The 115,343-nt window shown below is 69.2% G+C and carries 85 protein-coding genes, 3 pseudogenes and 2 riboswitches (1 of these 90 only partly in view); of the genes and pseudogenes, 36 read left to right on the top strand and 52 right to left on the bottom strand.

What is annotated here, in order from left to right:
- Positions 1–14: 14 nt before the first annotated feature.
- Positions 15–1,256, bottom strand: a pseudogene (locus BLV94_RS36290) (IS110 family RNA-guided transposase).
- 362 nt (positions 1,257–1,618) lie between these two features.
- Between BLV94_RS36290 and BLV94_RS36285 the strand changes: the two are divergent.
- The 5 genes from BLV94_RS36285 to atzF all read left to right on the top strand — a co-directional run bounded on the left by BLV94_RS36285 (position 1,619) and on the right by atzF (position 9,981).
- A complete protein-coding gene (locus BLV94_RS36285) occupies positions 1,619–2,503 on the top strand; it encodes an SDR family NAD(P)-dependent oxidoreductase (RefSeq protein WP_072948412.1) in 885 nt (294 codons plus the stop codon).
- Entirely contained in the window at positions 2,500–3,033 is a 534-nt protein-coding gene (locus BLV94_RS36280; RefSeq protein WP_072948413.1) for a carboxymuconolactone decarboxylase family protein, read from the top strand. The genes BLV94_RS36285 and BLV94_RS36280 overlap by 4 nt, the downstream gene beginning before the upstream one ends.
- 42 nt (positions 3,034–3,075) lie before the next feature.
- Positions 3,076–4,515 carry a short-chain fatty acid transporter gene (locus BLV94_RS36275; protein ID WP_072948415.1) on the top strand — a complete coding sequence of 480 codons (1,440 nt, stop codon included), beginning with the start codon at positions 3,076–3,078 and terminating at the stop codon, positions 4,513–4,515.
- 70 nt (positions 4,516–4,585) lie between these two features.
- Positions 4,586–8,236 (top strand): urea carboxylase, encoded by a 3,651-nt coding sequence (gene uca / locus BLV94_RS36270; protein WP_072948417.1) that lies wholly within the window; start codon positions 4,586–4,588, stop codon positions 8,234–8,236.
- On the top strand, positions 8,236–9,981 hold the full coding sequence (atzF, locus tag BLV94_RS36265; protein ID WP_072948419.1) for an allophanate hydrolase: 1,746 nt from the start codon (positions 8,236–8,238) through the stop codon (positions 9,979–9,981). The genes uca and atzF overlap by 1 nt, the downstream gene beginning before the upstream one ends.
- Here the strand turns inward: atzF and BLV94_RS36260 are convergent.
- On the bottom strand, positions 9,978–10,835 hold the full coding sequence (locus BLV94_RS36260; RefSeq protein ID WP_072948421.1) for an SDR family oxidoreductase: 858 nt from the start codon (positions 10,833–10,835) through the stop codon (positions 9,978–9,980). The genes atzF and BLV94_RS36260 overlap by 4 nt on opposite strands.
- A 123-nt stretch (positions 10,836–10,958) precedes the next feature.
- Here BLV94_RS36260 and BLV94_RS36255 point away from each other — a divergent pair, with 123 nt between their 5' ends.
- Positions 10,959–11,369: a winged helix-turn-helix transcriptional regulator gene (locus BLV94_RS36255; RefSeq protein WP_072948422.1), complete on the top strand. Its 411-nt coding sequence runs from the start codon at positions 10,959–10,961 to the stop codon at positions 11,367–11,369.
- On the opposite strand, the gene BLV94_RS36250 is transcribed toward BLV94_RS36255, so the two are convergent.
- Complete coding sequence (locus BLV94_RS36250) at positions 11,362–11,811, bottom strand: DUF5709 domain-containing protein (protein ID WP_072948528.1); 450 nt, start codon at positions 11,809–11,811, stop codon at positions 11,362–11,364. The genes BLV94_RS36255 and BLV94_RS36250 overlap by 8 nt on opposite strands.
- Before the next feature lie 113 nt (positions 11,812–11,924).
- Entirely contained in the window at positions 11,925–13,328 is a 1,404-nt protein-coding gene (gene lpdA, locus BLV94_RS36245; protein WP_072948424.1) for a dihydrolipoyl dehydrogenase, read from the bottom strand.
- Positions 13,329–13,395: 67 nt separating this feature from the next.
- Here lpdA and BLV94_RS36240 point away from each other — a divergent pair, with 67 nt between their 5' ends.
- Positions 13,396–15,471, top strand: coding sequence for a prolyl oligopeptidase family serine peptidase (locus BLV94_RS36240; RefSeq protein ID WP_255315034.1), 2,076 nt, complete (start codon positions 13,396–13,398; stop codon positions 15,469–15,471).
- 52 nt (positions 15,472–15,523) lie between these two features.
- Here the strand turns inward: BLV94_RS36240 and BLV94_RS36235 are convergent, their stop codons facing one another.
- Positions 15,524–16,357, bottom strand: a complete 834-nt coding sequence (locus BLV94_RS36235) for an alpha/beta hydrolase family protein (RefSeq protein ID WP_241031315.1) — start codon at positions 16,355–16,357, stop codon at positions 15,524–15,526.
- Between the two features lie 73 nt (positions 16,358–16,430).
- Positions 16,431–17,474, bottom strand: a complete 1,044-nt coding sequence (locus BLV94_RS36230; protein ID WP_072948431.1) for an alpha/beta hydrolase — start codon at positions 17,472–17,474, stop codon at positions 16,431–16,433.
- 733 nt (positions 17,475–18,207) lie between these two features.
- Here BLV94_RS36230 and BLV94_RS36220 point away from each other — a divergent pair.
- Complete coding sequence (locus BLV94_RS36220; RefSeq protein ID WP_072948529.1) at positions 18,208–18,414, top strand: PspC domain-containing protein; 207 nt, start codon at positions 18,208–18,210, stop codon at positions 18,412–18,414.
- Between the two features lie 179 nt (positions 18,415–18,593).
- Here the strand turns inward: BLV94_RS36220 and groL are convergent, their stop codons facing one another.
- The 5 genes from groL to BLV94_RS36195 all read right to left on the bottom strand — a co-directional run bounded on the left by groL (position 18,594) and on the right by BLV94_RS36195 (position 23,791).
- Positions 18,594–20,219 carry a chaperonin GroEL gene (gene groL, locus BLV94_RS36215; RefSeq protein ID WP_072948434.1) on the bottom strand — a complete coding sequence of 542 codons (1,626 nt, stop codon included), beginning with the start codon at positions 20,217–20,219 and terminating at the stop codon, positions 18,594–18,596.
- A 229-nt stretch (positions 20,220–20,448) separates the two neighbouring features.
- A complete protein-coding gene (locus BLV94_RS36210) occupies positions 20,449–21,003 on the bottom strand; it encodes a DUF6764 family protein (RefSeq protein ID WP_072948436.1) in 555 nt (184 codons plus the stop codon).
- An 80-nt stretch (positions 21,004–21,083) separates the two neighbouring features.
- Positions 21,084–21,863, bottom strand: coding sequence for an HAD-IIA family hydrolase (locus BLV94_RS36205; protein ID WP_072948438.1), 780 nt, complete (start codon positions 21,861–21,863; stop codon positions 21,084–21,086).
- A gap of 20 nt (positions 21,864–21,883) precedes the next feature.
- Entirely contained in the window at positions 21,884–22,777 is an 894-nt protein-coding gene (locus BLV94_RS36200) for a universal stress protein (protein WP_072948440.1), read from the bottom strand.
- Positions 22,778–22,789: 12 nt separating this feature from the next.
- The gene (locus tag BLV94_RS36195) at positions 22,790–23,791 is read right to left on the bottom strand and encodes a zinc-binding alcohol dehydrogenase family protein (protein WP_072948531.1); all 1,002 of its coding nucleotides are present in this window, start codon (positions 23,789–23,791) and stop codon (positions 22,790–22,792) included.
- A gap of 147 nt (positions 23,792–23,938) precedes the next feature.
- On the opposite strand from BLV94_RS36195, the gene BLV94_RS36190 reads away from it, so the two are divergent.
- Complete coding sequence (locus tag BLV94_RS36190; RefSeq protein WP_072948441.1) at positions 23,939–25,102, top strand: helix-turn-helix domain-containing protein; 1,164 nt, start codon at positions 23,939–23,941, stop codon at positions 25,100–25,102.
- 103 nt (positions 25,103–25,205) lie between these two features.
- Positions 25,206–26,462 carry an NAD(P)/FAD-dependent oxidoreductase gene (locus BLV94_RS36185; RefSeq protein WP_072948443.1) on the top strand — a complete coding sequence of 419 codons (1,257 nt, stop codon included), beginning with the start codon at positions 25,206–25,208 and terminating at the stop codon, positions 26,460–26,462.
- Between the two features lie 7 nt (positions 26,463–26,469).
- Here the strand turns inward: BLV94_RS36185 and BLV94_RS36180 are convergent, their stop codons facing one another.
- The 3 genes from BLV94_RS36180 to hutH form a co-directional block, all read right to left on the bottom strand.
- Positions 26,470–27,333: an alpha/beta fold hydrolase gene (locus BLV94_RS36180; protein WP_072948533.1), complete on the bottom strand. Its 864-nt coding sequence runs from the start codon at positions 27,331–27,333 to the stop codon at positions 26,470–26,472.
- Between the two features lie 134 nt (positions 27,334–27,467).
- A complete protein-coding gene (locus tag BLV94_RS36175; protein WP_072948444.1) occupies positions 27,468–28,610 on the bottom strand; it encodes an RNA-guided endonuclease InsQ/TnpB family protein in 1,143 nt (380 codons plus the stop codon).
- 97 nt (positions 28,611–28,707) lie between these two features.
- Positions 28,708–30,255: a histidine ammonia-lyase gene (gene hutH, locus BLV94_RS36170; RefSeq protein ID WP_072948446.1), complete on the bottom strand. Its 1,548-nt coding sequence runs from the start codon at positions 30,253–30,255 to the stop codon at positions 28,708–28,710.
- Between the two features lie 476 nt (positions 30,256–30,731).
- Here hutH and BLV94_RS36165 point away from each other — a divergent pair, with 476 nt between their 5' ends.
- The 6 genes and pseudogenes from BLV94_RS36165 (at position 30,732) to BLV94_RS36140 (ending at position 36,601) form a co-directional block, all read left to right on the top strand.
- On the top strand, positions 30,732–31,187 hold the full coding sequence (locus BLV94_RS36165; RefSeq protein ID WP_072948448.1) for an SRPBCC family protein: 456 nt from the start codon (positions 30,732–30,734) through the stop codon (positions 31,185–31,187).
- Positions 31,188–31,221: 34 nt separating this feature from the next.
- On the top strand, positions 31,222–31,743 hold the full coding sequence (locus tag BLV94_RS36160; protein ID WP_072948450.1) for a hypothetical protein: 522 nt from the start codon (positions 31,222–31,224) through the stop codon (positions 31,741–31,743).
- Positions 31,718–32,753, top strand: a pseudogene (locus BLV94_RS36155) (DNA polymerase III subunit beta family protein). Before BLV94_RS36160 ends, BLV94_RS36155 begins: the two are co-directional and overlap by 26 nt.
- A gap of 63 nt (positions 32,754–32,816) precedes the next feature.
- The gene (locus BLV94_RS36150; RefSeq protein ID WP_072948452.1) at positions 32,817–33,530 is read left to right on the top strand and encodes a phosphatidylserine decarboxylase; all 714 of its coding nucleotides are present in this window, start codon (positions 32,817–32,819) and stop codon (positions 33,528–33,530) included.
- Complete coding sequence (gene pssA / locus BLV94_RS36145) at positions 33,527–34,390, top strand: CDP-diacylglycerol--serine O-phosphatidyltransferase (protein ID WP_072948454.1); 864 nt, start codon at positions 33,527–33,529, stop codon at positions 34,388–34,390. Before BLV94_RS36150 ends, pssA begins: the two co-directional genes overlap by 4 nt.
- Before the next feature lie 27 nt (positions 34,391–34,417).
- A complete protein-coding gene (locus BLV94_RS36140) occupies positions 34,418–36,601 on the top strand; it encodes an AAA family ATPase (protein WP_072948456.1) in 2,184 nt (727 codons plus the stop codon).
- A gap of 39 nt (positions 36,602–36,640) precedes the next feature.
- Here BLV94_RS36140 and BLV94_RS36135 read toward each other — a convergent pair whose 3' ends face one another.
- The gene (locus tag BLV94_RS36135; RefSeq protein ID WP_072948457.1) at positions 36,641–37,393 is read right to left on the bottom strand and encodes an isocitrate lyase/PEP mutase family protein; all 753 of its coding nucleotides are present in this window, start codon (positions 37,391–37,393) and stop codon (positions 36,641–36,643) included.
- Between the two features lie 111 nt (positions 37,394–37,504).
- On the opposite strand from BLV94_RS36135, the gene BLV94_RS36130 reads away from it, so the two are divergent.
- Positions 37,505–38,857 (top strand): hypothetical protein, encoded by a 1,353-nt coding sequence (locus tag BLV94_RS36130; protein ID WP_072948459.1) that lies wholly within the window; start codon positions 37,505–37,507, stop codon positions 38,855–38,857.
- Here BLV94_RS36130 and BLV94_RS36125 read toward each other — a convergent pair.
- Positions 38,854–39,264, bottom strand: coding sequence for an NUDIX hydrolase (locus BLV94_RS36125; RefSeq protein WP_244163738.1), 411 nt, complete (start codon positions 39,262–39,264; stop codon positions 38,854–38,856). The genes BLV94_RS36130 and BLV94_RS36125 overlap by 4 nt on opposite strands.
- Before the next feature lie 201 nt (positions 39,265–39,465).
- On the opposite strand from BLV94_RS36125, the gene BLV94_RS36120 reads away from it, so the two are divergent.
- Genes BLV94_RS36120 through mnhG form a run of 6 tightly spaced genes read left to right on the top strand, consistent with a single transcriptional unit; the run spans position 39,466 to position 45,646 of the window.
- Positions 39,466–42,297 carry a Na+/H+ antiporter subunit A gene (locus BLV94_RS36120; protein ID WP_072948464.1) on the top strand — a complete coding sequence of 944 codons (2,832 nt, stop codon included), beginning with the start codon at positions 39,466–39,468 and terminating at the stop codon, positions 42,295–42,297.
- Positions 42,297–42,866, top strand: a complete 570-nt coding sequence (locus BLV94_RS36115; RefSeq protein WP_072948466.1) for a Na(+)/H(+) antiporter subunit C — start codon at positions 42,297–42,299, stop codon at positions 42,864–42,866. The genes BLV94_RS36120 and BLV94_RS36115 overlap by 1 nt, the downstream gene beginning before the upstream one ends.
- Positions 42,863–44,485, top strand: a complete 1,623-nt coding sequence (locus tag BLV94_RS36110) for a Na+/H+ antiporter subunit D (RefSeq protein WP_072948469.1) — start codon at positions 42,863–42,865, stop codon at positions 44,483–44,485. Before BLV94_RS36115 ends, BLV94_RS36110 begins: the two co-directional genes overlap by 4 nt.
- Positions 44,482–45,054, top strand: a complete 573-nt coding sequence (locus tag BLV94_RS36105; RefSeq protein WP_072948471.1) for a Na+/H+ antiporter subunit E — start codon at positions 44,482–44,484, stop codon at positions 45,052–45,054. Before BLV94_RS36110 ends, BLV94_RS36105 begins: the two co-directional genes overlap by 4 nt.
- Positions 45,051–45,311 carry a monovalent cation/H+ antiporter complex subunit F gene (locus tag BLV94_RS36100; RefSeq protein ID WP_005251754.1) on the top strand — a complete coding sequence of 87 codons (261 nt, stop codon included), beginning with the start codon at positions 45,051–45,053 and terminating at the stop codon, positions 45,309–45,311. The genes BLV94_RS36105 and BLV94_RS36100 overlap by 4 nt, the downstream gene beginning before the upstream one ends.
- On the top strand, positions 45,308–45,646 hold the full coding sequence (gene mnhG / locus BLV94_RS36095) for a monovalent cation/H(+) antiporter subunit G (protein ID WP_005264391.1): 339 nt from the start codon (positions 45,308–45,310) through the stop codon (positions 45,644–45,646). The genes BLV94_RS36100 and mnhG overlap by 4 nt, the downstream gene beginning before the upstream one ends.
- On the opposite strand, the gene BLV94_RS36090 is transcribed toward mnhG, so the two are convergent.
- From BLV94_RS36090 to BLV94_RS36070, 5 genes are all read right to left on the bottom strand, one after another.
- Entirely contained in the window at positions 45,615–46,898 is a 1,284-nt protein-coding gene (locus tag BLV94_RS36090; protein WP_072948472.1) for a phosphatase PAP2 family protein, read from the bottom strand. The two genes, mnhG and BLV94_RS36090, sit on opposite strands and share 32 nt — an antisense overlap.
- Before the next feature lie 118 nt (positions 46,899–47,016).
- Positions 47,017–48,141: a glutamate--cysteine ligase gene (locus BLV94_RS36085; protein ID WP_072948474.1), complete on the bottom strand. Its 1,125-nt coding sequence runs from the start codon at positions 48,139–48,141 to the stop codon at positions 47,017–47,019.
- Between the two features lie 75 nt (positions 48,142–48,216).
- Entirely contained in the window at positions 48,217–48,918 is a 702-nt protein-coding gene (gene sodC / locus BLV94_RS36080; RefSeq protein ID WP_072948476.1) for a superoxide dismutase[Cu-Zn], read from the bottom strand.
- 73 nt (positions 48,919–48,991) lie between these two features.
- Entirely contained in the window at positions 48,992–49,540 is a 549-nt protein-coding gene (locus BLV94_RS36075) for a LytR C-terminal domain-containing protein (protein ID WP_072948478.1), read from the bottom strand.
- A 24-nt stretch (positions 49,541–49,564) separates the two neighbouring features.
- On the bottom strand, positions 49,565–49,903 hold the full coding sequence (locus tag BLV94_RS36070; protein WP_072948479.1) for a nucleoid-associated protein NapA: 339 nt from the start codon (positions 49,901–49,903) through the stop codon (positions 49,565–49,567).
- A 178-nt stretch (positions 49,904–50,081) separates the two neighbouring features.
- Between BLV94_RS36070 and BLV94_RS36065 the strand changes: the two genes are divergently transcribed.
- From BLV94_RS36065 to BLV94_RS36055, 3 genes are read left to right on the top strand one after another with little or no spacing between them, the layout of a single operon-like run.
- Entirely contained in the window at positions 50,082–50,672 is a 591-nt protein-coding gene (locus BLV94_RS36065; RefSeq protein ID WP_072948481.1) for a peptide deformylase, read from the top strand.
- A complete protein-coding gene (locus BLV94_RS36060; RefSeq protein ID WP_072948483.1) occupies positions 50,662–51,627 on the top strand; it encodes an N-acetylglutamate synthase, CG3035 family in 966 nt (321 codons plus the stop codon). The genes BLV94_RS36065 and BLV94_RS36060 overlap by 11 nt, the downstream gene beginning before the upstream one ends.
- A 34-nt stretch (positions 51,628–51,661) precedes the next feature.
- Positions 51,662–52,465, top strand: coding sequence for an exodeoxyribonuclease III (locus BLV94_RS36055; RefSeq protein ID WP_072948485.1), 804 nt, complete (start codon positions 51,662–51,664; stop codon positions 52,463–52,465).
- Here the strand turns inward: BLV94_RS36055 and BLV94_RS36050 are convergent.
- From BLV94_RS36050 to BLV94_RS36040, 3 genes are all read right to left on the bottom strand, one after another.
- Entirely contained in the window at positions 52,432–53,109 is a 678-nt protein-coding gene (locus BLV94_RS36050) for a hypothetical protein (protein ID WP_072948487.1), read from the bottom strand. The genes BLV94_RS36055 and BLV94_RS36050 overlap by 34 nt on opposite strands.
- A 92-nt stretch (positions 53,110–53,201) precedes the next feature.
- On the bottom strand, positions 53,202–53,564 hold the full coding sequence (locus BLV94_RS36045; RefSeq protein WP_072948489.1) for a GNAT family N-acetyltransferase: 363 nt from the start codon (positions 53,562–53,564) through the stop codon (positions 53,202–53,204).
- Positions 53,565–53,664: 100 nt separating this feature from the next.
- Entirely contained in the window at positions 53,665–54,042 is a 378-nt protein-coding gene (locus BLV94_RS36040) for a GNAT family N-acetyltransferase (protein ID WP_072948491.1), read from the bottom strand.
- Positions 54,043–54,175: 133 nt separating this feature from the next.
- A riboswitch (TPP riboswitch) is annotated at positions 54,176–54,284 on the top strand.
- On the opposite strand from BLV94_RS36040, the gene thiC reads away from it, so the two are divergent.
- Both thiC and thiD read left to right on the top strand, forming a co-directional pair.
- The gene (thiC, locus tag BLV94_RS36035; RefSeq protein WP_072948492.1) at positions 54,277–55,923 is read left to right on the top strand and encodes a phosphomethylpyrimidine synthase ThiC; all 1,647 of its coding nucleotides are present in this window, start codon (positions 54,277–54,279) and stop codon (positions 55,921–55,923) included. Its footprint overlaps the riboswitch before it by 8 nt.
- Positions 55,924–55,933: 10 nt before the next feature.
- Positions 55,934–56,779 carry a bifunctional hydroxymethylpyrimidine kinase/phosphomethylpyrimidine kinase gene (gene thiD, locus BLV94_RS36030; protein WP_072948494.1) on the top strand — a complete coding sequence of 282 codons (846 nt, stop codon included), beginning with the start codon at positions 55,934–55,936 and terminating at the stop codon, positions 56,777–56,779.
- Between the two features lie 32 nt (positions 56,780–56,811).
- Here thiD and BLV94_RS36025 read toward each other — a convergent pair whose 3' ends face one another.
- The 7 genes from BLV94_RS36025 to thiO form a co-directional block, all read right to left on the bottom strand.
- Positions 56,812–57,666 (bottom strand): adenylate/guanylate cyclase domain-containing protein, encoded by an 855-nt coding sequence (locus BLV94_RS36025; RefSeq protein WP_072948495.1) that lies wholly within the window; start codon positions 57,664–57,666, stop codon positions 56,812–56,814.
- 52 nt (positions 57,667–57,718) lie between these two features.
- Positions 57,719–59,173, bottom strand: coding sequence for a M20/M25/M40 family metallo-hydrolase (locus BLV94_RS36020; RefSeq protein WP_174705564.1), 1,455 nt, complete (start codon positions 59,171–59,173; stop codon positions 57,719–57,721).
- Positions 59,174–59,318: 145 nt separating this feature from the next.
- A complete protein-coding gene (locus BLV94_RS36015) occupies positions 59,319–60,113 on the bottom strand; it encodes an ABC transporter permease (RefSeq protein ID WP_072948499.1) in 795 nt (264 codons plus the stop codon).
- Positions 60,113–61,054: an ABC transporter ATP-binding protein gene (locus BLV94_RS36010; RefSeq protein ID WP_011594987.1), complete on the bottom strand. Its 942-nt coding sequence runs from the start codon at positions 61,052–61,054 to the stop codon at positions 60,113–60,115. Before BLV94_RS36010 ends, BLV94_RS36015 begins: the two co-directional genes overlap by 1 nt.
- Positions 61,055–61,166: 112 nt before the next feature.
- Positions 61,167–61,934 (bottom strand): thiazole synthase, encoded by a 768-nt coding sequence (gene thiG / locus BLV94_RS36005; RefSeq protein ID WP_072948501.1) that lies wholly within the window; start codon positions 61,932–61,934, stop codon positions 61,167–61,169.
- Positions 61,927–62,151 (bottom strand): sulfur carrier protein ThiS, encoded by a 225-nt coding sequence (gene thiS, locus BLV94_RS36000; protein WP_005251712.1) that lies wholly within the window; start codon positions 62,149–62,151, stop codon positions 61,927–61,929. Before thiS ends, thiG begins: the two co-directional genes overlap by 8 nt.
- 2 nt (positions 62,152–62,153) lie before the next feature.
- Positions 62,154–63,221 (bottom strand): glycine oxidase ThiO, encoded by a 1,068-nt coding sequence (gene thiO, locus BLV94_RS35995; protein ID WP_072948503.1) that lies wholly within the window; start codon positions 63,219–63,221, stop codon positions 62,154–62,156.
- A riboswitch (TPP riboswitch) is annotated at positions 63,220–63,332 on the bottom strand. Its footprint overlaps the gene before it by 2 nt.
- 24 nt (positions 63,333–63,356) lie before the next feature.
- On the opposite strand from thiO, the gene thiE reads away from it, so the two are divergent.
- Positions 63,357–64,055 carry a thiamine phosphate synthase gene (gene thiE / locus BLV94_RS35990; RefSeq protein WP_072948505.1) on the top strand — a complete coding sequence of 233 codons (699 nt, stop codon included), beginning with the start codon at positions 63,357–63,359 and terminating at the stop codon, positions 64,053–64,055.
- Here thiE and BLV94_RS35985 read toward each other — a convergent pair whose 3' ends face one another.
- Positions 64,056–64,814 (bottom strand): NUDIX hydrolase, encoded by a 759-nt coding sequence (locus BLV94_RS35985; RefSeq protein WP_072948507.1) that lies wholly within the window; start codon positions 64,812–64,814, stop codon positions 64,056–64,058. It lies immediately after the preceding gene.
- Between the two features lie 123 nt (positions 64,815–64,937).
- On the opposite strand from BLV94_RS35985, the gene BLV94_RS35980 reads away from it, so the two are divergent.
- Genes BLV94_RS35980 through BLV94_RS35970 form a run of 3 tightly spaced genes read left to right on the top strand, consistent with a single transcriptional unit; the run spans position 64,938 to position 69,657 of the window.
- On the top strand, positions 64,938–66,320 hold the full coding sequence (locus BLV94_RS35980; RefSeq protein WP_072948508.1) for a hypothetical protein: 1,383 nt from the start codon (positions 64,938–64,940) through the stop codon (positions 66,318–66,320).
- Positions 66,317–67,291 (top strand): glutamate ABC transporter substrate-binding protein, encoded by a 975-nt coding sequence (locus BLV94_RS35975; protein WP_083395788.1) that lies wholly within the window; start codon positions 66,317–66,319, stop codon positions 67,289–67,291. The genes BLV94_RS35980 and BLV94_RS35975 overlap by 4 nt, the downstream gene beginning before the upstream one ends.
- An 8-nt stretch (positions 67,292–67,299) precedes the next feature.
- Entirely contained in the window at positions 67,300–69,657 is a 2,358-nt protein-coding gene (locus tag BLV94_RS35970) for a serine/threonine-protein kinase (RefSeq protein ID WP_072948510.1), read from the top strand.
- 3 nt (positions 69,658–69,660) lie between these two features.
- Here BLV94_RS35970 and BLV94_RS35965 read toward each other — a convergent pair whose 3' ends face one another.
- The gene (locus tag BLV94_RS35965; RefSeq protein WP_072948512.1) at positions 69,661–70,863 is read right to left on the bottom strand and encodes an acetate kinase; all 1,203 of its coding nucleotides are present in this window, start codon (positions 70,861–70,863) and stop codon (positions 69,661–69,663) included.
- Positions 70,860–72,980 carry a phosphate acetyltransferase gene (gene pta / locus BLV94_RS35960; RefSeq protein ID WP_072948514.1) on the bottom strand — a complete coding sequence of 707 codons (2,121 nt, stop codon included), beginning with the start codon at positions 72,978–72,980 and terminating at the stop codon, positions 70,860–70,862. Before pta ends, BLV94_RS35965 begins: the two co-directional genes overlap by 4 nt.
- Positions 72,981–73,042: 62 nt before the next feature.
- Here pta and BLV94_RS35955 point away from each other — a divergent pair, with 62 nt between their 5' ends.
- Positions 73,043–73,552: a nitroreductase/quinone reductase family protein gene (locus tag BLV94_RS35955; RefSeq protein WP_072948516.1), complete on the top strand. Its 510-nt coding sequence runs from the start codon at positions 73,043–73,045 to the stop codon at positions 73,550–73,552.
- A 32-nt stretch (positions 73,553–73,584) separates the two neighbouring features.
- Here the strand turns inward: BLV94_RS35955 and BLV94_RS35950 are convergent.
- Positions 73,585–74,908: pseudogene (locus BLV94_RS35950) on the bottom strand (HNH endonuclease).
- A gap of 187 nt (positions 74,909–75,095) precedes the next feature.
- Here BLV94_RS35950 and BLV94_RS35945 point away from each other — a divergent pair.
- A complete protein-coding gene (locus BLV94_RS35945; RefSeq protein WP_072948517.1) occupies positions 75,096–75,719 on the top strand; it encodes a CatB-related O-acetyltransferase in 624 nt (207 codons plus the stop codon).
- A 1-nt stretch (position 75,720) separates the two neighbouring features.
- Here BLV94_RS35945 and BLV94_RS35940 read toward each other — a convergent pair whose 3' ends face one another.
- Positions 75,721–75,987: a hypothetical protein gene (locus BLV94_RS35940; RefSeq protein WP_072948519.1), complete on the bottom strand. Its 267-nt coding sequence runs from the start codon at positions 75,985–75,987 to the stop codon at positions 75,721–75,723.
- A gap of 254 nt (positions 75,988–76,241) precedes the next feature.
- Between BLV94_RS35940 and BLV94_RS35935 the strand changes: the two genes are divergently transcribed.
- Positions 76,242–77,156: an AurF N-oxygenase family protein gene (locus tag BLV94_RS35935; RefSeq protein ID WP_072948521.1), complete on the top strand. Its 915-nt coding sequence runs from the start codon at positions 76,242–76,244 to the stop codon at positions 77,154–77,156.
- Between the two features lie 69 nt (positions 77,157–77,225).
- Here BLV94_RS35935 and fgd read toward each other — a convergent pair whose 3' ends face one another.
- Entirely contained in the window at positions 77,226–78,233 is a 1,008-nt protein-coding gene (gene fgd / locus BLV94_RS35930) for a glucose-6-phosphate dehydrogenase (coenzyme-F420) (RefSeq protein WP_072948537.1), read from the bottom strand.
- Between the two features lie 55 nt (positions 78,234–78,288).
- Positions 78,289–78,630: a YidH family protein gene (locus tag BLV94_RS35925; protein WP_072948522.1), complete on the bottom strand. Its 342-nt coding sequence runs from the start codon at positions 78,628–78,630 to the stop codon at positions 78,289–78,291.
- Positions 78,631–78,722: 92 nt separating this feature from the next.
- Between BLV94_RS35925 and BLV94_RS35920 the strand changes: the two genes are divergently transcribed.
- Complete coding sequence (locus BLV94_RS35920) at positions 78,723–79,682, top strand: alpha/beta hydrolase (RefSeq protein WP_072948524.1); 960 nt, start codon at positions 78,723–78,725, stop codon at positions 79,680–79,682.
- On the opposite strand, the gene BLV94_RS35915 is transcribed toward BLV94_RS35920, so the two are convergent.
- The 14 genes in view from BLV94_RS35915 to BLV94_RS35850 are tightly spaced (at most 44 nt apart) and all read right to left on the bottom strand, a layout consistent with a single transcriptional unit that may run on beyond the window.
- The gene (locus tag BLV94_RS35915; protein WP_074933902.1) at positions 79,638–91,121 is read right to left on the bottom strand and encodes a non-ribosomal peptide synthetase; all 11,484 of its coding nucleotides are present in this window, start codon (positions 91,119–91,121) and stop codon (positions 79,638–79,640) included. The two genes, BLV94_RS35920 and BLV94_RS35915, sit on opposite strands and share 45 nt — an antisense overlap.
- Positions 91,108–91,965: a 3-hydroxyacyl-CoA dehydrogenase family protein gene (locus BLV94_RS35910; RefSeq protein ID WP_072947114.1), complete on the bottom strand. Its 858-nt coding sequence runs from the start codon at positions 91,963–91,965 to the stop codon at positions 91,108–91,110. The genes BLV94_RS35915 and BLV94_RS35910 overlap by 14 nt, the downstream gene beginning before the upstream one ends.
- Entirely contained in the window at positions 91,962–96,413 is a 4,452-nt protein-coding gene (locus BLV94_RS35905) for a condensation domain-containing protein (RefSeq protein WP_072947159.1), read from the bottom strand. Before BLV94_RS35905 ends, BLV94_RS35910 begins: the two co-directional genes overlap by 4 nt.
- Before the next feature lie 44 nt (positions 96,414–96,457).
- On the bottom strand, positions 96,458–105,586 hold the full coding sequence (locus tag BLV94_RS35900) for an amino acid adenylation domain-containing protein (protein ID WP_371851590.1): 9,129 nt from the start codon (positions 105,584–105,586) through the stop codon (positions 96,458–96,460).
- Positions 105,579–107,153, bottom strand: a complete 1,575-nt coding sequence (locus BLV94_RS35895) for an amino acid adenylation domain-containing protein (RefSeq protein ID WP_072947115.1) — start codon at positions 107,151–107,153, stop codon at positions 105,579–105,581. The genes BLV94_RS35900 and BLV94_RS35895 overlap by 8 nt, the downstream gene beginning before the upstream one ends.
- Entirely contained in the window at positions 107,150–108,202 is a 1,053-nt protein-coding gene (locus BLV94_RS35890) for an HAD-IIIC family phosphatase (protein ID WP_072947161.1), read from the bottom strand. Before BLV94_RS35890 ends, BLV94_RS35895 begins: the two co-directional genes overlap by 4 nt.
- Entirely contained in the window at positions 108,199–109,209 is a 1,011-nt protein-coding gene (locus tag BLV94_RS35885; protein ID WP_072947116.1) for a 3-oxoacyl-ACP synthase, read from the bottom strand. The genes BLV94_RS35890 and BLV94_RS35885 overlap by 4 nt, the downstream gene beginning before the upstream one ends.
- The gene (locus BLV94_RS35880; protein WP_072947117.1) at positions 109,206–110,303 is read right to left on the bottom strand and encodes an acyl-CoA dehydrogenase family protein; all 1,098 of its coding nucleotides are present in this window, start codon (positions 110,301–110,303) and stop codon (positions 109,206–109,208) included. Before BLV94_RS35880 ends, BLV94_RS35885 begins: the two co-directional genes overlap by 4 nt.
- A complete protein-coding gene (locus BLV94_RS35875; protein WP_072947118.1) occupies positions 110,300–110,599 on the bottom strand; it encodes an acyl carrier protein in 300 nt (99 codons plus the stop codon). Before BLV94_RS35875 ends, BLV94_RS35880 begins: the two co-directional genes overlap by 4 nt.
- A 44-nt stretch (positions 110,600–110,643) precedes the next feature.
- Entirely contained in the window at positions 110,644–111,786 is a 1,143-nt protein-coding gene (locus BLV94_RS35870) for an LLM class flavin-dependent oxidoreductase (protein WP_072947119.1), read from the bottom strand.
- A complete protein-coding gene (locus BLV94_RS35865; RefSeq protein ID WP_072947120.1) occupies positions 111,783–112,697 on the bottom strand; it encodes an LLM class flavin-dependent oxidoreductase in 915 nt (304 codons plus the stop codon). The genes BLV94_RS35870 and BLV94_RS35865 overlap by 4 nt, the downstream gene beginning before the upstream one ends.
- Positions 112,698–112,699: 2 nt before the next feature.
- Complete coding sequence (locus BLV94_RS35860) at positions 112,700–113,497, bottom strand: DUF1684 domain-containing protein (protein ID WP_072947121.1); 798 nt, start codon at positions 113,495–113,497, stop codon at positions 112,700–112,702.
- Complete coding sequence (locus BLV94_RS35855; protein ID WP_072947122.1) at positions 113,494–114,858, bottom strand: NtaA/DmoA family FMN-dependent monooxygenase; 1,365 nt, start codon at positions 114,856–114,858, stop codon at positions 113,494–113,496. The genes BLV94_RS35860 and BLV94_RS35855 overlap by 4 nt, the downstream gene beginning before the upstream one ends.
- Positions 114,859–114,862: 4 nt before the next feature.
- A protein-coding gene (locus BLV94_RS35850; RefSeq protein ID WP_072947123.1) for an LLM class flavin-dependent oxidoreductase crosses the window boundary here: on the bottom strand, positions 114,863–115,343 show its final stretch. The gene runs 656 nt beyond the window's last position; 481 of the gene's 1,137 nt are visible here — the last part of the coding sequence; its start codon lies beyond the right edge, outside the window; its stop codon occupies positions 114,863–114,865.

The following is a 115,343-nucleotide window of genomic DNA, read 5'->3' as shown; positions in this document are numbered from 1 at the left end:
CCGGCGGTGGTGGGTTATGCGGTGTCGGCGAGTGGTTCGAGGATGACGCGGTAGCCGAGTGCCTCGAGCTGGCCGACCGCGCGGGCCCTGGTCTTGGTGGGGGTGCGTCGGGTGAAGTAGTCGGCCCCGGGATCGCGGTAGAAGTCGCCGTGGGTGAGCATGTTCCAGGCGGCGACGAGCATCGCGTGCTCCACCGCCACGACTGCCTTCATCGGCCCCCGATGCGCGGCGATGCGCCGGAACTTCGCCGAGAAATAGGTTCCCTTGGAGCGGGAGACGGCGAGGGCGGCGGCGGGCGAGGGCGCCCTTGAGATACCGGTTTCCGGGCCAGGTCTTCGTGGATTTCACCCGACCGGCCGACTCGTTGGACCCCGGTGCGGCGCCCGCCCACGAGGCCAGATGCCCGGCGGTGGGGAACACCCGCATGTCACCGCCGGTCTCGGCGATGAATATCTCGGCGACGGTCGTCGAGAAGCCCGGATGCTGATCAGCAGGTCCCGGGCCGGCCGAAAAGGTGCCATGGCCTCGTCGATGCGGGCCGAGAGCTTGTCGATGTCGGCGGTGTGGGCGTCGATCCGGCCTGGGAACAGCCGGGTCATGAACGCGTGGTGGGCGCTGAAATGCCCGGTCAGGGCCTCGGTCAACACCGGAATCTTCGACCGCAGTCGTCCCTTGGCCAACTGGGAAAGTTGGACCGGATCGTTACGGCCGTCGATGAGCGCCTCGAGCATCAACCGCCCGGAGACCCCGGTGACATCGGTGGCGACGGAAGACAGTTTGATCCCCGTGTCCTCGAGCAGCTTTTCGAGTCGTTGGATCTCCCGGGTCCGCTCGTGGGTGATCATGGTGCGGGCGCGGGTGAGATCGCGCAGCACACGAATCGGTTCCGGTGGCCCGAACGAGGCCCTGACCAACCCGTGCGCCCCGAGATCGGCCAGCCAGGCGGCATCGGAGACATCGCTCTTGCGGCCGGGCACGGTCCTGACGTCATGGGCGTTGACCAGCATCACCTCGAGGAGTTCCTCGAGCAGGTAGTAGAACGGGCGCCAGTAGTTGCTGGTGGCTTCCATCACCACGCAGGTGACCTTCCGCTCGAGTAGGTGCTCGCGCAGGGCGAGGATCTGGTTGGTCATCGCGCCCCACGTCGTCACCGTGGAGGAGGTGCGTCTGTTGCCGCGGCCCTGGATCCGCACGCACACCTTCGCGTCCTTCTTGGAGATGTCGATTCCCGCGCATCGCGGGTGCACCACGTCCATCACCGCCACCGATCCCGGGCTGGGCCCGATACGTATCTGGTTGTATGGGTGCGTGTTCCGGGGAGGGCGGGGATAGAAACAGGACTCTGACACTCGTGCTCGAAGGCAACAGTCCACGGTTCCCGCGGACGACGAACTGTGCCCTCCGCCACCAAACTAATCCACAGGCTCACCGGCACCATAGAGCATCCGGGGTCGACCGAAACACCCCTCAAGTATCCCCCAACCAGCACCGACCCCACCGGACTGCGGCCGTGACGATCACCGGCAAACCACGCACTCACGGTGACCGACCGCCACATTTCCCCTCACCACGGCGGAGCAGCGCCCCTGGAGAACTAATCCGGCCCTGAAGGACCGGGATTGCGCGCTACGCTCCGCGGTCACGCACTCTCGAAGAGAATCTGGTCGGACGTCGCGTCCTGATCACCGGCTCGGCCCGGGGAATCGGCGCCGGACTCGCCAGACGACTTCACGAGCGGGGCGCCCACGTCGGGCTGCTCGGCCTCGAACCCGAACTCCTCGAACAGACTGCCACCACCTGCGGCCGGGCGCCGTGGCGCCGGTGCGACATCCGCGACCGGCGTGCCGTCGAGGACTCGTTCGACTACCTCACCGACCGGCTCGGCGGCCTCGACGTCGTCGTCGCGAACGCGGGCGTGACACCCCCGGCGCACATTGTCGCGGGTGATCCGGAAGTGATGCGCTACGCCATCGAGGTCAACGTGCTGGGGACGTACCACACGCTGCGGGCCGCGGGGCCGTACATCGGGCATCGCAACGGATACGCGCTGGTCGTGGCATCGTCGACGGCATTCGACCCGCTGCGTGGCGTCCACAGCGCGACGAGAGGCGGCGCCGAGGAACTCGGCGAGGCGCTGCGGGAGGAGTTGAAGCCGTTCGGGACCCGGGTCGGCATCGCCCGGCTCGGCGAGATCGACACCGATCGCACCCTGATCGGTTTCGACGGCGTCGCGGTCCCCGCACCCCGCGGCAGCGCACTCGCCCGGACGTCCTCGATCACGGTGGCGGTCGACGCGCTCGAACGGGGAATCGCGGGACGGAAGAACCGGATTTCCGCGCCGTCCCGGGTACCCGGGACGGATTCTGTGCGTATGCTCGCACTCCGGGCCCTCCCACATCGGGGCCTCGCATCTCGGGCGACCGAGATGACCCGGTCGATCGAACTACGCACGCACGCAACCGTTCCTGCCAGGGGGCGAGTAGAAGGAGAGGGGGCGGCGTGACCGCACGCATTCCACCGGGACGTCTGAAGGAACTCGGCCCCGTCAACTGGGTGCTGTGGCGCGTCATCTCCCGCGTCGCCGGCGTCCCGGACGCGCATCTGTTCAGCACGGTGGGCCACACGGGGGGTCTCTTCCGCGCGTGGCTGCACTACTCCGGCAAGCTGATGCCGGGCGGAAAGATCTCCCGCCACGAGACCGAACTGATCATCCTCCGGGTGGCGCACCTGCGGAAGTGCGGCTACGAGATGGACCACCACGTGCGCCTCGGACGCCGGGCCGGCGTCACCCCGGCGCTGCTCGAACAGGTGCTGGAAGGTCCCGACGCGGAAGGCTGGGACGCGCGCCGCCGCGCCATCCTCACCGCTGTCGACCAACTCGTCACCACCGACAATCTGGACGATGCCACGTGGTCGGCGCTCGGCGTGTACTTCGACGATCGCCGGCTGATCGAGTTCTGTTTTCTGGTGACCCAGTACGACGCCCTGGCCACCACCATCGGGACGCTGAGGATCGAACGCGACTACTCCTAGGTTCCGCACAGCGCAGAGAACGCAGAGAAGAGGAACGGCTGCATGACCTCCGCCACCGAAGACGTCCGTTCCGAGAAGGGTCTGGCGCGGGTTGCGCAGTCGCTGGCCGGGTGGACGGAGAAGTGGTTTCCGGACGCCTACGTCTTCGCCCTCGTCGGTGTCTTCGTCGTCGCGGTGGCCGCACTGGCCAACGGTTCGTCTCCGCAGGAAGTGGTGGACGCGTTCGGCGACGGGTTCTGGGATCTGACCGCGTTCACCCTGCAGATGGCGATGGTGGTGCTGACCGGGTACGTCGTCGCGACGTCCCCACCGGTGGCCCGGCTGATCGACCGTCTGGCGACGGTGCCCGGGACTGCACGCAGCGCAGTCAGTTTCGTGGCCTTCCTGTCCATGTCGGTCTCGTTCCTGAACTGGGGGCTCAGCCTGGTGTTCGGCGGGCTGCTGGCCCGGGCGATCGCGCGCCGAACCGATCTGCGGGTGGACTACCGCGCTCTGGGCGCGGCGGCCTTCATGGGCCTCGGCGCGGTGTGGGCGCTCGGCATGTCGTCCTCCGCCGCCCAACTCCAGGCCACCGCCGCGTCCCTGCCGCCGGCGCTGCTGACGATCACCGGCGTCCTCGACTTCGGGACCACGATCTTCACGTGGCAGTCGCTGCTGATGTGCGTGATCATCATCGCCCTGACCGTGGTGATCGCCCACTTCTCGGCGCCGAGGGGCGCCGCCGTCACCACCGCCCACGACCTGGAGGTGGACCTCGACGACCGGCCGAAGGACGTCCCGCCTCGATCGCGACCGGGAGAGTGGCTCGAGTACAGCCGGATCCTGCCGATACTGGCCGGTCTGATGACGTTGGGATGGCTCGTCTCTCAGCTGGCGACCAAACCCCTGCTCACCGTCGTCAGCAGCCTGAACGGCTATCTGCTGGTCTTCCTCATGCTGGGGCTGGTGCTGCACGGGACGCCGCGTAAATTCCTGCAGGCCGTCGCCCTGGCCGTCCCGGCCACGGCAGGCATCCTGGTCCAGTTTCCGCTGTATGCCGCGATGGCCGCGATCCTCACCAAGGCCGAGGGCAGAAACGGCCTCACCATCTCGGAGCACCTGGCCGAGTTCTTCACGAACATCGGCAGCGGCGGAGCGTTCACCGTCGTCATCGCCCTCTACACCGTCGTGCTGGGCCTGTTCGTGCCGTCCGGCGGCGGAAAGTGGCTGGTCGAGGCACCGTACGTCATGCAGTCGGCCACCGACGTCGGGATGAACCTGGGCTGGACGGTCCAGGTGTACAACGTCGCCGAGGCGCTGCCGAACCTGATCAACCCGTTCTTCATGCTGCCGCTGCTCGCGGTGCTGGGGCTCAGGGCACGCGATCTGGTGGGATTCACGTTCCTGCAGTTCATGTTCCACCTGCCGGTGGTCCTGCTGCTGGTGTGGCTGCTCGGCACGACGTTCGACTTCGTCCCCCCGGTGCAGCCCTCGACACCGTGAGAGGTGTTACTAACCCACGCTTTACTTCGAGAAATCTCGGTGAAACACCCCGTCCTTAGCGTATACAACCATGTCCACAGGGATGAATACGCCGCCGATCGAGTACTCCTTCGACACCCTGCTCGTCGCGAACCGGGGCGAAATCGCCTGCCGCATCATGCGAACCGCGCATCTTCTCGGACTGAAGACGGTTGCGGTGTATTCCGACGCCGATTCCGCGGCCGCGCACGTCGAGATGGCCGACGTCGCCGTCCGGCTGGGCCCGGCTCCCGCCCACGAGTCGTATCTGCGGGCCGACGCCGTCGTGGAGGCCGCACTCGCCACGGGCGCAGGCGCGATTCATCCCGGGTACGGGTTCCTGTCGGAGAACGACGCGTTCGCCGCGGCGGCGGAATCCGCGGGCATCGCGTTCGTCGGTCCCACTCCCGAACAGTTGCGCACGTTCGGGAACAAGCACACGGCACGCGAGGCCGCACGCGCCGTCGGCGTCCCGCTCGTCGCGGGCAGCGGGCTCCTCGACTCCGCGGACGCCGCCCTGTCCGCGGCTTCCGAGATCGGTTATCCGGTGATGATCAAGGCGGTCGGCGGCGGTGGCGGCATCGGGATGCAGGCGTGCTTCGACGCCACGGAGCTCCGCGAAGCCTACGACCGCGTCCAGCGCCTCGCCCAGGCAAACTTCTCCTCGTCGGGGGTGTTCCTGGAACGCTTCGTGGCCCGCGCCCGGCACATCGAGGTGCAGGTGTTCGGTGACGGCCACGGCCGCACGCTCAGCCTCGGCACCCGCGACTGCTCGCTGCAGCGCCGCAATCAGAAGGTGGTCGAGGAGGCGCCGGCGCCCGGACTCTCCGACGAGGTGGTGGAGCGACTGCTGGCCGCGTCCCGCGGTCTCGCGTCCTCGGTGAACTACCGGTCGGCCGGAACCGTGGAGTTCGTCTACGACGTGGACCGCGGTGAGGCGTCGTTCCTCGAGATGAACACCCGACTGCAGGTGGAGCACCCGGTGACCGAGGAGGTCACCGGGGTGGATCTCGTCGAGTGGATGCTGAGGCTCGCCCGCGGCGACGGTTCCATGCTGGACGGGCTGCCCGACTCCGGACCCGAGATCAGGGGAACCGCCGTCGAGGCCCGCATCTACGCCGAGGACCCCGGCCACGACTACCGTCCCAGCGCCGGACGCCTCACGGGTGTGGAGTTCCCGGCTCACACGCGGGTGGAGACGTGGGTCGACACGGGCACCGAGGTGAGCGCCTTCTACGACCCGATGCTGGCGAAGGTGATCACCCGCGGGCACCGGCGCACGGCGGCGTTCGCCGCCCTCGCGGAGGCGCTCGCCGACACCCACATCTACGGAATCCAGACCAACCTTCCCCAGCTCCGGCGGATCTGCGTCGCCGACACCGTTCTGGACGCCGCGCACACCACGCAGTCGCTGGCCGATCTGCGGGCCACCGGGCGTCGCGTCGACGTCCTCCGTGCGGGAACCATGACGACGGTGCAGGACCATCCGGGCCGGATCGGCCTGTGGGAGGTCGGAATTCCCCCGTCCGGGCCGATGGACGACCTGTCGTTCCAGCTGGTCAACACGGCGGTCGGCAATCCGGCCGGCGCACCGGGGCTCGAATGCACCCTGCAGGGGCCGCGCCTGGTGTTCTCGGATGCCACCGTGATCTGCGTGGGCGGCGCCGATGCCCCCGTCACCCTCGACGGCGAGCCGATCCCTCTGTGGCACCCGGTGGAAGCGCCGGCCGGATCCGTACTCGACGTCGGCACTCCGGCGGACACGGGTCTGCGCACGTACGTCGCGTTCCGGGGCGGGATCGACGCCCCGCTGTATCACGGCAGCGCAGCCACGTTCACGCTCGGCGGGTTCGGCGGCATCACGGGTAAGGCCGTCGCCACGGGCGATGTGCTAGGCCTGTTCGACGACTCGCTGTTCGAGAACACGACGGGTCTCGGCGCGCCGCATCCCGTCCCGGAGGACTCGATCCCGGAGTTCACGCACGTGTGGCATCTCGCCGTCACCGAGGGACCGCAGCCGGCGCCCGCCTACTTCACCGATTCCGACATGGCGCAGTTCTACGACACCAGCTGGAAGGTCCAGACCCACGCGAACCGGACCGGACTCCGGCTCGACGGCCCCAAGCCGGTGTGGTCGAGAACCGACGGCGGCGACGCCGGACTGCACCCGTCGAACCTGCACGACAACGCGTACAGCGTCGGAGCCCTCAACGTCTCGGGCGACACTCCGATTCTGCTCGGACCCGACGGGCCGAGCCTCGGCGGCTTCGCGTGCCCGCTCACCGTCGCCAAGGCCCACCGGTGGAAGCTCGGGCAGATCCGGCCCGGCGACAGCGTGCGGTTCGTCGCGGTCTCCGACGACGGTGCGGACTCACTGCGTTCTTCGGATTCGTCTCGCAGACTGGATGTTCCGCCCGCGGTGACCCGGTCGTCGAACAGCGACGGCGGGGTGCTGCACCGCATCGCGCCGATTCTGGACCGACCGGAGGTCGCGTACCTGCGCGCCGGCGACGACAACGTCCTCGTCGAATACGGGGACCGGGAACTGGATCTCGGACTCCGCATGCGCGTCCACGCGTTGTCGGAGGCGCTGGTCCGGCGCCGCGTCCCGGGCGTCATCGACATCACGCCGGGTGTCCGGTCGCTTCACCTGCACTTCGACGCCGACCGCCTCCCGGCCGGGAGGCTGCTGGACGTCCTCCAGGACATCGAGGAACTGCTGCCGGCGACGCACGATCTGGTGGTGCCGAGTCGCACGGTCCGGTTGCCGTTGTCGTTCGACGACCCGTCCATCGCGGAGGCCATCGACCGCTACCGCAGCGGGGTCCGCGACGAGGCGCCATGGCTGCCGTCGAACACCGAATTCATCCGGCGGATCAACGGATTGGGCAGCGTCGACGAAGTCCGGGACGCCGTGTTCGACGCCGAATACCTGGTACTGGGGCTCGGCGACGTCTACCTCGGTGCACCGCTGGCCGTGCCCCTCGACCCGCGGCACCGCCTGGTCACCACCAAGTACAACCCGGCCCGCACCTGGACGCCATCCGACGCCGTCGGGATCGGCGGCAAGTACCTGTGTGTCTACGGCATGGAGTCGCCGGGCGGCTACCAGCTGATCGGGCGCACCGTCCCGATCTGGTCGGGCTACCGGCAGCACCGCCCGTTCGACGAGGGCAAACCCTGGATGTTCCGGTTCTTCGACCGCATCGTGTGGGAACCCGTCACCCCGGAGCAGTTGCGCGAGTACCGCGCGCAGGCGGTGGCCGGGCGGTTCGACGCGGAGATCTCCGACGGCACGTTCGCGTTCGCCGACCATCTGAAGTTCCTGCAGGACAACGCCGAATCCATCGCCGAGTTCGACGCCCGGCAGTCCGCGGCGTTCGAGACCGAGAAGTCGGCGTGGCGCGCGTCGGGCGAATTCGACCGTGTCGAACAGGTCACCGCACCCGAGCCGGCCGCGCGCGGCGACTTCCCGCCGGGCGCCGTCGTCGTCGAGGCGCCGATGGTCGGCAGCGTGTGGCGCGTCGAGGTCGAGGCCGGGCAGCGCGTCGAAGCGGGCCAGAACGCCGTGGTGCTCGAGGCGATGAAACTCGAGATGCCGGTCGCGTTCACCTCGCCGGGCGCCGTCCTCGAAGTCCTCGTGTCACCGGGCGCGATCGTCGAACCGGGCACCCTTCTCGTCGTGATTGGAGCAGAAAACTGATGACTGTCGATGCCGTGAACCGCGGACAGGCCGCCCTGTCCCCCACCGCCCGGGTCGAGGACGCCTTCCGGCGGATCGCCGAGGTGGACCGCCCGGAGGTGTGGATCACCCTCCGGCCCGCCGAGGACGTCCACGCCGATGCCGTTGCCGTGCAGGCCCGTCTCGACGCCGGCGAGCACCTGCCCCTGGCCGGGAAGGTCGTGGCGGTCAAGGACAACATCGACGTCGCCGGACTCCCGACGTCGGCCGCGTGCCCCGAGTTCGCCTATCTCCCGGACGTCACCGCGAGTGCCGTGCGCCGCCTGGTCGACCAGGGCGCTGTCGTACTCGGGAAGACGAACCTCGACCAGTTCGCGACCGGACTGGTCGGGACACGCAGTCCGTACGGCGCCGTCCGGTGCTCGTGGGACCCCGAACGTGTGTCGGGCGGATCCAGCTCGGGTTCGGCGGTGGCCGTCGCCCTCGGCATCGCCGACATCGGAATCGGCACCGACACAGCGGGATCCGGCCGGGTCCCGGCGGCGTTCAACGGCCTCGTCGGAATCAAGGCGACACTCGGCGTCATCCCCGCCGACGGGGTCGTTCCGGCGTGCGTCGACTACGACTGCGTCACCGTCTTCGCCACTGAACTCGACACGGCGGTGACTGCCGCCCGCATCATGTCTGGCCCCGCGACCGCGGACCCGCGCAGCCGTGCGTGGCCGTCCGACGTCCGGCTCGCCGCGCCCGCGCATGCACGCGTCGCGATTCCCACGGAAGCAAATCTCGCCCTGCTGACGCCGGAGTACCGCGCGGCGTTCGCCGACACGGTCGCGTCGTTGACGGACCGCGGGTTCGCCGTCGAGGCGGTCGACATCTCCCCGCTGCTCGATGCCGCCCGGTTGCTGTACGACGGCGCCGTCGTCGCCGAGCGGTACACCGCCGTCGGGCAATTCCTCGACACGGCACCTGCGGGTGCCGATCCTGTGGTCACCGCCATCGTCGAGTCGGCGCGCAAGCCCGCGGGCCACGAGTTCGCCGCCGACCTCGACACGCTCACCCGCGTCAAGGCGCAGACGCGGGATCTGCTGGCCGGTTTCGACGGACTCCTGCTGCCCACCACCACCGAACACCCGACCATCGCTGCCGTGCAAGCGGATCCGATCGGCATCAACCGGCGGATGGGCACCTACACGAACTTCTGCAACCTGCTCGACATGGCGGCGGTCGCCGTCCCGGGTGTCCCGACCGCCGCCGGCGAACCGTTCGGGGTCATGTTCGTGGTGCCGGCGTTCGCCGATCAGGTGGCCGTCGACCTCGCCGCCCGGCTGCTCGGCGCGCCCGCGCCCACCCTCGTCGAGGAGGGGGTGGAACTGGCCGTGTTCGGCGCGCACCTGCGCGGGCAGCCCCTGCACTTCCAACTCGAGGACATCGGGGCACGCTACGTCGACACCGTCACCACCACCGACGCGTACCGGCTCACCGCGCTCGACACCACCCCGCCCAAGCCCGGCCTTGTGCGCCGCGGTCCCGGCGCGGGCTCCCCGATTTCCGGGGAACTGTTCCGCGTGTCCGCTGCGGGGCTGGGTAGCTTCCTCGCGGCGCTGCCCGCCCCGATGGCCCTGACGAGCGTCGAATTGTCCGACGGCCGCGCCGTGGTGGGCTTCAGCTGCACCCACGACGCGGTCGACGGGGCCACGGACATCACCGAGTTCGGCAGCTGGGTTGCTTACGCCCGTGAGTACTTCTTAACCGCCCGACGTTAAGAAGTACTCACGGCGAGGGCGGTGGCGGCAGGGGTCGAGTTGCGGCCGATCAACCTCTGCAGGTCGCCGCTCTCGGTGTCGAGAGCGCCGATGGCCACGCCCGCATCCGAATCGGCGAGCATACTCGCGATCGGTGCGGGCAGTCCGGCACCCTCGAGCGCCGCGGCGTACTCGGCCTGCGGAAGGTCCTTGTACGACACCGGCTTTCCGATGACGGAGGAAATGACGTCCGCCAGTTCGCTGTACGTCAGGCGCTCGTCGCCGCCGAGTTCGTAGACCTTGCTCGCCTGCCCGTCGGAGAGCAGGACGGCGGCGGCCGCCTCGGCGTAGTCCTTGCGGGCGGCAGCGGCGACGACACCGGTCCCGGCACTCCCGAACAGCGCACCGGTCTCGCCCGCCGCGGGAATGCTGCCGAGGTAGTTCTCCCAGTACCAGCCGTTGCGGAGCAGCGCGAAGTCGATCCCGGACTGTGCCAGCCGATCCTCGGTGGCGCGGTGTTCCACGGCCAGACCGATCGTGCTGTTCTGCGCGTCGAGAACGCTGGTGTAGGCGACGAAGCCGACCGCGGCGGCCTTCGCGGCATCGATCACGTTGGCGTGCTGGGCAACCCGCTGTCCGACCTCACTGCCGGAGACGAGCAGTAGCTTGTCGACGCCGGCGAATGCGGTCTCGAGCGCGGCGCGATCGCTGTAGTCGGCCTGCCGGACCTCGACTCCCCTGTCCGCGAGGTCTGCTGCCTTGGCCGGGGTGCGGACCACGGCGACGATGTCGGCGGCGGGTGTCCCCTTGTCGAGCAGTGCCTCGACGACGAGCCTGCCGAGGTGTCCGGTTGCTCCTGTGACGGCGATGGTCATGACGAACTCCTAGCGCGTAGTGGTGCGAGTTGACTGTTCAAGCTCACTTTCCATCATGCACTAATTTTTCGTAAGTGCAAATACTTCAGTAAGTGCTTCCTCTTCGTCGGATACACTGGACGCATGTCCGAGCCCGCTCACCCAGCACAGGAAAGCGAAGACCGCACCCTCGAAGCGGACGTCTTCGCGCGCAACTGCGCGTCTCGCGAGACCCTGCAGACCGTCACCGGCCGCTGGGGTGTGCTCGCGCTCGCGGCACTGACCGAGGGAAACTACCGATTCAGCGCACTCCGCCGACGCGTCGACGGCGTCAGCGAACGCATGCTGTCGCAGACACTGCAAGCACTCGAACGAGACGGCCTCGTGGTTCGCGACGTGCTCGAGGCCATCCCGCCGAAGGTCGAATACAGCCTTACGCCGCTCGGCGCCGAGGTCGGTTCACGCCTGATCGACCTGATCGAACTGGTCGAATCGCGCGTACCCGACGTTCTGGCAGCGCAAGAAAGGTACGACGCCGGTCGCGGCGTCAGCTGAGTTCGTCGAGGTCGGACTCTTCGTCGACGATGTGGACCGCGGCCTCCTCCGCCGACGCCGCTCCCCCGTCGATTCCGATGTCGAAAGCAACGAGATCCTTCTCCTCGTCCTCCCCCACACCCTCGTCCTCGGCGAGAAGCCGCCCCGAACGCTGCCGTCCGACCTCGTTGTCATCGAGGATTTCCACGTTCTCGTCCTCCTCGAACGCCGGATCCGGTTCCTCCTCCGCAAGCCGCTGATCGAGGGTCTCGCCTTCGCGCTGCTCGGCCGCCGTCGTTCCGAATGCGTTCAGCCCGAGCGGCTTCTCCGGAGGCGAATACCCCTCGTCGAGAACGTCGTCCACACCTCGGTCGACCAACGTGTCCTCCGGCTGCAGCTGGTCCTCTTCGTCCAGGCTGTACTCGCCCTCGGATCCTTCTGGCGTGCTGTCCGGCATGGTCATCTTCCCCACGATGCCATCGCTGCGGGCAGTTCGCCATCGGATCGCGGAACGGATCCGCCCGGAAACGACGAGGACCCGCACAGAGACTGTGCGGGCCCTCGTCGGTGTTCGGGTCAGAAGTTGATCATGTGTCCGGCGAGGCCGTGGATGGCCTCCTGCAGGGCTTCGGACAGCGTCGGGTGCGTGTGCACGTTGCGGGCCAGCTCGTTGACCGTGAGGTCCCACTTCTGCGCGAGGGTGAGCTCGGGCAGCAGCTCGGAGACGTCGGGGCCGATGAGGTGGCCACCGATCAGCTCGCCGTACTTCGTGTCGGCGATCAGCTTGACGAAGCCGGTGGCGTCGCCGAGGCCGTGCGCCTTGCCGTTGGCGGCGAACGGGAACGTCGCGACCTTGATGTCGTAGCCCTCGTCCTTGGCCTGCTGCTCGGTCAGACCGAAGCTGGCGACCTGCGGCTGGCAGAACGTCGCCCGCGGCATCATCCGGTAGTCCTCGATCGGCAGCGTCTCGGCGCCGGCGATCGTCTCGGCGGCCACCACGGCCTGCGCCTCGGCGACGTGCGCCAGCTGCAGCTTCATCGTGACGTCACCGATGGCGTAGATGTGCGGCACCGACGTCTGCATGGTGTCGGTGATGCCGATGGCGCCGCGGTCGGTGAGCTGCACGCCGGTCTTCTCGAGGCCGAAGCCCTCGACGCGGGGTGCGAACCCGACGGACTGCATCACCTTGTCGACGACGACCGACTCGGTCTCGCCGGACTTGTTGTTCTTGATCGAGACGGTGACCTTGGAGCCGTCGTCGTCGATGCTCTGCACGGCGGCACCGGTGATGACCTTGACGCCGAGCTTCTTGTACTGCTTCTCGATTTCCTTGGAGACGTCCGCGTCCTCGTTGGGCAGCGCGCGGTCGAGGAACTCGACGATGGTGACGTCGACCCCGTAGTTCTTCAACACGTACCCGAACTCCATGCCGATCGCGCCGGCACCGACGATGAGGATCGATCCGGGCAGCTCCCGGGTCATGATCTGCTCTTCGTAGGTGACGACGTTCGTGCTCAGCTCGGTGCCGGGCAGCAGCTTGGTGGTGCTGCCGGTGGCGATGATCGCGTTGTCGAACGTGATCGTCTCGGTGCCGCCCTTGGTGAGCGCGACCTCGATGGTGTTGGCGTCGGTGAAGGTGCCCTTGCCGTCATACTCGGGGATCTTGTTCTTCTTCATCAGGAAGTGGATGCCCTTGACGCGGCCCTCGGCAACCTTGCGGCTGCGGTCGAACGCGGCGCCGAAGTCGAAGGACGCCTCACCCGAGATACCGAACAACTTGGCCTCTTTTGTGAAGAGATGCGCAAGTTCGGCATTGCGGAGAAGAGCCTTCGAGGGGATGCAGCCCACGTTCAGGCACACACCACCCCAGTACTTCTGCTCGATGATGGCAGTGCTCAGTCCGAGTTGTGCCGCGCGGATAGCAGCGACGTACCCACCGGGACCGGCTCCGAGGACAACGACGTCATAGTGTGAGGTCACGGTTGTTCAGGGTAGTCCCGTCCCGATTCGCTGTCTCCACGCGGTCGCGTTACCCGCGGGTAGCCTCATCCGTCACACCTTTCCCGCCGCGACCAGGCACGACACCGCCTGCAAGAATGGCGCCATGACGGATCCCTTCCTCTGGCTCGAAGATGTCACCGCGGAACGGTCACTCGACTGGGTGCGGGAACGCAACGCCCGCACGCTCGCCGAGTACACCGAGAACGCCGGGTTCTCCGCGCTGGAGAGCCGGATCCTGGACGTGCTCGACACGGACGACCGGATCCCCTACGCGGGCATGCGCGGCGAGTACCTCTACAACTTCTGGCGCGACGGCGAACACAAGCGCGGCATCTGGCGGCGCACCACCCTGGAGCAGTACCGCACCGACAACCCCGACTGGGACGTCCTGCTCGACGTCGACGCACTCGCCGAACGGGAGGGCGAGAACTGGGTGTGGGCAGGCGCCAGCGTGCTGCGACCCGAGCAGTCACGTGCCCTGCTGTCGTTCTCGCGCGGCGGCGCCGACGCGTCCGTGGTGCGCGAATTCGACCTCGAGACGCGCGAATTCGTCGGCGGCGACCACGCATTCGACGTGCCCGAGGCGAAGACCAGCATCAGCTGGATCGACAAGGACACCGTGTACGTCGGGACCGACTTCGGCGAAGGCTCGATGACCGACTCCGGCTACCCGAGAATCGCGAAACGCTGGCATCGCGGCACCACGTTCACCGAGGCGGTCACCGTCTTCGAGGGCGAGACCACCGACGTGTCCGTCGGCGCGTCGTACGACGACACCCCCGGGTACGAGCGGCACTTCGTCGGCCGGTCGATGGACTTCTACAACTCCGAACGCTACGAACTGCTCCCCGACGGGTCGAAGGTCCGGATCGACACCCCGGACGACGCGGGTTCGTCCGTGTACCGCGAGTGGCTGACCATCCGTCCGCGCACCGACTGGGAGGTGAACGGCACCGTCTACCCGGCCGGGTCGCTACTCGTCGCGAACTACGTCGACTTCCTCGCCGGGTCCCGCGAGCTGACGCCGCTGTTCACCCCGGACGAGCACACGTCCCTCGAACAGGGAACGTGGACCAGGAACCACCTCCTCCTCGTGCGACTATCGGACGTGCAGACCAAGCTGTCGGTGCTCACGCCGAACGACACCGGGTGGGAGGAGAAGCCTCTCGACGGTGTCCCGGAACTCACGGCGAGCGGGATCATCAGCACCGACCCACGCACCGGCGACGACTTCTTCGTCAACTCCAGCGGATTCACCACGCCTGCGACGCTGCTGTACGGCTCCGTCGGTGGTGCGCTCGAACCCGTCAAGCAGGCGCCCTCGTTCTTCGACGCGGACGGCATGTCGGTGTCGCAGCACTTCGCGGTGTCCGACGACGGAACCGAGATCCCCTATTTCGTGGTGCGCCGCGACGACGTGACCGGACCCTGCCCCACCATGCTGTACGGGTACGGCGGCTTCGAGAACTCGATGGTCCCCGGGTACAGCGGGTCGGTCGGGTTCGCATGGCTCGAACGCGGCGGCGCGTACGTGGTCGCGAACATCCGCGGCGGCGGCGAGTACGGCCCGTCGTGGCACACCCAGGCGGTGCGGGAGGGCAGGCACAAAGCGTTCGAGGACTTCGCCGCGGTCGCCCGCGACCTCGTGGCCCGGGGTATCACCACGTCGAAGCAGCTCGGAATCCAGGGCGGCAGCAACGGCGGGCTGCTCATGGGCGTCATGCTCACCCGCTACCCGGAACTGTTCGGCGCGATCGTGTGCCAGGTCCCGCTCCTCGACATGAAGCGGTACCACCTGCTACTCGCCGGGGCGTCGTGGATGGCCGAGTACGGCGATCCGGACAACCCGGACGACTGGAAGTTCATCAGCGAGTACTCGCCGTATCAGAACACCGACGCGGCGGCGGACTACCCGCCGATCCTCGTCACCACCTCCACCCGCGACGACCGCGTCCATCCCGGGCATGCCCGCAAGATGGCGGCGCTGCTCGAAGAGCAGGGCCACGAGATCTGGTACTACGAGAACATCGAGGGCGGGCACGGCGGGGCCGCGGACAACGCGCAGGCCGCGTTCAAATCGGCGCTCACGTTCACGTTCCTGTGGGAGCAGCTCACCCGTTGACCCCCACCTGTGAGTACTTCTCAACCGCCCGCGGTTAACAAGTACTCACAGGTCAGGTGTGGTCGTGGATCCAGTCGACGATCCGGTCGACGGTGCTCGCGGGCTCGCGGATCCACCCGTTGTGGCCGAGTGGTTGCGGCTGGTGCCACAGGGTGACGTCGGCGTTGGGGAGTTTCGCGAGGAGGTTCTTCGCCGCCGATTCCGGAGCCAGATCGTCCCCCTCGACGGTCACGGACAGCACCGGCAGTTTCAGCCGGGCGATGCGTTCCTCGTAATCGATGTCGGCGCCGTCGGGTTCGATCCTGCCGGTGCGGGCGAATCGCGACCAATCGGTGATCAGCACCTTCGACTGCCGCCCGAACCCGCCGATATCCAGTTTGTCGCCTGGCCAGAACCCGGCGAGGTTGGCGGTCATCGACATCGCCGCGGCGCCGACGAGCATCCGCGGGGCATGGATCCCGGGGAACCCGCGGTGATACGGCGACCCCGACGCGACGAGCACGATCCCGCCGAGCCGGCCCCGGATCCGTGCCCCGTACATCACACCGAGCTGACCGCCCATGCTGTGCCCCAGCAGGAACGGCGTCGCCGCAGGAAAACGCTCGCGCACCACTTCGAAGATCGCGGGAAAGTCGAGGGCCACCAGTTCGTGGTAGCCGTACGTGCTGTCGCTGCTCGGGCGGGGGCGGCTGTCGCCCTGGCCGCGGAGTTCGCCGATCGCCGCGTTGAATCCCCGGGACACGAGTTCCTCGGCGAAGGGTTCGTAGTAGCCGGCGGGAATTCCCAGGCCGGGAAACACCACGATCACGGGGGCGTCGTCCGGGCCGGGAAACAGGCGAACCGGAGTGGTGGTTCCGTCGGGCATTTGGATCGGTACTGTCTCCACTTCGTCAGACTAGACGGCTCGACCCCCGCAGATCCGGGATCTGCGGGGGTCGATTCTGTTCCGAGACCGGACGCTAGAGGCCGATCGACGCGGCGAGCATCGGCCACGACTTGTGCAGGTCTTCCTGCCAGTAGGTCCAGGAGTGGGTGCCGGTGGGCCGGAAGTCGAACGTCGCGGGAATCTGCAGTTCGTTCAGTCTGTCCGCCAGCGCATGGGTGCACTGGTTGGTGGCGGCCTCGATGGCGCCGCCGACGAGGATCTGGTTGGCGAGCGTTCCGACGTCGCCGTTGATTCCCGGTGCGTTCAGCTGATCGCCCGCCCCGGGCAGCCCGGATCCGTTGCTGACATAGATGTCGAGTCCGCGCAGCTTCTCCGCGTTGATGTACGGGTCGTTGGCGGCCCACCCCGGACCGTCTTCAGGACCCCACATGTTGGAGGTGTCGCCGCCGCCGCGACCCTCGACGACCATACGTACGTACGCGCGACCGGGGTCGGTACTGGTCATCGCGCACCCGCTGTAGGCGCCGACGCTCTGGTACAGGTCGGGCGCCGACTGCGCCAGGCTCAGCACGGAGCTACCGGCCATCGAGATGCCGGCGATCGAGTTGACGCCGTTGGTGCCGAGCGCGGAGTCGACGATCGGCGGAAGTTCCTGCGTGAGGAACGTCGTCCACTTGTTGTTGCCCAGTTCCGGGTCGGTCTGCTCCCAGTCCGTGTAGTAACTGAACGCGCCCTCCATGGGCGTGACGACGTTGACGTTCTTGTCGGCGAAGAAGTCGACGACGTCGGTCCGGGCCTGCCACGTGGCGGAGTCCTCGCCGCCGCCCGCACCGTTGAGCAGGTAGAGCGTCGGCCTCGGCGCGCTCGTGTCCGCGGGGGTGATCACCCGCAGCGGAATCTCGCGGTCCATGGACGCCGAGTACACGTGAATGGTCGACTGCCGGTCGTCGATCGGGTCGGTGCTCACCAGGTGGGAGCCGCCGTCCGCGACAGTGGCGTCTTCGGCGGGATCTGCGTAAGCGGACGCCTGGACCCCGAGGCAGGGAACGGCCGTCGTCAGAGCGACCGCGAGCGCCAAGCGCACCCCGTACCTACCCGCTGCAGTGCGGTTGACCATCGTTCTCCTTCGCTGCGACGTCGCCTGCCCGACTCCGTAGAGGCGAGAGCTGGAGCCCACATGATGTCATGCGAACTCCAGCTCTCGTTCAGAAGTGGGGTCGAAACGGGGTGTCCCTATCCCCCGACGGACCCGAGGAAGCCGATCAGTGTGGTGAGCGCTTCGAGCAGACCCAAAAGGCTGTCGGACATAGTATTACTCCTATTCGACGCAGTGGATTTTCGAACTCCCCCTGCGATCAGGGGCTCCGTCATTTGTACCCGAGTTTTCGCTCCGAATAAGCACGAAGTGGTAAACATTTGCGATCGTTGACTTAACGAAGAACCGTTGATCAAACACCGGCAAATCCCCAATTACCTCCGAAACACGCCGCACCACCAGGGAATACGCCGAGACCTCGACCCCCGGATTCCCGATTCCGTAATCGAAGAGCGACAGAACATACCTCGATTCACCGTTTCCGGGCATTTTCTTGTCGTTGCCCTTGAATTCCCCTTCGAAGAAACGAAGAGTTGGCGAATTTCGCACATCTCTTCTTTGGCCGTGGTACACGCATCTCATTTGTCCAGAAAAATAGATGACGCAAAAAATTCTTCAGTATTACACCAATTCGACCCGAAGAGTGGGATTTCTAGTTCTTCGGCGCGTCGTCACTGCTCAGGGTGAAAGACCAGGGTGGAGATCGGGGTACATCCCGATGGTGCGGACCGGTTTCACCGAACAGGATGGAGGCATGACATTCGACAGCAACACTCCCCGCCAGTTCACCCGTTCCGACAGCCAGAAGATGCTCGCAGGCGTCTGCGGCGGCATCGCCGAATACTTCTCGGTGGACGTCAACCTCGTCCGCCTGCTCACCGTGGTGGCCACTCTGGTCACCGGCGGCACCGCGGCCCTCGTCTACCTCGCCGCCTGGATGCTGATGCCTGCCGGACACTGAGACGAGAACACAACCCCGAAAAGCACTGTGGCCGTGAAACGGACCCGGCAAACGACGCACAGACGAGAAAGAGCCCGGGACACCAGTTGGTGTCCCGGGCTCTGTCGGAGCACTTCGTGCCCGTGCGCGGTGAACGAGTCCGAGGACTCCTCGGCCACGCACGGTAGGCGTAGCCGCCTTTAGAAGTCCATACCGCCCATGCCGCCGGTCGGGTCGCCCACGGGCGCTCCGGCCTTCTCCGGCTTGTCGGCGACGACGGCCTCGGTGGTCAGGAACAGAGCCGCGATGGACGCTGCGTTCTGCAGCGCGGAGCGGGTGACCTTGACCGGGTCGTTGATGCCGGCTTCGAGCAGGTCGCCGTACTCGTTGGTCGAGGCGTTGAGGCCGTGACCTGCGGGCAGGTTGCGAACCTTCTCGGCAACGACGCCGGGCTCGAGGCCCGCGTTGAAGGCGATCTGCTTCAGCGGAGCTTCGAGGGCGACGCGAACGATGTTCGCACCGGTGGCCTCGTCACCTTCGAGCTTCAGGTCGTCCAGTGCGGGAGCCGACTGCAGCAGAGCCACGCCACCACCGGCGACGATGCCCTCTTCGACGGCAGCCTTGGCGTTACGCACGGCATCTTCGATGCGGTGCTTGCGCTCCTTGAGCTCCACCTCGGTGGCAGCGCCGGCCTTGATGACTGCAACGCCACCGGCCAGCTTGGCCAGACGCTCCTGCAGCTTCTCGCGGTCGTAGTCCGAGTCGCTGTTCTCGATCTCGGCGCGGATCTGGGACACGCGACCGGCGATGGCCTCGGGGTCTCCCGCGCCTTCGACGATGGTGGTCTCGTCCTTGGTGATGACGACCTTGCGTGCCTGGCCGAGCAGCTCGAGTCCGGCGGTCTCCAGGGAGAGGCCGACCTCTTCGCTGACGACCTCGCCACCGGTGAGGATGGCGATGTCGGCGAGCTGAGCCTTGCGACGGTCACCGAAGCCGGGAGCCTTGACGGCCACGGACTTGAAGGTGCCACGGATCTTGTTGACCACCAGGGTGGACAGGGCTTCGCCCTCGACGTCCTCGGCGATGATGACCAGCGGCTTGCCGGACTGGATGACCTTCTCCAGCAGCGGCAGCAGGTCCTTGACCGTGGAGATCTTGGAGCTCACGAGCAGGATGTACGCGTCCTCGAGGACGGCTTCCTGACGCTCCGGGTCGGTGGCGAAGTACGCCGAGATGTAGCCCTTGTCGAAGCGCATGCCCTCGGTGAGCTCGAGCTGCAGGCCGAAGGTGTTGGACTCCTCGACCGTGATGACGCCTTCCTTGCCGACCTTGTCCATGGCCTCGGCGATGAGCTCGCCGATGGACGGGTCGCCTGCGGAGATACCAGCGGTAGCAGCGATCTGCTCCTTGGTGTCGATCTCCTTGGCGGTCTCGAGCAGACGCACGGTGACGGCCTCGACGGCCTTCTCGATGCCGCGCTTCAGACCCAGCGGGTTGGCGCCGGCAGCGACGTTGCGGAGGCCCTCACGGACGAGAGCCTGGGCGAGAACGGTAGCGGTGGTGGTTCCGTCGCCGGCGACGTCGTCAGTCTTCTTGGCGACCTCCTTGACCAGCTCGGCACCGATCTTCTCGTAGGGGTCCTCGAGCTCGATCTCCTTGGCGATGGACACGCCATCGTTGGTGATCGTGGGGGCGCCCCACTTCTTCTCGAGCACGACGTTGCGACCCTTGGGGCCCAACGTCACCTTGACTGCGTCGGCGAGGGCGTTGAGTCCCCGCTCGAGGCCGCGACGGGCCTCTTCGTCGAACGCGATGATCTTGGCCATTGCGAAGTGATCCTCCGGATTGGGGGTGACACACAAGGCGACCGCTAGTCGGGTCGCCTCATTTACGCCTTCGGCCGAGTTCGGTGCCCGCGACGGACGACCAGGGGTGTCTGTGGTTCCCGGTCTCACCGTCCCGACCTGGCACTCACCCGCGGCGAGTGCCAAGTGCATTTTTAGCACTCGAACAGGGTGAGTGCAAGGTCGGGACGGAAGCGCTGCGCCGGGGCGATCAGCGCATCGCGCAGACCTGACCGGTGTTCAGGTTGAAGGCGAGAGACAGCGCGCCGACGCAGTCCACGCCGTTCGCGTCGGCCGTCGCACCCGAACCCCAGCCCGCGATCGCGACGGTGGTCGTGCCGTCGGCCGCACCGGAACGGGCGATGCCGCCGCCGAGCGAGACCGCGTACGCCTGACCCGAGCCCGTCGACGCACCGAGCGACGTTCCGTACCCGTTGGCGTACGTGGTGGCGCCGCTGTGCCCGTTGGCGACGCTCACCGCGGTGCCGCTGTCCGCGGCCATCGCGTGGGCGGTGCCGGCCTCGGTCGCCTTGGCGCCGCAGCTCGCGGTGTCCGACACCTGGACGTCGTTGGCCGACGGCGGGGAGACGCAGTTGACGGGGGCGGCACCGGCGACACCTGCGCCTGCCACCGAGATTCCCGCCGCGACGCCCAGACCCACGGCCATCGCCGCTCCCACACGTGCCAGCCGTCGGCCGAAGAGAGACGAGATACGAGTACGCGATGCCGAGGCGGTCGAGGTGACGGGGGTGGAGACAGCGAGCATGGAAGCTCCTTCTGGGAACGTCGAATTGGAGGATTCGCCGCGAGAGTACCCGCTCCGGGCCGGTTAGTCCCGGACCCCGCTCAGGCGAGTTCGTCGAGGAGCTTCGGCAGCTGCGCGACGGAGTCGACGACGTGGTCCGGTCGCTGCGCGGCGAGGTCCAGAATCGACTGGCGGAACTTGCCCGTCCGCACCAGCACACCGATGAGTCCCACGCGCTGCGCAGCCAGGACGTCACCCGTCAGATCGTCGCCGACCATCATCGTCACGTCCGGTCCCGTGCCCATCAGATCGGTGGCGGTGAGGAACGCGGCGAGCGACGGCTTGCCCACCGACACGACGTTGGTTCCCGCGACCTCCTCCATCCCGGGGAGGTAGGTGCCCGTGTCGATGCGCAGCCCGTCGTGGGTGGCCCACGTGGTGCCCCGGTGCATCGCCACGACGGGGACGCCGTCGAGCATCAACTCGACCACGCGGCTGAGTGCGGCGTGGGTGAATTCGGGCCCGGCGCCGCCGAGGATCACCACCTCCGGGTTGTCGTCGTCCAGTTCGATCCCGGACAGATCGGCGGTGATGTCGCCGCTGTTGAGGACCCAGGCCCGCGACCCGGGATAGGTCGACCGGACGTACTCGGCGGTGAGCCGGGCCGCGGTGACGATCTCGTCGGAGTCGGCTTCGATGCCCGCCGACCGGAGGCCGTCGGCGACCTCGTCGCACGTCCTCGACGTCGTGTTGGTGAGGTACGCGCACGCGAGTCCGCGCTCGCGCACCTCCCGCACCGCGGCGGCGGCGCCGTCGATCGGATGCCACGAAGTAACGAGCACACCGTCTATATCGAGCAGGACACCCTCGACCCCAGCCATGACAGGAGCCTATCCCGGCGTCACTGCCGAGTCCGGCAGACGAGGACGGGGCAGGGAGCGTGATGCACGAGATTCTGGCTGACGGATCCGAGCAGGGCACCCATCACCTTGCCCCGGCCGTGGCTTCCGACGACCAGCAGTTGCGCGGTCGCCGCGTGCCGCAGCAGGACGTCGGCGGACGCGCCCTGTGTCGTCACCTCGGTCACCGGTACGTCGGGATACTCGTCGCGGGTCCCGGCGAGGCATTCGGACACGACGGCCTTCTCCCCTTCTTCGTACGCGGCCCAGTCGACGTACTTGGACGCGTGCGCGAGTCCGTGCTGCTTCTCCCCGCTCCACGCGTGCACCGCGTCCAGACCGACCCCGAAGGCGGACGCGAGCGCGAACGCCTCCTCGACGGCTTTCTCACTGACCTGGCTGCCGTCCACGCCGACGACGATCGGGCGGGCGTCCGGTGATTCCGGCGCAGGCTCTCCCCGGACCACCGCGACCGGGCTGTGCGCGTGGTTGACCGTCCGGAGGACCGTGGATCCGAGGAGATAGTCGGTGACCGCACCCGCACCCTGCGCGCCGACCGCGACGATCCGCGCCGCCCGGGACAGCTCGATCAGATGGGATGCCGCGGTCCCGGATCGGACGTCGCGCTCGACGGCGAGTCCGGGTTGATCCTGCAGGGCGGCGGCGGTGGCGGCGTCGAGCATCGAGTTGCCGTCCTCGCGCAGTTCCTGGATGAACTGGGCGTCGATCATCATCGCGGTGCCGTTGTAGAACGTGGCCTCGTCCGGGTACGTGTGGGCGAGCAGGAGCGGGGCACCGAGCCGGACCGCCGTGCCCGCGGCCCAGCGCGCCGCGTCGAGTGCGGCCCGGGACCCGTCGATGCCGACGACGACGGGTGCCCCTGCGTGTTCGCTCATATCTCTCTCCCTCTACGGCTCGAGAACTGCTGCACCGCTGAACTTTCCGCCTGCCAGGTCCCGGAGGGCCCGATCGGCGCGGTCGAGTGGGTACGGGTGGGTGTCGATGCTCAGCCGGTGTTCCGCTGCGATGCGCAGGAATTCGACGGAATCCGAACGGGTGTTGGCAGTGACGCTGCGGATCTGCCGTTCCCGGAACAGGTGCCGCTGGTACTCGAGCGCGGGAATGTCGGTGAGGTGGATTCCGGCGACGGCGAGGGTGCCGCCGTCGGCGAGCGCCTCCATCGCGACGGGCACCAGGTCGCCGACCGGGGCGAACAGGATCGCGGAGTCGAGGGGCTCAGGCGGTGTGTCGCGCACGCCCTGCACGGACGTCGCCCCGAGTCGTTCCGCCAGCGCCCGGGCCTCCGCCCCTCGCGTCATGACGTGCACCCGGGCGCCGCGCGTCGACGCGACCTGGGCGGTGAGGTGCGCGCTGCCGCCGAACCCGTAGATGCCGAGCGCGCCGCCGACGGGGACCGCGGCGCGCTCGAGTGCCCGGTAGCCGATGATCCCGGCGCACAGCAGCGGGGCGAGTTCGGTGTCCGTGTACCCCGCCGGCAGGTGCAGCGCGTAGTCGGCCGGGACCGTCGCGAATTCGGCGTACCCGCCATCCGCGTCCCATCCCGTGTACTGCGACTGCCTGCACAGGTTCTCCGCGCCGCGCAGGCAGGCCGCGCACTGTCCGCACGTGCGCCGCAGCCAGGCGATGCCCACCCGGTCCCCGACGGCGAACGATTCGGTCACCGAATCCCCCAGTGCGGCAACCTCCCCCACCACCTCGTGGCCGGGAATCACCCGGGGCCGGTGCACGGGAAGATCCCCCTCGGTCACGTGCAGGTCGGTGCGGCACACTCCGCACGCCAGAACCTTCACGAGAAGTTCGCCCGGCCCCGGCTCGGGTATGGGCTCGCTCGCCCGTTCCAGCGGGTGGCCCGCGACGGGGCCCGGAGCGACCACGCGCCACGCGGTCATCGTTCCGGTTCCGCCCTGCGTCGCCGCCATACCCCCACAATGCCCGTGACGGGTGGCCACCGCCAGGACCCGGAGGGCCGTGTCTCGACGACACGGGACCGCGGCGAAGACCCGGCCGGACCGCGGCCGGCAACTAGGCTCGCACCCATGGACCTGCGCGGTGAAGACCTGTTCACGGTGGCGGGGTCGCTGGCCGAGCTGATCGGGGCCCCGATCACGATCGAGGACGAGAACTCGACCGTCCTGGCTTATTCGAGCGGCGAGCAGGCCGTGGACCAAGCGCGCATCGAGACCATCCTGGGACGGCAGGTGCCCGGGAAGTACCGGCAACTCCTCGAGGATGCGGGCGTCTTCGAGCGCCTGCACCGGGACACCGACGTCTTCTACGTGGACATGGGACTGCCGGACATGACTCCCCGCGCGGTGATCGCGGTGCGGGACGCGGGACGGTCGGTCGGGTCGATCTGGGCGGCGATGACGTCGGCCCCCACCCCGGAACAGGAATCGATCCTGCGGTCCGCGGTCCCGGTCGTCGCCGAGCACATCGCGGCGGAGCGGGAACGGGTGGACGTGACGCGCCGGATGCAAGTCGACCGCGTCCGCGCGCTGATCAACGGCGGCGAGCCCGCCTTCCGTGCCGCCGACGACCTCCGGCTGGAGGGACGGCTGACGGTCGCGGCGGCCGCCCCCGTCGCGATCGGGCGCCCGCTGCCCTCCGGTCTGCTCGCCTCCCTCGGCCTGTACCTCGACACACTGGCGGTCGATTCGGTGGCCGCGCAGCTCGACGACGTCATCTACGTGGTCATCGCCGCGTCGGAGAAGGACGTCCGGCGCCTCGCCGAGGACTTCCTCGGCCGCGCCCGCAGCGGGGCAACATTCGTGGTCGCCGTCGGACGCGAGGTGAGCACGGCCAGCCAGGCACACCTGTCGCGCGGGGACGCCGACCGGGTTCTCACCGTGCTGCAGCACGCCCGGTCCGGTGGTGTCGCCGGGACGATGCGGGACAGTCTCGCGTCCGTGCTGGCGTTGCGCGTCGCCGACATCTTCGACGGCCTGGGCGAGCTCACCCCGCTCGCCGCGCTCACCCGGCACGACGTGCAGCACGGCACCGATCTCGTCGCCACCGCCCGCGCCTTCCTGGCGCACGGCGGCGACGTCGCCGATGCCGCCGCCGCGCTGCACGTGCACCCCAACACGCTGAGGAATCGGCTGCGGCGCTGTGTCGACTCGTGCGACGTGGACCTGACCGACGCGGACACCCGGCTCATCCTGATGCTGCACCTGAAGCTGACGGGACTGCGGGATTGGTGACCGCTGGGGGATTTGTGACCCCTGGCCGATTGCACAGGGGGCGCTGTCCGGGATTGGCCGAACGGCTACTGCCCCGGCTCCGTCGCCCGCCGATGATGGAGTCATGAGCACAGTGCAGCGCCCTGACCATGTCGCGATCGTCGGAGCAGGCGTCGTCGGATTGTCCACGGCGTGGTTCCTCCAGGAGCGTGGCGTGCGCGTCACCGTCGTCGACCGTGCGGGTGTCGCGGCGGATGCGTCCTGGGGCAATGCAGGTTGGCTCGCACCGGCATTGACGCTGCCGCTGCCCGAACCGGCCGTGCTGCGGTACGGCCTGCGCGCGATGCTGAATCCGTCCTCGCCGGTCTATGTGCCGTTCACGACCGATCTGCGGTTGGTGCGTTTCCTCGTCGGCTTCGCCCGGCACTGCACGCCCTCCCGGTGGGCGGACGCGATGAAGGTGTACGCCGAGGTCAACCGGATCTCCCTGGGCGCCTACGACGAACTCGCGGACGGCGGCGTCCGGGAGCACACGCATCTCGCCGACCCGTTCCTCACCGCGTTCAAGTCGGACGAGGACCGGCAAGCGCTCGTCGACGAGTTCCGTCACGTCGAGGCCGCGGGCGGCGAGGTCGAGTACGACCGCGTCGACCGAGACGAGATCCACTCTCTCGAGCCGAGTCTCGGCGACGGCGTGCACTCCGGTCTGCGGCTGCGCAACCAGCGTTTCATCGACCCGCCGCGTTTCGTGCATTCGCTCGCCGACGCCGTCCGCGCCCGGGGCGGCGAGATCAGGTCCGGCTTCGACGTCGCGACGGTGCAGGATCAGGGGCAGTCGGGCGTCCGGTTGGTCGCGGCTTCCGGCGACACGGTGACCGCCGATTCCGTCGTCCTCGCGGGCGGCGCACACCTCAATACTCTCGCCCGCCCGTTCGGTGTCCGCGCCCTGGTACAGGCCGGCCGCGGGTACAGCTTCAGTGTCCAGCCCGAGCAGATGCCGAAGAACCCCATCTACTTCCCCACCCAGCGCGTGGCGTGCACCCCACTGCACGACCGTTTCCGCGTCGCCGGGATGATGGAATTCCGCAGTCCCGACGCACCTCTCGACCCGCGCCGGGTGCAGGCGATCATCGCGGCTGCGACGCCCATGTTCACCGGCATCGACTGGGAATCGCGGCGGGAGGAGTGGGTCGGATCCCGGCCCTGCACCACCGACGGACTTCCGCTCGTCGGCGCCACCCGCTCCCCCCGTGTGCACGTGGCGGGCGGCCACGGCATGTGGGGCATCGCCCTGGGTCCGCTCACCGGACGCATGATGGCCGACTCCATGACCGGGGGCGAGGTTCCCGCCGTCATGCGGCATTTCGACCCGCTGCGCTGAATCCGGCTCAGGACCGGGCCGCCCAGAATCTGCGCAGTTCGACGACGAGTTCGCGCGAACGCTCGTCGGGGAAGAACAGCTTGCCGCCCCGGATCTCCACGACTTCCCGCGCTCCCGGAATGAGATCGCGGAGCCGGTAGGCCCACGGGGTCCGGAAGAACAGGTCTCCCGTGCCCCACACGATGAGCGTGGGCACCGCGAGCGCCGCGAGGTCCGGCTCGACCGCGAGCAGATCGCGCGGATTCAGAGACGCGATCCAGCGCTGGAAGAGCAACGCGCGGTCGCGGGTGCCGAGCAGCGGCTCGACGTACGCCGCCACAACCTCTTCCGGCAGCGAACGCACGTTCTGATACCCGGTGCCGTACAACAGCTTACGAGCCCTCGTCACCTTCCGCGTCAACGGCGGCAGAATGCGGGCGAGCAGTCCGGCCCGGGCCAGCAGCACAGCCGGCAGGAATGCCTTCGGCGGCACGTTGTCGTGGGTGTCGCAGTTCGTCAGCGTCAGCGTCGACAACCGGTCGGGGTGCCGGGCGGCGTAGATCTGCGCGACCGCGCCGCCGGTGTCGTTGGCGACCACGTCGACCTTCTCCAAACCCAGCGCGTCGCAGGTGGCCGCGACGACGTCGGCCAGTGCGCCCAGCGTGAAGTCCTGATCGGGTGCGGCGGGCGTGCGGCCGTGCAGCGGGAGGTCCAGGGCGATGCACCGTCGTTCGTCCTCGAGTTGACGGATCACGTTGCGCCACAGGTAGCCGGACGTCCCGACGCCGTGAATGAAGAACGCCACGCGGCCGGCGCCGGAATCGAGGTAGCTGACCGGTCCACGGTCGGTGTCGACGGTCTTCCGGCGTGTGTCGAACTCCGCGAGAGTCATGCGGACCATCTCCTGCAGTCCACGGTAGTCGCAAGACTCGAGACTTGACTTGCTCTCGGCCGTGAACGACCGAGATTCCCCTCGGGACTCGCGTCCCGAGGTTCCTGTTTCACCGACAGTCGCCACCCCGCACGTTATGTGCGGGGCGGTCTCACACCGTCTCCGCAGGCTGCCACCGTCAGTCCGACGGCCAAAATGTTCTTCGCCGCGTTCACATCGCGGTCGTGGACGACGCCGCATCGGCACGTCCACTCCCGCACGTCCAGCGGCATCGCCCCGGCGACCGCCCCGCACACCGAGCAGGTCTTCGACGACGGACAGAACCGATCGATCACCACCACCCGCCGCCCGTACCAGTCGGCCTTGTACTCGAGCATCGACCGGAACTCGGACCACCCCGCATCCGAGATCGCCCGAGACAACGACCGATTCTTGACCATGTTCCGCACACTCAGATCCTCGACGGCGATCACTTGATTTTCGCGCACCAGTCGAGTGGAAAGTGTGTGCAGATAATCGCGACGCCGATCAGCGATCCGACCATGAATCTTCGCGACCTTCAGTCGGGCCTTGGCCCGGTTCCGGGACCCCTTCTGCTTCTTGGCCAGTGCCCGCTGCGCCTTCGCCAACCGCTCACGATCCGTGCGCTCGTGTCGCGGGTTGGTGATCTTCTCCCCCGTCGACAGCGTGTACAGGCTGGTGATCCCGGCATCGAGCCCGACCACCCGATCGGCCGGCTCGAGTTCGCTGATCGTGTCCTCGACGAGGATCGAGATGTGGTACTGACCACGAGCATTACGCGACACCGTCACCTGCGACGGCACCGCCCCCTCAGGTAAGGGCCTCGACCACCGAATATCCAGGGGTTCGGACTGCTTGGCCAACCGGATCTGCCCGCCGCGGTAGGTGAAGCAGTTCGAATAGTAGGTCGCCGAATCCTTCGACCGCCCCTTCCTCTTGAACTTTGGGTAGCGGGCCTGCTTGCGCCAGAACTTCTCGAACGCACCCTGCAACTGCCGCAGCGCCTCCTGCAACGGCCCCTTCGATGGCTCCGCCAACCACTCCGTCTCGGGGTCCCGCTTCCATCCGGTGAGCATCTTCGAGGTGTCCGCGTAGGTGACCCGTCGCTGCTCCTGCGACCAGGCACGCGACCGCTCCGCCAACGCCCGGTTGTAGACATACCGGGTGCACCCGAACGTCCGAGCAAGCTGTTCCGCCTGCACCGCAGTCGGATAGAAACGAAACTTGAACGCCCGCCTCACCCCCCTCCCCACCATGACCGAAGACACTAACCCCACAGTCCGACACAACCAGATCAGCTATCCCGGACCTCAAGGACCGGGTCTGCGCCGAAAGACTCACGGATCAACTCCGTCAGTCCAGCCGCCCCACCACCGCCTCCGCGCTCGCGACCAGTGCGCCGGACGCGGCGAGGGCGACCGCGGCCTCGATCTCCGGCGCGAGGTGACGGTCGGTTCCCGGTCCGGCGACGTGCTCGCGGATCGTGTCCCGCACCGCCCCCGTCGCCGGTGACGGTGCGAGCGGGGCCCGCAGGTCGAGCGCGCGAGCGGCCGTCAGCGCCTCGACGGCGAGGACCCGGGTGAGCCCGTCGATCGCCCGGCGCAGCTTCCGGGCGGCGGACCACCCCATCGACACGTGGTCCTCCTGCATCGCCGACGACGGAATCGAGTCGACACTCGCCGGCGCCGCCAGCCGCTTCAGTTCCGACACGATCGCGGCCTGCGTGTACTGGGCGATCATGTGGCCGCTGTCCACCCCCGGATCGTCGGCCAGGAACGGCGGCAGCCCGTGGTTGCGGGCGACGTCGAGGAACCGGTCGGTGCGGCGCTCGCTCATGCTCGCGACGTCCGCGACGACGATGGCCAGGAAGTCCAGGACGTACCCGACCGGCGCCCCGTGGAAATTGCCGTTCGACTCCACCCGGCCGTCGAGCGTGACCACCGGGTTGTCGACGGCGCTCGCCAGTTCCCACGACGCCACCCGCTCGGCGTGCGCGAGCGTGTCCCGCGCGGCGCCCGCGACCTGCGGCGCGCACCGCAACGAGTAGGCGTCCTGCACCACGGTGCAACTCGGGTTGGCGTGGCTCTGCACGATCTCGGAGCCGGCGAGCAGGCGGACCATGTTCGCGGCGGCGCGGGCCTGGCCGGGGTGGGGCCGCAGCGCCTGCAGGTCGGGGGCGAACACCTTGTCGGTGCCGAGCAGCCCCTCGACGCTCATCGCCGCCGTGACGTCGACCAGCCGCAGGAGCGCGTGCAGGTCCTCGCACGCCAGCACCAGCATGCCGAGCATTCCGTCGGTGCCGTTGATGAGGGCGAGACCCTCCTTCTCCTCGAGGACCACCGGCACGATCCCGGCCGAGGACAACGCTGCCGCGGCCGGCACGAGTGCGCCGTCCGCGTCCCGCACCGTGCCCTCGCCGATCACCGCGAGCGCGACGTGGGCCAGCGGCGCCAGATCACCGGAGCACCCGAGGCTGCCGTACTCGTGCACCACCGGAGTGATCCCCGCCGACAGCAGCGAGGCGTAGACCTGCGCGACTTCCGGCCGGGCGCCGGTCCTGCCGGTGGCGAGGGTCGACAGTCGGAGCAGCATCAGAGCGCGCACCACCTCGCGTTCCACCTCGGGCCCGTTTCCGGCGGCGTGCGAGCGGACGAGACTGCGCTGCAGTTGCGTGCGCAGGGCAGAGGGAATGTGCCTTGTGGCGAGGGCCCCGAACCCCGTCGAGATGCCGTAGACGGGCTTCGGGTCCGCGGCCAGCGCCTCGATGCGCTTGCGGGTCTCCGCCATCGCCGACATCGCGTCGCGCGAGATCCGCACGGGCGCGCCGTGGCGCGCCACCCGGATCACTTCTTCGGCGGAGACCGCACCGGTTCCGACCACGACACACTCTTCGGCTCCCACAACCCCAGTCTCCCCCGCGTCCGGGCGGAGAGTGACGGGATTGCGGGAGCCTCGACCGTGTCTACAACCGGCCGCGTAGAGCTTCCTCGATTTCGCGTGGCGTCATCAGACGTTCGAGTTTTTCACTCGGCCACGAGGACGGACGTCCTTGCAATCGGGCTGATTCGAGTAGAGGGAGAGGGCTGCGGTCCCACCGCAGGATCGAATGAACATTCACTACCGATCACTTCCGAACACCGACTCGACAACTTTCCAATTTGCGCCATTGCATCGGCGACAGTTCGTCGCACTATTGACTCATCGCCAATCGTGCCCCTTTGGTTACACGGTTTCGATGAGGCGCGCGGAAGTGCTGGAAAACTGCAGGCCGGGCCACGTTTCAGTGACCTACCGCACAGCTCTCCGGCCACAGGGCCTACCATGACGCAAAAGTAATTGTTACCTTACGTACCACCTTCCCTGACTGGAGACAGCCGATGGCAACCACCCTCGAAGCAAGCATCGACATCGACGCGACCCCGCAAGACGTGTGGGCGGTCGTCTCGGATCTGAAGCGGATGGGCGAATGGAGCCCTCAGTGCCGCAAGATGCGCGTCCTCGGCGGCGTCGTCGAAGAGGGCACGAAAACCGTCAACATCAACCGCAAGGGCTTCCTCGTGTGGCCGACCACGTCGAAGGTCGTGAAGTTCCAGCCCAACAAGGCCATCGCCTTCCGGATCCTCGAGAACCGCACGATCTGGTCGTACGAACTCGAACCGACCGCAAGCGGGACCAAGGTCATCGAGCGCCGAGAAGCCCCGACCGGCACGTCCAAGGTGTCGCAGTTCCTCGTCAAGACCGTCCTCGGCGGCAACGAGGACTTCGAGGTCGACCTCGTCAACGGCATGAACACCACCCTCGCCCGGATCAAGTCGGCGGCCGAGGGCAAGTAGCCGGGTTGACCCTCGACCTGGTCGAGACCTCAGCGTGGTCCGCATGGACACACCGGACGCCGTCATGGCGAGGATCTCGCAGGGGCAGGAACGGGCAGTGGCGGGTGACCGGGAGGGCGCCCGGCGCATCTTCGACGAGGTGTGGGACGCCCTCCAGGGGTTCGGCGACACCACGCCGGACCCGCTGCACGTCGTCACGCTGGCCCACTACATGGCGGACGTCCAGACCGACCCCGCCGAGGAGTTGCGCTGGGACCTGCGAGCCCTCGGGGCCGCCGACTCGCTGACCGACGACCGGGCGCGGGAACATCACTCGTCGCTGTCGGTCGCGGGTTTCTACCCGTCGCTGCACCTCAACGTGGCGGCCGCTCATCACGCCCTCGGCCAGTCGTCCGAGGCGCGCCACCATCTCGATCGGGCAGCGCAGAGCTGCGACCACCTCGCCGACGACGGCTACGGACGGATGATCCGCGGCGCCGTCACCCGGCTCCGCGCCGAACTGGACGTGACTGTCGGACCGCCGGGGCAGAGTGGACGCCGTGCTCAGCATCGGTGAACTCGCTCGCGCGTCCGGTCTGTCGGTCAGCGCACTGCGGTTCTACGACAAGGCCGGGGTGCTCACCCCGCACGCGGTCGACCCGCGCACCGGTTACCGCTGGTACACCGACCGGCAGGTGGACGCCGCCGTCCTCGTCGCCGCGATGCGCCGGGTGGGGATGCCGGTGAAGGAGATGGCGGCCGTGCTGAGCGGCACCGACGCCCACGAACTTCTCGACCGGCACCTCGGCCGGCTGGAGCAGGGGCTGGACGACGCCCGCCGTGAACTGACGCGGATTCACCGCCTGCTCGACGCCCGAGCGGACCGGACGCGGACGGTTGTCCTCCGCACCGCCGACCTCCGCGCCGCGGTCGGGGCGGTGCGGTTCGCCGCCGACGCCGACTCGGAGTTCCCGGTGCTGCGCGGCTGCCTCTTCGAGGCGGACCACGACGTGCTGCGGCTCGTCACCACCGACCGCTACCGGCTGGCCGTCGGAACGGCGACCGTGCTCGAACCGCCGGACCAGCCGATCTCCGTGGTCGTCCCGTGCACGTTCCTGGACGACGCTGCCGGGTTGCTGCGGCCACGACACGGTGACCGTCGTCGTGGGAGCCGACTCGGTCAGCCTCCGCTGCGGCCGCGAACAGCTCACCACCGGTCTCGTCGACGGCGCCTTCCCCGACCATCGCAGCCTGTCGCCCCGCGACCCGGGAATCGAACACACCTTCTCCTCGGCGGCCCTGCGGGTACTCCTGGCCGACGCGGGTGACCGGGTGGATCTGGGGGTTCTCGAGTCGGGCGAGATCGTCGTCGGCCACCCGGGCACCGAGCGGCCCGTCCGCTTCCATGTGCAGGTGAACGCCGGTTTTCTGCTCGAAGCGGTCGACGCGCTGCCCGGCGCGCAATTGACGTTCCGGGTCGGTGGGCCCATCACGCCCCTCGCCATCCGGCCACGATCCGTTCACACATCGGACCCCGCGAGTGCGTACTCTCTCCTGATGCCGTTGCAGCCGGAAGCGCTCACGTAACCTGTGGGTGCGGCGCGATGGCGCGCAGGCAGCACGTCCGTCCGAACACAGTTAGAGGAGCCCGTGGCACGCAAGCCCACACCCCCCGGAACCCCGCAAGCCACGAGCGTCGGGCACATCGTCGACCTCGTCCGCGGAGCAGTTCCGCCCCTGCATCCGGCCGGGCTGCCCTTCGTCCTCGCACCACTCGGCGTGGCCGTCCTCGGCCGCAACCGCAAATGGGTCCGTCGCGGAGCACTGACCTCCGCCGCTGCCTGCGCCGCCTTCTTCCGGCATCCGCACCGCGTTCCGCCGAACCGTGTCGGCGTCGCAGTCGCACCCGCCGACGGTGAGGTCGCGCTCGTCGACTCCGCGGTCCCGCCGTCCGAACTCGACATGGGAACTGAACCGCTCCCCCGGGTCAGCATCTTCCTGTCGGTGCTGGACGTGCACGTCCAGCGCAGCCCCGTCGGCGGCGAAGTGAAAAAGGTCGTCCACCGGCCGGGCAAGTTCCTCTCCGCCGACCTCGCCGACGCCAGCGAGATCAACGAACGCAACAGCATGCTGCTGCACACCGCGGAGGGCCACGACGTCGCCGTCGTCCAGATCGCCGGTCTGCTCGCCCGCCGGATCGTCTGCGACGCCAAGGTCGGCGACACCCTCCCGATCGGTGACACGTATGGCCTGATCCGGTTCGGCTCCCGCGTCGACACGTACTTCCCGGCCGGCACCACGCTGCTCGCCGAGCGGGGACAGCGGACGATCGGCGCCGAGACCGTCATCGCTCAACTGCCGTGATCGCGAACGCGAAGAAACAGCGGAGGGGACGACCCCAGCAGGCGGTGCGGCTCCTGCCGAGTGTCGTCACGATCCTCGCGCTGTGTGCGGGACTGTCCGCCGTCAAGTTCGCGCTGGACGAGGATCTGGGAACGGCACTGGCCATGATCGGCGCCGCCGCGGTCCTCGACTCGCTCGACGGGCGGATCGCGCGACTGCTCGACGCCACCAGCAAGATGGGCGCCGAACTGGATTCGCTCGCCGATTCCATCTCGTTCGGCGTCGCCCCGGCTCTCGTCCTCTACGTCACGCTGCTGGACGGCCAGAGTTTCGGCTGGATCATCGCCCTGATCTACGCGGTGAGCATCGTGCTGCGGCTGGCCCGGTTCAACACGCTCCTCGACGAGGACGACATTCCGGGTTACGCCAACGAGTACTTCACGGGTGTCCCGGCGCCGGCGGGTGCGCTGGTCGCGCTGGCCCCCCTGGCCGCCGCCGCGCAGTGGGGCGACGGCTGGTGGTCGTCGTATCCCGTCGTCGTCGCATGGACCGTGTTCTCCGCGGCGCTGATCGTCAGCCGGATCCCCACGCTCGCACTGAAGACGGTGTCCGTGCCCCCGCACATGGCGGCCGGTCTGCTCGTCCTCGTGGCGCTCGCGGCGGCGGCCCTCGTCACCTACCCGTACATCCTGCTGATCGTCCTCGTCGCGGTGTACCTCGGGCACATTCCGTTCGCCGTCCACTCGAAGCGGTGGGTGGCCGCGCGGCCCGAGACGTGGGACATCAAGCCGTCCGAGCGGCGGGCCATCCGGCGTCAGCCCGACGCCCGCGGCAGGCGGTCCGCGGCACGGCTCGGACTGCGCCGTCCCCGGGCCCGGTAGGTCGCTCCCGCACGTAGGCTCGACGGCGTGACCTCACCGGAACTCGCGCTCACAGTCCGACTGAACACCTCGGCCGCCGACACCCGGCGCGGCGTGGTCCGGTTGCATCCGGAAGCCCTGGCCGCGCTCGGTCTGCGCGAGTGGGACGCAATCGCCCTGATCGGTGCGCGCCGCACCGCCGCCGTGGCCGGTCGCGCGCCTGCCGGAACCCCCACCGGCACCGCGCTCCTCGACGACGTGACGCTGTCCAACGCCGGGCTGTCCGAGAACAGCACGGTCGTCGTGACACCGGTGACGGTGTACGGCGGGAAGACGGTGACGGTCAGCGGCTCCAATCTGGCCGTCAACTCCGTCTCCGACGTCACCCTGCGTCACGCCCTGCTCGGCAAGGTCCTCACGGTCGGCGACACGGTGTCGCTGCTGCCCCGCGACCTGGGCCCCGGAACCAGCACCGCCCCCGCGACACAGGCCCTGTCCCGGACGTTCGGTGTCGCCTGGACGTCCGAACTGCTCACCGTGACCGGGGTCGACCCGGCCGGTGGTCCGGTGAGCGTGCAGCCCAACACCGCGGTCGGGTGGGGTGAGGGTGTGCGTGCGACGGTGACCTCGCCGCCGTCCCGCCTGCCCGCACCGCCGGTCCGGCCCGCCGAGGAGGTGCCCCCGGTCCCGGTCGAGGACCTGGTCGGCGCCCACACCCAGGCCGCCAAACTCACCGAGTGGCTCGGGTTGGCACTCGACGAACCCGAACTGCTCCGCACGCTCGGGGCCTCGCCCCATCTGGGCGTCCTCGTGACCGGGCCCGCCGGTGTCGGGAAGGCGACGCTCGCCCGTGCGGTTCTCGCGTCCCGGCGGGTGGTCGAACTCGACGGGCCGAGTGCCGGCGCGCTCGAGGCAGGATCCCGGCTGCAGCGGGTCACCGCGGCCGTCGAGGCGATCCGCAGCGGCGGCGTCCTGTTGATCACCGACATCGACGCCCTGCTGCCGTCCACCCCGGAGCCGGTGTCGGCGCTGATCATCGAACAGCTCCGCCACGCGGTCGAGACCGTCGGGGTCGCGTTCGTCGCGACGTCGGCGCACCCGGAGTCGGTCGACACCCGGTTGCGCGGGCAGGACCTGTGCGACCGCGAACTCGCCCTCACCCTGCCCGACGGCTCCACCCGCCGGGCCCTGCTGGAACTGCTCCTGCGGAAGGTCCCCAGCGACGGCATCGCCCTCGACGCGATCGCGGCCCGCACACCGGGGTTCGTCGTCGCCGACCTCGCCGCGCTGTGCCGGGAAGCCGCCCTGCGGGCCGCGTCCCGCGCGGCCAGGAAACCCGTCGAGCCGGCGCTCACCCAGGACGACCTCCTCGGCGCACTCGACGTCATCCGCCCGCTGTCGCGGTCGGGCAGCGAGGAACTCGCGATCGGCAGCCTCACCCTCGACGACGTCGGGGACATGGTGGAGACCAAGCAGGCGCTGACGGAGGCGGTGCTGTGGCCGTTGCAGCACCCGGATTCGTTCGCCCGGCTGGGTGTCGATCCGCCGCGCGGCGTGCTGCTCTACGGCCCGCCCGGCTGCGGCAAGACGTACCTCGTTCGGGCACTGGCCAGTTCGGGACATCTGAGTGTGCACGCCGTCAAGGGCGCTGAACTGATGGACAAGTGGGTGGGCGCGTCAGAGAAGGCGGTCCGCGAACTGTTTCAGCGGGCACGGGATTCGGCCCCGTCGCTGATCTTCCTCGACGAGGTGGACGCGCTCGCGCCGCGGCGCGGCCAGAGTTCCGATTCCGGGGTGGCCGATCGGGTGGTCGCCGCGCTGCTCACCGAACTCGACGGCGTCGAACCGCTGCGCGACGTGGTGGTCGTCGGCGCCACCAACCGGCCCGATCTCATCGACCCGGCGTTGCTGCGCCCCGGCCGCCTGGAGCGGCTGGTGTTCGTGCCGCCGCCGGACGGCGACGCCCGCCGCGCGATCCTCCGGACGTCCGGGAAGGCGGTCCCGCTCGCCGACGACGTCGACCTGAACGCTCTGGCGGACGATCTCGACGGCTACTCGGCCGCCGACTGCTCGGCGTTGCTGCGGGAAGCCGCGCTGGCCGCGATGCGCCGGAACATCGACGCCGCCGACGTCACCGCGGCCGATGTGGCCGAGGCACGCGAAAAGGTGCGCCCCTCACTCGATCCCGAGCAAGTGGCGCACCTGAAGGCCTATGCGCTGTCGCGCCCGTGAGTACTTGTTAACCGCCGGCGGTTAACAAGTACTCACGGGTCAGGACCAGCGGCCGAGCAGGGTGGCCGCGTGTGCGGCGAGCGCGGCCTGGAAGAACGGGCCGAAACTCACCCGCGCGACGCCGAGCGGTCCGAAGCTCGCCGGATCGTCCTGATCGGGCAGCCCGATCGCGTTGACGGGCAGCGGAAGCTCCGACGTGAGCCGCTTCTGGGTGGCGTCGTCGTGACGGCCGACGGGGTAGAGCACGTCGGCTCCGGCCTCGGCGGCGAGCTTCAGGCGCGCGATCGCGCGGTCGACACGGTCGGACTCGTCGCCCACCTGCTTCACGAACAGATCGGTCCGCGCGTTCACGACCACATGGACCCCGGCGGCGTCGGCGGCCTGCCGCAACCCTCCGACGAAGTCGGCGTGCTCCTGCGGCTCACGGAGGCGTCCGCCCTCGCTGTGGACCGTGTCCTCGATGTTCAGACCCACCGCGCCCGCACCGATCAGACCCTCGATCAGCCGGGCGGGCTCGAGGCCGTATCCGGATTCGATGTCGACCGACAGCGGCAGCTCCACCGCGGCGGTGATCTGCGAGATGCGGTGCAGCAGCTCGTCGAACGTGATCCCCTCGTTGTCGGGCTTGCCGATCGAGTCGGACACCGGGTGGCTTCCCACCGTCAGTGCCTGAAACCCGGCGGACACAGCCAGATTCGCGGACCACGCATCCCACACGGTGGGCAGGATGACGGGGTTGCCGGGCCGGTGCAGCTCCAGCAGGGTGGTGGCCTTCTCGTTGATCGACGTCATAGGGGGCTCCTCGCCTCGGGTGTATTCGATCGGAGTCGTTCTCGGGCACGCCTTCGGTGCCAACGCCGGGTTCGCCATTTCCATTCCTACCCGCTCGAGTACCGTGGGCAAATGGACTTCCGGGAACCCCTGTCGGCCGCGGCTGCGCTCGCGTCCGGCGCACTGGCCGGGTTCGTCCTCACCAATCCCCGTAACCGGGCCTGGACGATCAACGCCTCCGATCGCGAGATCGACCGGTGGATCAGCAGCCAGCCGACGGGTGTGGTGGTGGCCCTGGTTCTCGCCGTCATCGCGGTGGGCGGTCTGCAACGGTCGGGCTCCCGGCGGGTGTCGTGGCTCCTGGCCGCGGCGTGCGCGGTCGTCCTGATCGGCGCGCGCTGGGCGGTACCCGGCGCCGGCGGCGTCGACACGTTGATCGCCCTGCACTTCGCCAAGACCGCGACTGCCGGGTTCCTGCTGGGCGCCGCGGTCGCCGCGGTGTGGGGTCGCTGGGTTTCGCAGCTGGCGCTGACTCTCGGGGTGGCGGGCGCGTTCCTCCTCGCGAGCGTGCAGAAACTGCCGCGCGGCGATACCGCGTATGTCGAGCCCGCAAGCATGAGCACCTCGGCGATCGGCGAACCTCCGCAGTGGCTGCTGATCGGAGTTCTCGTGCTCGCGCTCGCGTCTGCGGTGCTGGCGCGGTCGCAGTTCCGGGTGCAACGCCCCGAACGGAAGACCCTGCTCACCGCGCTGGTCGGAGCCCTGGGACTCGCGCTGCTCAACCGGCTGCTCGGGGCGTGGATCGACGATCAGGAATTCGGCGAACCCCTGACGGTCTGGCTGATCGTGGCGTTCTCGCTCGCCGTGATCCTGGGGGTGACCGTGCTGATCGGGCGACGGCTCCCCGGGATCGACGGACACTTCCTCCTCGCGGCGACCGGGGTCACCGCCGCGGCCGTGCTCGTCCTCGACGACCTCCGGACCCCGCGGGTGACGACGCCCGCGCCGGCGTTGCTGGCGGTCGGCGTCGTCACCCTCGCCGCGGGAATGGCGGTGGCGGTCAGGGTTCCGCCGAAGCGGCGACGGCCCGGGTGGGGTCTGTGTGTCGCCGCCGTCGTTCCGCTGGTCGCCACCATCTCGCCGGACTTCGGCAACGACGGCGTCGCGCTCCTGCTCCGGCTGGGGGTCCTGGGCGGCGGGACGGGTTTCGCGCTCGCCTCCGCGCTGCCGGGTTCTGCGCCGGTCGCGGTGCTCGGTCTGGCGCTGCCGTTCGCGTCGCTGGTGTTCGTCGCGGCGACCACGGTTCCCCGCAGCCGGGTGGTCTATTCGGGTGCGCCCAGCGAACACCGCCTGCCGTCGTCGCCGGCCTCGACCGCCGCGTCCGACCATCTCGCCGGTGTCGCGATGCTGCTCGTCGTCGCGTTCTGCGTCTACTCGCTACGTGAGCGCCACGGCGCACCGGAGGGCACCGCGCCACTCACCTAGTCGAGGAGGCCGAGCGACTGCAGCCGGCGGAACACGAGCATCGAGCCGGGCGCGACGTCCGGCATCGCCGCGTATTCGTCGACGGTGAAGTACCGCAGTTCGGCGATCTCGCTCGTCGGCCGCGGCTCGGTGCTCAGTTCGGCGAGAAAGCAGGTCATGTGCAGGTCCGTGCCCTCGGGATGTCCGTACGCGGGCGCCTCGAAGACCCCCAGGCGTTCGAGCGTCCCGTCGACGATTCCGGCGTCGAGTTCCTCCCGGATCTCGCGGTGCAGAGCCTGTTCGGCGTTCTCGCCCGGGTCGATCTTGCCGCCTGCCATGTAGAACGCGGTCTTCCCCGCCGAACGCGTCTGGAGGAGTTTGCGGTCACGGATGTGGGCGAGCGCGGCGGTTCGGATCTCGGCTGGCACCGACCCAAGATAGATCAGTCCGGGCACGTGCCCATAACACAATGCGCCCCATTAGTCCGATTTGCCGCGATTGTGGGTCCGAATAACCGACCCAGTAGGATGTACACGTAGCCCAGTTCGCTAGCTAAGCGAACGGTCTACACGACTCGGTTCGTTTCGTTCCGACACCCCGCCGCCCGCTGACCCCCGACGGAGTGCCTTTTGCTTGCTGTTCTGCTCGCCCATGCCGTTGCCGCCGTTCTGGCTCCGCTTGTGGTGCGCCAGTTCGGCCGCAACGGTTTCTATCCCCTCTCCCTCGTCCCGCTGGTGTCACTCGGATGGGTGATCGCGAACTGGGGCACGGTGCAGACCGTGTCCGTCGAATGGGCTCCGGGCCTGTCGATGGACCTCGACTTCTGGTTCGATCCGCTCGCCGCGATCATGTCGGTGCTGGTGCTGGGCATCGGCACGCTGATCCTGGTCTACTGCGCCCGCTACTTCACCGACGACGAACCCCGTCTCGGCATCTTCGCCGCCGAGATGGTGGCATTCGCCGGGGCCATGTTCGGGCTCGTCGCGAGCGACAACATGTTGCTGCTGTACATCTTCTGGGAACTGACGACGGTCCTGTCGTTCCTGCTGGTCGGGCATTACGCCGAACGCGCCTCGAGCCGCCGCGCCGCGACGCAGGCGCTGCTCGTCACGACCGCGGGTGGTCTGGCGATGCTCGTCGGCATCATCATCCTCGGCCAGGTGAGTGGCACGTACAACCTGTCCGAACTGATCGAGGTCGCACCTCGCGGCTGGCTCGCCGGTGTCGCCGTCGTGCTGGTCCTCATCGGTGCGCTGTCGAAGTCGGCGATCGTCCCGCTGCACTTCTGGTTGCCCGGCGCGATGGCCGCCCCCACCCCGGTCAGCGGCTATCTGCATGCCGCCGCGATGGTGAAGGCCGGTATCTATCTCGTGGCCAGGTTGTCGCCGGGTTTCGCCGACGCGGCGCCCTGGCGGTTCACGATCATCACGCTCGGCCTGCTGACGATGGTCCTCGCCGGGTGGCGGGCGATGCGCGCGTTCGACCTCAAACTGGTGCTCGCGTTCGGCACCGTCAGCCAGCTCGGCTTCATGATGGTGCTGGTCGGTCTCGGCACCCGCGACGCCGCGCTCGCCGGCATGACGATGGTCGTCGCGCACGCGATGTTCAAGGCCGCACTGTTCATGGTGGTCGGCATCATCGACCACACGACGGGGACCCGCGACATCCGCAAACTCGCGCACCTCGGCAATCGTGCGCCGGCGCTGATGGTGTTCGCCGCACTGGCCGCGGCCAGCATGGCCGGGCTTCCGCCGTTCCTCGGGTTCGTCGGCAAGGAGGCCGCGTTCGACTCCCTGCTGAGCACGACCGTCCTCGCCGACCCCGCGCGGATCGCCACCGTCGGCGTCGTCGTGCTGGGTTCGATCCTCACGCTCGCCTACAGCGTGCGCTTCATGTGGGGCGCCTTCGGCCGCAAGCGGCTCGCGCGGCCGAGCCCGGCCGTGCAGGGCATGCACGCGCCCGGACCGTTGTTCCTCGCCGCACCCGCCGTTCTCGCGGTGCTGAGCCTGGCGGCGGGACTGGCGGCGCCGCAGCTCGAGAAGCTGCTGACGCCGTACTCGCGCACCCTGCCCCCGGAGGCCGCCACCGACTACCACCTCGCGCTGTGGCACGGCGTCAACACGGCGCTGCTGCTCACACTGCTCGTCTTCGCCGTCGGCACCGCGCTCTTCGTGGCGCAGCGCTGGGTCAACCGGTTGCGGTTCGAGCATCCGCCGCTCGGCAACGCCGACCGCATCTACGACGCGACGCTGCGCGGCATGGACGCCCTGTCGATGCGGCTGACCGGCGCCACCCAGCGCGGTTCGCTACCGCTGACCCAGGCGACCATCCTCGGCACCCTGGTGCTGGTGCCGCTGGTGCTGCTCGTCGTCGGCACCGACACCGGCGCCGATGTGCGCCTGTGGGATTCGCCGGTGCAGTTCGTGATCGGGCTGATGATGGTCGCGGCCGCGCTCGCCGCGACCGTGATGCGCAACCGTCTGGCCAGCGTGATCCTCGTCGGTCTCAGCGGCTACGGCTGCGGTGTGCTGTTCGCTTTGCACGGCGCTCCCGACCTCGCGCTCACCCAGTTCCTGGTGGAGACACTGACGCTCGTCATCTTCGTCCTCGTGTTCCGGAAACTGCCCGCCGAGGTGGACGAGCGCCGGGCGATCGGATTCAAGATTCCGCGGGCGCTGCTGGCGGTCGCGGTCGGTGCCACCATCACCACGATCGGCGCGTACGCCATCAACGCGCGGAACTCGGTGCCGATCTACGAGCGACTCCCCGACGCGGCGTACTACCTCGGCAACGGCAAGAACGTCGTCAACGTCCTGCTCGTCGACATCCGCGCCTGGGACACGCTCGGCGAGATCTCGGTGCTGCTCGTCGCGGCCACCGGTGTCGCGAGCCTGGTGTTCCGCAACCGCCGCTTCGGCAGCGCCCCCCGGGTGGCCGATGCCCCCGCGGTCACGGCCGAGTCTTCGGCCTCGCATTCCGAGACCACCTGGCTGCTCGGCGGCGACCTCATCGATCCGAAACACCGGTCACTGGTCCTCGAGGTGACGACCCGGCTGATCTTCCCGACCATCATGGTGCTGTCGGTGTACTTCTTCTTCGCCGGTCACAACGCGCCCGGCGGCGGGTTCGCCGGCGGCCTCACCGCCGGTCTGGCGCTGGTCCTGCGGTACCTCGCGGGCGGGCGGTACGAACTCGGCGAGACGGTCCCGATCGACGCGGGCAAGATCCTGGGGCTCGGGCTCACGCTCGCCGCAGGCACCGCGCTGGCGTCGCTGTTCCTCGGTGCCCCCGCGCTGTCCTCCGCGGTCTTCGAGGTGACGCTGCCGGTGTTCGGTCACGTCAAGATGGTCACCGCCCTGTTCTTCGACCTGGGTGTGTACCTCATCGTGGTCGGACTCGTACTCGACGTACTCCGCAGTCTCGGGGCACGTCTCGACGCACAGGTCGAGGTGAACCAGTAATGAGCGCCAACCTCGGATTTCTCGTCATCATCGGCGTCCTCGTGTCGGCCGGCGTCTACCTGCTCATCGAACGCAGTATCACCCGCATGCTGCTGGGGTTGCTGCTGTTCGGCAACGGCATCAACCTTCTCATCCTCACGTCCGGTGGGCGGGACGGCAATCCGCCCATCGTGGGCCGCGAGTCCATTCACGAGTCGATGGCCGACCCGCTGGCTCAGGCGATGATCCTGACGGCGATCGTCATCACGATGGGCATCGCCGGTTTCGTGCTCGCGCTCGCGTACCGGTCGTTCAAGATCACCACGCAGGACGCCGTCGAGAACGACCCCGAGGACACCAAGGTCCTGCGGCGCCGGTCGCCCGCCGAGGCCCCGGACCGCGACCGCTCCGACGACCCGGTCACCGGCGAGCCGAGTTTCAGCGGCGACGCCTTCGACAAGAACGGAAACCCCATTCCCCTGGAAGAACTGAAGAACCTCGAAGACCTCGAATGCTACGAAGACCTGCACGACGGTGACTTCGACGACGACGAGGAGATCGACAAGGCCGGGATCGGGGAGAAGTCGTGACCATTTCCCCGCACGTCATCACGGCGCTCGCGCCGCTGCCCGTCCTCGTCCCGATGCTCGCCGCCGCGGCCACGCTGGTGCTCGGACGGCGTCCGCGGGCCCAGCGGATCATCACGCTCGTCGCGTTGATCGGCGTCCTCGTCGTGTCGGGACTGCTGCTGTTCCTCGCCGACCGCGACGGCACGACGGCCGTTCAGGTGGGTGGCTGGGACTCGCCGATCGGCATCACGCTGGTGGTCGACCGGCTGTCCGCGATGATGCTGGTGGTCTCGTCCATCGTGCTGCTCGCCGTCATGGCGTACGCCGTGGGTCAGGGTATCCGCGACGGCAGTGAGGACCAGCCCGTCTCGATCTTCCTGCCGACGTATCTGGCGCTGACGGCGGGCATCTCCAACGCATTCCTCGCCGGCGACCTGTTCAATCTGTACGTCGGTTTCGAGGTGCTCCTCGCCGCCAGTTTCGTGCTGCTGACTCTGGGCGCGAGCGCCGACCGCGTCCGCGCGGGTGTGTCGTATGTGATGGTGTCGATGGTGTCCTCGCTGATCTTCCTGGCGGGCATCGCGTTCGCCTATGCGGCCACCGGCACCCTCAACCTCGCCGACATGGCCACCCGCCTCGACGGCATCCCGTCCGGCACCCGCACCGCCATCTTCGGCGTGCTGCTCGTGGCGTTCGGCATCAAGGCCGCGGTGTTCCCGCTGTCGACGTGGCTGCCCGACTCCTACCCCACAGCGCCGGCCCCGGTCACCGCCGTGTTCGCCGGCCTCCTCACCAAGGTGGGTGTGTACGCGATCATCCGCGCGCACACGCTGCTCTTTCCGGAGGGCGAACTCGACAACGTGCTGATGGTGTGCGGCCTGCTGACGATGCTCGTCGGCATCCTCGGTGCGATCGCGCAGAGCGACATCAAACGTCTGCTGTCCTTCACCCTGGTCAGCCACATCGGGTACATGGTGTTCGGTGTCGCGCTGTCCACGCAGTCGGGGCTCTCGGGTGCCATCTACTACGTCGCCCACCACATCCTGGTGCAGACCACGCTGTTCCTGGTGGTCGGTCTCATCGAACGCCAGGCCGGGTCCTCGTCGCTGCGGCGTCTCGGTGGGCTCGCCGCGGCCAGCCCCGTCCTGGCCATCGTGTTCCTCATTCCGGCCCTCAACCTCGGCGGCATTCCCCCGTTCTCCGGGTTCATCGGCAAGGTCGCGTTGTTGCAGGCCGGCTCGGCGGACGCGAGCGTGCTGGCGTGGACCCTCGTCGCAGGCGGAACCGTCACCAGCCTCCTCACCCTGTACGTCGTCGCACGCGTGTGGACCAAGGCGTTCTGGCGGGCCCGCGCCGACGCCCCCGAGGGCGACCTCGCGGACGTCAGCCCGTCGGCGCTGCTCGACGAGTCCGAGGCCGACATCGCATTCGACGACCGCGCCGACGTGGGCCGGATTCCCGCAATGATGCTGATCCCCACCGTCGCCCTCGTCGCCGTCGGGCTGGCGATGACGGTGTTCGCCGGCCAGATCATCCAGATCAGCGATCGCGCGGCGAGCGATCTGCAGAACCGGTCCATCTACATCGACGCCGTCCTCGGCGGTCACCCCGGCGGCGAAGCGCAGGAGGCACCGCGATGAAACGCGAGAGAATTCTCCAGTTCGGCGCGTTGCTGTGGCTGATGTCGGTGTGGATCCTGTTGTGGGGCAACGTCAGCTGGGGCAACATCCTCGGCGGACTCGCCGTCGGCGCGATCATCATGGTGCTGATGCCGCTGCCGCGGGTGCCCGTGGAGGGCCGGGTGCATTTCCTGCCGCTGCTGCGGCTGGCGGTGATGTTCGTGTACTACTCGCTCCAGTCGAGCCTCCAGATCGCGTGGCTCGCACTCCGTCCCGGGCCGCCGCCCGTCACCGGCGTCCTGCGGTACCAGCTGGGGATCAAGTCGGACCTCGTGCTGACCCTCTGCATCGACGTGCTGAACCTCATCCCCGGGACCATGGTTCTCGAGATCGACCAGGTCCGGCGGATCGTCTACGTCCACGTCCTGGACATGGGCTCGCAGAAGGCGGTCAGCCAGTTCTACCGCACGGTCGCGCAGCTGGAGCGGTTGTTCATCGAGGCGTTCGAACGGGACTCCGACTGGAAACCGAGCCCCTGGCACAACCGCGACCAGCAGTACGACGACCCCGCTCAGGAGGGCAGCTCATGACAGTCGTATCGGTCATATCCGGAATCATCCTGGTCGTTGCCGGGGTGCTGACGACGTTCCGGCTGCTCGACGGTCCGAACTCGCTGGATCGCCTCGTCGCCCTCGACACGCTGATCGCCCTCGCGATGTGCGGACTCGCCGTGTGGGCGGCGTACACCGGCGACACGACGATCGTGCCCGCAATCGTCGCGTTGTCGCTGGTGGGGTTCATCGGCTCGGTGTCGGTGGCCCGATTCCGGGTGAGTGACAAGTCGTGACGACCGTGCTGAACGTCATCGGGGCCACCCTCATGCTGTGCGGGTCGTTGCTCGCACTGACGGCCGCCATCGCCATCGTCCGCTTCCCGGACACCCTGCGCCGCATGCACGCCGCCACCAAACCGCAGGTGGTCGGTCTCATCATGGTTCTCGCGGGCGCAGTCCTCGAACTGCGCGGCAACGTCGACATCTGGATGCTGATCCTCGTCGGCATCTTCACCCTGTTCACCGCGCCGGTCATCGCGCACAGCGTCGGCCGGGTGGCGTACCGGGAGCAGCGCGATCAGGACGGGCTGCTGATGATCAACGAGTTGGAGCCACCAGAACGTCCGTGACAGCCGCCTTCGCGCCGTTGCCCCACCGGGCGAGCGCGGTGTCGGGCCTGGCGAAGAACGTCGCATAGAAGCCGAGACTCATCGCGGCAAGGGCGCCGAGAACGAGCGGTCCGGACACCTCCGGAAATCGGCCCATCGGCACCGCGAGGTAGCGGTAGCTGAGCAGCAGTCCCGTCAGCACCAGCGCGCCACCGCCGACGAGACGGACCCGGAACCAGCCCCACCCCCGTTCGGGGTCGCGGAGCGCGGACTCGATGGTCAGGCACAGGACGGCTCCGGCGACCAGGTCGACGCCGTAGTGGTAGCCGAACCCGAGGGTCGCAGTCAGTGTGCACACCAGCCAGAACGTGCCGCCGAGCCGCAGCCACCAGGCGCCCTGCCGGGAGTGGATGAACAGCGCGAGTGCCCACGCCGTGTGCAGGCTCGGCATGCAGTTGCGCGGGGTCGTCGAATCGAACGACAGGGGTTCGGGCGCGAAGTCGGGTGCCGGGACGAAGTTCGGCCAGTAGTCGCTGACCTGGAACCCCTGCCCTTCGGTGCCGAACGCGAAGATCGGACCGACCACGGGGAACAGCACGTAGAAGATGGGACCGACGAGACCGATCAGCAGGAACGTGCGAACCAGGTAGTGCGAGGGCCATCCGTTCCGAAGCTGGTAGACGGCCACCGCGATGGCCGCGACGGGCAGTTCGATGTAGACCCAGTGCAGGATGCCGTAACCGACGGGACCGAGCGCGTCGACGAACTGCCCCATGTGCCACGACGGGCTTCCCAGCGCGTGATCCGCGAGCTGGGCGAACTCGTCGAGGACCATCGGCCCGGCCATGATCGTGACCTGCAGCCAGGCGTCGCCGAACTTGGTCGCGAGAATCAGCAGCGCACCCAGCCCGACACCTTTCAGGGCGCTGCGCCGCTGCTCACCCGTCCACCGGACCGCGGCGTAGACACCGACCGCCGTCAGAACCCACGTCGCGCCGTTACCGACGGTCAGCGGGCCACCCGACAGGTAGCGCACAGCCGCGACCACCACGTCGATGCCCGCTGCCGCGGACAGCGCCACGACGCGTTGCCGGTTGCTGAGCCCGACCATCGCGAGCGCGAGGCCGGCCCACGGAACGGACGCCGACTTGGGGGTCAGGACGTAGTCGCGGAACAGGCTCTCCAGGGGCCCCTGGAAACCCTGGACGGACGCGACCGACTGGACCACGACCAGCAGGATCGCGACACCGAGCGCCCCGCCCGCGACGAACATGCGGGAACGATCGACGGGCCCACCCGGCCGTACAACGGCAACATCGTCGATCGACACCCGCCAAGTGTAAACAACACGTGAACGGCAAGTGGACGAGTGTCCTGCCCGAGACCGGCTTTCAGGTCCCGAGCTCCTTCACCAGCGCATCGACGACAGCCACCAGGTCACCGCCGGTCGCCTCCGCGACCTGACGTTGCCGCTGGTAGGAGGCGCCGCGGCGGGGAATCTCCTCCACAGCGGCCAATTCGTCCGCGCAGCCGAGACGCACGGCGGTCGGCGCCAGCTTCTCGAGCAGGTCGTTCAGGTCGTCGGTGACGAGTCGCTCGTTGCTGTCCTCGTCGAGAATGATCTCGGCGTCGAGCCCGTACCGCGCGGCCCGCCACTTGTTTTCCTTCACGTGCCACGGCTGCAGGTTGGGCAGGTTCTCGCCCGCCTCGAAGCGCCGGTCCAGGTCGACGATCAGGCAGTGCACGAGCGCGACGAGAGAACTGAGTTCGGCGCGGGTAGAGATACCGTCGAAGACGCGGACCTCGATGGTGCCCCACCGCGGCGCGGGCCGGATGTCCCAGTGCATCCCGCCGATCTTGGTGATCACGCCGGTCTTCATCTGGTCGCTGATGAAATCCTCGTACTGCGCCCAGTTCGCGAACTGGTACGGCAGCCCCGCGGTGGGAAGTTGCTGGAACATCAGGGCGCGATTGCTCGCGTACCCCGTGTTGACGCCCGCCCACATCGGTGACGACGCGGACAGCGCGAGCAGATGCGGGTACCGCTGCAAGAGCGCGTTGAGAATCGGGAACACCTTCTGCGGCGAAGACACCCCCACGTGGACGTGCACACCCCAGATCAGCATCTGACGGCCCCACCACTGGGTACGCTCGATCAGCTCGTCGTAATCCGGTGTCCGCGTGACCAATTGGGTCGACCACTGCGCGAACGGGTGCGTTCCGGCGCAGATGAGATCGACCCCGAGCGGGTTCGCCGCCCGCCGCAGCAGGTCGAGCGACTCGTCGAGGTCGTCCATCGCCTCACCGACGGTGGAGTGGATGCCGGTGACGAGTTCGACGGTGTTGCGCAGCAACTCCTTGGTGATCCGCGGATCCTCCGGACCCGCCAGATTCGCGACCGCGTCGAACACCTCCGCGGCCGTGTTGGAGAGATCCCGCGTGACCCTGTCGACCAGCGCGATCTCCCACTCGACACCCAGTGTCGGCCGCGGCGAACCGGGAAAGGGAACTACCACGGTTTCGATCCAACCACAGGCCGAGGCCCGCGGCAGCGCACCGACACCCCGGCCGCAGCCGGGGTGTCACGCGACTCAGCTGGCGCCGATGACACCGCAGGCCACACGAGAGCCTGCGTCACCGGTGTTCAGGGTTTCCTGATCGGGAGCGGGTGCGTAACGGGTGGGGATGTTCGCGAAATTGTCGGGACCCGAGTGGATCATGACCGCGGTGCCGCTGTCGCCGTTCTTCAGGTCCTCGACCGTGAAGGCGTCGGTGGTGGTGACCAACTCGGCGGTGCCGTCCTCCAGCACCTGCAGCGAGGTGAGGTCGCCGCTCGCGGGGTGCCCCGAGTGGCCCTCGGCCTGGAAGTGCCCGCCCGCGGACAGGAAGTTTCCGGGCGCACCACCGGTCGGTGCCACGGAGTTCGTCTCACACTTTCCGACGGAGTGCACGTGGAATCCGTGGAACCCGGGCGTCTGATCCTTGACGGACACGGTGACCTCGACGTGACTTCCCGACTGCTTGAACGTGGCGGTACCCACGTTCACGCCCTCCGCGTTCTTCAGCGTCGCGGTGAGCGCGCCGCTCTCCGCGTGCTCGCCCGAGCCGCTCTCGGCGTCGCCGGGAACGCCTGCGGCACTGGGATCGGCGGCACCGGTCCAGACGGGAGGAGTGGTGCCGGGAACGTCGGACGGCGCCTCGTTGTTACTGCAGGCGGTCAGTCCGAGTGCGGCAATGGCCACCACCGGGGTGACAATGCGCCAGGACATCCGACGGGTAGAACTCGAGGCCATCAAACCGCTCCTTTGAGGTGGCGAAGAAGTGCATCTGATCATAACCGCGGCGCCGATGCACCGACCGTCCGGTCTACTGCGCGGAAGTGACGATGACGACCACACCGGCAGACGAATTCGCGATTCCCGGGAACTTCGGCTCGGCCGACACCCCCAGTTGCGCCGCGATCTCGATGGCCGCTTCCTTCTCCGCGGCGGAAGTCCCGTAGTACACGGTGGTTTCGGAGATGGTGCTGTCGCTGTAGTTGCCGGTCTCCGACACCGTCCACCCCGAGGACATCAGTTCGGTGGCGGTCTGGCTCGCGAGACCCGTGACGTTGCTGTTGTTGAGCACCCGCACCGGCACCGACGCCGCGTCGGCGGCCTTCGTGGTACTGGACGCACCGGAGGTCGTGCTCGCCGCGGAAGCCGAGGTGCCTCCCGCCGCTCCGGCGGCCGTCGTCGGACGGGCGGCGGTGGTCGTGGCAGCCGCCGAGGTCGTGACGGTGGCTGCGGTCTCCTCCGAGTCCGAACCTCCGAGGGAGGCGAAACCGAGACCCGCGAAGAGAATCGCGAGGGCGATCAGCACCATCGCGAGGGCACGTAACGGCGGGCCGGACGATTCGGGTTTCGGAGTACTCACGATGTCGACCTTAGCGACCGGGTGCTACGTGACGTCGAACCCGAGGCGACGGGCCGCGCGGGCCTTCTGCCTGCTCGCGCGCAGCCGTCGCAGGCGCTTCACGAGCATCGGGTCGGCTGCGAGTGCCTCCGGCCGGTCCACCAGCGCGTTGAGCACCTGGTAGTACCGGGTGGCGGACATGTCGAACAGCTCTTTGATCGCTTCTTCCTTCGCGCCGGCGTACTTCCACCATTGGCGCTCGAAGGACAGGATGTCGTGCTCCCGACGCGAGAGACCGTCGTCGACGACGTCGTCGACCCCTACGGAAGTGTCGCTGTCGGTGCGCTCGGACTGGTTCCGACTACGCGCTGTTGCGCCGTCCATCTCACTCCTCGACTACTAGCTCTCGCTCGATGTCAGCGAAACCACGTTCCCCCGGCTCCTCGATCGCGTGGCCGACCGAGCAACGAATTACACAGCTGTACTTCAGCGACTATTCAACCACGACGAACGCCGCGGGCAGTGCGAACGGCTCGGGCGCGCCGCACTATCCTTGACGACCATGGCCATCCTCCCCATCCGGATCGTGGGCGACCCGGTATTGCACGAACCGACCGAGACGGTGTCCCAGTCACCTGCGGAACTCGCAGACATCATCGCCGACATGTACGACACGATGGACGCCGCCAACGGCGTCGGGCTCGCCGCCAACCAGGTCGGCCTGCCGCTGCGGTTGTTCGTCTACGACTGCCCGGACGTCGACGAGAACGGAAAGCCGTTCCGCCGCCGGGGTTGCGTCGTCAACCCGGTCCTCGAGACGTCGGAACGACCCGAGACCATGCCGGACCCGGACGACGACGTCGAGGGCTGCCTGTCGGTTCCCGGCGAGCAGTTCCCCACCGGCCGGGCCGAGTGGGCGAAGGTCACCGGTACCGACGCCGACGGCAACGCCGTCGAGATCGAGGGACGCGACTTCTTCGCGCGCATGCTGCAGCACGAGGTCGGTCACCTCGACGGTTTCCTCTACGTCGACATGCTGGTCGGCCGTAACGCACGCGCCGCCAAGAAGACCATCAAGCGCGCCGGCTGGGGAGTTCCCGGGCTCAGCTGGGTGCCGGGAACGGTCGAAGACCCGTTCGGGCATGACGACTGACATTCCGCTCGGAAGCCGGGTGGTGCTGCGCTACCAGCTGCCGCCCGGTTCCAGCCATCCGATGACCGACGTCATCGGGGTGCTCGAGAGCGTCGAGCCGGTCGTGGTCGTCCGCGACGCGGCCGGCTCCGCGATCGAAGTGGAGCCGGAGCGGGTGGTCGCGCTGAAGGCGGTCCCCGCACGCCCGGTGCGGGCGAGCGAGATCCGGTCCCTCGAACTGGCCTCCGCCGACGGCTGGCCGGGGATCGAGCACGCATGGATCGACGGCTGGCTCGCCCGGTACGGCCACGGCTTCACCGGACGCGCCAACTCGGCGGCGCCGCTCGGCGACCGCGGGACGGTCGGGAGTCTGGACGACGCCTCCCCCGGTGGCACGCTCGACCGCCTGCGCGAGTGGTACGCCGAACGGGACCGCCCGCTGCGACTGCTGATCCCCGACCGCCTGGGCGAGGTGCCGCCGGGCTGGAACGTCAGCGACGAAGTGGTCGTGATGGCCGCCGACGTCGACAACCTGGCGCTGCCCGAGGGTCCGCGGACCACGACGGTCACCGATCACCCGGATCCGGACTGGCTCGCCCTGTACCGCTACCGCGGGTCCGCGCTGCCCGACTTCGCGGTCGACGTGCTGAACGCGGTCCGCGGCGGGACACTCGGCTTCGGCCGGATCGGCGCCGCCGACTCGGCGCTCCTCGCCGTCGCCCGCGGATCCGTCACGACCGCGCCCGACGACCGACGATGGGTCGGACTCACCGCGGTCGAGGTGGCGCAGGCTCACCGCCGCCGCGGAATCGGCAGCCTGATCTGCGGCGACATGATCAATTGGGGACGCGAGCACGGCGCGACCCACGCGTGCCTGCAGGTCGCCGTCGAGAACGCGGGCGCGCAGGCGATGTACCGCAACGTCGGCTTCGTGGCGCACCACCGGTACCGCTACGCCACCGAACCCGGCGGCTGAAAATCTGTCGGACAATGCCGCTAGGGTGGCTGCCGTGCGCATCGCAACCTGGAACGTGAACTCTGTTCGTGCCCGTACCGACCGGATCCTGGACTGGCTCCAGCGGTCCGACGTCGACGTGCTGGCGATGCAGGAAACCAAGTGCAAGGACGAGCAGTTCCCGTACGAGCGGTTCCGCGAACTGGGGTACGAGGTCGCGCACGTGGGCCTCAGCCAGTGGAACGGTGTCGCGATCGCGTCCCGTGTCGGTCTCGACGACGTGCAGATCGGCTTCGAGGATCAGCCCGGGTTCCACAAGGACCCGGAGGTCGCGCCCGCGCAGGAAGCCCGCGCCATCGGCGCCACCTGCAACGGCGTCCGCATCTGGAGCCTGTACGTCCCCAACGGCCGTGAGCTCGCCGATCCGCACTACACGTACAAGCTGGAGTGGCTGGCGAAGCTGCACACGGATGCGGTCGGATGGCTGGACCGGAATCCGGACGCGCAGATCGCGCTGGTCGGCGACTGGAACGTCGCGCCCACCGACGAGGACGTCTGGGATCCGGCGCTGTTCGAGGGCAAGACCCACACGTCCGTCCCCGAGCGCGAGGCCTTCCAGGCGTTCGTCGAATCGGGATTCGCCGATGTCGTCCGGCCGCACACCCCGGGCCCGGGTGTCTACACCTACTGGGACTACACCCAGCTGCGGTTCCCGAAGAAGCAGGGAATGCGCATCGACTTCGTGCTCGGGTCGCCCGCCCTCGCGGGCCGTGTCGACAAGGCCGAGATCGACCGCAACGAACGCAAGGGCAAGGGCGCCAGCGATCACGCGCCGGTCATCGTCGACCTCGGCGACTGAGAACGCAGCAACCCGAGACTCACGACCGCACAACCGAACCCGATGAGCACGCCGTGCGCGATGCGCAGGGGGGCGTCGGCGTAGAACTGCGGGATGAACAGTGCGAACCCCACTGCCATCGGAATGCCCGACCAGCCGGCGAGTAGCCGGGAGCGGGCGATGGCCACGGCCGCCGCCGCCGCGCCGACCGCGACGAGGAGCAGGCCGGTGGCGAACAGCGTCGCCTGCGCCGCTCCCATCCGCACGCTCTCGGCGAGGGCGGTGACGGCACCGTCGTCCAGGCCGCTGGCGCCGAGGGTGTGCAGCGCGAACGTTTCGGCCCCGTAGTACGGCAGGGTCAGTCCGATGCCGATCCACGACGCCGCCACGGCGACCACGCCCGCCCGCCTGCCGGCCGTCCCCTCCAGCAGGCCGGCGAGCGGAACGAGCGCAAGTCCGAATGCGATGAATCCGCCGACGGCGGCGAGGTGGGCGACGAGCCACCACGGTGAGGCGAACTCCGCCCGCCCGTCCGGTGCCCCGCCCGCCGCGTACGGACGCACCACGGGGTAGACGACGAACAGCGCACCCGCGAGGGCGAACAGCGCTGCGGCGGAGATCCGTGCGATCCCGGCACGACCGTCGATCCGATCCGACACCACCATGACACGCCTCCGATTGTGAGCACTGCTCTCTATGCAGAGCAGTATTCACCACGAATCGACGTCCAGCAAGAGCAGTGCTCTCGGAAGTCGTTCTAGTCGGCGACCAGGATGTCGAGATGCTCCGGGTTCAGCGCCACGTAGCGCCGGACGTACGTGCAGATGGGACGCACCTTCCAGCCCCGCCGACGCGCTGAACCCAGCGCCTCGCCCACGAGGACCGCGGCGAGGCCGCGGCCACCGAAGTCTTCCACGATCACCGTGTGCATGAACGCGACGACCTCGCCGGGCTCGGCGGTGAACCCGGGGATGTCGTCCTCGTCGCGATAGCCGAGGATGCCGACCAGCTCGTCCCCCAGCCACAGGTCGAATCGTTCGTGGGCGGGGTTGTCGAGTACGCGAGTATCGACGGCCGTGATGCTCCCCGACGGCTCGGAACCGTCCGACATGTGATCCATGCCACTCATGGAATCAGTTCACGAGCACCGTCGCGAGTGGAATCACCGGCCCCGGAACCGTTTCGTTGCCGACGAGTGGTCGATTCGTGTCCCGACCGCGTCAGGCGTCCACCGGAACCATGAGGTCGCGGTAGTCGGGATGCCCCGCGACGAAGCGCTGCACGTACGTGCAGACGGGCCGGACCTTCCAGCCGTACCCGCGGGCGAGGTCGAGGGAGCGCCCCACCATGAGTGCGGCGAGTCCGCGGTGACCGAAGTCCTCCACGATCACCGTGTGCATGAACGAGACCACCGGGGCCTGACGCCCCCGACTCTTCGGGCCCGGCGGCCGGGCCACCACTCCCGCACCCGCACCCGGTGGGGTGTCCGCGAGGGCGAAGTATCCGAGGATGCCGACCAGGTCACCACTCAGTCGGAGTTCGAATCGGTTCTGATCGGCGTTGTCGATCACGTCCACAACCTGCGCGTCCGTCAGCATGGCTATCTCCTGGGGGTATGTGTCGTAATCGAAATGTGATGTTCATCACCCTTTATACCGATGCACGGAACCGCTGTCCAAGTTTCCCCCGAATGTTCACTCTCAGAGATCTCGGTTACAGTCTCCGGGACAACTACACATCCACGGGGGCTCGCACCAGCGGGCTGAGAGGACGGCTAGGGGCCGTCGACCGTCGAACCTGTCCGGGTAATGCCGGCGTAGGGAGCATCATCGATGAGCACAACCATATCTACAGCCACGTCCGTCACCACGGGACCGATCCAGGGCAGCACCAAGCAGTACCTGCTGTCGGGCGACGACGTCCGGGTGCCGGTCCGGCGCGTACATCTCACCAACGGTGAGCACCTCGACGTGTACGACACGTCGGGCCCGTACACCGACACGGACGCCACGATCGACCTGGACGCAGGACTTCCGCATCTGCGGGCGTCGTGGATCGCCGACCGGGCGGGCACCCAGCTCGACGCCGCCCGCGCCGGGACCGTCACCCCCGAGATGCGGTATTGCGCTGCACGAGAGGGTGTTTCACCTGAGGTGGTGCGCGCCGAAGTCGCGGCGGGTCGCGCCGTGATCCCGGCCAACCGCTGCCACCCCGAACTCGAGCCGATGATCATCGGCAAGGCGTTCGCGGTCAAGATCAACGCGAACATCGGCAACAGCGCGGTGACGTCGTCGATCGCGGAAGAGGTCGAGAAGATGGTGTGGGCGACGCGGTGGGGCGCGGACACCATCATGGACCTGTCCACCGGCAAGAACATTCACGAGACCAGGGAATGGATCCTGCGCAATTCGCCGGTGCCCGTGGGGACCGTGCCGATCTATCAGGCGCTGGAGAAGGTCAACGGCGATCCGACCGCGCTCACGTGGGAGATCTACCGCGACACCGTGATCGAGCAATGCGAGCAGGGTGTCGACTACATGACGGTCCACGCCGGGGTGCTGCTCCGCTACATTCCGCTGACCGCGCGCCGGGTCACCGGCATCGTCTCCCGCGGCGGTTCGATCATGGCGGCCTGGTGCCTGGCCCATCATCGGGAATCGTTCCTGTACACCCACTTCGACGAACTCTGCGAGATCCTCCACCGCTACGACGTCACGTTCTCGCTCGGTGACGGTCTGCGCCCCGGCTCCATCGCGGACGCCAACGACGAGGCCCAGTTCGCCGAACTCCGCACCCTCGGCGAGCTCACGAAGATCGCGAAATCGCATGGCGTGCAGGTGATGATCGAAGGTCCCGGGCACGTGCCGATGCACAAGATCGTCGAGAACGTGCGGCTCGAGGAGGAGTTGTGCGAGGAGGCGCCGTTCTACACGCTCGGACCGCTCGCCACCGACATCGCACCGGCGTACGACCACATCACGTCCGCGATCGGGGCGGCGATGATCGCGCAGGCCGGTACCGCGATGCTCTGCTACGTGACGCCCAAGGAGCACCTGGGGCTGCCGAATCGGGACGACGTCAAGACCGGGGTCATCACGTACAAGATCGCGGCGCACGCCGCGGACCTCGCAAAGCAGCATCCGCGCGCGCAGGAGCGGGACGACGCGCTGTCGAAGGCCCGGTTCGAGTTCCGCTGGCACGACCAGTTCGCCCTGTCCCTCGACCCGGACACGGCGCGGGAGTTCCACGACGAGACGCTGCCCGCCGAGCCGGCGAAGACGGCCCACTTCTGCTCGATGTGCGGTCCGAAGTTCTGCTCCATGCGGATCTCCGCCGACGTGCGGGAGTACGCGCAGCAGCACGGACTCGATTCGGTCGAAGCCATCGAGGCGGGCATGGCCGAGAAGTCGAGCGAGTTCGTCGACGCAGGTGGCCGTGTGTATCTGCCCGTCGAATCCGTCACCTCAGAGAATCGGTAAGGTCCCCTTCGTGAAGCTGCTGCCCCTGACCCCCGACGGCCAGACCCCCGTCCGCGTCCTCACCATCGCCGGCACCGATTCCGGCGGTGGCGCCGGGATCCAGGCGGACTCGCGGACGATGGCGCTGTGCGGCGTCCACGCATGCGTCGCGGTCGCCGCGGTGACGGTGCAGAACTCGGTGGGGGTCAGCGGCTTCCACGAGATTCCGCCGGAGACGGTGGCCGCGCAGGTGCGGTGCGTCGTCGACGACATCGGGGTCGGGGCAGCGAAGACAGGGATGCTGGCGTCGACGGCCATCATCGAGGCCGTCGCCGCCGTGTGCACCGAGGTCGGGATCGGCCGGGACCAACCGGTCCCGCTGGTCGTCGACCCGGTGTGCGCGTCGATGCACGGCGATCCGCTCCTGCACGCCGAGGCGCTGGACGCCGTGCGGAACACGCTGATCCCGATCGCCACGGTGGTCACCCCGAATCTCGACGAGATCCGGTTGATCACCGGCATCGACGTGGTGGACGACGCGACCGCACGCCGGGCCGCGGAGGCGCTGCACGCACTCGGCGCGCAGTGGTCGATCGTGAAGGGCGGGCACCTGCGGACGTCGGCGTCGAGCACCGATCTGCTGTTCGACGGCGACCGATTCCTCGAGTTCAGCAGTCCCCGGATCGACACCGGCAACGACCACGGCGGCGGCGACACCCTCGCGGCCGCCATCGCGAGTGCACTCGCCCACGGATGGTCCGTGCCCGACGCGGTGGCGTTCGGCAAGGAGTGGGTCACCAAGTGCCTGGAGGCGTCGTACGACCTGGGTGCCGGTCACGGCCCCGTCTCGCCCCTGTGGCGCCTGCGGCACCCGTGAGTACTTGTTAACGTCCGGCGGTTAACAAGTACTCACGGGCGGCGAAGCCGCAACCGCCAGATGCCGAGGTCGGAGGGCACCCCACTGGGTGCGGGGGCGAAGAAGGCGCGTCGCCACGGCTTGACCCCGACCCCCAGTTCGTCGAGGGTGCCCGGCTGCAGGCTCGACAGCGTGGCGGACGACGCCATCACGTTGCCGTCGCCGCCGAGTTCCATCATGCGGGCCGCGACGGTCACGTCGACACCGAGCCAATCGCTGCCGATCTGCCAGGGCGAACCGGTGTGGAGGCCGACGCGCATGCGGGGACGGTAGCCGTCCACCTCGACGTCCGCGAGGGCGTCCTGCGCGGCGAAGACGGCGTCGATCGCGCGGTCCGGGCTGGAGAAGACGGCCATCACACCGTCGCCCAGGCGTTTGACCACATGCCCACCCCGGTCGACGATGGGGGTCTCGACGGCTCGGGCGACGTCGCGCAGCAGGGCGAGGGTGGCGCTGTCACCGGCGGGCAGCGACCAACTGGAGAACCCGACGAGGTCGGTGAACACGATGGTCACCTCGCGTGTTCCCCGGCCACGTCCGGTGCGCTCGAGCAGTGCCTGCCACACCTGCAGCGCGCCGAGGCTCATCTCGCGGGACGCGCCCGGCTGGTGATCGAGGAAGCGGTCGGCGACGCGGGCGATCGCCCGCGCGCTTCCGGGGCCCGCCGTCGACAGTGGGTCGCCGAACGCGGGATCGCCGGGGAGCGCGCGACGAACCCTCCGCAGCCCCTCGATCAGCTGCGGCTGCCGGTTGACCGATTCCACCCAGCCCAGCACCTTGTCGCCCCGTTTCGGCGTCTGCGCAGCGCCGTGCTCGGCACTGTTCTCTTCGGCGGGGTCGTCGCTCACGAGAGTAAGAGTAACTCAGCGTCACATGCACAAACCCGTGACGAATCGGACATCACTCGGTGGCCCGCGCCTTCTCCCGGTCCGCGCCGATGGGGACTCCGTTCGGACCCGCGAGCGACTCCGCGTACACCCCGACGGCATACGCGACCGCGGCGGCGTTCTTGGCGAGCGCGGCCCGGTCCACGTTCTCGAGGGTATCGGTCGCGCTGTGGTAGTTCTTGTCGTACACGACACCCGGGGTGCCGCCCCACTTCTGCGCCTGCTCGGGGGTCTTCGTCTCGTCGGCGCCGCTGAACACGCCGCCCGACGGGATGCCGTGCTCGATGAACGGACCGTAATCGGAGCGGCCGTCGAAGTCCGTGCCGTCCGCGGCGATGCCGTCGCCCTGCAGGAACTCGGTGAACGTGCGCTCGATGCCCGCGGACCCCTCGGGTCCGGGCCCCTCACCGACGTTGTCGGAGTTGTCGCCGTCGTAGGCCAGGTAGCCGGCGTTCTCGGAACCAAGCATGTCGAAGTTCAGGTACAGCGCGATGTCGTTCCGCTGCTCCTCGCTGAGGCTGTCGACATACGCCTCCGATCCGAGCAGACCCAATTCCTCGGCGCCCCAGAACGCGAAGCGCACGGCGTTGTCGACGTCGGGCGAACCGCCGAGTTGCACGGCCGTTTCGAGGGTCGCGGCGACGCCGGTGCCGTTGTCGTTGATGCCGGGGCCCTCGGGGACGCTGTCCAGGTGCGCGCCGACCATCACGACGTCCTCGGTCGAGCCGGTCTTCGTCTGGGCGATGACGTTGCGCGCGGTGCTCGACTCGGTGACGGTGTCGAGCGTGAGGGTGACGTCACCCCCCGCCTGCTCGAGCGCGGCGCCGTCCGCCTTGCTCACCCCGCCCGTGGGCACCTTGCCCACATCCGGGTCGCCGAGGGTGCCGCCGCTCATCGGTCCGTCCTCGTTGTTGACGACGATCACGCCTGCGGCACCGCGCTCGGACGCCACCTGCTGCTTGGCCGCGAACGGGCACACCCCGCGGTTCACGAGGACGATCGCGCCTGTCACGTCGAGGCCGTCGTAATCGGTGACCTCGCATCCCGGACTGTCGTCCTTCGGGGCGGGCACCAGGCGGGCGGTGAGCCCCTGCGGACCGGTCGACGGTGAATACGACATCGCCCGGACGTCGAAGTCGCGGTCGCCGGACCGCAGGGCCTCCGTCCGCACGTCGAACTTGTGGAACTCGAATTCCGGGGTCTGGACGTCGAAGCCCTTGTCTTCCAATGTCTGTGCGACGTAGTCGACGCTCGCGTCGTAGCCGGACGTTCCGGCTGCGCGGTTGCCGTCGTTGCTCTCGGCGATCGTCTGCAGTTGCTCGAGGTGCCCCACCACACCGCTCTCGGTGACCGAGGCCGCGAGAGCGCTCGCGTCGACCGGCGGCGAATCGGGTTCACTCGTCGACGAGCACCCGGCCAGGACCATCGCACCGGCCACTCCGACTGTGAAAACTCCCCGTAGTCGCATGTCGGGAGCCTAACGCAGAAGCACCTGTGGGCCGGCGCGAATGGATTTCGCACCGGCCCACAGGCTCCCGCCCCACCGTCACCCTCAGCCAGGTCTCCCGACGATCACCTGGCGGAGGAGCAGGGCGAGATTACTGTATCGGGTGTCAGGCGTCGCGCTTGTTGACGACCACCAGTCCGGCCCCGAAGATCACGAAGACGAACACCGCGAAGTACACGAGGCTGCCCCACGGGCCCCAGTGGAAATCGACTCCCTGCGACGCTCCCAGGAAGTTGTTGGCGTTGAGGAACGGCAGGAACGGCATGATCTTCTGGCCGAACGAGCCGAACAGGTTGAACAGGCTCTCGATCAGCAGCGGCCACAGCAGCAGCAGGGCGATCGCCCCCGCCGACTGACGCAGCAGGGTGCCGACTCCGACGGCGAGAACCACGCACAGGAACGCGTAGATCGGGACGCCGTAGATCGACCGCCACGCGTCCGCACCGGTCAGGGTGAGTGCCGCTCCGGCCTCGTCGCCGGCCGTCGCCTTCGCAATGGCGTACGCGCCGAACGTGAGCACGAACGTCAGCACGGCGCCGAACGCGCCGATCAGGCCGGCCTTCGCGACGAGGACGGACGCCCGGTTCGGGATGGCCTGGAACGTGGTGCGGATGACTCCGAACCGGTATTCGCTGGTCACGGCCAGTGCCGCGAGGATCATCAGAACCAGCACACCGAACCCGGAGACACCGCCGACGGCGTCGGACATCTGCGGCAGGAACGGGTCGAAGTCGGGTTGCTTACCGTCCGCGATCTGGTTGTTGAACGTGTTGATGCTCGCCTTCGCGCTCAGCCCGATGACCGCCGCGAGACCGAGGCCCAGCACGATGATGATGACGGTGCACCACCACGGCGACCTCGTCGACGTGATCTTGATCCGTTCGGCATTGAGAACAGCCATTACAGTGCACCCCTCATCACATCTTCGACGCCCTCTGCGTGGTACTGCACGTCGTCTCCGGTCAACTTCATGAAGGCGTCCTCCAGCGATCCGCGCTGAGATGCCAACTCGTGCAGGACGATGCCCTGCGAACCGGCGATCCCGCCGACGACGTCCGTCGACGAATCCACCACGACGAGCGCCTGCTGCCCGTCGGATCCGTCCTCGCGCACGGTGAGTCCGTTGGACGTGAGCGCGCTGCGCAGCGCGTCCAGCTGTGGGCTCCGCACGCGCACCGTCGATTCCGAGGACTTGCTGACGAACTCGGACACGGTGGTGTCGGCGATCAGACGCCCGCGGCCGATGACCACCAGATGTTCTGCGGTGAGCGCCATCTCGGACAGCAGGTGGCTCGACACCAGCACGGTGCGGCCCTCGGCGGCGAGGCGCTGCATGAACTTCCGGATCCAGACGATGCCCTCCGGGTCGAGCCCGTTCACCGGCTCGTCGAACAGCAGCACCTTCGGATCGCCGAGCAGCGTGGCGGCCAGGCCCAGTCGCTGGGACATGCCGAGCGAGAATCCGCCGGCCTTCTTCCCCGCCACCTCGGTGAGCCCGACGAGGTGCAGCACCTCGTCGACCCGGCTCTTCGGCAGCGAGTTGGACGCCGCCATCCACTGCAGGTGGGCGCGGGCCGAGCGATTGGGGTGCACCCACTTCGCGTCGAGCAGAGCCCCCACCGTCCGCAGCGGCTGCACCAGGTCGCTGTACGGTTTGCCGTCGATCAGCGCGCTGCCCGCCGTGGGGCGGTCCAGCCCGAGGATCATGCGCATCGTCGTCGATTTTCCTGCACCGTTCGGGCCGAGGAAGCCGGTGACCATACCCGGCTTCACGTTGAACGTCAGGTTGTCCACCGCCTTCGTCGCACCGAAGGTCTTTGAAAGTCCCCTCACTTCAATCATGTGAGAAGAATGCCGGAACCTGCGGCCGGCGCGCATCGGCCGCAGGTCTACTCCCGACTCGTCCCCTGGTACCGGTCGGACCCCGAACCGGACCCCGACTCGACCCCGAGTTCTACGACGACGCCTGCGCCCAGAACCGCTTGGGGATGCGGCCCGCGTGCCGGGCCTCGTACCCCGCCACCACGGCCCCGCGCATCGCCGACGCCATGAGCGCCGGATCCTTCGCCCTGGTCACCGCCGTGGCCAGCAGGACGGCGTCGCAGCCGAGTTCCATCGCGAGGGTCGCGTCGCTGGCGGTCCCGATGCCGGCGTCGAGGATGACCGGTACCCCGGCACCCTCCACGATCATCTCGATGTTGTGCGGGTTCGCGATACCGAGCCCGGTGCCGATCGGCGAACCCAGCGGCATCACGGCCACGCAGCCGACGTCCTCAAGCCTGCGGGCCAGGACCGGGTCGTCGGTGGTGTACGGCAGGACGACGAATCCGTCGTCGACCAGTTGCTCGGCGGCGCTGACCAACTCGATGGCGTCGGGCATGAGGGTGCGTTCGTCGGCGATGACCTCGAGCTTCACCCAGTCGGTTTCGAGCGCCTCCCGGGCGAGTTGCGCCGTCAGCACCGCCTCGGCCGCACCGCGACACCCCGCGGTGTTGGGCAGCGGCGCGATGTCGAGCCGGCGCAGCAGGTCCAGCACCCCGGTGCCGCCGACGGCGTCGACGCGGCGCATCGCGACCGTGGTCAGCTCGGTGCCGGACGCGACGAGCGCCTCTTCGAGCACCGTCAGGTTGGCGGCGCCACCGGTGCCCATGATCAACCGTGAACCGAACGTGCGTCCCGCGATCGTGAGGCCCTTCTGCACGCCGGGCGTCGCGTCAGCCACCCTGCACCGCCGTGAGGATCTCGATCTCCCAGCCCCGGACCACGAGCTCGTCCCAACGGGCGCGGGGGAACACGGCGCCGTTCACGGCCACCGCGATTCCCTTGGTCGGCAGGTTCAGCACCTCCAGCAGCCCGGTGACGGTCAACGGTTCCGTGAACTCGTGATCCTCGCCGTTGACGCTGATGCCGATCGGCACCACTACTTGCTGCTCACTCATCTCTACCTCGCTACTTTCTCGAAACGTTCGGGGTCTGCGGCTTTCGCCTCGACCAGTGCCGAGCCCTCCAACAATGCCACCGTCGCGTCGGCGGTCACCGGAGTGAGCAGGATGCCGTTGCGGCCGTGTCCCGTCGCCACCACGACCCGATCGGACACCCGGCCGATCAGCGGCAGGTTGTCCGGGGTCATCGGACGCAGACCCGCCGAAGTCTCACGCAGTTCGTACTCGCCGATGGCGGGCATCAGCGCCTCCGCGTCCGCGATCAGGTCCCGCACACCGGCCACCGTGACCTGCGTGTCGTTGCCCGATTCGTACTGGGTGGCTCCGACGACGATGCCGTCGGCACGCGGCACCAGGTAGGCGGGTCTGCCGTGGACGCTGCCGCGGATGGTCCGGCCCGGCGCGGGGGTCACCCCGGGACGGGCCCGCAACCGCAGGATCTCGCCCTTCACCGGGCGCACCGGAAGTCCCGGCCACAGTGCCGGTGACGCGATGCCCGCGGTGACGACGATCTGGTCCGTGCCCAGCCCGTCCAGACTGCGCACGGCCTCACCGATCAGCTCCACCCCGGCGTCGACGGCACACCGTTGCAACGCCTGCAGGAGCAGCCTGTTGTCGACGGCCAGTTCGTCGACGGCCAAGAGCCCCAACCGGACTCCGCGACCCAGCATCGGCTCGAGGGCGCGGACCTCGGCGCGATTCAGGATCTGCAGATCCCGGCCCTGCGCCCCCACCCACTCGGCGATGGTCCGGAGGTCTTCGGCGTCGGCGCCGTCCAACGCGACGGTGAGCGAACCCTCCGACGTGAACAGGTCGACGCCGGCCCCGGCCTCCAGTTCCTTCCCGAACTCGGGCCACCGGTCGAGCGACGCGCTCCCCAGTTCGAGGACGCTCTCCTCACCGGGCCAGCCCTCGGACAGCGGGGCGAGCATGCCGCCCGCCACCCAGGACGCTCCCGAACCGATCGACGGGTCGTACAGCTTCACCGACCAGCCGTTGCGGGCTGCTCGCCACGCAATCGACAGGCCGATCACTCCGCCTCCGACGACGGATACCGATCTCGCCATTGAACTCCACCTCACTTCCTGCGCCGGCATGATCCGGGTCAGGTATGACGGTCGGGCTCGGCGTGAGCCCCTCTCAGCCCCACGTTCCCCGGGACTCCCGTGTTGCACTTTCACCGTAGAGGCTACCGTCATGCCGTGACCACCTCACATCACAGCAACCTCACGGACCGTCGGCGCCGCCTCGGAACAGCACGTTTGTATCTGTGCACCGATGCTCGGCGCGAGAAGGGCGACCTGGCGCAGTTCGCCGAGGCCGCGCTGTCCGGCGGCGTCGACATCATCCAGCTCCGCGACAAGGGCTCGGCCGGTGAGAAGAAGTTCGGCACGATGGACGCCAGGGACGAACTGGCGGCACTGTCGGTGCTCGCGGCCGCGGCAAGGCGGCACGGGGCGCTGCTCGCCGTCAACGACCGGGCCGACATGGCGCTGGCCGCAGGCGCCGACGTCCTGCACCTCGGCCAGGGCGATCTGCCCGTCCCCTACGCGCGGACCGTCGTGGGTTCGGATGTGCTGATCGGCCGGTCCACGCACAGCCGCGCCCAGGCCAGCCTCGCGGCGATCGAGGACGGCGTCGACTACTTCTGCACCGGACCGGTGTGGGCGACCCCCACCAAGCCCGGGCGGACCGCGTCGGGCATCGACCTGGTGCGCTCGACCGCCGACTCCGCGCCGAACCGCCCGTGGTTCGCGATCGGCGGCATCGACGAGTCCAGGGTTCCGGAGATCCTCGCCGCAGGCGCCGACCGGATCGTCGTCGTGCGGGCCATCACCGAGGCCCGCGACCCGCAGGCCGCCGCGCGCTCACTGTCCGCCCTGCTGCAGCAGAACGCGTAGTTACGCCTGCTGGAGCCAGTCTCGCACCGTCGCGGGCGGCAGGACCACGACCGTGGCGGGCAACTGTTCGATCAGCTCGGGGTCGGTGGTGACGACCGCGGTCACCGTCCCCAGCGTGGTGCCGTGACCTGCCGGTTCGGCGAGGCGTCCGACCGTGTCCAGTGCCTCGAGCACCTCGACGCGCGGCAGCCACCCGTAGGTGCCGTCGGGCAGGTGCACGGTGCGGGGCAGTGCCTTCGACAGCTGCGCGAGCGCGCCGCTCTCACCCAGCACGTCGTACCGGTCGAGCAGCAGCCGCACCTCGGTGGTGCGCAGTTGCGGCCACCCCGCTTCGAATCCGGGGTGCAGTGGCAACCCGGCGACGTCGGTTTCCCGCACCCAGCGCAGTTCGGTGCTCTCACCGTTCGCGACGGTGGGCAGTGGACGCTCGGCGTCGGCGATCACCGTGGTGTAACTCCAGCCGCTCGCGGCCTTCATGGTGACGACCTCGGTGCGGACTCGGATGGCCGCACTCTCGATGCCGGCTTCCTCGTGCGCCTCGCGTACCGCGGCGTGGGTCGTGGTCTCGTGGCTGTCCCGGGCACCGCCCGGCAACGCCCACGTCCCGCCCTGGTGGCTCCAGGCCGCACGGTGCTGTAAGAGCACGGCCGGCGTCTCGTCCGGGAGCGGCGCACGCAGCAACAACCCGGCCGCACCGTGCTTGCCCCAATGACGACTGCCGTCCGGCCCGGTCGCCCAGCCGTCACCGTCACCACGCATCGACTACCCCTGTCCGACCTGATGGGTCTCCCTGCAGTTCCCTCACACTAACGGTTTCTGCCGGAAGTGCCCGATATCCCCAGTCACCGACTCCTGCTTATATGCTCCCCACAAGGTGCGGCCGTGACACGGGAGGGGTGCGACGTGGTTCTGCGTGAGGCGCCGTCGATCGAACCCCACGGCAGCCGCGCCCTGTCTGCCGCCGCGGACGACGACGTCGACCCCGCCGTCGCGCGTCGTAAGGAACTTCGGGCCTTCCTGGGGTCGACACCCGCCAAGCTCACCGCCCTCGGCGCGCTCCTGGTGCTGCTCACCCTGACCGCCGGATTCGTGGCCGCGTCGACCGTGAACGGCAGGGAGGCCACCCTCGACAGCGTCCTCGCCGAGACCGAACCGCTGTCGTTCTCGGCGCAGAACCTCTACAGCGCCCTGTCGGTGGCGGACGCCGCGGCCACCACCGCGTTCATCTCCGGCGGTCTCGAACCCCCCGAACTCCGGGACACGTACGCGCAGGCGCTCGGCACGGCCTCCGCCGACCTCGTGTACGCGTCCGGCGGGCTCGCCCCCAGCGACGTGGACAGCAGGCGCCTTCTCGCCTCCATCTCCACCGACCTCAGCGTCTACTCCGGTCTCGTCGAGACCGCGCGGGCCAACAACCGCACCGGTCACCCCGTGGGCGCGGCCTACCTCAGCGAGGCATCCACGCTGATGCAGACGAGCATGCTGCCGAAGGCCCAGGAGTTGCACGCCCGGCAGGAAACCGACGTCGCGGACATACAGCGGGACTACTCCCGTCCGCCCTGGACGGCGCTGATCCTGGTCCTCGTCGCGCTCGTCGCGCTGCTCGTCGCGCAGGTCGTCCTCGCGCGGCTGAGCAGGCGCACGTTCAATCTCGGGTTGATCCTGGCGTCGTCGTGCACCGCGATCCTCCTGGTGTGGATGCTGGTAGCCGGGTTGGTCTCCTCCCTCGACACCAAGCGGGCGCTGACCCAGGGTGCCCGACCGATGCACGAGTTGACCGCGGCGCGCATCCTGGCGCAGCAGGCGCGCACCGAGGAGACGCTCAAACTGGTCCGCCGGGACTCTAACGGAGACTACGACGCCGTCTTCGAGGACAAGTCCGGTCAGCTCGACACCCTGCTGTCGGGCTATCCGCACGACGGCGACCGCGCGGTCGGCCACGACGAGGTGGTGCGGGCCGAGGACGCCTGGAAAAGCTGGTCTTCGGCGCACGATCGCATGAACGAGATCCTCGCGAAGGGCGACTTCGTTTCGGCGGCAACGGTTGCCATCGGGCCGGGACCCTCGGATTCCGCGGCCCAGTTCACCGCCGTCGACGATGCGCTCACCGACGGGATCGGGACCGCCCGCGACCATCTGCGGTCGAACGTCGAGTCCGCGGCCCGGGTGCTGACCGCACTCGGTTCCGGTGCCCTCGTCCTCACGCTCGTCGCGTTCGCCGGAATTATCATCGGGTTGTGGCCTCGGTTGAGGGAATACCAGTGAGGCGGCACCGGATCGCGCTGGTGCTGCTGGCGGCCACGTTGCTGATCGGCGGGTGCGCCGAGGCCGCTCCGGAGCACGTCGGATCGCCGAACGTGTCCTACACCGAGCCCCCGCTTCCCGCGGCCGCGGCACCGGCCCCCGAGACCAGCGCCGCCCCGCCTGCTCCCGAGAAGGACTGCGGCGACCCCACCGCGAGCCTGCGCCCGTTCCCCGACTCCGACACGCCGATGCCGACGGTCGACGCCATCCGCGCGCGGGGGCGTCTCGTCGTCGGCCTCGACACGGGCAGCAACCTGATGAGTTTCCGCGCTCCCGCGACCGGCGCCGTCGAGGGCTTCGACGTCGACGTCGCCCGGGAGATCTCGCGGGACCTGTTCGGCGACCCGGACCGGCTCGACTACCGCATTCTCACGTCGGCGAATCGTGAGAAGGCGCTGCAGGAGTCGATGGTCGACATCGTGGCGAAGACGATGACCATCACCTGCGACCGCAAGGAACGGGTGGCGTTCTCCTCCGAGTACTTCGAGGCGCAGCAGCGGGTTCTGGTCGTGAAGGGATCCACGATCCGCAGCGCCGCCGACCTGGGCGGAAAGCGGGTCTGCGTCGTCCGCGGCACGACGTCGCTGACCCGGTTGCAGAAGGTCGCGCCGACCGCCGAGATCCTCACGGTCCCCATGTGGTCGGATTGCCTGGTGGTCCTGCAGCAGCGGCAGGTCGACGCGGTGAGCACCGACGACACGATCCTCGCCGGCCTGGCGTCCCAGGACCCGTACCTCGAGATCGTCGGGGACAGCATGGGCGCCGAACCGTACGGCATCGGCATCACCAAGGCGAACGAGGACCTCGTGCGGTTCGTCAACCGCACACTCGAACGGATCCGCGGCGACGGAACCTGGACCAGAATGTACGACCAGTGGCTGTCGGTGCTGGGCCCGTCCCCCGCCCCGCCGTCCGCCGTGTACCAGGACTGAGGGGACGCATGCCGCAACATTCGAAGAACCCCGAGTCCACCGACCCGGACCTCGCCACCCAGGCCGCGGTCCGGGAACCCGAGGACGAGGCCACGCAGGCAGCGGTCCGGGAAGAACTGGACGAGGCCACCCAGGCAGCAGTTCGGGAAGAACTGGACGAGGGGCCGGCCACCCAGGCGGCGCCGACGTCCCGGCCGTCGGGTGCGTCCGGCACCGGTCGCTCGACGCGGTCACCGCGCACCCGGTCCGGGCAGCGCCTGCGTCTCGGCGGCGGACTCGTCGAGGTGCCCGTCGTCAAGACACTCGACCCGGCGTCGGCGGTGATGGCCGACCCGAAGGTCCCCGAGGGCAAGCGCTTCTGCTGGAAGTGCAACAAGCCGGTCGGCCGCAGTGGCCCCACGTCCGACGCCTCCGAGTTCGGTCTGTGCCCCTCGTGCGGAGCGACTTTCGACTTCCGGCCGCTCCTCGATCCGAACGAACTGATCGGCGGCCAGTACGAGGTGCAGGGCTGCATCGCGCACGGCGGCCTCGGCTGGATCTACCTGGCCATCGACCGCAACGTCAGCGACAGGTGGGTGGTTCTCAAGGGGCTGTTGCACTTCGGCGACGCCGAGGCGCAGGCCGTGGCGGTGGCCGAACGCCAGTTCCTCGCGGAGGTGGCGCACCCGAGCATCGTGAAGATCTTCAACTTCGTGGAGCATCCCCGGTCGGACGGAACCCCGATGGGCTACATCGTCATGGAGTACGTGGGCGGTCATTCGCTGCGCGACGTCCTGTCGACGCACATCAGGCCCGAGCGCATGCCGGTCGAGCAGGCCATCGCGTACGTGCTCGAAATCCTTCCCGCACTGACATATCTGCACTCCACCGGTCTGGTGTACAACGACCTCAAACCCGACAACGTGATGGTCACCGAGGACGCCCTGAAGCTGATCGACCTCGGCGCCGTCGCCGGCATCGAGGACTACGGGTACCTGTACGGCACGCCGGGGTACCAGGCGCCGGAGATCGTCAAGACCGGCCCGACCGTGGCCTCCGACATCTACACGGTGGGGCGCACACTCGCGGTGCTGACGCTCGACATGCCGTCCGACAAGGGCCGGTACCTCGACGGGATCCCCTCCCCCGAGCAGGCGCCGCTCCTGACGGAATACGAGTTCTTCCACCGACTCCTATTGCGCGCCACCGACCCCGACCCGAGCAGGCGGTTCGCGTCCGCCGAGGAGATGGCCGGTCAGCTCACCGCCGTACTCCGCGAGGTGCTCGCGCAGCAGACCGGCGAGGAGCATCCCGGACTGTCGACCGTGTTCAGCAAGCAACGAACGACTTTCGGCACGAACGAGGCCGTCGAGCAGACGGACGTGTACGTCGACGGCGTCGAACGGGACAGGAATCTCGACCCGCTGTCGGTGGCGCAGGCCCTGGCGGTGCCGCTGATCGACCCGGCCGACCCCAACGCCCAACTCCTGGCCGCCGCGGTGCACAGCGAACCGCAGCAGACCCTCGATTCCATTCGGCACGCCCGCGAGAGCGGTATCGAGCGGGTCGTCGGCGACCTGGACGTGTCGTTCTCCCGGGAACTGACCCTCGCCGAGATCAAGGCGCACCTCGACCTCGGGGACGCCGCCACCGCGACCACACTCCTCCGCGACCTGGAGACAGAGATGGGCGGGAACTGGCGCGTCGACTGGTACGCCGGACTCGCGACGCTGATCGACGGCGAGTACGAGACGGCATTCCCCCGGCTCGAGTCCGTGCTGCAGGCGATGCCCGGTGAAACGGCTCCCAAACTTGCCCTCGCGGCCACCGCCGAACTGATTCTGCAGCACTGCGAAAGCTCCGATTCCCACCGATGGCGGACCTTCGCCGAGAAGTACTACCGGACGGTGTGGCGCACCGATCACAGCCTGGTGAGCGCAGCATTCGGGCTGGCCCGCCAACTCACCGAACGCGGAGATCTGCCCGGCGCCATCGCCGCGCTCGATCAGGTTCCCGCGACGTCCCGGCACTTCACCATGGCCCGGATGACGAGTGTGCTGATGCTGCTGTCCGGCAGGCCGATCGAGGAGATCGACGAGGCGGCGCTGCGAGAGGCGGCGCTCCGCGTCACCGCGCTCGCACCCGAGGAGAGCCGGGCGCTGCAGATGCGCACACTCGTGCTGGGCACGGCGCTGGACTGGATGCGTGCCGGTCACACGTCGGCGACGGAACTCGAGCAGATCCTGGGGGTGCCGTTCACCGAACGGGGCCTACGCAAGGGCGCCGAGGCCGGTCTGCGGGCGCTGGCCCGCAACGCCCCCGAGCGCACCCACCGGTACACGCTGGTGGACCTCGCCAACGCCATCAGGCCCAGGAGCCTGCTGTAACACTCAGACCCCGACCAGCTCCACCGCGGCGCGGGCAATCGCGAACTCCTCGTTGGTCGGCACGACCAGCACCTGGACGTCGGACTCGTCCGCCGAGATGCGGCGGGCGTCCCGGGAATCCGCGCGGTTGCGGTCGTCGTCGACGACGATGCCGAGGCGGCCCAGCCCCGCCAGGCTGTCGCGGCGGACGTCGACGTTGTTCTCGCCGACTCCCCCGGTGAACGTGATGACGTCCACGCCGCCCAGTTCCACCAGGTAGGCGCCGATGTACTTGCGGAGCCGGTGCACGTACACGTCGTAGGCCAGCGCCGCATCCTCGTCGCCCTCGCCGACGAGTGCCAGCAGCGCCCGGAAGTCGTTGACCCCGGACAGGCCCTTGAGTCCGGAGTGCCGGTTGAGCAGGTCGTCGATCTGATCGACACCCATGCCGCTGCGGTGCAGGTGCAGGATCACCCCGGGGTCGACGTCGCCGGACCGCGTGCCCATGACGAGACCCTCGAGCGGAGTCAGGCCCATGGACGTGTCGATGGCCAGTCCCCCGCGGATCGCGGACGCCGACGCGCCGTTCCCGAGGTGCAGCACGATCTGATTCAGCTCCGACAGGTCCCGGCCGAGGAACTCCGCCGCCCGCCCCGATACGTACTGATGCGAGGTGCCGTGGAAGCCGTACCGCCGGATGGCGTGCTCCTGCGCGACCGTCCGGTCGATCGCATACGTCGACGCCTCGGCGGGCAGCGTATGGAAGAACGCGGTGTCGAACACCGCGACGTGCGGGATGTCCGGCAACTCCTCGCGCGCCACCTCGATCCCGATCACGTTCGCCGGATTATGCAGCGGCGCAAGCGCCGACAGGTCCGAGATGGACTGCACCACCGCGTCGTCGATGATCGTGGGTTCGTAGAACACGTCGCCGCCGTGGACGATGCGGTGCCCGACCGCGACGATCCCCGCCTCCCGCAGCGGACGCCCCACCTCGGCGACGATGTCCGACACCATCTTCAGCCCCGCCCGGTGGTCGGCGATGTGGACGTGGCGCTCCGCCAACCCGGTGCGGTGGTGATAGACGATGCGCCCCTCGGGTTCCCCGATCCTCTCGATGAGACCGGACGCCGAGGACTTCCCGGTGTCCGGGTGGACCAGCTGGAACTTGATCGACGACGAACCGGAATTCACCACCAGGACGGAACCTTCGCTGCCTTCGCTCACTGCTCTGCTCCCTGCGCCTGGATCGCCGTGATCGCCACGGTGTTCACGATGTCCTCGACCAACGCCCCTCGCGACAGGTCGTTGACGGGTTTGTTGAGACCCTGCAGCACCGGCCCGACCGCGATCGCTCCGGCACTGCGCTGCACCGCCTTGTACGTGTTGTTGCCGGTGTTGAGGTCGGGGAAGATGAAGACCGTCGCCTTGCCCGCCACCTCCGAACCGGGCATCTTCTTGTCGGCCACGCTCTGCTCGATGGCGGCGTCGTACTGAATGGGGCCTTCCACCAACAGGTCCGGCCTACGCTCCCGCACCAGTGTGGTCGCGGAGCGCACCTTGTCCACATCCGCGCCGCTGCCCGAGTCGCCCGTCGAATACGACAGCATCGCGATGCGCGGATCGATGCCGAACTGGGACGACGTCTGCGCCGACGAGATCGCGATGTCGGCCAGCTGCTCGGCCGTGGGGTCGGGCACCACCGCGCAGTCACCGTACGTGAGCACCCGGTCGGACAGGCACATCAGGAACACGCTCGACACGGTGGACACACCCGGTTGCGTCTTGATGATCTCGAACGACGGCCGGATGGTGTGCGCCGTGGTGTGCGCGGCACCGGAGACCATGCCGTCCGCGATTCCCAAGTGCACCATCATGGTTCCGAAATACGAGATGTCGGTCATCACCTCGCGGGCGCGGTCCACACTCATGCCCTTGTGGGCGCGGAGCCGCGCGTACTCCTCCGCGAACGGACCGGCATGTTCGGACGTCCGCGGGTCGAGGACCTGCGCTTCCGCGAGGTCGACACCGAGTTCCGCCGCGCGGCGACGCACCTGCACCTCGTCGCCGAGAATGGTCAACTGCGCCACCTGCCGTTGCAGCAGCCTCCCCGCCGCCCGCAGGATGCGGTCGTCGGCGCCCTCCGGGAGCACGACGTGCTTGCGGTCCCGGCGGGCGCGGTCGATCAGCTGGTACTCGAACATCTGCGGAGTCACCACCGACGGGATGGGCAGCTTCAACCGCTCCAGCAGCGTCGGCGCGTCCACCCGGAGTTCCATGACACTCAGGGCGGTGTCGATCTTGCGTTGCGAGCCGACCGCCACCCGGCCACGGGTCTGAGCGGCCGCACTGGCCGTGTCGAACGTGCCCAGATCGGTGGTGAGGATCGGCAACCGCGGCCTGAGGCCGGCCATCAGCTTCGCGATCGCCGGGTGCGGCACCAGCCCACCGTTCATGATGATGCCCGCCAGCGACGGGAACCCCTCGGCCTCATGCGCATTCACCATCGCCAGCAGCACGTCGGACCGGTCGGCCGGGGCAATCACCACCGTGCCCTCCGTCAGCCGCTCGAGAATGTGCTCGGCCGTCATTCCCCCGACCAGCACCCGCAGCGCCTCCCGGTGCAGCAACTCGGGGTCGCCGCTGAACAGGCTGCCGTCGATCGACTCGAGAAGTTCGGCCATGGTCGGTGCGACCAGCAGCGGGATCTCGGGCAGGCTCCACGCAGGCACACCGGTGGACGCCAACGCGTCGGTCACGGCGTCGAGTTCGTCGGGGTTGCATCGATTGGCGACCACGGCCAGCAGGTGCGCGTGGTGGGCGGTCAGTTCACCGATGGCGAGTTGGGCGAGCTGCGCGACCTCCTCGGGGGTGCGCCGGACTCCCTTCACTGCGAGCAACACCGGTGCGCCCAGGTTCACGGCGATCCTGGCGTTGTAGCCGAGCTCGCTCGGGCTGGCCACGTCGGTGTAATCGCTGCCGATCACCACGACAGCATCGCACTGCGCCGCCACCTGGTGGTACCGGGCGACGATCTCGCTGAGCGCGCCCTCCGGGTCGGCGTGGACATGCTCGTACGTGACCCCCAGCGACTCCTCGTACCCGAGGTCGGCCGTCGTGTGCTCGAGGAGCAATTCGAGGATGTAATCGGTCTCCTCCGTCGACCGGGCGATGGGGCGGAAGACACCCACCCTCGCCGCCGACGCACACAGCATCTGCAGGACACCCAGCGCGATGGTGGACTTTCCGGTGTCCCCCTCCGGTGAGGCGATGAAGATACTCGAGGGCTGAGGACGTGCGGGTGGATTCACGGGCGAAGGTATCGCGGGCGCAGCCATGGCCATAGCGTATCCGGACGCCGCCGCCGGGTGATTGACACCGCTCTTGCCCGGCGGTCAGATGGCGTATGGCCGAATCACCCTTCCCCGACGTCCGATGGGGCAGCGAGACCAGTTTCCTCCGCGAACCCGCCGCCACGTTTGCCGCTACCCGACCCGGATCGTGGGTGATCCGGAACCTCGCCGGAGTGGATCGCCTGCTCCTGCAGAAGAGCAGGGGACGCTTCACGATCCTCGGCCCGATCGCCGCACCGGTGGTCCTGCTGACCACCACGGGTCGGAAGTCGGGCGCGCCGCGGACGAGCCCACTTCTGTACTACCGCGAAGGACAGCAGATCTTCGTCGTGGGCAGCAACTTCGGGCAGGATCACCACCCGGCGTGGTCGGCGAACCTCCTCGCCCAGCCGAACGCGAAGGTCACCATCGGCGGGAAGGACATCCCCGTCACCGCAACCCTGCTCGCGGAACCGGAGCGGACGCGGATCTATCGCGAATTCGACGAGATGGTGCGCGTCTACGGCGTCTACGAGCACCGAACGAACCGCACGATGCGGGTGTTCGCCCTCACCGCCGCGTGAGACGTTCCGCGCGGCCGCGCCCCGGTTCGAACTCATGACGCTCGCAGATGCGCGATGAGGATCGCTTCGATCTCCGACCGTCGTGCCGCGGACGGGAGGCGCGGGGCTGCGGACCGGTAGTGGTGACCGGTCGGGGTGCCGAGGTCGAAGAGATGCGTTCGGCCATGCCTCCGGACAGGGCGCGCGGTCCAGCCGTCGCCTTCCTTCGCGTAATTGCACGCCGCACACAACCCGGCCCCATTATCTGCCGTGGTGGCACCCTTCTTGCGGCGCGAGAGAATGTGATCGTGATGGCGGATCGGCGCATCACACCACGGCGTCCGGCACGTCCGGTCACGGAGATCGATCAACTTCGCAAGGCTTTTCGGGAACGTCCGGGACTGCGACTCCATCGCCGTCAACGCACCCGACAACGGGCACGAGTAGATCAACCGCAACGTGGCCTCGGTCTCCCCATCAAGGGCGTCGGCGACCAGTTTCCGGGCGATCCCCGCCGGCACCGGCCCGAACTCCGCCAGGTCCGCCGCCTCGTTCTCGCCCGCCAGCAGTGTTTCGTCGGAGATCACCAGGTTCACCGGCCACCGGCACACCATTGGCGACCGTTGCCCCGGTGCCGCGGTCGAACAACAGATCCGCCATCAGCTGGTTGCGGGTGCGGCCACCGCTCTCCCCGGTGGCGATGAGGCTGTCCGCGTCGCGCCCCAATGTGGCGTGTAGGCAGACGGCCTGTTCCATCGGCAGCAGCACACTCAGATACGCCATCGAATCCGGCGCCGGCCGCGTCGTGACCCGCCGCTCCGAGACGGCCTTGCGGTACCGGGCCACGACCGCGGCCGCGTCGAGTTCCACCGCCAGGGCCTTCGCCTTCGCGACCAGGCCGCGGTCCCCGACCCCGTCGAGACTGTTCGGGTCCGAACACAACCGGTGGTCGACGATCTTCCGATCCGCCGCCGACAAACACGCCGTTTCCCGCACCAGCAGCGTGGCACGCCACTCGTTCAACCGGCCCGACCGCAACAACGCCAACGTGTGCGGCATCTCGTGCACCACCGCCCGAGCGAACCCCAGATGCCGGCCACCGCGGTTCGGGGACTCCCTGCGCGCCAACGCAATCTGCGACGCGATACCGCGGTCCCACTCCGCCCGCGGCAACCCCCGAACCTTGCGGTCCTCCCGCATGCAGGTGGCGACATCGTCGGTGACCACCGCCTGCACCGCACACCCCACCGACTTCAACGACTCCACCGCGTCGAGCCACTCGATGCCCAAACCCGCATCACCACACGGCCCGACACACCGCAACCGCGCCGTGAACGCCCGCAACTCCTCCAGATCCGGTGCAACCACATCCCCCACGACCAGCCCTCCCCCGAGGTTGTTCGAAACTTTGTTCGACTCTAGCAATCACCCATAACTCATGGCAATAGCCGAATCCGGTGTAAAGCGCGTGCAGCGCAGCGCTGCACGGCGCTATACAGGAGATCGCGCATACCTGCGCCGAGGAATGGAGAAGTAGTTGCCCACGAGTGCCGCACCGGATCCGATGACACTGCACCCAATTTCGGGGCAGCCCCGGGTGGTCCTGCTCAAGCCTCTAATCGACAACCCGCTGATCGAGGTCGGGGAGTACAGCTATTACGACGATCCCGAGTTCGCGGACGAGTTCGAGACGCGAAACGTTCTGCACCACTACGGCCCGGATCGGTTGATCATCGGCAAGTTCTGCGCGTTCGCGACCGGGACGACGTTCATCATGAACGGCGCGAATCATCGAATGAGCGGCGTCTCGACCTTCCCGTTTCCTATCATGGGAGGCGCATGGGCCGAGCATGCCGATCTGCTCGCGGATCTACCGTCCCGCGGCGACACGGTCGTCGGCAACGACGTGTGGATCGGGGGCAACACGACGATCATGCCCGGCGTGCGCATCGGGCACGGCGCGATCGTGTCGACCGGTTCGGTGGTGACACGATCGGTGCCGCACTATGCCGTCGTGGGCGGGAATCCGGCCGTCCACATCAAGGACCGCTATTCGGAATCCGAGATCGTCGCGCTGGTGCGCATCGCGTGGTGGGACTGGCCGATCTCCGTCATCACCGAACAGGTGCGAACGATCGCCGCAGGTACTGTCGAGCAACTTCAGGAGATCGCCGACGGACTCGGCTGAATCAGCCGCACGCAGCTTTGGGCGACTCGGCGTCGAGGTCGAGTTCGCCGTCGTCGGCGAAGACGAGGCGTCCGTCGTCGAGGGCGACGGCCCAGCGGTGCACGGGCGCCCAATCGCGCCCGAGGAGTCCCTCGGACTGGGACAGGTCCGCGAAATCCTCGATCACGACGCCCGGCGCGGGAGCGTCGGCGTCGCGGCGGACGCGAACGCGAGCACCGACGACGACATCGGCACTGTGGGGCTGTGCGGCACTCTTCTGATCAGACATGGGTTCATTCCACTTTCTGCCGGGTGGTGCCAGGCAAGGGATCATCCGGGCCCGCTGCCGAGAACTCACTACAGACGATCGGCAAATTTTGAGCAAGCCCCGAGTCGGAGTTGTGGGGATCATCACCGAGGCCTTGACTCCCGAAGAACCACGCGACAGTTGTCCATCATTTGTACACAAGAGCCATTGACGTCAAGAGAACCCTCCGCCATGATTAGATGTAACTGCTGGTTACACTGACATGGAGGGATCTCATGGCACGCTCGACGCTCGCTATCCGCAATCCGAAGATCACGGATCGCCAGGACACCGGCGCCCGGCTTCTCCAGTCCTCCGCACGCATGTCGTACGACCCGACGGTCGAGGTGGACTGGGACGCGCCCGTCCCCGACGACCTGTACGGCCTCACTCCCGAGTGGTCCTCGCTGTACGGCACGCCGATGTGGGACGAGATGACGTTCGCGCAGCAGATCACGCTGACGAAGCACGAGGTGTCGTCGATCATGGGCACCGGAATCTGGTTCGAGATGATTCTCCAGCAGATGGTCATCCGGGACATGTACGCCAAGGACGCCTCACAGGCGCATTTCCAGTTCGCGCTGACGGAGGTGGCCGACGAATGCAGGCACTCCGTGATGTTCGCGCGTACCGCCGAGAAGTTCGGATGCCCCTCCTACGTTCCGCGCAAGTCGGTGGTCACGCTGGGGCGCGGATTCAAGGCGCTCGCGTCGGGGGAGGTCGCGTACGCCGGCATTCTCGTCGCCGAGGAGATCCTCGACGTGATGCAGCGCGACTGGATGAAGGACACCCGCGTCCAGCCGATCGTCCGCGTCACCAGCAAGATTCACGTGGTCGAAGAGGCCCGGCACATGCGCTTCGCCCGGGAGGAGACCCTGCGACGGGCCGAGGGCATGAGCAGGGTGCACCGCGCGGCGAGCCGCGCCTGCATCGCGATCGCGTCGAACCTGATCGTCTCCAGCATGATCAACCCGGCCGTCTACGCGGCAGCCGGCCTCGACACCGAACGCGCGGTGCGCGAGGCGAAGAAAAACCGGTTCCGGGCCGAGAAGATCCGGGAGAGTTCGCAGCCGCTCATGCGGTTCCTGGACGAGGCCGATCTGCTGGGCGGTCCTTCCCGGCGGCTCTACAAGCGCGTGAACATGCTCTGAGGCCCTTCGGGCCCGTGAGTGGCTAACGAGTCCCTGCGCTCGTCAACCACGCACGGGCGGCGGAGCCGCCTACCCCCGCAGCCGGGGCGCGAGATCGCGCTCGAAGAGTTCCAGGAACCGCTTCTGATCGTGCCCGGGGGCGTGGAACACGAGGTGGTTCAACCCGGCGTCGAGGTACGGGCGGATCTGCGCCACCGCCTCGTCCGGATCCGACGCCACGATCCACCGCTTCGCCACCTGCTCGATCGGCAACGCATCCGCCGCCTTCTCCATCTCGATCGGATCCTCGATCGAATGCTTCTGCTCCGGCGTCAACGACAACGGCGCCCAGAACCGCGTGTTTTCGAGCGCCAACTCCGGATCCGTGTCGTACGAAATCTTGATCTCGATCATCTTGTCGATCTCCGCGACATCCCGCTCGGCCTTGGCCGCCCCCTCCGCGACCGCCGGCATCAACTTCTCCGTGTACAACTCCATGCCCTTGCCCGACGTGCAGATGAACCCGTTACCACTGCGACCGGCGTACCGGGCCACCACCGGACCACCCGCAGCGATGTACACCGGAATCCCGCCCTCGGGCACGTCGTAGATCGACGCCCCCTTCGTGGAGAAGTAGTCACCCTCGAAATCGACCCGGTCACCGAGCCAGAGCTCCCGCATCAACCGGACCGCCTCCCGCAGCCGCGCGAACCGCTCCTTGAACTCCGGCCACTCCCCGGCAAAACCGGTCGCGATCTCATTCAGCGCCTCGCCGGTACCGACACCGAGCATGATCCGCCCCGGATACAGACAACCCATCGTCGCGAACGCCTGCGCCACCACCGCCGGGTTGTACCGGAACGTCGGCGTCATCACCGACGTCCCCAACTGCAACCGCTCCGTCCGCTCCCCCACTGCCGTCATCCACGCCAGCGAGAACGGCGCATGACCACCCTCGTGCCGCCACGGCTGGAAATGATCCGACACCGTCGCCGAATCCATGCCGTGCCGCTCCGCCAGCACACCCAGCTCCACCAACTCCCGCGGACCGAACTGTTCCGCGGACGCCTTGTAACCGAGCTTGAGTTCGTGGGCCACCGTGTACTCCTTCGTCTTCACGTCCGGTTCGCGAGATGCAAACCTCTTCTGCAGGTTAGAGCGCGGCCACCAGGCTGGCGAGCGCCGCTCCCAGTGCCACCACCGTCAGGGTCACCGCGAACAACCACAACTCGTGGGGCGGCGGCATCGGTGCGCCGTCGCGCAGCGCCCTCTCGACCTGCGACCACCGCCGCATCCCGACGAGGGCCGCGGCGGCGGCGAGGCCGATCAGGATCAGTCCTAGGGTCGTCCGCACCCATCCGGTGCTGAATTCGGGGACCAGGTGGATCATCGCGATGCCACCGGCCAGGAGTGCGAGTGAACTCCGCATCCAGGCGAGGAACGTCCGCTCGCTTGCGAGCGTGAAACGTTCGTCGGGCCGGTCGTTGTCGGTCACCGAATCATCTTTACACCGGTTCACGGGAACCGCACCAAGCAGGTACCCCGCAGTCCTAGATTGGAAGGGCAGGCCACAGCCAGGGGGCGTCCATGCGACCGTTCGAAGCTCTGCGATCCGCGATCTCTCTGCGTGTTGCGGCGGTGATGCTGCTGGTCTTCTCCGCGTGGGCGGCGCTCGGACCGTCGCCTGCTTCGGCGGAGCCGCGCATCACCAGGGTGGACGTCTATTCGGAGTCGATGGGCCGGTGGGTGGCCAACGACGTGATCTCTCCGGCGTCGGCAGGTCCGGCGCCCACGTTCTACCTCCTCACCGGCATCGGCGGCGGCTCGGATGGGATCTCGTGGTTCAACAACACCGGTGTGCGGGACTTCTTCGCCGACAAGCACGTCAACGTGGTAATGCCGATCGGCGGGCAGTACAGCATGTACACCGACTGGGATGCCGACGACCCGGTCCTCGGCAGGAACAAGTGGCAGACGTACCTGACGAGCGAACTTCCCGCCGCGATCGACGGCCGGTTCGCGACCACCGGGGCGAACGCCATCGGCGGGGTGTCGATGGCTGGCGGCGCGGTGCTCGACCTCGCGGTCCAGGCTCCGGGGTTCTACCGGGCCGTCGGCTCGTACAGCGGTTGCGCCGCGACGAGTGGACTGCTCGGCCAGGCGATGGTGCGGTCGATGGTGGAATTGCGGGGCGGCGGCAACGCGACCAACATGTGGGGCTCTGCTGTGGACCCACAGTGGCGGGTGCACGATCCGATGGTGAACGCCGAACGTCTGCGCGGCACAGAGTTGTTCGTCTCGAGCGGCAACGGACTTCCGGGCGGCATCGACAACCACGACCCGGTGCTGGTGGTGCCGCAGACGATCGGCGGCAGCGCGGTCGAGATGGTGACCAACGTGTGTGCGGTCGCGTTCCAGTCGCGATTGCACTCGCTGGGGATTCCGGCGACGTTCGCGTATCTCTCGCAGGGCACCCATTCGTGGGGGCTGTTCGAGACGGAGCTACGGGAGTCCTGGCCCGTCATCGGCAGAGCGATCGGGGCCTGACCCCAGGGAGTTCTCCAGGATCGGTCCGATCACCGCGAGGGCTTGCGGTGTGGTCATCCGCAGATGGTCGCAGTCCACCTTGTTCTCGACGATGACACCGGTGATCGCGGGCTGCCAGACGCCCGGCGACGGCCGTTCGCCTTCTTCCCCTTCGGCGGATTGCGCGGCGCTGAAGAACAGCAGGTCGCCGTCGAACACGCGCGGGCGGTGTCCGGTGGAGATCTGCTTCGAGTTCTCCAGCCCGGTGCTGATGCGAGCGAGGAGGGTCGACGCGAACGCGGGGTCCCGGCCGAACGAGCGTCCGAGCATCTCGAGCAGTTGCTCGCGGTACGACGTGCCGGCGTCGTCGCTGCCCTCGAATTCGACGCCCAGCCCGTGCAGCCACTCCTCGGCGTTCACTTCGAGGTCACCGAAGTTTTCGCCCTCCGCGACGTAGCTGTCCATCATCGCGAGGGTGCCGACCTCGGCGCCCGACTCACGGAGTTCGACGGCAATCGCCTGGGCGATGACACCGCCGAGCGACCAGCCGAGCAGGTGGTACGGCCCCCGGGGCTGGACGGCACGCATCTCGACCACGTACCGGTGAGCGAGTTGTTCCATCGACTCGAACGTCGTTCCGCCGCTGAGGATCGGCAGTTGCAGCCCGTACACCGGACGGTCGGGCGAGAGGTGCCCGATCAGTCCGGCGTAGCCCAGCGCGAGTCCGCCCGCCGGGTGCACACAGAAGAGGGCGGGTTGCGCGCCGGACGCCCGGAGCGGGACGACGACGTTCAGCACGTCGTCGGCCGGCATGCTTCCGAGCACCGACGGGTCGACGATCCGGCGGGCGAGGCCCTCCGGGGTCGGGTTGCGGAAGATCCACTGCAGGACGACGTCGGTGCCGAGCCGGTCCCGGAGCGCGGACGCCACCCGGGTCGCGACGAGCGAGTTGCCGCCGAGTTCGAAGAAGTCGTCGTCGGCCCCGACGCGGTCGATGCCGAGGACGTCGGCGAAGACCTCCGCGACGGCCTCCTCCACCGGGGTGGCGGGTGCCCGGAACTCCCGGGGCGCGAGCACGGGGGCGGGGAGCGCCCGGCGGTCCAGCTTGCCGGTGCGGCCGACGGGCAGCCGGTCGAGGACCACCAGCTGGGTGGGCACCATGTACGGCGCGAGATGCGACCCGGCGTACCGGAGCACCTCGGCGGTGTCGATGCTCGCGCCGGGCTCCGCCGTCACGTATCCCACCAGCCGGTCGCCGGTGCCGCTGTGCACGGCGACCGCCGCCCGGCCGACGCCGTCGCAGCGGGACAGCACCGATTCGATCTCGCCGAGCTCCACCCGCTGTCCGCGGATCTTCACCTGGAAGTCGTTGCGTCCCACATACTCCAGCCGTCCGATCTCGGTCCACCGTACGAGGTCGCCGGTGCGGTACATGCGGGAGCCCGGTTCGCCGAACGGGTTCGCGACGAAGGACGCACCCGTGAGCGCCGCACGCCGGTGGTAGCCGCGCGCCAGCCCCGGTCCCGCGACGTACAGTTCTCCGATCACGCCCACCGGGACGGGCTGCAACCAGGTGTTGGCCACGATGACGTCGACGCCCCGCCCCGGACCGCCGACGTTCACCGATTCGTCGGGCGACAGGACCTCGCTGATCGTGGTCTGCACAGTCGCCTCGGTGGGTCCGTATCCGTTGAAGACGAACCGTCCCGGGGTCCAGCGGTCGGCGATCTCGGGTGGGAACCGTTCGCCCGCGACGGCGAGAATCCGCAGTGACGGCAGATCCTCGGGGCGGAGGGTGTCGAGGATGGTCGGGGTGAAGAACGCGTGCGAGACGCGCTCGCTCGCGAGGAGTTCGGCCAGTTCCCGTCCCCCGAGCACCGTCGGTGGCACGACCACCAGCGTCGCGCCGACGGCGAACGCCATCAGCAGTTCGAACAGGGACGCGTCGAAGCTCGGCGACGCCAGGTGCGACACCCGCGCCCCGTGCATCGATGCGAACCGTTCCCGTTCCTCGACAGCGAGATTCGCGATGCCGCCGTGTGTGAGCACGACGCCCTTCGGTGTTCCCGTCGAACCCGACGTGTAGAGCAGGAACGCGGCGTGCTCGACTCTCAGCGGACGCAGACGGTCGGCGTCGGTCACCGCGTCGCCGGAGTACCCGTCCACGACGTCGGGATCGTCGAGCAGCAGCCACGGCACGACCCCGGGCAGCCGGTCGCGGTGCGCGGTCACCGTCAGTCCGTGCATCGCACCCGAATCTTCGAGCATGCCGCCGGTGCGCGCGGGCGGCAGCGCCGGGTCCACCGGCACGTAGGCGGCCCCCGATTTCGCGACCGCCCACACCGACAGCACCCAGTCGATCGACCGGGGCACGCCGATCGCGACGAAGGCGTCCGGACCGGCGCCGCGGTCGATCAGCGCCCTGGCCAGCCGGTTCGACTGCTCGTCGAGTTCCCGGTACGACAGCGTGACGCCTTCGCACGACACCGCGGTCGCGCCCGGTGCGAGCGCGGCGCCCGCGGTGAGGACGTCCGGGAGCAGGCGTTCCGCGACCGCGGGGAAGCCGCGCATCGGTACGAGTTCGTCCCGTTCGAGGGCGTCGAGGATCTCGAGGTCGCCGACCCGGATCGACGAATCGGATACGGCCGCATCGAGCATCCGGACGAACCGGTCGGCCAGGCCTGCGACGGTCTCGGCATCGAAAAGGTCAGTGGCGTAGGCGAAACCGGCGGTGATGCCGGCCGGCGTTCCGTCGTCCGTGTACTCCTCGGCCAGTGTCAGCTGCAGGTCGAACCGGGCGATCGTGGCACCGAGGTCGATGCCGCGCACCTCGACGCCCGGCAGCGAGAGGTCGGGGCGCTCGACGTTCTGGAATTCGAGCAGCACCTGGAACAGCGGTGAATGCGCCGTGGAGCGGGGCGGATCGAGTGCTTCCACGACCTTCTCGAACGGCACCTCCGCGTGCGCGTACGCACCGAGGTCGACGTCGCGTACCTGGTCGAGCAGGTCGGAGAACCGGTCCGCGTCGGACACGACGGTCCGCAGGACGACGGTGTTGACGAACATTCCGACGACGTCGTCGAGTGCGGCCTCGCCGCGTCCGGCGACGGGGGTGCCGACGGCGATGTCCCCGGTGCCCGACATTCTCGCGAGGAACGCGGCCAGGGCGGCGTGCGCGACCATGAACACCGTCGACTGGTGCATGGACGCCGTCGCCAGCAGCCGGCGATGGAGGTCGGCGTCGATCTCGAACCCGACCCTGCTCCCGTCCGGTGTGCGTTGCAGCGACCGCGGACGGTCGGCGGGCAGGTCCAGCGCGGCGGGGAGCCCGGCCAGTGTGCTGCGCCAGTAGTCCAGTTGCTGCGACACCAGCGACTGCGGATCGTCTTCCGAGCCGAGGAGGCGGCGCTGCCAGAGCGTGAAATCGGCGTACTGGACCGTGGTCGGTGGCCAGTCGGGGGCGTGCCCGGCCGCCCGGGCGGTGTAGGCCGTCGTCACGTCGCGCGCGAGCGGGACCATCGACACTCCGTCCGCGACGATGTGATGGACCACCACCAGGAGCGTCCGGTCGGTGCCGGAGGTCTCGAACACGGCTGCCCGCAACGGAATCTGTTCCGTGACGTCGAATCCCTGCGCGACCGCCGCCGACAGCAGCTCCCGCAACTCCGCCTCGCTGGACACCGCGGTGACGGGCAGGTCCGGAACCGCATCGGCGGCGGGCACGATCACCTGCACCGGTTCTTCGCCGGCCATCGGGAACCGGGTGCGGAGCGTCTCGTGGCGTCGCACCACGTCGGATACCGCGGCGCGCAGGGCGTCGAGGTCGAGTGCGCCGGTGAGGCGGAACGCCATGGCGATGTTGTAGGCGGGCGACGCGGTGTCGAACTGGTTGAGGAACCACATGCGGGTCTGGGCCAGGGACAGCGGAATTCGCGCGGGCCGCGGCTCCGCCCGCAGTTCCGGCCGGTGTGTCGGCGCACCGGCCTTCGCCGCGCGTTCCGCGAACTCCGCCACGGTCGGCGCCTCGAACAGGGCGTGCACGCCGACGTCGACGCCGAGAGCCGCGTCGACGCGGGCGACCACACGGGTGGCGGACAGCGAATCTCCCCCCAGACGGAAGAAGTGGTCTTCGGCCCCGACGCGGTCGACGCCGAGGACCTCACCGAACACGTCGGCGACGACGGCCTCGAACGGCGTGGCCGGCGCCCGGAACATCCGCACCGGAGCCTCGGGTGCGGGTAGTGCGGCACGGTCCACCTTCCCCGACGCCGTCACCGGCAACTCCCCCAACACCACCACCACCGACGGCACCATGAACCCCGGCAACACCGACCCCGCAAACTCCACCACCGCACCCGAATCCACCCGAACCCCCACCTCCGGCACCACATACCCCACCAACCCACCACCCGAACCCACCACCACCACAGCCGCACCCACCCCCGGACACGACACCAACACCGACTCCACCTCCCCCAACTCCACCCGCTGCCCCCGCACCTTCACCTGAAAATCAGCCCGCCCCACAAACACCAACGACCCCAACCCATCCCACCGCACCAAATCCCCCGTCCGATACAACCGCGCCCCCACCCCAAACGGACTCGCCACAAACGACGCCGCCGTCAACCCCACCAACCCGTGATACCCCCGCGCCAACCCCACACCCCCCACATACAACTCCCCCACCACCCCCACCGGCACCGGCCGCAACCACGAATCCAACACCACCACCTCAACACCCACCCCCGGACCACCCACCGTCACCACACCCCCCGGCACCAACGCACCACTCACCGTCGCCTGCACCGTCACCTCGGTCGGCCCATACGCATCGAACAACTCCCGACCCACACCCCACCGCTCCACCAACTCCGGACCACACACCTCCCCCGCCACCACCAACACCCGCACCGACCCCAACGACCCCTCCACCGAACCCAACACCGACGGCGTCACAAAACAATGCGACACCCCCTCCACCTCCAACCACTCCCCCAACACCGCACCCCCGAACACCCCCGGCGGCGCCACCACCAAACACGCCCCCACCGAAAACGCCATCAACCACTCGTACACCGCCGCATCAAAACCCGGCGACGCCACATGCGACACCCGACACCCCGACCACAACCCAAACCGAACCCGCACCTCCTCCACCAAATTCGCCAACCCCCCATGCGACACCACCACCCCCTTCGGACGCCCCGTCGACCCCGACGTATACATCACATACGCCGCATTCCCCACCCCCAACCCACCCAACCGCTCCCCCTCCGACACCGCCCCATCCGACACCCCCTCCACCACCGACACATCATCAACCCGCAACCACTCCACCACCCCCGGCACCACCACCCCCGACACCGACAACCCCACCACCGCACCCGAATCCACCAACACCTCCCGCACCCGCCCCACCGGCAACCCCACATCCACCGGCACAAACACACCCCCCGACTTCACCACCGCCCACACCGCCACCACCAACTCCACCGACCGCGGCACCACCACCCCCACCACCACCTCCGGACCCACCCCACAACCAATCAACACCCGCGCCAACCGATTCGACCACCCATCCAACTCCCCATACGACAACTCCACACCCCCACACGACACCGCCACCCCACCCCCACCCGCCACCACACCCCCCGCCAAAATCTCCGGCAACAACCGCACCCCCACACCCGACACACCACACACCAACCCCACACCCGACCCCCACACACCCACCCCACCCACACCCACACCCGGATCCGACGCCATCGCCTCGAGCACGCGGGTGACCTGTCCCGCGATCGAGCCGACGGTGGCCCGGTCGATCAGGTCGGGCCGGTAGTGGAATGTCATGCGCAACCGGGTGTCCACGGAGAAGGCGACGCTCAGCGGGTAGTGCGTGGCGTCGACGCCGCGCACGTCGACCACCCGGATTCCGGCGAGGTCGGTGTCCTCGGTGAGGCCTCCGCGGTCGATCGGGTACGACTCGAAGACGGTCGCGGTGTCGAACCCGATGTCGGCGCCGACCGCGCGCTGGATGTCGGCGAGGCCGAGGTGATGGTGGTCGAGGAGCGCTGCCTGTTCCGCTTGCGTCCGGTCGAGCAGCGCACCCAGGGTCTCCCGGGGGTCGAGGGTGATGCGGGTGGGTACGGTGTTGACGAACAGCCCGATCATCGACTCCACCCCGGGCAGGTGCGGCGACCGCCCGGACACGGTGCTCCCGAACGTCACGTCGTCGCGGGATGTCGCGGTGCCCAGCACGATGGCCCACGCCACCTGCGTGACCGTGTTCAGGGTCGTGTTGCGGGTCCGCGTGAGGGTCGTGAGGTCGGCGGTCAGTTCCTCGGACACCGTGTACTGGGTGCTCTCGGGGGGAGCCGACAGCTGCCGCCCCCGTGCGTCGGGCAGGAGCAGTGTCGGACCGTCGATGCCGGCGAGTGCGGTCGCCCAGGCCTCCCGCGATTCGGCCGGGTCCCGGCGGTGCAGCCACGACAGGAAGTCCCGATAGGGCCGGGGCCGCGGCAACGCCGACGCATCGGCGTCCCCGGCCACATAGAGCGCGAGCAGTTCGCGGATCGCGAGCGGCATCGACCATCCGTCCAGGAGGGTGTGGTGGTTGGTCCACACGAGCCGCGATTCCCGGCTGCCGGTGTACACGAGCAGGAACCGCAGCAGCGGGGCCCGGGACGTGTCGAACGGCGCGGCCCGGTCGGCGGCGAGGACGCGCTCCAGTTCGATGGTCCGCTCGGCCTCCGGCAGGCCGGTGAGGTCGAGTGCGCGGAACGGCACGTCGACGGTCGCGGGCACCACCTGCACGAACGTGCCGTCCCGCGCGGGGACGAACGCCACCCGCAGATTCGCGTGCCGCTCCAGTAGAGCCGCCGCAGCCCGGCGCATCCGGTCCGGGTCGACGGCGCCCTTCAGGTGCAGTTCCACCTGCACCGTGTAGGCGTCGATCGACGGTTTCGCGAGCAGGGCGTGGAACAGCAACCCGGCCTGCAGCGGGGTGGGCGGCCACACGTCGGTCAGCGCGCCGAAGTGTTCTTCCCACGTCTCGAGGTCGTCCTGGGTGACGTCGACGAGCGGAACGTCCGAGGGCGTGAGCCCACCGGCGATCCCGCTGCGTGCGTGGGACACCAATGCGGACAGCGCCTCCCGCCACCGCGCCGCCAGCCTCTCCACCTCGGCGCGCGCGAGCAGGGTGTCGGGGAAACCGAAACCGACCCGGAGCCGTCCGCCGATGACGATCGCGTTGATCTCGACGGCGGCCGACGCCGGCATGTCCAAGTCCGGGACGTACCGGAGGTCGCCGAACCCGTCGGCGGGGGTCCAACCGGCCTCGGTGTCGCCGACCGCCGGATCCGGGACCTGGCCGAGGTAGTTGAAACTGATCTGCCCCGGTTCAGGGTCCGGCAGGCTGCCCGCGGTGTCCGGGTTCAGGTACCGGAGCAGTCCGTAGCCGATGCCCATGTCCGGCACCGCCCGGAGGTGTTCCTTCACCCGTTTCAGTGCGCTGCCCAGGTCGGGGCCGCCGGCGAGCGCGTCGTCGAGGTCGATGCCGCGGAGTTCGACGCGGACCGGGAAGACCGTCGTGAACCAGCCGACGGTGCGGGACAGGTCGGCGCCCGGCACCATCTGCTGCTCCCGGCCGTGCCCTTCCAATCGGATCAGCGTCGACGTTCCCGGGATCCCCCGTTCGGCTCGCCACCTCGACGACGCCACCACCAGCGCCGTCAGCAGAATGTCTAGGGCGCCTCCGCGATAGAGGTCCGGTAGGCGGGTGAGCAGCACGGACGTGTCGTCGAGGGAGGTCTCGACACTCACGTCCTGCAGGGCGGTCGCGACGTCCACGCCCGGGTCGAGGGGGCGGTCGGTGATCAGCGGGTCCGGTCCCCCGACGACGTTCTGCCACCACCGCAGTTCGGCGATTCGCTCGCTCCGGACGGCTTCCTCCGCCAGCGCGTGCGCCCACCGGCGCATCGACGTCGCCGGTTCCGGGAGCGTCGGCACGCTCCCGGCGCTCACCTGATGCCAGGCGGCCACGAAGTCGGGCAGCAGAATCCGCCACGACACCCCGTCGACCGCGAGGTGGTGTGCGACCACGATCAATCGCCCCGACCGGCCCGGGGTTGCGGCGGCCGGCGCGGGGTCGAGCCACACGAACTGGGCGACCACCCCGTCGGACGGGCGCAGTCGCTCCACGGCGGCCTGGTGCTCGGTCGCGATCAGGTCTGCTGACAGGCCGGGATCGGTGGCCGGATCGAAGACGACCCGCCGCAGCAGTGACGCGGCGTCGACGTCGGCCGCGGCGCGAGTCTCCATCTGCCACTGCCCGTTCGCGTCCCGATACAGCCGCGACCGCAGCATGTCGTGGCGCGCGAGCACCGCGGTGACGGTCGCGAGGAGCCGGTCCGCGTCCACAGTGCGCGGGAGGTCCAGCAGCACGCTCTGGCTGAACCTCTCGTAGTGTCCACCCCGCTCGATCAGGTACCGGACCACCGGGGTGGGCGGGAAGGTGCCGATTCCACCGCCCGCGAGTTCGGCAAGGGCGACCGTGGTTTCACGGTCCGCGATCTCCGATTCCGCTGCGAGCGCCGCCACCGTCCGGTGCTCGAACACCTGCTGCGGGGTGAACACCAATCCTCGAGCCTTGGCGCGTGACACGAGGCGGATGGACAGAATGCTGTCGCCGCCCAGCGCGAAGAACGACTCGTCGAATCCCACTTTCTCGACGCCGAGTACTTCGGCGAACACGGACGCCAGTGTTTCTTCCGCCGCACTCCGTGGGGCGCGGTCCGGCCCGCGCGGGGCCATGTCCGGTGCGGGTAGTGCGGCACGATCCACCTTCCCCGACGCCGTCACCGGCAACTCCCCCAACACCACCACCACCGACGGCACCATGAACCCCGGCAACACCGACCCCGCAAACTCCACCACCGCACCCGAATCCACCCGAACCCCCACCTCCGGCACCACATACCCCACCAACCCACCACCCGAACCCACCACCACCACAGCCGCACCCACCCCCGGACACGACACCAACACCGACTCCACCTCCCCCAACTCCACCCGCTGCCCCCGCACCTTCACCTGAAAATCAGCCCGCCCCACAAACACCAACGACCCCAACCCATCCCACCGCACCAAATCCCCCGTCCGATACAACCGCGCCCCCACCCCAAACGGACTCGCCACAAACGACGCCGCCGTCAACCCCACCAACCCGTGATACCCCCGCGCCAACCCCACACCCCCCACATACAACTCCCCCACCACCCCCACCGGCACCGGCCGCAACCACGAATCCAACACCACCACCTCAACACCCACCCCCGGACCACCCACCGTCACCACACCCCCCGGCACCAACGCACCACTCACCGTCGCCTGCACCGTCACCTCGGTCGGCCCATACGCATCGAACAACTCCCGACCCACACCCCACCGCTCCACCAACTCCGGACCACACACCTCCCCCGCCACCACCAACACCCGCACCGACCCCAACGACCCCTCCACCGAACCCAACACCGACGGCGTCACAAAACAATGCGACACCCCCTCCACCTCCAACCACTCCCCCAACACCGCACCCCCGAACACCCCCGGCGGCGCCACCACCAAACACGCCCCCACCGAAAACGCCATCAACCACTCGTACACCGCCGCATCAAAACCCGGCGACGCCACATGCGACACCCGACACCCCGACCACAACCCAAACCGAACCCGCACCTCCTCCACCAAATTCGCCAACCCCCCATGCGACACCACCACCCCCTTCGGACGCCCCGTCGACCCCGACGTATACATCACATACGCCGCATTCCCCACCCCCAACCCACCCAACCGCTCCCCCTCCGACACCGCCCCATCCGACACCCCCTCCACCACCGACACATCATCAACCCGCAACCACTCCACCACCCCCGGCACCACCACCCCCGACACCGACAACCCCACCACCGCACCCGAATCCACCAACACCTCCCGCACCCGCCCCACCGGCAACCCCACATCCACCGGCACAAACACACCCCCCGACTTCACCACCGCCCACACCGCCACCACCAACTCCACCGACCGCGGCACCACCACCCCCACCACCACCTCCGGACCCACCCCACAACCAATCAACACCCGCGCCAACCGATTCGACCACCCATCCAACTCCCCATACGACAACTCCACACCCCCACACGACACCGCCACCCCACCCCCACCCGCCACCACACCCCCCGCCAAAATCTCCGGCAACAACCGCACCCCCACACCCGACACACCACACACCAACCCCACACCCGACCCCCACACACCCACCCCACCCAAACCCACACCCGGATCCGCGGCTGCGGCGGTGAGGATTCGGGCGAACTGCTGGGCGTCGGCCGGGCCGTGCACGTCGACGACCCAGGTGCCGTCCCGGTCCTCGAGTTCCACGAACGCTCCGTTGCCGGCGCAGTGCCACCGCTGCACGACGGCGACGGCACTCTCCCCGATGCGCTCGACACCGAGGGGTTCGCGCATTCCGCCCGTCACCGACCACGGTTCTCCCACACCGTCTTCGGAGGCGAGGAACCGGTGCCTGCGGGATCTGCGGAGTTGCAGGCCCACGTGCCGGGTCAGTGTGTCGAACGTGAGATCCGGTGTGAGGGTGAGTCGCACGGGTGTGGTGGAGCCGTGCTCCCGGTGTCCGATCACCACGTCGTCGATGCCGGTGCGGCTGTGGGCGTAGACCGCCAGCGCGGCGAGCAGGACGGCTGCCGGGCCGCCGCCGCTGCGGCGCGCGAGCCGCACGAGGGTGCCGTCGGCGGGAATGGTGACGCGGCGCTGGCCCTCCGGACCGGGTGGGATCTCCTGTCGCGCCGCTCCGGCCGACAACTGCTCCCAGTAGTGCCGGTCGTCCGCCCAGGCGTCGCTCTCGCGGTACCGGGCATCGGATGTCAGCTGGATGATGGGCGCCGCGAACGACAGGGTCTCCGGCGGCGCGGTCGGGGCCGCCTCCCCCAACTCATAGGCCTCGGCGGTGCGGCGGACGATCGCCGCCATGCCCGGCTCGTCGTTGACCAGGCGGTGGTAGCGCTGGAACCAGCCGTATCGGCCGTGCGGTAGCCGGAACAGGACGTGCACGTACAGCGGCCCGGCGGCGGGGTCCATCGGACGGGCCAGTTCCCGGTCGATTTTCGTCGTGGCGAGCAGTCCGGGGCCGGTGACGTCGAGGACGTCGGGACCGGTGACCGCGGTTCCGGCGATCTGTCCGGGCTCGGGGCCGTCGAGGACGAATGTGGCATGCAGGCCATGGCATTCGGACAGTGTCCGGTGCAGTGCGCGGCAGAACCGGTCTTCGTCGAGTGGGCCCTCGAGTTCGAGGTACTGGCCGAACGTGTTGTCGGCGAGGTGGGCGCGGAGTACCGCGATCTGGTCGTAGGTGAGGGGCAGCACCTCACCGGTACTCATGGAATCCCCGTCCGGTCTTGCGCCCCAGGTGTCCGGCCTCGACCAGGGCGACGAGCGTCGCGGGCGGGCGGTAGTGGTCGTCGCCGGTCAGCTCGCGTAGCGCGGTCATCGTGTCCTGGACGTTGTCCAGGCCGATCAGGTCGGCGGTCCGCAGCGGTCCCATCGGGTGGCCGAGGCAGCCTTCGAACAATGCGTCGGTGGTCTCCGCGTCGGCGATGCCGTCGCCGACGGCGGCCGCCGCCTCGGCGATGCAGAGCATGAGGACCCGGTTCAGCAGGAATCCGGGGCCGTCGCCGACGACGATGCCGGTCTTTCCCAATGAGGTGAGGAGAGCCAGCGCACGGTCCAGCGACTGCGGCGACGTCCGCGGGCCCCGCACCACCTCGACGGTGTCCTTGAGCGGTGCCGGGTTCATGAAATGCAGCCCGACCACCTGTTCCGGCCTGGTGGTGCTCGCCGCGAGCCGGTCGACGGGGATGCCCGACGTGCACGACGCGAGGAGGGCGTCGGGTGCGCAGACCCGGTCGAGTTCGGCGAATATCTTCTCCTTGAGGTCGATTCGCTCGGGGACGCACTCGATGACGACGGCGACGTCGCACAGATCGGTGAGCTGCCCCGTCCAGTGCACCCGCGCGGTGACCTCGGCGGGTTTCGGACCGCCGGCCCGGCCGAGGAGTATCGCCAGCCGCAGTGAGTCGCGCATCCGGGACCGGGCCTGTTCGACGGCCTGCTGGTCGGAGTCGACGACGGTGACGTCGTGGCCGGCCCGAGCCAGACTTTCGGCCACCCCGGCGCCCATGGTTCCCGCCCCCACCACACCGATGCTCAGTGCATTTCCGCTCATCGCACTGCCCCCGAGGTGAAGCCGGTGGTGAAGCCGGTGTCGTCCTGATGCACGTATTCCATCGCCACCTCCTGGGTGGGCAGGTCGGGGTGAGCCACCAGTCCGGCGTGCAGCCGGCGGAGGTCGGTGAGCATCGCTCCGACGGTGCTCGCGTCGAACAGGTCGGTGGCGTAGTCGAGTTGGAGGGTGAGCGCCGATGGACCGCGGGTCCACGACAGCCCGAGTTCGACGGGTGACCGGTCCGCCAGGACGTCGCCGCCTGCGCGTTCGCCGTCGCAGCGCACCGGGAAGTGCTGCGCCGCCGGGTCTACCGCGCCGCGGTCCGAAGACAACTCGCGGTGCACGGTCTCCACCAGTTCCGGGTAGGTGGGTTCCGCGGACAGGTCCACGGCCACGATCCGCGGCGTCGCCCCCGGCTGCGCGAGCGCGGCCACCGCCACCTCGTCCTGCGCGGTGTACCAGGCGAGCAGGGTGAGCCAGGCGGCGAGCAGTTCCGGGAGGTCCGGGTATCCGTCGAGCGTCGCCGTCACCCGTGCCACGGAATAGATCGGCGGTACGGCGCCGTCGGCGGGCTGCCGGGGCCGGTCGGCCGGGACCAGTGGTGGCGCAACCGAAAGCGGAACAGGCGATGCAGTCGCAGGTGCCGGTGACGAGTCTGCGAGGAACACCGAAATCGTCTGCGTGCGAGATGATCCCACGATTCCCTCCAGGATGCGGACGTATTCGTCGCACAGCCCGGCGGCGGTCTGTTCGGTGAACAGTTCCGTGCTGAACTCGAGTCCCGCGGCCATGTTGTCCTCGCCGCCCCGTTCCGTGGTGACGAGGGTGAGGTCGAATTTGGCCGTGCCGGACGGCACCCCGCCGAACGCGATGGCGGCGGGGTCGTCCTGGTCGAACAGCGTCTCGGTGAGTCCGTGCTGCGACTGCAGCGCCGGCAGTTCCTGGTGGACGTGGCAGACGTCGAACAGTGGTGTCCGGCTGAGGTCGCGGTCGCCGGTGAGTGCGGTGACGACGCGGTCGAACGGGATCTCCTGGTGTTCGAGGGCACCGAGCACGACGTCCCGCACCCGTACGCACAGTTCCGAGATGCTCGGTTCCCCGGACAGGTCGGCGCGCAGGGCCACCGTGCTGTTGAAGTACCCGATCATGCCGGACAGTTCCGGCCGGTTGCGTCCGGTCGTCGGCGTCCCGACCACGAGGTCGCGCTGGCGGCTGCGGCTCGCCATGAGGAGGTAGAACGCGGACAGCAGCACCACGAACAGCGACACGGACTCCCGCCGCGCCACGTCCCGCAGGCTCCGGGTCAGTTCTTCGGAGACGGTGAACGTGTGGAACGCCCCGGTGAAGTTCTTCCGCTCCGGGCGCGGGAAGTCGGTGGGCAGCCGCAGCAGCGGAACGTCGTCGAGCACTGTTTTCCAGTAGTCGAGTTCGCCGTCGAGCGCGGCGCTCGCGATCAGCTCCCGCTGCCACAGGGCGTAGTCCCAGTACTGGACGGGGAGCGGCGCGAGGTCGGCGGGGCGACCGGCGCGGCGGGCCGCGTACAGGGCGGGCAGTTCCTGCTCGAAGATCCTCGGCGAACCCCCGTCGTTGACGGAGTGGTGGGTGGTGACCTGCAGGACGTGCTCGTCCGGGCCGAGCCTGATGAGCAGTGCCCGCACGAGCGGATCGGTGGCCAGGTCGAACGGCGCCGCCGCGGCCTCGTGCACCAGTGCCCGGGCCGCGGCCACCGGATCCGGTTCCCCCGACACGTCGGCGGTGCGGAAGAAATCGCCGAGGGAGTCGCGAATCCGCAGTTCCGGCTCCCCGTCGACCTCGACGTAATTGGACAGCAGCACCCGGTGCCGTGCGGCGAGGTCGTCCCACATTCCACGGACGGCGGATTCGTCGATCGGACCGTGCAGGTCGCTGACCATCGGGAGGTTGTAGATGGTGGTGGCGGCGTCGAGCTGATGATGGAACCACATGCGTACCTGGCCGAACGACATCACGTGCCGCCCGCGCGGTGTGATCGGGGGCAGCCCGCCGGCCGCGGATGTGCCGCCGGCCAGGAGGGCGGCGAAGTCCGACACCTTCGGCCGCTCGTAGAGGTCGATGAGTTTGGGCCGGACCCCGTACCGGTCCGACACCCGGTCGACGAGTTGCATGCCGATGAGCGAGTTTCCGCCGAGGTCGAAGTAGTCGTCCTCGGCGTCGACGTCCCTCTCGGTGTGGAGCAGCTCGCGCAGTGTGGTCTGCAGCCAGTCGAGGCTGTCCTCCGGTGCCGCCGTCACCGGTTCCGGGTTCGGCTCCGCCGAAGGAACGTCGGGTGTGCCCGTCCAGTAGGGCCTGCCCGGAAGGTCGAACCAGCACCGTGAACCGCGCAACGGGTGACCGGGCAGGCGCACGCGCCAGGCGGACTCGTCGCTCGCGTCGACGGCCGTCCAGTCGAGGTCGACTCCACGCTCGTACAGACCGGCGAGGAGGTCCGTGACCGCGTCGGACGTGTCCGGCGCACGAAGTATGTCGGCGTCCCGGAGCGCGTCGGCGAGTAGTGCGCCGAGGCGCCCCGCCGGGCTCGGCTCGACGAAGACGACGGGTCTGTCGGCGAGCATTCCCTGTGCTACGGCGACGAGTCTGTCCGTGTCGAACGCGGGGTTCGCGGCCGCGGCGGCGAGGTCGGCGGCGTCCACCGCCGCCAGTGGGTCCCGCAGGTACCGGGCGGCGTAGCGGGCCACTCCGCCGCTGAGGACTGCGTCGACGGTGACGCCGGCGGCGCGGAGTTCCCGGTGGACGGCGATCTGCCCGGCGAGGAGGTCCGCCTCGTCGCCGGTGGCGGGAAGCTCCGGCGGCAGGTCGCGGCCGCGCAGCGCGGCAGGCATCCGGTCGGGTGACAGCAGCAACGCCACGGCCGGGCGTGGACGAGTGGCCGGTGCGGGGTTCTCGCCGCGGCCGCCGAGTTCCGCGGCACGTACGGCGAGCGACCGCGAGAGTTCGGCAATGCTGCGTGCCTGCACGGCCACCCGGTGGTCGTGGTGCGGCCGGCCCCGGTTGAGGGTGAAGGCGACGTCGTCGAGGTCGTACGCGCGCACGGCCGTTGCCAGTTCGGCGCACAGCGTCGCCAGCGCGCCCACGCTCTTCGCCGACACCCCCACCAGCCGCGTGGTGCCGGTGTCGGGTCGGACGGTGACGGCACGCTCCGGTGGCTGTTCCACCACGCAGTGCGCGTTGATGCCGCCGAGGCTGAACGAACTCACCCCCGCCCGCCGCGGCCCGGTGTCGTCGCTCCACGTCCGGGCCCCGGTGACCACCTCGATGCCGCTGCCGGCCAGATCGACTCCGCCGGTGGGGTGTTCGAAGTGCAGCGACGGGTACAGCTCGCCGTGCTCGACGGCCATGATCGCCTTCACGAGCCCGGACACCCCGGCCGCGTGGTCGAGGTGCCCGATGTTGGTCTTCACCGAACCGATCGGCAGGACGCCCGGGCGGTCCCGGAAAGCGGCCGCGATCCCTTCGAGTTCGACGGCGTCGCCGAGCGGGGTTCCCGAACCGTGCGCCTCCAGGTACCCGGCGTCGTCCGGGGTGAGGCCCGCGTTCTGCCAGGCCCGGGAGATGACGGCCACCTGCGCCCGGGCGCTCGGGGAGCTGATGGTCGCGGACGAATGGCCGCTGGACATCGTGGCGGTGCCGCGGATCACGGCGTGGACCGGGAGGCGGTCGGCGCGGGCGCGGGCGATCGTGGTGAGCAGAAGCGCCGCCCCGCCCTCCCCGACCGCGGTGCCGTCCGCGGTGGCGTCGAATGCGCGGCAGCGGCCACCGGGTGACATCAGTTCCGCGGATCCCTCCGCCATGTCGGCGCGGATACCGTTCACGCGCAGGCTCACTCCGCCGGCGATGGCGAAGTCGGCGTCGCCCGACCGCAGCTCCCGGCAGCCGTGGTGCACCGCGATGAGCGATCCGTTGCATCCCGAATCGACGGCGTAGCAGGGGCCGGTGAGGCCGAGGTGGTACGCGATCCGGGCAGGGACGGCGAACGGAACGTTGCCCAGGGTGCTCAGCACACCCGGTTCCGCCCACATCGCCGGATACGTCGACGCGGCGGCACTGAACACCACCGCGGTCGCGCTGTCCCGGAAATCGGTCACCGAGTAGCCGGCGTCCTCGACCGCCTGATACGCGAGGACCAGCGCGAGCCGCTGCTGCGGATCGATCAGCGACGCTTCCCGTTTCGACAGGGTGAAGTAGGAGTAATCGAACGTGGAGATGTCCTCGACGAATCCCATCGGGTGGTAGTGGGACGGAGGGCCCAGCCCGGTCGCCTCGGCCCGGGACCGCGACAGGGGACGCACCGAATCCCGGCCCGCCGCGAGGTTGGCGCGGAATTCCGCCAGGTTGGCGGCCTCGGGGTAGCGCGCGGCGATGCCGACCACGGCGATGTCGTCGTCACCCGGTGTGGAATGTCGCATGGTCACCGATGTGGAACGTCGCATGATCACGGTTGCCTCCTCCCTGCTGGTCAGAACTCGTAGGTGGCGGGCGCGGGCGCCTCGCTGTCGGTGGAATGCGAGAGCGCCTCGGCCTGCGCCGCCACGGTGACGAGGTCGAACAACTGGCCCACCCGCAGGGCGCCGGGCCACTGTCCGTCGAGACGCCGCTGCAGTTCCACGACGCGGTGGGAGTTGCCGCCGACGTCGAAGAATCCGTCTTCGGGACCGAAGTCGTCGTGCCCCAGCACGGCCGCCCAGTGTTCGGCCACCGACCGTTGCAGTGTCGTCCAGCGTGGCCGCACCGCCGGCTCCGCCTCGGACACGAGTGCGCGCAGCGCGTTCTCGTCCACCTCGCCGCCCGCCGTTCGCGGGACGGCCCCGAGTGCGACGAAACGGGTGGGCACGGAGCGGGCGTCGAGCCGTCCGGCGCTGAACTCCCGCAGGTCCTCCGCCATCGGCAGCACGGCCGCCGCGGCCGCAGGCACCCAGAAGGCGGTGACACCGGTTGCGGTCGTGAGGACCACGGCCTCACGGACCGCCGGGTGACTCTCGACGACGTCCGCGACCGACCGTGCCGGGGATCCGGCGGCGTCGACCGTCAGCAGTCGTCCGGACCGGTTCCACCGGGCGAGCGCGCCCGTGCGGACCATCCGGGAGCCCGGGGATCCGAACGGGTTCGCCACGAACGTGGTGGCCGCCGCGCGCGCCGACGTGTGGGACTCCCGCGTGTCGGCGACATACACCTCGCCGCTCACCTCCTCGGGGGTGAGCTGCAGCCGGGGATCGAGCACGAACGTCCCGGCCGCGGTACTCCATTCACGGATGCGGGTGTGCTCGTCCGGGGTCAGCAGGTCGACGTCGCCGACGGGGAAACTCGGATCCGCGACGAACGCGGCGAGGATCCGGGTGAACCTTCCGGCGAGGGCCTGCACGGTCGCCTCGTCGAAGAGGTCGGTCGTATAGGTGAATCCGGCCGTCAACCCTTCCGGTGTTCCGCAGTCGTCGTACCGCTCCCGCACCGTCAGGTGCAGGTCGAAGAGGGAGACCTCGACGTCGGGTTCGAGGACCTGGGCTTCGAGGTGCGGGAGCGTGAGATCGGGGTGCTCGGTGTTCCGGAACTCGAGCAACACCTGGAACAGGGGTGAATGAGACTGGGAGCGAGGCGGGTTCAGCGCCTCCACCACCCGCTCGAACGGCACGTCGGCGTGGGCGTAGGCCGCGAGATCGGTCTCGCGGACCCGTGCGAGCAGAGTGTCGAACGTCCCCGACACGTGGGTCCGCAGCACGAGCGTGTTGACGAACATGCCCACCACGTCGTCGAGGACGGCCTCGCCACGGCCGGCGACCGGTGACCCGATCACCACGTCGCCGGAACCACCCGAGCGGGACAGCAACACGGCGAGGGCCGTGTGCACGATCATGAACACGGTGCACCGCCGGGTCCGCGCCAAGGCCACCGCCTCGCGGTGCAGGTCGGCGCCGATCGTGAATGTCACCCGGTCGCCGGCGGCCGATCGGCGGGGCGGGCGGTCACGGTCGGTGGGCAAGTCGGTCACGGCGGGCGCATCGGCGAGCGCCGACCGCCAGTAGTCGAGTTGCCGGGAGAGCAGGGAGTGTGGGTCGTCCTGCGAGCCGAGGAGTTCCCGCTGCCACACGGTGTAGTCGGGGTACTGCACCGGCAGCGGCTCCCATCCCGGCGCGCAGCCCTCGGACCGCGCGGTGTAGGCCGTCAGCACGTCGCGGGCGAGCGGGACCATCGAGAACCCGTCGGCCGCGATGTGGTGCACCACGACGACGAGGACGTGCTCCCGGTCGCCGAGTGTGAACAGCCGTGCCCGCATCGGCACTTCGGCGGCGACGTCGAATCCTGCGGACACGAGTTCCGAGATCTGTCCGGGTACCGGATCTTCGGACGTCGACACGGTGAGTTGCGCGATGTGCCCCGCGCCGACGATCACCTGGGTGGGTCCGGTGTCGCCGTACGGGTACCGGGTGCGGAGCGATTCGTGCCGCTCCACGACGTCGGCGAGGGCGGCGGTCAGCGCGTCGACGTCGAGGTCGCCCGACAGCCGGACGATCATCGCGACGTTGTACGCGGGCGAGGACGGGTCGAACTGATTGAGAAGCCACATCCGGTGCTGCGCCCACGACAGCGGCACCGGGTCGGGGCGCCGGGGCACCGCCACCGCGGGCCGGACCTCGCCGCCCGCGGTCTCCCGGGCGATCCGCGCCGCGAGCGCCCGCACGGTCGGGGCCTCGAACACGTCCCGCACACCGACGTCCGCACCGAGCGCGGAGTTGATGCGCGCAACCACCTGTGTTGCGGTCAGCGAGTTGCCCCCGGACGCGAAGAAGTCGTCGTCGGCTCCGACGACGCCGGTCCCGAGGACCTCGGCGAACACGTCGGCCACCGCGGACTCGAACGGGGTGCCGGGCGCACGGAAGATGCGAGGGGCGAATTCGGGTTCCGGCAGCGCGTGCCGGTCGACCTTGCCGTTGGCGCCGAGCGGAAGCCGGTCGAGGACGGTCACCGAGGCGGGCACCATGAACGGGGCGAGCACCGATCCGGCGAACTGCAGCACCTCCGTGGTGTCGAGATCCGCGCCGTCCTCGGCCGTGACGTACCCGGCGAGGACCGCCTCGGCGGCGGGTGTGCGGCGCACCACGACCACCGCCTGCGCGACACCGGGGCAGCGGGTGAGCGCCGCTTCCACCTCCCCCGGCTCGACCCGCTGGCCGCGCAGCTTGACCTGGAAGTCGTTGCGGCCCAGATATTCCAGCCGCCCGTCCTTCGTCCACCGCATCAGATCCCCGGTGCGGTACATGCGCGAGCCCGGATGGTCGAACGGGTTCGCGACGAACGCGGCGGCGGTCGCTCCGGCCCGCCGGTGGTAGCCGCGTGCCAGACCGTCCCCCAGCACGTACAGCTCACCCACCACACCGACGGGCACCGGCCGCAACCACTCGTCGAGGACGAGTTCGCGGACGCCACGCATCGGGTGGCCGATCCGCACGGGGTCGCCCGGGGTCATCGGGTCGCCGATGTTCGACATCACCGTCGTCTCCGTCGGGCCGTAGCCGACGAGCAGGGTGCGCCCGGCCGCCCAGCGGGCCAGCAACTCCGGCGGGCAGCGCTCCCCGCCGACGACCAGGGCGCGCAGCAAACGCAGACCGCGCGGGTCGATCGTGGCCAGGACCGCCGGGGTCGCGAATGCGTGGGTGATCCGTTCTGCCGCCAGCAGTTCCGTCAGCGCGGCGCCGCCGTACACGTGCGGCGCCGCGATCACCAGTCGCGCGCCCGCGCCGAACGCCATCAGGTATTCGAGCATCGTCGCGTCGAACCCGGGCGACGCGAGATTCAGCACACGCGACGCGTTCGTCGTCGCATACCGCGTGCGCTGATCGATCGTGAAGTTCTGCAACCCCGCATGGGGGATCACGACGCCCTTCGGCGCGCCCGTCGACCCGGACGTGTACATCAGATACGCCGGGTGGTCCGGTCGCAGCGGCACGACCCGGTCCTCGTCGGTGATCGACCGGGACTCCCATCTCCGCGTCGGACCCGGGTAGTCGAGGAGTAGCCATTCCACGCCGTCCGGCATCCGGTCGCGCTGTTCGGCGACGGTGAGTCCCACCACGGCCCCGCAGTCGGCGAGGATGTCGGTGATCCTCGCGGACGGCAGGCTCGGATCCACCGGCACGAACGACGCACCCGATTTCGCCACCGCCCACACCGCCACCACCAGTTCCACGGATCGGACGAGCCCGATCGCCACGTGGTCCTCCGGCCCGATTCCGCGGCGGATCAGCACCCACGCGAGACGGTTCGACCAGTCGTCGAGTTCGCGGTACGACATCACCGCGTTGCCGTACGACAGCGCGACGGCGTGCGGGTCCCGGGCGGCCGCGGCGGCGAGGATCTCCGGCAGCAGCCGGGTGGTGCCGGTGGGCCGCCCGCGCACGGGCACCAGCGCCTCGCGTTCGCCTGCGGACAGCAGACCGAACCGGGCCAGCGGAACGTCCGGGTCCGCGACCACCGTGTCGAGGAGCCGCACGTACCGTTCGGCGAACTTCCGGACGGTCGCGGCGTCGAAGATGTCGGTGGCATAGGTGAATCCGGCGCTGATCCCGGCGGGCGCCCCGTTCTCCCCGAACCGTTCGGCCAGCGTCAGCTGCAGGTCGAACGTGGAGACGGAGACACCGAGGTCGATCTCGTCCACGTCCAGTTCCGGCAGGCTCGGGGTGGGCCGCTCGACGTCCTGGAATTCGAACAGCACCTGGAACAGCGGGGCGTGGGCGGTGGTGCGTGGGAGCGCGAGCGCCTCGACGACCCGCTCGAACGGCACCTCCGCGTGCGCGAACGCCTCCAGATCGCGGTCCCGCACGGCGGCGAGCACCGCGGCGAACGAGTCGGCGCCGCGGACCGGGGTGCGCAGCGCCAGGGTGTTGACGAACATCCCGACCACGTCGTCGAGGACGGCCTCTCCGCGCCCCGCCACCGCCGATCCGATCATCACGTCGGCGGTGCTCCCCAGGCGGGACACCAGGACCGCGAACGCCGCGTGGGTCACCATGAACACCGTCGCATCGTGTTCCCGCGCCAGGGCGACCACCTTCCGGTGCAGGCGGTCCCCGATGTCGAACGCCTCCCGCGCGCCGGCGAGCGTCCGGTGCTCGGGGCGTGGGCGATCCATCGGCAGGTCCGTCACGATCGGCGCGTCGGCGAGCGCGGCACGCCAGTACCCGAGCTGACGGGACATCAGCGAGTCCGGATCGTCCTCCGCTCCGAGCAGGGTCCGCTGCCAGACGCTGTAGTCGGAGTACTGCACCGGGAGCGGCACCCAGTCCGGCGCGTGCCCCCGCGCCCGCGCGGTGTACGCGGACGTCACGTCCCGGGCGAGCGGTCCCAGCGACAACGCGTCCGCCGCGATGTGGTGGACCACCAGGGCCAGGGCGTGATCACGCGGACCGAGCTCGAACAGGTGCGCCCGCAACGGAACCTGCGCGGTGACCTCGAAGCCCGCGGACAGTGCCGCGGCGAGCCGGTCCCGGAGTTCGCTCTCCCCCGACACCGGGACCGCGCGGAGGCGGCGCACCGCGTCCGCCGCCGGAATCACCGACTGCACGGGCGTGTCGCCGCGCATCGGGAAGATCGTCCGCAGCGCCTCGTGCCGGTCCACGACGTCCGTCAGCGCCGCGTGCAGTGCATCGACGTCGAGGGGGCCGCGCAACCGGAAGGCCGCCGCGATGTTGTAGGCGGGCGACGTCGTGTCGAACTGGTCGAGGAACCACATCCGCGTCTGCGCCAGCGACACCGGCGCCGCCGCGGACCGGTCGGTGGCCACCAGCGGCGGCCTGCTCGCCGAGTCCGCCCGCGCCACACGGGCGGCGAGCGTCCGCACCGTCCGCGCCTCGAAGACGTCGCGCACTCCCACGGCCGCACCGAGCACAGCCTGAATCCGCGCCACGACCTTCGCCGCGACAAGCGAGTTGCCGCCGAGCGCGAAGAAGTCGTCGTCGACGCCGACCGCGGGCACGCCGAGCAGCGCGGCGAACACGACCGCGATCGCCTCCTCGGCGGGGGTGCCCGCTGCCACGAAGTCGGCGCCGGAGTCGTTGGCGGGCGCCGGAAGTGCCGCCCGGTCCAGTTTCCCGTTCACGGTGAGCGGCACGCGCTCGAGGACCGTCACCGACGCCGGGACCATGTACGAGGGCAGCGCGGTTGCCGCGAACTCCAGCACGGCCCCCGGGTCGACGACCGCACCCGCCTCGGGCACCACGTACGCGGCGGGCGCCGGTCCGGTCACCGGATCCTCGTGCAGCGTCACCACGGCCTGCGCGACACCGTCGCACCGGCCCAGCACCCACTCCACTTCGCCGAGTTCCACCCGGAAGCCGCGGATCTCGACCTGCAGGTCGTCGCGTCCGAGGTAGTCGAGGCTTCCGTCCCGCCGCCACCGCACCACGTCCCCGGTCCGGTACATCCGGTCCCCCGACGCGTCCGCGACGAAGCGGGACGCGGTGAGCCCGGCGCGGCCGAGGTAGCCGCGTGCCACCTGTGGTCCCGCCACGTACAGTTCGCCGGCCACACCGACCGGCACCGGATGCAGCCGCGCGTCCAGCACCGACACCCGAAGCCCGGGAATCGCCCGTCCGATCCCGCTCGTCCACGCGGCGGCGGCGAGCGCGCGGCCGAGCGGGAGGTGGGTGACGTGCACCGTCGTCTCGGTGATGCCGTACATGTTCACGAGCACGGGCGCGTCCTCGCCGCGGCGGGAGTACCAGCGTTCCAGCTGCCCGAAGTCGAGCGCCTCGCCGCCGAGCACGACGTAGCGCAGCGACGTCGGGCCTGCGGCGGCGTCGGCCTCGGTGGCCTCGATCAGCTGGGAGAACGCGGTCGGGGTCTGGCTCAGCACCGTCACCCGCTCGCGGCGCAGCAGCGCGAGGAACGCGGGGGGTGTCCGGGCGGTGTCGAGGTCGACGACGACGAGGGTGCCGCCGTGCAGCAGCGCGCCCCACAACTCCCACACCGAGAAGTCGAATGCCGGGGAGTGGAACATCGTCCACACGTCGGCGTCGTCGAACCGGAACAGGTCCCGGGTGCCGGTGAAGAGGGAGACCACGTTGCGGTGCGACACCGCAACGCCTTTCGGCCGCCCCGTCGATCCCGACGTGTAGACGACGTAGGCCAGCGAGTCCGGATCGGCCGGTGCCCGTTCCGTATCGGTCAGCGGGTCCGCGGAGCGGCCGTCGATTTCGGGGTCCGCCGAATCGAGAAGCAGGACCGGAACATCCGAGACGGGCAGCGTGGCCGCGGTGTCCCGGGTCGCGAGCACGCACACCGGACGGGCGTCGGCGACGACGAGGGCCGAACGCTCACCGGGGTGATCCGCGTCGACGGGCACGTACGCGGCCCCGGCCTTGACGACCGCCACGAGTGCGACGACGAGCGCTGCCGTCCGCGGCAGTGCGACGGCGACCATCGACTCCGGGCCCACCCGCAGCGAGAGGAGGTGCCGGGCAAGGCGGTTCGACCGGGCGTCGAGGTCGCCGTACGTGATGCGCTCACCACCCGACACGACGGCGGTGGCGCCGGGGTTCCGTGCGGCCCGGTCGGCGAACAGCGCGCCGAGCGTGGTTTCGCCGGCGGCGTCCGTCTGCCGGATCGACCATTCCCGTACGAGGGCCTGTTCGGCCGGATCGGCGAGGTCGATGTCGCCGACCGCGACGGACGGATCCGCGACACCCGTCGCGGCGGTGCACACGAACCGCCGAGCGAGCCCGTCCACGGTGGCGGCGTCGAACAGGTCCGTCGCGTAGGCGAAGCGGGCCGTCGTGTCCGACACCGTCACCCGCAGATCGAGGTCGCCGAGTTCCCCACCGGAGTCCGAGAATTCGAGCAGCACCTGGAAGAGCGGTGCGTGGGACGCGGACCGCGGCGGGTCGAGTGCCAGGGCGACGGCCTCCACTGGCACGCTACGGTGGGCGAACGCCTGCGCGGCGGCGTCCCGGACCGTGTCGACGACGTCGCCGAACCGGTCGGCGCCGCGCACCCGGGTCCGCGACACCACCACGTCGGCATCCGTCCGCGTGCCGAGGACGACGTCGCCGGTACGGGCCGATCGTGCCAGCACCAGTGCCAGGGCCGCGTGCGCGACGGTGGCGGCGTCCGTGCGGTGCGCCTCGGCGAGCGCTGTCAGCCCGCGCCGCAGTTCCGGGTCCAATTCGACGTCGACGGCGGCGCTGCGCCGGGACGGCCGTGCGGGGCGCGGACGATCGGTGGGCAGATCCAGCAGCGGGGGCGCGCCCGCCAGGGTGCGCGTCCAGAAGTCGAGCCGGGCCGTCTCCTCGTGGACGGTGCCGACGGGGGCGTCCGGGTCTGCCGCGAGGAAGTCGCCGAGCAGGTCCACGAACCGCCGGTGATGGGCACCGACCTCGCCGGCGTCGTAGCGGTGGGGGTTGGCCAGGAAGTGGACGACGGTCCGGACCGGGGAGCCGCTCTGGTACACGTTGACGAGCAGGTCCTCGACCGGTCCGGACGTGACGATGTGGTATTCGCCGACGAGCGGCCCGAGGGCGAGTTCCTGATGGAAGAGCATCACGTTGACCATCGGTCCCGACAGCGACTCCGCGGCAGCGGCGCCCGCGTCGCGCCGGATGTCGCCGAGCCCGAAACGCTGGTGCCGCAGCGCACCCATCAGGTCCAGTTGCACCCGCTCGACCAGTTGTCCCACGGTGTCCTCGGGGCGGATCCGCACGGGAAGCGGCACGACACCCGCGACCATCCCGCCGGACCGTCGCAGGATTGCGGTGGTGCGCGCCGACACCGGGATCTTCACGAGCACGTCCCGGCGGCCCGTCATCCTCGACAGGTAGCAGGCGAACGCGGCGATGATCGCGGCGGTTCCGTGGGTGCCTGCGCCGCCCAGCGCTCGCTCCGCGGCGTCCGGGAGAGGCCCCGCGGCGTCGGTGCTCGTGGCGACCGCGGGCCCGGTCCGCCGCGCCAGGGTCGATCCGGGTCCGAGACCGCTGATCCGATCGGCCCAGTACTGCCGGTCCGCCGCGAAGCGACTCGACGACCGGTACTGCTGGTCGGCGTCGTACAGATGCCGGGGGTCCGCGGCCTCGCCCGGTGCCGGTTCCCGGCCGAGCACCTGCGCGGAGTACCGGGCCGCGATGCGGTTGAGCATCGTCATCGCACCGTAGCCGTCCAGGGCGACGTGGTGAATCTTGCTGTACCACAAGTAGTGTTCGTCACCGACCCGGAGGATCGACGATTCGACGAGCCGGTCGCGGGTCGGATCGAGCGGGGTCTCGCAGTCGGCGCGCATCCACCGGCGGGCGGCGTCCACCGGTTCGGGGTCGTCGCGGAAGTCGACGAACCCGATCGAGCGGTCCGCGGCGGGGTCGACCATCTGGAACGGCTGACCGTCCCTGTCCATCAACCGGAGAAACGGTGATCCGAATTCGTCCGCGGTCGCGACGGTGGCCGCGCGCAGGACGTCGACGTCCAGGTCGCCGTGCACCTCGACGTACTGGGCGATGCACAGCGGCACGTCGGGGGCCAGTTGCTGCGCCAGCCACGCCTCGTATTGCGCGGAGGACAGCGGGAACGGTGTCTCGGCGTTGCCGGCGGTCCCGGGACGGTGCTCAGGCAACGCCACCACCTCCGCCGGGGAGCAGCCGGCGCAACGCCGCCTCGTCCACCTTGCTGCTCGGGGCGAGCGGAAGCGCGCCGAGCGCGAGGAAACGGTCGGGCACGGCCTGCGCGACGAGGCGTTCGGCGCAGTGCGCGATCAGGTCGCGGGGTGTGGGCAGCACGGTCGCCGTGGCCGCGGGCACCCAGAACGCGGTCAGTGTGGTCTCCCCGTGTTCGTCGGCGGTCGCGAGGACCACGGCCTGGTGGATCGCGGGATGACTTTCCAGCGCGGCCTCCACCGCGTGCCTCTCGACGCGGGCGCCCCGCACCTTCACCTGCCCGTCGAACCGGCCGCAGAATTCGATGTCGCCGTGCGGGTCGACGCGCGCGAGGTCGCCCGTGTGATACATCCGGGCGCCCGGCCGCTCCGCGAAGGGGTCGGCGACGAACCTGGCCGCGGTGGCGCCCGGGCGGGACGCGTAGCCCTCGGAAATCTGGGGACCGCCGATGTACAGGTCGCCGACCGCCCCGTACGGCACCTCGACCAGTTTCGCGTCGAGGACGTACGCCGTGCTCGCGCCCAGCGGTCTGCCGATCGGCGCGATCGAGGCGGGGACGTCGCGCACCGGATGGGCGAGACAGCTGACGGTGGTCTCGGTCGGACCGTACTCGTTGCTCAGCGGAACACCCGGCAGCACCGCCCGGTGCTGGGCGACGAGCACCCCCGGAAGGGCTTCTCCCGCAAGCGTCACCAACCGCAGGCGCTCGCGCAGCGGGGCGAGGTGCGGCAGCAGCAGCCGGTAGAACGACGGAGTCGCCACCAGGTGGGTGGCCCGCCACGTCCGGGCGAGCGCGGCGACCGCCTCGGCGTCCATCAGTTCGTGCGCGGCAGGGAGCACGCTGGTGCCGCCGGCGCACAGCGCCCAGAGGGTCTTCAGCAGGGAGCCGTCCCACGTGAGGCGGAACGCGGAGAACGTGACCAGGTCGTCCTCGTCGTAGTCGTAGTTGCGGCCGTCGACCATGCTCGCGAGGTTGGCGCGGCTCGCGACGACGGCCTTGGGGATGCCGGTGGAACCGGACGTCGTGATCACGTACGCCGGGGTGGCCGCGGGCACGTCCGCGGGAAGTTCGACCGCCGGTTCGGCTTCGGGCGCGGGGCTCGCGTCCCGGTCATGGAGTGCCGGAACACGTCCGCCCGCACTACGGGCCAGTGCCCGAATCGTCTCCGGCGACGTCTTGGGATCCGCGGACCCGAAGACGATGGCGCCGCAGTCGACGTCGCCGAGGAGTGCGCGGAGCTGCCCCACCGGATGTCCGGGCTCGATCACGCACCACGCCGCGCCCAGCCGCAGAGCGGCGACCATCCCGACGACCGTCTCGACGCTCTGACGCTGGTGGATCAGCACCACCTGGCCCGGTCGTACGCCGAGGGCCGCGAGCCTGCGCGCCAATGCCTCGCTCGCCGCGTCGAGTTCGCGGTACGTCAGCGCACGGTCGCCCACCACGACCGCGATCCGGCCGGGAACCCGCCTGCACTGGCGGAGGATCCCGGACGTCACTCCGCCGCTCGAGACCACGTCCGTCATGGCGTTACGTCTCCCGAGACGACCGTGACGTGATCGGCGTTCGGTGCCGCCGCACTGCGGACGTCGTTGCACAGCAGCAGCATCCGCTCGGGGTTCGGGTCGACGACGTCGAAGCCCGCGAATCGCAGCGTCACCAGCATGACGCGGTTGACGTCGGTCGGCACGAACTCGGCGAGCGCCCGCCTGCCGTGGGCGCGGGCCCGCTCCACGACGTGCCGGATCAGCGCCGTCCCGACGCCACGCGACATCACCCGGCACGACATCAGCAGCAGTTGCAGGACGGAATCGTCGCCGCGGATCTCCGAGACCGCGAGACCGATCGTGCCGTACCCGCCGAACCGGTCGGCGAGCGACGCGACGAGCACCTCGTGATCGTCGGAGGCGCAGGGCCCGCGCAGTTCGTCGATCCCGAAAGTGCGTCCCGTCGTGTTGAGTTGATGAGACCGCACGGTCAGTTCGTGCGCGCGTTCGAGGTCGTCCTCGTTCGCCCTGCGGACCGTCATGACCAGGTCCAGCGAGCCCAGGAACTCGGTGTTCGACCCGTGGAACTCCTGTTCGCTCACCTGCCGGATCCGTTCGGCGCGGTACAGCGCCCTCCGCTGCCTCGCCTCCGCGGTGACGGCGGGCGGGGTCAACTCGGGAAGGTCGGGGAACGACGCGATCTGCTCGGCGGGATAACACCGCACCGGGGGCAGCGCCTCGGACACCTCGGCGCGCTCGACGGGATCGTTGTCGACGAAGGCAATGGTGTCGAGACCCAGGTTCAGGGTCTCCGCGATGCGGCGCACGGCCTCCGACTTCGGGCCCCACCCGACGTCGATGGCGCAGAACAGTTCCTCGATGCCGTGCATCCGCAGGTGCGCGGCGGCGGGTTCGAATTCGCCGCGGCTCGCCACGGCGTGCAGGATTCCGCGCCGATCGAGCACGTCCAGGGCGCGGAGGGCGTCCGCGGTCGGCACCGGGGCGTCCTGTTCGAGGACGACGCCGTCCCAGATGGTGTCATCGAGATCCCAGACCATGCACTTGACCGTCGGCGCCATCGCGATCACGCCCCGCGCCCGGGCCGGTCCGGCAGGCGCCGGAGCAGCGCACTGCTCCACGCCGCGACCGGACTGCTGTTCATGATCACGCAGTAGTCGCCGGGCGCCTGCGCGGACGCCACGCGCTCGAGATTCGCCACCACGTCGACGGAGCCGAGATGGCCGTACCGGGCCAAGTTGTCGCGGCAGACGGGATCGATCGCGACGTCGAGTGCCTCCTGCCAGAACGCGAACGCACCGAGCGACAGGTTCTGCATGAGGAACACGCCGATCCCGTCCTGCTGCACCCCGTTCCGGGCCAGCAGCTCCGCGTTGATCTCCGTGAACCGCTTCCTGCTCTCGACCGCCAGGCGAAACGAGTACGTGGGTTCGTCGGCGCATTCCTCGACCCAGTCGGCTTCGCGGACGTCGCGGTAGTCGATGTGGAACAGGTCGGCGTATTTTCCGTCACTGCGGATCATCTGGTCGACGAGTTCGTACCGTCCCGTCCCCGACGTCGTCAGCAGGACCGCGGCGGCGCCGTCGCCGAGGAGCGTCATCGGCGGCCGGTACCGCGACCGGGTGGGTGTCTTCGCCGCCGCGACGACGAGCACGTTCTGGCAGCGGGGGTCGCCGCGGAGCATCGCCGACGCGAGCGTGAACGCCGCCGAGACGGACACGCACCCGAGGTCCCCCACCCCGGTCGTGAACGCCTGGGTCGCGCCGAGTCGGTGCTGCAGCCGCGTCGCCTCGGACGCGAGCAGATACTGCGGAACCCGGCCCTGCACGAGCAGCAGCGCGTCGAGCTGGGTGGCGTCGAGGCCGGACGTGCGGAGCGCCTCCTCCGCCGCGGCCTGCGCCAGATCCACCTCGGCGAGACCGATTCCGATCCGCACCGTGTCGATGCCCAGTGCCAGCGCGTGCTCGCGCTGCGCGATCGGCAGTTCGTCGAGTTCCGGCAGTCCCGCCACGGTCACCTCGTCGTCGGGGAACCACAGCGCGACGGACTCGATCGTGACCGGCGGGTCTGCCGTCATCGCACACCTCCCCCGAGCACGTAGTCACCGATCTGGAGTTCGGCGACCTCGGTCGAGCCCTCGATGATCTGCATGACCTTCGCGTCACGGAAGAAGCGGCCCACCCTGCTGCCGGGGGCACACCCGGCGGCACCGAGCACCTGGACCGCCTGCTGGCTCACCGATGCGGCGACGCGGGCGGCGGCGTACTTCGCGGCGATCGTCGTGAACAGCGCGCTCGGCTCACGCGCATCGCGTTGTTCGGCGGCCCGTTCGCACAGCGCGCGGGCGCCGGCCGCGTCGACCCAGCTGCGCCCGAGGATCGCACGGACCGAGTCGTGCTCGGACAACACGGCACTGCCCTGCACCCGGGTGGAGGCGTGTGCGACGGCGTCGGCGAGGCACCCGCGCGCCATCCCGGCGCACCCCCACGCCACGGTGTACCGGCCGTGGTCGAGGGCCGTTCCGACCACGTGGGACAGCCCGAATCCCGGCGGTGCGATCAGGTGGTCGGCGGGGACGACGACGCCGTCCAGCGCGATGTGCGCGATCCGGGCGCCGCGCATGCCCAGCTGACCGTGGAGCGGTTCGACGGTCACCCCCGGCGCGTCCGTCTCGACCAGTGCGGTGGTCAGCCCGGCCTGCGACCGGCCGAGGACGAGCAGGACGTCCGCCACCTCGCCGAACGTGACCCACAGTTTCCGCCCCGTGATGCGGTGGTCCGTGCCGTGCTCCTCGAAACTGGTAGCCACAGAGGAGAGGTCGCTGCCCGCCCCGGTTTCGGTGGCGGCGAATCCGGCAAGGAGCTCACCCGTCGTCAGGGCGGGCAACCACCTCGCCCGCTGTTCGGCGGTGCCCCACCGATCGACCGCGGCGTTCACCATCCCCTGCACGGTCAGCAGCGACCGCAACGACGTGCAGACCGCCCCCAGTCTTTCTGCGACCGAGCCGAGTTCGGCGGCGTTCAGGCCCAGCCCCCGGCACTCCGTCGTCCGGTCCAGCCCGAGGACACCCGCCTTCGCGGCGGCCTCGATGACCTCGACCGGCAGCCCGGTCTCGTCCCAGTTGCCGGCGTCGATCTCGGCGGAGGCGACAAGTGTGTCGATTCCGATCACGGCGACGCCCCGTCCGTCGCACGAAGCTGCTCGCCCCGCTTCCTCCGTATGAACCCCGCAACCCGGGCCGCAGTGCGGAAGTTGTCGAGGTCGAGATCCTCCACCTCGACCACGACGTCGTGGGAGCCTTCGATGTACGTGACGATCTCCAGTGCCCGCAACGAACTCACCAGTCCCAGGGTGAAGTAGTCGTCGTCGGGACCGAGTTCCGTCGACGTGATCGAGCTCAGGTACTGCCGTAGCTGCTCGACCAGCTCGTCATGGGACTCGGGCACAGGTGCATTTGCTGTGTCCATGGGCCTGGGATTCCCAATTGGACCAGCGTTCAATCATCGCGCTCTCAGGCGGCGAGCAACCTCGGCAGTCCCCACTCGGCCGCGAGCAGTTCGTAGGAGCGCAACCGGTCGGTGTGATCGTGGGTGACGCTGGTGATCACCAGTTCGTCGGCGTCGGTGAGCCTTCGCAGACTGTCGAGTTTGTCCGCGACGGTGGCCGGTGCCCCCACGAACTGGGTGATCAGCCGGTCCTCGACGAGCGCGCGTTCCGTGTCGCCCAGCGGTGCGGTGTGCGCGGGGTCGGGGTACGGGATCGCGCCGTGCCCACTACGGATGCTGTGCGTCCAGTGCCCGAACGTCGACGCCAGTTCCTGCGCGGTCGCGTCGTCCTCCGCCACGACCGTGTCGGCGGAGACGACGACGTACGGCTTCGGCAGACTCGGCGACGGGCGGAACGCGGCGCGGTAGGCCTCGACCGCTTCGAGGGTCGTCGACGGGCTCACGTGATAGTTCGCGCCGAACGGCAGCCCCAGCCGGCCTGCCAGTTCGGCGCTCGGCCCCGCGCTGCTCCCGAACACCCACACCTCGACGTCCGCGCCCTCACCGGGACTCGCGTGCAGTTCGATCCCGTCCGGGGTGCGGTACGTGCCGCCGAGCAGTGCCAGGATGTCGTCGACCTGCTGGTCGAATGCGGGCGACAGCGCGCCGGGCTGCTGCAGCACCGACTGCGCCGCCGCGAGCCGCGGGGACAGCAGGAGCCCGGACGGGTCGAACGGCGCCGGGATCACCACGCCGTCGCGGATCTCGGTCTCCCTGCGGGGCGGGGCCGGCTGGTTGTTGCGTTCGGCAACCGCTTTCAACGCCTCGGCCCGCCGCTGGCCCGACCGTCCGAGCCCGAGGTCCAGGCGACCCGGGTACAGCGCGTCGACTGTGCCGAACGCCTCGACGACGGCGGCCGCGGTGGTGTGCCCCAGCTGCACGGCGGCGGCACCGATCCGGAGCGTGCTGGTCGCCGCGGCCAGGATCCCGACGAGCACGGCCGGCGAGGAACTGGCGACACCGACGAAGTGGTGCTCGGCCACCCAGTACCGCTTGTATCCCCACGCCTCGGCGTGCTGGGCGAGGTCGACGGTGTTCCGCAGCGCCGTGCGGGCGGTGGCGCCCTCGCTGACGGGCGACAGATCGAGAACGGACAACGGAGTGGTCATGAGGGCACTTTCTGGAGAGAGCGGGGATTGACGGCACGATGGCTGGGCGGGGCACCGAGTCCGAGGTGCTGCCGCAGCGTGGCGGTGGTGTAGTCGGTGCGCAGAACACCACGGTCCTGCAGCAACGGCACCACCGTGTCGACGAACGGGTCGAGTCCGTCCGGGGTGGGAAGGGAGGGCAGGACGAACCCGTCCGCGGCGTCCTCGCGGACCCACCGGACGATCCGGTCCGCGACGGATGCGGGGGTGCCTGCGAACGTCGCGGTGAACAGGACCTTCACCGCACCGGCGGGCCTGCCTGCGTCGACCGTCCGGCGCGCGACGTGGGTGTAGGCGGCGCGAGCGGACTCGAACGTGCCCAGCGGAGCGATGATCACGTCGCCGTGCCGGGCGGCGAGATCCCGGGCTTCCGGGCCGTCGCCGGACACGATCACCACCGGTTGCGCCTGCGGGCTGCGGGGGACGGTGAAGCGTCCGCCGATGTCGAAGTGCCTGCCCCGGTGATAGAACGCGCCTGCGGTGGGATCCGACACGAACCGCCCCGCGCCGCGGTCGAGAGTCACGACGCCCTCGGCCCAGGAATCCCACAGGGTGCGGGCGGTGCCGACGAACTCGGCGGCCCGCCCGCCGGCAGGGGCCACGGTGTTCCACGCCGCCCGGCCGCCGGACAGGTGATCGAGCGAGGCGAACCGGCGGGCCACGTCGAACGGTTCGGCGGAGGTCGTGTCCAGCGTCGCCGCGAGCCCCACCGCGTCCGTGAATCCGGCCAGCGCATTCGCCGCGGTGACGCCGTCGGCGAGGAAGAAGTCGAACCGTCCCCGCTCCGCGGTGCGGGCGGCGTCCGCGAGGACGGCGAAATCCGTCCGGCCCGCGGGCGCCGCCGCCCCGAGCACGACCTGCTTGTCGGTCATGCCTACCGCGGGTTCTTCTCGCCGGCCTCGACCGCGAGCGTCAGCCGGTTCTCGGCGGGCGCGACCGGGCAGGTGGCGTAGTCGGTGAACGCGCACGGCAGGTTGGACGCCCGGTTGAAGTCGAGGATCACCCGGCCGTCCGCGGCGGGGGCGTCGACGGCCAGCGACCGTGCCGCGGGGTACGTGCTGACCCCGCTGGTGGCATCGGTGAACAGCACCTGCAGCCCACCGTCCTTGCCTGCGAACGCGACGAGTTCGTGTGCGGCGCCGTCGTGCTCGAAGGCGAGCGACCCCAGCGCCGTGTGGTGGTGCTCGAGCCCTTCGACGACGGCACCCGTCGTCACGACGCGGGACTGCGGGAACGGGGTGAACGTTGCCGGCACCGCCCACTGCCGTGCCGGCAGGAACGCCGGGATGCCGGTGAACGCGGCGAGGGTGGCGGCCTCGGGGTCGTGGATCCGCAGGGCGACGTCGCCGGTCCGGCGGATCACCTCGACGGTGCGATTGCCGTGGCGTACGAGCAGACCGGGGGCGCCCTCCTGCGGTGCGAGCGTCGCCGTGCCGTCGACCGTCTCGCCGTCGATCTCGAGACCGGCGTCGGCCGGGGCCGTGACGATCAGGCCGTCCGCGTCGGCCCGCCACTTGCCGGGCAGGTCGGGGAACGTGGTGTCGGTCTCGACGAGCCAGTGCAGCGCCGTGAGGCTCAGCCAGCCCAGCGGTTCGCGGAAGTAGTCCTCGCGCGCCGAATGCCAGTCCTGCCAGCCCTGCTCGAATGTCGCGTCTTCGGTGACTGCGGTCATGATGCCCGAACTCCTTCTGTCTGATGATGCGGATGGCGCAGTCCGAGATGGCTGCGCAGGGTCGTCCCCGAGTACTCGGAGCGGAAACTGCCGCGGTTCTGCAACTCCGGGACCACCTTCTCGACGAACTCGTCCAGCCCGGCCGGAGTGAGGTGCGGTACCAGGATGAAGCCGTCGCACGCGTCGGCCTGCACGTAGCGGTCGATCTCCTCGGCCACCTCGGTGGGGGTTCCGACGAACTGCTGGCGGGTGGTGACGGCGATGATCAGTTCCCGGATGCTGAGTTTCTCGGCTTCCGCCTTCGCCCGCCACTGGCCCGCGATCTCGCGCGGGTCCTTCGCGTGGCGGACCCGGCCGCGGGTGATGGTCGAGTCTTCCGCCGGCTCGACGTCCGGCAGCGGTCCGTCCGGGTCGTACCCGGAAAGATCACGCCCCCAGACCTGTTCGAGGAACGCGATCGCGGTCTGCGGTCCCACCTGCTGATGCCGGATGTGGTCGGCGCGTTCGGCCGCGTCCCCCGCGGAGTCGCCCAGTACGAACGTCGCTGCGGGCAGCACCTTGAGGTCGTCGTGGCCGCGCCCGTACTTCGCGAGCCTGCCCTTGACGTCCGAGTAGAACTTCCGGCCGTCCTCGAGTGATCCGTGGATGGTGAAGATCGCGTCGGCCTGGGCGGCGCCGAATTCACGGCCCTCGTCGGAATCGCCGGCCTGCAGCAACACCGGGTGCCCCTGTGGGCTCCGGGGAACGGTGAAGCGTCCCCGGATGTCGAACTGTGCGCCGGAGTGCGTGACCTCGCGGATCGACTGGTCCGGGGCGAACACTCCCCGGGCACGGTCGATCTGCAGTGCGTCCCGATCCCAGCTGTCCCAGAACTTTCGGGCGCCCTGGATCACTTCGCCGGCGCGGACGTAGCGGTCGGCCTTGTCGAGATATCCTCCGCGCCGGAAGTTCTCCCCCGTGAACGCGTCCGAGGACGTCACCATGTTCCAGGCGGCCCGGCCACCGGACAGATGGTCGAGTGAAGCGAATTGCCGTGCCAGCTCGTACGGTTCGTTGAACGTCGTGTTGATCGTCCCGGCCAGGCCCAGATGGGTCGTCGCGCCGGCGAGTGCGCCGAGCACCGTCAACGTGTCGGGGCGGCCCACCACGTCGAGGTCGTGGATCCGGCCCCGGTGCTCGCGCAGGCGCAGGCCCTCGGCGAGGAAGAAGAAGTCGAACAGGCCGCGTTCAGCGGTCTCCGCGAGGTGCACGAACGAGTCGAAGTCGATCTGACTCTTCGATTCGGGGTCGCTCCACACGGTGGTGTTGTTGACGCCGGGAAAGTGTGCGGCGAGGTGAATCTGCTTGCGCTGGTTGCTCATGCTGTCAGTCCTTTCCGGCGAAGCGGTTGGCGGGACGGGTGAAGCCGAGTCGTTCCCGGAGCAGTCCGCCGCCCGGGGCCGGGTCGTTCGAGCGCAGCAGGGGCAGGACGCTGCCGGTGATGGCATCCAGGCCGGACGGCAGCGCCAGCGGCCGCAGGGTGACGCCGTCGACGTCCCCGGTGGCCGCCACGTCCGTGATCAGCCGGGCCAGTCCCGGCGCGTCGCCGCGGTAGAGAACCGACGCCGGCTCGTACCGGGCGCCGGACCAGTTCTCGAGTTGCGCGAGGTCACGCTCGGCGGCATCGGCGGTCTCGGCGATCACCACCTCGACGTCGAGCAGGATCCGCAGCGTCGCGGGGACGCGACCGGCCTCGGCCGCAGCACGTCGCACCCGGACCGCGACGTCGCGCGCCGCGTCGACGGTGGGCGCGGCGATGCGGATCACGTCGGCGCGGGCGGCGGCGACCCGGGTGGAGTGCTCGTCC

This window comes from Rhodococcus koreensis (assembly GCF_900105905.1).
Lineage (GTDB): Bacteria > Actinomycetota > Actinomycetes > Mycobacteriales > Mycobacteriaceae > Rhodococcus_F > Rhodococcus_F koreensis.
The sequence above is the reverse complement of the archived record's forward strand: the minus strand, read 5'-3'. Positions and strand labels throughout refer to the sequence as shown.

What these genes read in the sequence shown, in the direction of transcription:
- BLV94_RS36275 (WP_072948415.1), top strand. Translation starts at nt 3,076, where the DNA reads ATGACCTCCGCCACCGAAGACGTCCGTTCCGAGAAGGGTCTGGCGCGG.
- uca (WP_072948417.1), top strand. Translation starts at nt 4,586, where the DNA reads ATGTCCACAGGGATGAATACGCCGCCGATCGAGTACTCCTTCGACACC.
- atzF (WP_072948419.1), top strand. Translation starts at nt 8,236, where the DNA reads ATGACTGTCGATGCCGTGAACCGCGGACAGGCCGCCCTGTCCCCCACC.
- BLV94_RS36260 (WP_072948421.1), bottom strand. Translation starts at nt 10,835, where the DNA reads ATGACCATCGCCGTCACAGGAGCAACCGGACACCTCGGCAGGCTCGTC.
- BLV94_RS36255 (WP_072948422.1), top strand. Translation starts at nt 10,959, where the DNA reads ATGTCCGAGCCCGCTCACCCAGCACAGGAAAGCGAAGACCGCACCCTC.
- BLV94_RS36250 (WP_072948528.1), bottom strand. Translation starts at nt 11,811, where the DNA reads ATGACCATGCCGGACAGCACGCCAGAAGGATCCGAGGGCGAGTACAGC.
- BLV94_RS36230 (WP_072948431.1), bottom strand. Translation starts at nt 17,474, where the DNA reads ATGGTCAACCGCACTGCAGCGGGTAGGTACGGGGTGCGCTTGGCGCTC.
- BLV94_RS36220 (WP_072948529.1), top strand. Translation starts at nt 18,208, where the DNA reads ATGACATTCGACAGCAACACTCCCCGCCAGTTCACCCGTTCCGACAGC.
- groL (WP_072948434.1), bottom strand. Translation starts at nt 20,219, where the DNA reads ATGGCCAAGATCATCGCGTTCGACGAAGAGGCCCGTCGCGGCCTCGAG.
- BLV94_RS36210 (WP_072948436.1), bottom strand. Translation starts at nt 21,003, where the DNA reads ATGCTCGCTGTCTCCACCCCCGTCACCTCGACCGCCTCGGCATCGCGT.
- BLV94_RS36205 (WP_072948438.1), bottom strand. Translation starts at nt 21,863, where the DNA reads ATGGCTGGGGTCGAGGGTGTCCTGCTCGATATAGACGGTGTGCTCGTT.
- BLV94_RS36200 (WP_072948440.1), bottom strand. Translation starts at nt 22,777, where the DNA reads ATGAGCGAACACGCAGGGGCACCCGTCGTCGTCGGCATCGACGGGTCC.
- BLV94_RS36195 (WP_072948531.1), bottom strand. Translation starts at nt 23,791, where the DNA reads ATGACCGCGTGGCGCGTGGTCGCTCCGGGCCCCGTCGCGGGCCACCCG.
- BLV94_RS36190 (WP_072948441.1), top strand. Translation starts at nt 23,939, where the DNA reads ATGGACCTGCGCGGTGAAGACCTGTTCACGGTGGCGGGGTCGCTGGCC.
- BLV94_RS36185 (WP_072948443.1), top strand. Translation starts at nt 25,206, where the DNA reads ATGAGCACAGTGCAGCGCCCTGACCATGTCGCGATCGTCGGAGCAGGC.
- BLV94_RS36180 (WP_072948533.1), bottom strand. Translation starts at nt 27,333, where the DNA reads ATGACTCTCGCGGAGTTCGACACACGCCGGAAGACCGTCGACACCGAC.
- BLV94_RS36175 (WP_072948444.1), bottom strand. Translation starts at nt 28,610, where the DNA reads ATGGTGGGGAGGGGGGTGAGGCGGGCGTTCAAGTTTCGTTTCTATCCG.
- BLV94_RS36165 (WP_072948448.1), top strand. Translation starts at nt 30,732, where the DNA reads ATGGCAACCACCCTCGAAGCAAGCATCGACATCGACGCGACCCCGCAA.
- BLV94_RS36135 (WP_072948457.1), bottom strand. Translation starts at nt 37,393, where the DNA reads ATGACGTCGATCAACGAGAAGGCCACCACCCTGCTGGAGCTGCACCGG.
- BLV94_RS36130 (WP_072948459.1), top strand. Translation starts at nt 37,505, where the DNA reads ATGGACTTCCGGGAACCCCTGTCGGCCGCGGCTGCGCTCGCGTCCGGC.
- BLV94_RS36115 (WP_072948466.1), top strand. Translation starts at nt 42,297, where the DNA reads ATGAGCGCCAACCTCGGATTTCTCGTCATCATCGGCGTCCTCGTGTCG.
- BLV94_RS36105 (WP_072948471.1), top strand. Translation starts at nt 44,482, where the DNA reads ATGAAACGCGAGAGAATTCTCCAGTTCGGCGCGTTGCTGTGGCTGATG.
- BLV94_RS36100 (WP_005251754.1), top strand. Translation starts at nt 45,051, where the DNA reads ATGACAGTCGTATCGGTCATATCCGGAATCATCCTGGTCGTTGCCGGG.
- BLV94_RS36090 (WP_072948472.1), bottom strand. Translation starts at nt 46,898, where the DNA reads ATGTTCGTCGCGGGCGGGGCGCTCGGTGTCGCGATCCTGCTGGTCGTG.
- sodC (WP_072948476.1), bottom strand. Translation starts at nt 48,918, where the DNA reads ATGGCCTCGAGTTCTACCCGTCGGATGTCCTGGCGCATTGTCACCCCG.
- BLV94_RS36070 (WP_072948479.1), bottom strand. Translation starts at nt 49,903, where the DNA reads ATGGACGGCGCAACAGCGCGTAGTCGGAACCAGTCCGAGCGCACCGAC.
- BLV94_RS36065 (WP_072948481.1), top strand. Translation starts at nt 50,082, where the DNA reads ATGGCCATCCTCCCCATCCGGATCGTGGGCGACCCGGTATTGCACGAA.
- BLV94_RS36060 (WP_072948483.1), top strand. Translation starts at nt 50,662, where the DNA reads ATGACGACTGACATTCCGCTCGGAAGCCGGGTGGTGCTGCGCTACCAG.
- BLV94_RS36050 (WP_072948487.1), bottom strand. Translation starts at nt 53,109, where the DNA reads ATGGTGGTGTCGGATCGGATCGACGGTCGTGCCGGGATCGCACGGATC.
- BLV94_RS36045 (WP_072948489.1), bottom strand. Translation starts at nt 53,564, where the DNA reads ATGGATCACATGTCGGACGGTTCCGAGCCGTCGGGGAGCATCACGGCC.
- BLV94_RS36040 (WP_072948491.1), bottom strand. Translation starts at nt 54,042, where the DNA reads ATGCTGACGGACGCGCAGGTTGTGGACGTGATCGACAACGCCGATCAG.
- thiC (WP_072948492.1), top strand. Translation starts at nt 54,277, where the DNA reads ATGAGCACAACCATATCTACAGCCACGTCCGTCACCACGGGACCGATC.
- BLV94_RS36020 (WP_174705564.1), bottom strand. Translation starts at nt 59,173, where the DNA reads ATGCGACTACGGGGAGTTTTCACAGTCGGAGTGGCCGGTGCGATGGTC.
- BLV94_RS36015 (WP_072948499.1), bottom strand. Translation starts at nt 60,113, where the DNA reads ATGGCTGTTCTCAATGCCGAACGGATCAAGATCACGTCGACGAGGTCG.
- BLV94_RS36010 (WP_011594987.1), bottom strand. Translation starts at nt 61,054, where the DNA reads ATGATTGAAGTGAGGGGACTTTCAAAGACCTTCGGTGCGACGAAGGCG.
- thiS (WP_005251712.1), bottom strand. Translation starts at nt 62,151, where the DNA reads ATGAGTGAGCAGCAAGTAGTGGTGCCGATCGGCATCAGCGTCAACGGC.
- thiO (WP_072948503.1), bottom strand. Translation starts at nt 63,221, where the DNA reads ATGGCGAGATCGGTATCCGTCGTCGGAGGCGGAGTGATCGGCCTGTCG.
- BLV94_RS35985 (WP_072948507.1), bottom strand. Translation starts at nt 64,814, where the DNA reads ATGCGTGGTGACGGTGACGGCTGGGCGACCGGGCCGGACGGCAGTCGT.
- BLV94_RS35970 (WP_072948510.1), top strand. Translation starts at nt 67,300, where the DNA reads ATGCCGCAACATTCGAAGAACCCCGAGTCCACCGACCCGGACCTCGCC.
- pta (WP_072948514.1), bottom strand. Translation starts at nt 72,980, where the DNA reads ATGGCCATGGCTGCGCCCGCGATACCTTCGCCCGTGAATCCACCCGCA.
- BLV94_RS35955 (WP_072948516.1), top strand. Translation starts at nt 73,043, where the DNA reads ATGGCCGAATCACCCTTCCCCGACGTCCGATGGGGCAGCGAGACCAGT.
- BLV94_RS35945 (WP_072948517.1), top strand. Translation starts at nt 75,096, where the DNA reads ATGACACTGCACCCAATTTCGGGGCAGCCCCGGGTGGTCCTGCTCAAG.
- BLV94_RS35940 (WP_072948519.1), bottom strand. Translation starts at nt 75,987, where the DNA reads ATGTCTGATCAGAAGAGTGCCGCACAGCCCCACAGTGCCGATGTCGTC.
- BLV94_RS35935 (WP_072948521.1), top strand. Translation starts at nt 76,242, where the DNA reads ATGGCACGCTCGACGCTCGCTATCCGCAATCCGAAGATCACGGATCGC.
- BLV94_RS35920 (WP_072948524.1), top strand. Translation starts at nt 78,723, where the DNA reads ATGCGACCGTTCGAAGCTCTGCGATCCGCGATCTCTCTGCGTGTTGCG.
- BLV94_RS35915 (WP_074933902.1), bottom strand. Translation starts at nt 91,121, where the DNA reads ATGAGTACCGGTGAGGTGCTGCCCCTCACCTACGACCAGATCGCGGTA.
- BLV94_RS35910 (WP_072947114.1), bottom strand. Translation starts at nt 91,965, where the DNA reads ATGAGCGGAAATGCACTGAGCATCGGTGTGGTGGGGGCGGGAACCATG.
- BLV94_RS35895 (WP_072947115.1), bottom strand. Translation starts at nt 107,153, where the DNA reads ATGACGGACGTGGTCTCGAGCGGCGGAGTGACGTCCGGGATCCTCCGC.
- BLV94_RS35885 (WP_072947116.1), bottom strand. Translation starts at nt 109,209, where the DNA reads ATGACGGCAGACCCGCCGGTCACGATCGAGTCCGTCGCGCTGTGGTTC.
- BLV94_RS35875 (WP_072947118.1), bottom strand. Translation starts at nt 110,599, where the DNA reads ATGGACACAGCAAATGCACCTGTGCCCGAGTCCCATGACGAGCTGGTC.
- BLV94_RS35870 (WP_072947119.1), bottom strand. Translation starts at nt 111,786, where the DNA reads ATGACCACTCCGTTGTCCGTTCTCGATCTGTCGCCCGTCAGCGAGGGC.
- BLV94_RS35865 (WP_072947120.1), bottom strand. Translation starts at nt 112,697, where the DNA reads ATGACCGACAAGCAGGTCGTGCTCGGGGCGGCGGCGCCCGCGGGCCGG.
- BLV94_RS35860 (WP_072947121.1), bottom strand. Translation starts at nt 113,497, where the DNA reads ATGACCGCAGTCACCGAAGACGCGACATTCGAGCAGGGCTGGCAGGAC.
- BLV94_RS35855 (WP_072947122.1), bottom strand. Translation starts at nt 114,858, where the DNA reads ATGAGCAACCAGCGCAAGCAGATTCACCTCGCCGCACACTTTCCCGGC.